The organism is Roseomonas gilardii subsp. gilardii (assembly GCF_023078375.1).
Classification (GTDB): domain Bacteria; phylum Pseudomonadota; class Alphaproteobacteria; order Acetobacterales; family Acetobacteraceae; genus Roseomonas; species Roseomonas gilardii.
Map to the genome: position 1 here is coordinate 3765459 of NZ_CP095554.1, position 113613 is coordinate 3879071.

Here is a 113613-nt window from a genome sequence, read left to right on the forward strand (position 1 = left end):
GCACCGCGATGAAGGCGACGTAGAGGCCGCGCAGCTCGCCCTGGTCCTCGCCAACGAGGTTGCTGCCCTCCATATGCGTGGAGGCGGCGAGGCGGACCATCGGCACGTTCAGCTCGCCCAGCAGGAGGAGCATCTCCCGGCTGTTCTCGTCCGAGGCCGGCTGGTCGAGCAGGGCCTGCACCCGGCCGATCGTCTCTTCCAGCCGGTCCAGCAGCCCGGCATTCTCCGGGTTGCGGCGGATCAGCATCCGCACCTCGCCCTCCCGCAGCACGGAGAGCCTGTTGCGCAGGACATCGAGGCGCAACTGCACATCCGCGCGCTCCACCGGCATGTTCGGCAGGGCGTAAGCCGCGACGTCGGTCTGCAGCCGCATGAACTCGACCGCGCCGAGCGTGGTCTCGAACATGCTGTTGTAGCGGGTGAGCGCCTCGAAGAGGTTCTGCTGGCGGATGGTGAGCACCGCGATGCAGGCCGCCGCCGCGGCCAGCCCGGCCATCAGCACGATCAGCGACACGCGCAGCCAGCGCTGGATGCCGCCTTCGGCCCCCGGCAGGTGCCTGCGTCGTCCCACGGGTATCACCTGCTCCGTCACAACGAGGATGGTAGCCGGCGGGGCCGGGTCCGGTCGTATCCCCTCCCGTGATGCTTTCCGTCAAGGAAAGACACAGGAACGGACGGATGCTTTTTGGAAAGAAGGAGCCGGATGCGTGGCCGCTCCACCGAGAATGCCCGGCGTCCCACGCGAATGCCCTCCGGCCGGGCAGCCAGCAGGACCGGCTCGCGCGCCCCAACCCCGATCCCCGCCCTTGATCCCGCCCTTGATCCCGCCCTTGATCCCATTGGCGGCCACACCCAAAACGGCGGAACAACAGCCCAAGTGGGAACAGGCGAGACGATGACCGACACGGCGCCCCCCAACCTGATCGCGGCGGTGGACCAGAACCGGCACTGGGACCGGTTGATGCAGATGGCGAGGATCGGCGCCATTCCCGGCGACGGCGTGAACCGCCCCTGCCTCTCGCCGCTGGATCGCGAGGCGCGCCGCCTGCTGATCGGCTGGGCCAGGGAGCTGGGGCTGACCGTCTCGGTCGATCCGATCGGCAACCTCTTCCTGCGGCATGAGGGCACGGAGCCGGAGGCGGCGCCCGTGCTGACCGGCAGCCACATGGACAGCCAGCCCATGGGCGGCCGCTTCGACGGCATCTGGGGCGTGCTCGCGGGGCTGGAGGCGGTGCAGGCGATTCGCGAGAGTGGCGCCACCACGCGGCATCCGATCGAGATCGTGGCCTGGACCAACGAGGAAGGCGGCCGCTTCGCCCCTGGCTGCATGGGCTCCATGGCCTGGTCGGGGCATTCCCCCGCCAATACATGGGACCATGTCGCCGATTCCGACGGAGTGACCTTCGCCCAGGCCCTGGCCGAGCAGTTGCGGGAGGAGGCCGGCCTGCCGCAGCGCCCGCTGGGCCCGGACCGGCAGCCGGTCGCCTATCTGGAGGCGCATATCGAGCAGGGCCCGCGGCTGGAGGCCGAGGGCTATGACATCGGCGTCGTCACCGGCATCCAGGGCAGCCGCTGGTTCCTGGTGGAGCTGCGCGGCGAATCCGCCCATGCCGGCACGGCGCCGCTCGCCCTGCGCAAGGACGCGGTGCAGGACATGGTGCGCGCCATCAATGCGCTGAACGCGCTGATGACCGATCCCGAGGACATCCTGCGCTTCACCGTCGCCCGCATCGAGGTCACGCCCAACACCTCGAACTCGGTGGCGGAACTGGTGCGCTTCACCATCGACTTCCGGCATCCCGACAAGGAGGTGCTGCTGATGAACGGCGACGCGATCGACGACACGATCCGCTCCGCCGTGAAGAACTGCGCGGTCACGGTCACCGAACGCTTCCATGCCCTGCCGGTGGATTTCGATGCCGGCGTGCTGGACACGGTGGAGGCCGCCGCCCAGGCCCAGGGGCTGCGCGCGCTCCGCATGCCCTCCGGCGCCTTCCACGACGCGCAGTTCATGGTGCCGGTCTGCCCCACGGGCATGATCTTCGTGCCCAGCCACAAGGGCATCAGCCACAACCCGGCGGAATATTCCTCGCCGGAACAGCTCGCCGCCGGCGTCCGCACCCTGGCCGCCTCGCTGCTCTCCCTCGCCAGGGGCTGAAACGCCGCAATGCCGCCACGCCGGGGCTCCCGGGGCGGCGGCTCAGACGCTGGCGAGCAACCCGGCCAGGAGCTTCGCCCGCGGCACCAGGCTGTCCACGCTCAGATGCTCGCCCAGTGTATGGTGCCCGGCGCTGATCACCCCCAGCCCGTCCAGCGTCGGGATGCCCAGGGCTCCGGTGAAATTGCCGTCCGAGCCGCCGCCGGCGCTGCCATGGCCGATCTCGCCGCCCAGGCGCTGCCCGATGGCATGGGCCTTCGCATAGAGGCCCAGATCCGCCTCGGACGGCTCCCAGACCGGGCGGGTGACGCCGCGCCGCACCTCCAGCGCCACGTCCGGGGTGGAGGCGCGCAGGCCCAGCATCCGCTCCACCGCCGCGTCGAGATCCTGCTGCCGCCTGGCCATGGTCAGCGCCTCGGCATCGCAATGCGTGGCGACGCAGTTCACCCATTGCCCGCCCCGCACCACGCCGACCGAGAAGGTGCAGGCCTCGGTGGTCATGGCCTCGATGGCCAGCACCTGCCGGCACATCTCGCGGATCGCGCTCCGCCCCTCGCCCAGCGAGGCGCCGGCATGGCTGGGCCGGCCGGTGGTCCGCAGGTTGAAGCGCGCGATGGCATAGCGGCCGGTCACCACATCGCCCAGGACGGGGCTATGCCCTGGCCGCCCCGGCTCCGGCACCAGCACCATGGCATGGCGCCTCGCCTCCGCCTCGATCAGGTCGCGGGTGGAGGGGCTGCCGATCTCCTCGTCCGGCGTCAGCAGCACCGTCACCGGGCGGGAGGTGGGGATGCCGGCCCGGATCATCTGCCGGATCGCCTCCAGCGCCAGGAAGGTGCCGCCCTTCATGTCGCCGATCCCCGGCCCGTAGCAGCGCCCGCCATCGCGGCGGAAGGGCAGCGCCGCCAGCGTGCCCACCGGATGCACCGTGTCGAGATGCGCCAGCACCAGGATGCCCGGCTTCTCCCCATCCGGATGCGGGAAGCGCGCCCGCACGCAGCCGCCCAGCATCGCGCCGGCCGGCCCCGGACGGCCGGGGATGCGCTCAATCCGCGCCCCGGCCAGGGCGAGGTCGCGGGCGGCGAGGTCCATCATCCGGTTGACGGCCCCGGCGTCGAAGGTCGGGCTCTCGCACTCCACCCAGGGCCGCAGCCCCTCCAGGATGGCATCGGCCTCGAAAGGCAGGGCAAGGGCGGCGGCGAGGGGGTCGGAGAGCGAGTCCATGCCCCGCATGCTTTCCCACCCGCATCGCCCGGACAAGGCCATCTCCCCGCCGCAGAATGGCCCCGATTGCTGCGCCGCACGGCTGGGATCTCGCGCGATGCGGCGCGGCAGGCTAGCCTTCCCCGTAATGAACGATACATCGCGACCCTTCCTCCGAAGGATCATGCCCCAGCTCGGCCCCATGGGCTGGGAAGGCGCGGAGCTGTCCGCCAGCGAATACATGCTGCCCCTGGGGGCGGAACAGCGGGCCGAGATCGAGGCCGGGCCCGAGGCTCCGGGCCCCTGCATCGAGGCCCTGGCCGGGGCGATGCGCCCCCGGCTGGACCACGGCCAGGGCTTCATGCTGCTGCGCGGACTGCCGCAGGATTTGCCGGCCGCGGCGGTGCTCCGGGCACTGGGCCGGCATCTCGGCACCGCCCTGCCGGCGGAGGCCGACCCGAATTTCTGCGATGTCCTGCTGCTGCGCCCGGATGCGCCGGCCCGCGTCACGCTGCTGTCCGCAGCCTCCGTCCACAATGCCCTGCTGCTGCGGGACAAGCCGCTGCTGACCGGGCTCTACGCCGCCAGCCCTGCCCTCGGCGACGGCATCGCCTTCCAGGTCTCCGGCGGCGTCTTCGCGGGCTATCGCGGGTCTTCCGTGCCGGATGCGGCGGCGCCCGAGGCCCTGCGGGCGGCGCTGGAGGCACCGGGCCTGCCCCTGTCGATGCAGAGCGGCGACGTGCTGGTGCTGAACCCCTTCCTGGTCTGGCTGCGCGACAGGCCCGAGGCCGCCCACCTGGCCCTCCGGGCATCGCAGACACGGATGGACTTTCCCGAATGGGCACCGCCGATGCAGAGCCTGGCCGCCGCGAGCTGATGCGTATCCTTCTGGCGAACGCCAACACCACGGAGGCGATCACCGATCTCTGTGCCGCCGCGGCGCGGGCCGCGGCCTCGCCGGGCACCGAGATCGTCCCCGCCACGCCGCACTTCGGCCCGGCGGTGATCTCCACCCGCGCCGAGAATGCCATCGCCTCCCATGCCGTGCTGGACCTCCTGGCCGGCCATGCCTCGGGTGAAGACCGGGTCGATGCGGTGGTGCTCGCCGTGTCCCACGACACGGCGCTGGAGGCGGCGCGGCAGCTCATGCCCTGCCCCGTGCTTGGCATGACCGAGGCCGCCTGCCTGACCGCCTGCATGCTCGGCGCCCGCTTCGGGCTGGTCACGCTGGGTGGTGTGGAGATGTACCGGGAGCTGATGGCCCGGCACGGCCTCGCCACCCGGTGCGCCGGGCTGGAGGGGGTGGATGCCACCCCGCCCCAGGCGCTGGAGGACCCTGAGGGCGTGGCCGCGAAGGTCGGCGCCGCGATCGCCCGCCTGGTGTCCCAGGGCGCCGATTCCGTGGTGCTCGGCGGCGCCGCGCTGGCGGGGATGGAAGGGCGGCTGCGGCGCGATGCCTCCGTGCCGCTGCTGGAGGGCATCGCCTGCGGCGTCCGGCTGGCGGAGATGCTGGTGCGCATGACTCCGGGCAAGCCGGCGGCGGGCGCCATGGCCGCCCCGCGCGGCCGGGGCAGCACCGGCCTTTCCCCCGCCCTGGCGGCGCTGCTGCAAGGCCCGCCCGCCTAGGATCTCCTCCCCGGCGATCCCGCTCGCGGGCAACCATGCTGCCGCCATGATCCGCCGCCATCCTCCGCCGCCATTCTCCGCCTGGGCAACCGGCCGGTCCGGGTGACGTTGCCGGAGTGGGACGAGGAGGGACAGATGCGGCTCGATGGCCCCGAAAGCGAGAATGTCGAGGACCGGCGCGGCCAGGGGGGCGGTGGTTTCGGCGGTGGCGGTCTCGGTGGCGGCGGCTTCCGCATTCCTGGCGGCCGTGTCGGCGGCGGCCTCGGCACTATCGCCATCCTGCTGATCGCCGCCTTCCTCGGCGTGGACCTCACTGGCATCGTCGGGGACGACACGGGCCAGCCCGTCCCGCAGGAACGCCGCTTCGACCCCGGCCAAGCGGGGAACGGCCAAGGGGGGAACGGCCAGCAGGCCGGGCGCGAGGATGCCGGCCGCCGCTTCGTGGCGCAGGTGCTGGGCGAGACCGAGCGCGTCTGGACCGAGCAGTTCGCGCAGATGGGCCGCACCTATCACGACCCCACCCTGGTCCTCTTTTCCGGCGTCACCCGTTCGGGCTGCGGCACGGCGCAGGCGGAAACCGGCCCCTTCTACTGCCCGAACGACCAGAAGGTTTATATCGACCTCGACTTCATGCACCAGTTGCAGAACCGCCTGGGCGCGCGCGGCGACTTCGCCGCCGCCTACATCATCGCGCACGAGGTCGGCCACCATGTGCAGAACGAGCTGGGCACGCTGGAACGCGCGCACCAGTTCCAGGCCCGCTATGGCGGCAACAGCCCGGAAGCCAACCAGATCCAGGTCCGGGTCGAATTGCAGGCCGACTGCTATGCGGGCGTCTGGGCCAACCTGGCGAACCGCGAGCGCCACATCCTGGAGGATGGCGACATCGAGCAGGGCCTGAACGCCGCCGCCGCCGTGGGCGACGACCGCCTGCAAAGGCAGATGCGCGGCACGGTCCAGCCCGAGACCTTCACCCATGGCTCCTCGGCGCAGCGCGTGCGCTGGTTCCGGCGCGGGCTGGAAAGCGGCAACATCCGGGCCTGCGACACCTTCGGCACGCAGCAGCTCTGACCGGGGCCGGAGCGGGCGGCCGCTCCAGTCCTGGGAACACCCCCCGAACGCCCCTCCCGGCGCATCCGCCGTCCCGTTGCACAATCATTGCGATCCGCGGGATGCGGGCGCAGTCTTCGCTTCGGGGGAAAGCGGCGGAAGAAGCCGTGGCCCCGGGAGGAAGCACCATGAAGAGTTCCAAGAGAAGCGGGACCGCCTTTCTGTTCGCGGCCCTGATGACGGCCGCCATGCCCGTTCCGCAGGGAGCGGTCCGGGCCCAGCCCGCGCCGCCGGCCGGCGGGGACGCCCTGCAGAAACTGCAGGAATTCCGCGGCACGGGCGCCAGCCGTGACATGGAGACCGTGCCGCAGACCGGCCGCCGGGCTGATCAGATCCGCCGGAACCTGGAACGCATCCGCCTGCCGGAGGGCTTCCGCATCAGCCTCTATGCCCTGGTGCCGGATGCCCGGCACATGGCGGTGGGACCGTCCTCCGGCGTGGTCTTCGTCGGCACCCGCAAGAACCGGATCTGGGCCGTCACCGACCGCGACCGCGACCGCGTGGCGGACGAGGTGAAGGTCTTCGCGCCTTCGGTCAGCTTCGCCGTCCCGAACGGCCTCTGCTTCAGCCCCGACGGCATCCTCTACACGGTGGAGCAGAACCGCGTCCTGGCCTTCCCGGCGGCGGAGTTCTTCTACGAGGGGCCGGATGTCGCGGCGGCAACGGTGGTGCCGCAGGGACAGCTCATTCCGGCCGCCGAGGAGAGCTTCAACCACTCCGCCCGGGTCTGCCGCATCGGGCCGGACAACAAGCTCTATATCGCCCTTGGCCAGCCCTTCAACGTCCCGCCCCCGGCCAAGCGGGCGCTCTATGACCAGTGGGGCATCGGCGGCATCATCCGCATGGACCGCGACGGCCAGAACCGCGAGGTCTTCGCGCGCGGCATCCGCAACTCCGTCGGCATCGCCTTCCGCCCCGGCACCAGCGAGCTCTGGTTCACCGACAACCAGGTGGACGGCATGGGCGACGACACCCCGCCCGGCGAGATCAACCGCGCCACGAAGGCGGGGCTGAACTTCGGCTTCCCCTGGTATGGCGGCGGCACGGTCCGCACCGCCGAATACGCCAAGGAAGCGGTGCCGCCGGATGTGGTTCCGCCGGTGGTGGAGATGGCGCCCCATGCGGCGGATCTGGGCATGACCTTCTACACCGGCCGCATGTTCCCGGAGAGCTATCGCGGCGCCATCTTCGACGCGCAGCACGGGTCCTGGAACCGCAGCCAGGCGGTCGGGGCGCGGGTGATGGTCACCTTCCTGAACGCCGATGGCAGCGTGAAGGAAAGCAAGCCCTTCGCGGAGGGCTGGCTGGACGAGGAGACCAACGAGTATTCCGGCCGCCCGGTGGATGTGGCGCAACTGGCCGACGGCTCTCTGCTGGTCTCGGACGATGCGGCGGGCGCGATCTACCGCATCTCCTACGGGGACCGGAATTGAGCGGAGGCACCAGAACCAAGCGCCTCCGCCTGCTGGCCGGCCTGCTGTCCCTCGGCGTCGCGGCGCCGGGGGCCTGGGCTCCGGCGGCATGGGCCGCGGAGGGCGATGCGCGGGCCGGGCGCCGGCTCGCCGGCGGGCAATGCGCCGGCTGCCACGGCAATGACGGGATGGCGGTGGTGCCGGGCGCGCCCAACCTCGCCGGGCAGGTCGCGGATTATGTCAGCACCCAGTTGGCCGCCTTCCGCTCCGGCGCCCGGCAGCAGGAGCAGATGAACCTGGCGGCACGGGAACTGACCGACGCGCAGATCGCCGATCTCGCCGCCTGGTACGCCTCGATCCGCGTCGAGCCGCAGATCCCGGGGCGCTGACGCCCCGGCCTCAGGAAGTCTGTGCCTGCGGTGTCCGCCTGTCCTGGCCCAGCCGTTCCGGACGGGCCGGCGCGGCGGCGGCCATCTCCTTCCGGTCCCGCAGATGGCGGCGCAACAGCAGCAGCAGCGCGGCCGTGGCGCAGAACACGCCCAGCATCGGCAGTTTCGCGATGTCGAAGAGAAAGCGGGTGTAGCTGAGCACGGCCGCGGCCTGCAGGCACAACGCGGCCGGCCAGAGGCCCGGTCGGATCAGGGCGAGGACATAGGTGAGGACGCCTGCCGCGATGAAGTAGCGCTCATGCATCCGGGGCGCGAAATAGGGCACCAGCAGGGCCGCCAGGGCCAGCATGGTCACGAGCTGCGCCGGCCCCGGCCGGCCGCGGCAGGCCAGGAAGGACAGGAGCAGCAGGCCGCAGGCCAGCAGCGTGAAGACCACGCCCGCCAGGATCATGCTGTCATGCTGCGGCAGGACGCCCTGCAGCCAGGCGAAGGCGTCCGGCGCCAGGCGGGACAGCAGGGGCGGCTCGCGGAAATCCGCCGGATAGGCGACGAGCTGCTGGACGACCAGCCAGGGATTGGGTGCCGCCATCGACAGCAGCGGATGCACGCCATACTGGCTGGCATAGAAGGTGAAGAGCTCCCGCAAGGGACGCCCCGCCAGCACCGCCGGCAGCATCATCGCCGCATAGGTCAGTGGCACCAGCAGGGCATCACGCAGGGCCTGCATGGCGCGCCCCGGCACCGGCAGATCGCGCAGCAGCAGATAGGCGAGGAAGGGTGCGACCACCACGGCCTGCGGCTTGAAGGCCAGGGCGATGCCGAACATCACCATGGCCCAGCCGCGCCTTCCCCGGAGCAGGCTGTGCAGGAAGGCCAGCAGGAAGGAGACGTAGATCACGTCCGACTGGCCCCAGACGATGCTGTTGAGGCTGAGCTCCGGCAGCGTGGCGAAGACCACCGCCGCCAGCAGCGAGAACTCCCGCGACCGTCCCACCGCGCGGCAGATGCCATGGACCTGCACCGCCCCGAACAACGTCCAGAGCAGGGAGCAGAGCTTCACCGCCACGACCGGGCTGAGCCAGCCATCGGTCAGGGTGCAGAGGACGAGGAGGTAGATATAAGGCGGGGTGTAGTCGGAGAAGGCGCCATGCAGGGCCGCCAGACGGCCCTCGGCCAGGATCGTCTGGTACCAGGGCAGCAGGAACACCTCGAAATCGCTGTTGGAGCGGGTGATCCAGAACCCGGCCATCGCCAGGGCCGCCAGGGAAAGAACCAGGGCCAGGCCACGCATCACCGCGAGGGCATGCGCCGATTCGGGCGCCACTGTCTCGCCTTGCTGGAATGGTGCCATGCGCCTTGCTTTTTCTCTCGAACGGCAAGGCAATAGCAAAAGAAAATCGTCCTTCCACGAAAAAGATTAGCACAGCACAAAAATTTCAGATTTTTAAGACATCACGCCCGCATGGCAGAGCTGTCCTGAAGCGTGGCACCGTTACATGCGGGCACGGCCGGCGATCAGGGCCGCATCGCCCCGGCATGCCGGAATCCGACAGGCCAAGACGGGGCAGCCAGAGCCCGGGCGCCCGGATGGGTTGACGCCTTCCTCCTCCTGGCAGCAGCCTTGACGAAGCGGCATCGGATACGCAACCAAAAGTTGCAATTCTTCCGGCAGCACCGGGATGCGGCTCGCCCATCGCCCGAAGGGACATCGGCATGCGGATTCGGTTCGACGGCGTCACCGTGGCGGTGACGGGCGGGGGCCACGGCTTCGGGCGCAATATCGCCCGCGATTTCGACAGGCTGGGCGCGCGTGTCTTCACCTGCGACCTGTCCGCCGCGGAGCTGTCGGAAACCGCCGCCGGCACCGCCATCGTGACCGATACCTTCGACCTCACCGCCCCTGGGGCCGCGCGCGGCTGGATCGCCCGTGTCGAGGAAGCCAGTGGCGGGCCGGTCGGCGTCCTGGTCTGCAATGCCGGCGGCGTGCGCGGGCAGGTGATGCATCCGCTGGAGGATGTGCCGGAGGCGGACTGGCACGCGCTGTTCGACATAAACCTGCACGCCGCCTTCAACCTTTGCGCGGCCGTGGCGCCCGGCATGAAGCGCGCCGGCACCGGGCGGATCGTCACCATCAGCAGCAGCGCCGGGCTCCGCGCCTCGCTCACCGGCATCCAGGCCTATTGCGCGGCCAAGCATGGTCTGGTCGGGCTGACCCGGCAGCTCTGCCATGAACTCGGCCCGCATGGCATCACCGTGAACTCCGTGGCGCCCGGCTTCGCCCCCACCAACCCCGCCAGCATCGCGCAGTTCGAAAGCTATGGCCCCGAGGGCCAGAAGGCCCTGCTGGACGGCATCGCCCTGCGCCGCCTCGGCACGGCGCAGGACATCGCCAACGCGGTGCTGTTCTTCGCCAGCCCCCTCGCCTCCTGGGTCAGCGGCGAGGTGCTGAGCGTGAACGGCGGGCGCTGAACCCGCGCCGCGATGGCGCGACCGTGACCGTCCCCACCCCTGGTCCAACCCCTGCCCGCGCGGCAGTTTGGCGCGGTGCGACTCATGACCCCGAGGGAATCCTTCCCGTGACCCGTTCCATCATCCCGGCCGCCCTGCTGGCCCTTGCCGGCTTCCTCAGCCTGGGCGGACAGGCCGTCGCCCAGCCCGCCCCCGCGCCCACCCCGGCCCCGGCGGCGCCCGCGGCCCCCCCGCCCCGGAGGCCGGGCGGCACGAGACGAAGTTCGAGTATCTCGACCAGTCGCTGGAGGCCCTGCTGAAGGATGGCTTCGAGGTCCGCACCTCGATCGGGCCGATGCTCTTCCTGTCCAAGCCCGGGGCGCTCGGCGCCGCCCGCACGGCGGCCTGCACCATCGGCCTGACCAACAGCATGATGGCCCGGCCGACCGAGATGAAGCACGCGCCCTCGACCTGCTTCTCGCTGAACTAGGGCGGGAACCCGAAGCCGGGAGGGGTGAGGCCGGCTCGGCCGGGATTGGCGGAACGGCTCTTTTGTGCCAGTTTTGTTCTCATCCCTCCCGCCATCCTCGCCGATGGGCCGCCACAGCACATGAGCAACCGCGAAGCCCGCCGCCATCTGGCCCAGGACCCCGTCCTGGCGCCGGTGATCGCCCAGGTCGGCGCCTGCTGCCTGAAACCCGTCAGCGGGCGCGAGCCCTATGAGGCGCTGGTCCGGGCCATCGCGCACCAGCAGGTGCATGGCCGGGCCGCCGAGGCGATGCTGAACCGGCTGATCGCCCTGGTGCCCGGCCACCCCTTCCCGCCCCCGGCCAGCATCCTGGCCCTGCCCGAGGGCGCGCTGCGCTCCTGCGGCTTTTCGGGCGCCAAGCAGGCTGCGATCCTGGACATCGCCCACAAATCCGCCGCCGGCTGGGTGCCCACCCGCCGCGCCGCCAGCCGCATGACGGACGAGGCGCTGATCGAGCGCCTGGTGGCGCTGCGCGGCGTCGGCCGCTGGACGGTGGAGATGCTGCTGATCTTCACCCTGGGCCGGCGCGACGTGCTGCCGGTGGATGATTTCGGGGTTCGGGAGGGCTATCGCCTCGCCGCCGGGATGGAAAGCCAGCCCCGCCCGCGCGACCTCGCCACGATCGGCGAGGCCTGGGCCCCCTTCCGCTCGGCCGCCTCCTGGTATCTCTGGCGCGCGGCGGACCTGCACAAGGCCGGCCAGTTCCAGATGCCCCAGGCCATCTGAAGCCTGCGGACGGCTTCCGGTCCATGGCGTGACGCTTTCTTCATCCCGCCCCGCCCGCCATGGACGCGCCAGGAAGCCCCGTGCCAGAAGCGGGCATGCCTTTGCTGACCCGCCGGAACCTGCTGGCCACCGGTGCCACGCTCCTGGCCACCGGCGCTTCCGGCTCCGCCTATGCCATGGTGGTGGAGCCTGGCTTCCGCCTCATCGTCCAGGAATACCGGATCCCCATGGCCAACTGGGGAAACCGGCCGGAACTGCTGATCTGCGCCACCGCCGACCTGCACAGTGGCGATCCCTGGATGCCGCTCAGCCGCGTGGAGCGCATCGTGGATCTGGCCAACCGGCTGCAGCCCGACCTGCATGTGGTGCTGGGCGACCTGCCCGGCGCGCTGCGCGGGCGCTTCCGCCGTGCCTTCCCCGCCCCGCCGCCGGAGGAGACCGCTTGGCGCCTCGGCCGGCTGGAAGCGCCGATGGGCGTCTTCGCGGTGACGGGCAACCACGACTGGTGGGACGACCGGGAGGCCGTGCTGAACCGGCAAGGCCCGCCCCGGTCCGCCCGCGCCATGGCCGAGGCGGGGCTGCGCCTCCTGTCCAACGAGGCGACACGCCTGCCGCTCGGCCCGCCCGGGCGTGACGGTGGCGTCTGGCTGAGCGGCATCGACAGCCAGCAGGCCTTCTGGCCGCTGATGCACTGGGAGGGGGCGGACGACCTGCCCACCGCCCTGGCGCCCCTGGCGCTGGACGATGCCCCGGCCATCCTGCTGGCGCATGAGCCCGACATCTTCCCGCGCGTCCCCGCCCGGGTCGGCCTGACCCTGTCCGGCCATACCCATGGCGGGCAGATCCGCATCCTGGGCTATTCCCCGATCGTGCCCTCACGCTATGGCCGCCGCTATGCCTATGGGCTGGTCGAGGAGGGGGGACGCCGGCTGGTCGTCTCCGGCGGGCTGGGCTGCAGCCGCTACCCGATCCGCTTCGGCGTGCCGCCCGAGCTCACCCTGGTCAGGCTCGGTCCTCCAGGAAAGGCGTGACCGCCTCCAGGAAGCCGGCCGGGTTCTCGGCATGCAGCCAGTGCCCGGCCTTCACCACGGTGAGGAAGCGCGCCTGTGGAAACAGCGCGCGGATGCCGTCCTCGTCCCGCGGGCGGATGTAGTCGCTGCTCTCCCCGCGCAGGATCAGCACCGGCCCGTCATAGCGCCCGCCCGCCGGCAGGTCCGGCCAGCCGACGATGCCGTCCATCGCCGCCGCGATCTCCTCCAGCCCGATCTTCCAGCGCGGCGGTTCGGCGGCAAGGTCCAGGTTCTGCAGCAGGAAGGCCCGCACCCCCGCTTCCGGCACCGCCTCCAGCAGCGCGGCATCGGCCTCCTTGCGCGTCAGCCCCGGCCGCAGCGGGATGGCCCGCATGGCCGCCGCATAGGCGCCGAAGGCCGGGCGGTAGGGGCGCGGCGCGATATCGGCCACCACCAGCCGCGCCACGGCGCCCGGATCGGTGAGCGCCAGCATCATCGCCACCTTGCCGCCCATGGAATGGCCCAGCACCGCCGCCGGCCGCGCCTCCGCCGCCCGCAGCGTGTCCGCCACATCCGCGGCCATGGCCGGATAGTCCATGCGGGCCTCGTGCGGGCTGTCGCCATGGTTGCGGAGGTCGAGCGCCAGGACGCGATGCCGCTCCGAGAGGTTGCGCTGCACGAGGCCGAAATTCCGTCCCTGGCCGAACAGCCCGTGCAGCAGGGCGACGGGCTCTCCCGCCCCGGATTCGAGCATCTTCAGGCGCATCGGCTCTCCCCATCCCGGCAATGGCGCTGGTTCGCAGGCCATGGCCCAGCCGTCAAACCCGGAGCGGCGCCAGGCGCGGAGGTCAGGCCGCCACCTCCAGCATGATCTTGCCGATATGGGCGCTGCTCTCCATCAGCGCATGCGCCTCGGCCGCCTTCTCCAGCGGGAAGCGCGCGTGGATGCGCGGCGCGCAGCGCCCGGCGGCGAGCAGCGGCCAGACCTGCCCTTCCAGCGCCTGGGCAATGGCCCCCTTCTCCGCCGCCGTGCGCGGGCGCAGGGTGGAGCCGGTGACGGTCAGCCGCCGGACCATGATCGGCCGCAAATCCACCTCGCTGGCCTTCGGCCCGTCCAGGAAGGCGATCATCACCAGGCGCCCGTCCTGCCCCAGGCAGCGCAGGTTGCGGGGGAAATAGGAGCCTCCGACCATGTCCAGGATCACGTCGATTCCTTTCCCGTCGGTCAGGCGCTTCACCTCCTCGACGAAATCCTGTTCGCGGTAGTTCCAGGCCGCCGCCGCGCCGAATCCGCGGCAGGCCGCGACCTTCTCCGCGCTGCCGGCGGTGGCCAGCATGCGCGCGCCGAAGGCCTCGCCGAGCTGGATCGCGGTGATGCCGATGCCGGAGGTGCCGCCATGCACCAGCGCCGTCTCGCCCGCCTTCAGCCGCCCCAGGCCGAAGAGGTTGTTCCAGACGGTGAAGAAGTTTTCCGGCAGCGCCGCCGCCTGCACCGCGTCATAGCCCTGCGGCCAGGGCAGGCACTGGGTCTCCGGCGCCGTCACGTATTCCGCATAGGCACCGCCATTGGTCAGGGCGCAGACCCGGTCCCCCACGCGCCAGCGGCCCACACCGGCGCCGCAGGCCACCACCTCGCCGGCCGCTTCCAGCCCCAGCACCGGGCTGGCACCGGGCGGCGGCGGATAGCTGCCCTGGCGCTGCGCCACATCAGGGCGGTTCACCCCGGCCACCAGCACGCGGATCAGCACCTCCTCCGGCCGCGGCTTCGGCAGCGGCCCCTGGGCCACCCGCATCACCTCGGGGCCACCCCCTCGCCATGCTCGATGAAGCGCATGCTGTCCGGCAATGCCATGGCGGCCTCCTCCTTGTACGGCCCCAGGGTCGGGACCGGGGGCCGGAGCGTCAAGAGCGGCCGGGGTTGCGCTGGCGGGACGCTTCCGCTTGCATGCCCGCCGGATTTTCCTCCAGCCGGGCCAGATTCCCCTTCCGATGCTTCCTGCCGCGCGCCGCCCTCTGCTGGCGGGCCTCGCCGCCCTCCTTTTGCCCGGCACCCAGGCCGCCCGGGGGCAGAGCCCGGGCGCGGGCAGTGGCGCGGGCGGCGCTCCGGCCGCGAGCGGCACGGGCCAGGCCACGCCGCCCGCCGCCACGGCGGGGGAATGGCGCCTGGGCGCCCTCTTCCCCTTCACCGGCCCCTTCGCGCTGATGGGCGACGAGGCCTATCGCGGGCTGGAACTGGCGGCGGACGAGCGAAACGAGTCCGGCGGCCTCGCCGGGCGCCAGATCCGGCTGCTGCGCGGCGATGCCTCGGACCAGACCCAGGCGGTGAGCGAGGCCCGCCGCCTGACCTCCGGGGAAGGCCGGGTCGCCTGCGTCTTCGGCACCGCCATCTCCGCCCTGGCCCTGGCCGCCTCCCAGCTCACCGAGGCACAGGGCACGCCCTATTTCGAGCTGTGCGCCATCGCCGACGCGCTGACCGGGCGCGGCGCCCGCTATGTCTTCCGCAGTTGCCCGCGCGCCACGGAGTTCGGCCACGTCTCGGTGGATGCCGTGGCCGACCGGCTCGCCCCTCTCTGGAAGGCCGACCCCAAGGCCCTGCGCATCGCCATCCTGGCGGAGGACGGCCCCTATGGGCAGAGCGTCGCCGCCGCCCAGGAGGACCGGCTGCGCGCGCGTGGCATCCCGCTGGCGGCCCGCCTGTCCTTTCCCTCCCGCACCACGGATCTCGGCACGCTGCTTGGCCAGCTCCGCACGGCGCGGGCCGAGGTGGTGCTGCACAGCGCCTATCCCGGCGATGTCGTGCCCTTCTTCCGCGCCATGCGGGAGGCACGCTGGCAGCCGCGCATGGTGATCGGCGCCGGCGGTGCCTACAGCCTCAGCGACACGGCCCGCAGCCTGGGGCATGAGATCGAGGGGGTGATGAATGTCGATGTCACTCCCTTCGCCACGAACGAGGCCGCCGCCCCCGGCGCCGGCCTCTTCGCCGAGGCCTATAAGCGCAAATACGGGGCCGAACCGCGTTCCGGCCACAGCCTCGCCAGCTATGCCGGGGCCACGATCTTCCTGGAAGCGCTGGGCCGCGCCGGCAGCGCCGAGAAGGAGCGCCTCCGCGCCGCCGTGCTCGCCACCGACCTGCCGGAGGGCAAGGCCGTCACCGGCTGGGGTGCCCGTTTCGACGAGAGCGGCCAGAACACCCGCGCCCGCCCGCTGCTGGCGCAATGGCAGGATGGAAGGCTGGTGACGGTGGCCCCGGCCTCGGCGGCAGCAGCCACGCTGCGGGGTAGCCTCGGCGCGGTGCGGACCGCGCCGCCCTGAATGGGTTTCGCGGGGGTGGCACCTTGTCCCGCCCGCGGACCGGAAACGCCCTATCCCGCCGTGATCCCGGCTTCCTTGATGATCGGCTCCCATTTGGCGATCTCGGTCTTCAGGAAATCGCCGGTCGCCTCGGGCGTGAAGTTGGAGCGGGTTTCCATGGTCAGGTCCGACAGGCGCTTCTGCACGGATTCCATGGCCATGACCTTGTTGGTCGCCTCGTTCATCGCCTGGATGATGGCGGGCGGCGTGCCGGCGGGGGCGAAGACCATGTGCCAGGTATAGGCCTCGTAGCCCGGCACCCCGGCCTCGGAGAAGGTCGGCAGGTCGGGCAGTTGCGGCAGGCGCCTGGAGGAGGAGACGGCCAGGCCGCGCACCTCGCCCCGCTGCACGAAGGGCAGCGCGTTGTTGGCCACGTCCAGCATCATCGCCACCGTACCGTTCAGCAGGTCCGGCATCGCGGCGGCGGAGCCGCGATAGGGCACGTGGTTCACCTTCAGCCCGCCGGCCTGCTTCAGGAACAGCTCGCTCGCCAGATGCAGCGCCGCGCCCGCGCCGGTGCTGGCATAGTCGAACTTGCCCGGATTGGCCTTCGCCAGGGCGATGAACTCCGGCAGCGTCTTCGCCGGCAGGTCCTTGTTCACCATCATCAGCATCGGGATCACGCCGGTCATGGTGACGGGCGCGAAATCCGCGATCGGGTCGAAGGGCAGCTTGGCGAAGATCGCCCGCAGCGTGGCATGGGCGATGGTGGTATAGAGGAAGACCGAACCGTCCTTCGGCGCCTTGGCCACCACGTCCGAGCCCACCACGACGCCCGCCCCGGTGCGGTTCTCCACCACCACCCGCTGCGGCAGTTGCTTCGACAACTCGTCCGCGATCAGCCGGGCCGGGATGTCGGTCGGTCCACCGGCGGCGAAGGGCACCACGAGGCGGACCGGCTGGCTGGGCCAGCTTCCTTGGGCACGCAGCGCGGCGGGAGCGGCAAGGGTCGCGAGGGCAGCCCCCGCCAGGGTACGACGCCTCATTCGTTCCTCCAGAATATCATCCGTCCCGGCTCCGGGCGCGGGATCCGATCCGGACAGATTACGCGTCAACCATGAAGAAACGTCAATCTGACTGACAGGAAAGCTGCTCCGCGGGCGGGCACCGGCGGTCAGTCCATCGCGACCCCGGCGAGGGGCGCACCGGCACCGAAGGCCAGGACACGGCTCCCGGCATCGAGGCCCAGAGCCGGCCGCACCACCGGATCGCGCGCCGCCAGCAGCAGCCCCGCCAGCACCACCCCGCCGCGCTCCCCGGCCTGGATCGCCCCACCACTGCGGGCGGGCAGTCTGCGCCCGGCCTCGGCCGCCGCCTCCGGCGGGACGGCGAGGCAGGCGAAAGCCGACCGTTCCAGTTCCCCCCAGGCCAGCAGCGCCATGCTCTCCTTCGCCCCGCCCCGCCCTTCCCCGGAAGTGGTCCAGGAACGGGCGGCCTCCGCCATCAGCCCGCCCCTGCCCTCCGCCTCCACCACGACCAGCCTCGGCGCGGCCCCACCCAGGCGGCGCGACTGGACCGCGACCGCCGTGGCCAGGGCGCCGCTGCCGCCGGGGACGAAGACATGGCTGGGCGGCCCGGGCAGGCCGGAAAGGGCTTCCTCCGCCGCGAGGCGGCAGCCCTGCATCACGTCGCGCGCCGCCTCGGTCTGGCCCGGCCAGGAGCGGTCCGACAGGAAGAGCCAGCCTTCCGCCTCCGCTCGCCGGACGGCCTCCCCTGCCGCGCTCACCACGCTTCCGCCCGGCCATTCCCGGATCTCCGCGCCCTGCCGCGCCAGCGCCTCACTCCAGCCATCCGGGCCTCCCGGCGGCAGGAGGGCCACGCAGCGGGCATGGAAACGGCGGGCCGCCGCGCCCACGGCCAGGGCGAAAGCGGCATCCGGGCCGCTGGCCAGGGTCATGCCCCGCGTCGCCTCCGCGAGCCGCCCGGATTCCAGCTCCGCCGCCTCCGCCGCCCGCGCCACGCCACGCCGGGCCAGTTCCGCCGAGAGCAGCCGCTGCGCCGCATAGGCGGCGCCGGGCGCCTCGGCGCCACCCGTGCCGGCGCGCCGCTCCTCATCCTTCCAGTGCAGGGTCGCGAGCCCATGTGCCGCCGCCAGATCGGGGAGTCCGATCAGGGGCGCCGGGGCATAGTCCGCCCAGGCCGTGATGGTGGCCCTGGCCCGCCGCCAGCCTCCTTCGGGCAGGGTCACGAGGCCCGGTATGCCGGGGCGGGGATTGACGAGGCAGCGAAGAGAAGCGGACGCGGTCATGCCGCCAGCCTAGCCCGCGGTCACCCCAGGCTGGAATCGACGGACATGCTCCCTGCCTTCCCGGCCCTGGTTCCGTCAGGGCTATCCCGCCGCGCCGCTTCCCGGCACCATCCCCCACTGCGGCTTCCCGGCGGCTTCCCGGCCGGTGCAGATCTGCGCCACATGACGGTCTGCAATGGCGGGAGAAGCCAGGCCATGGGTTGATGCGGCACGGGCGAGACCGCATTTGTTGCACTGTGCCAAGCTTTGTTCACAAGCGGGCGACTGTCTTGCGTTTCGTCATCGGGCAGGCCGATGTTGCATCGCACAAGTACGACCCCCGAAGACAAGGGGCATGAAAGCCCCGGGCAAATGGGCAGGAACGTCGGAGACAACGCGGACATGACGCAGATTTCCCATGCGGGCGGCGAGGCCCTGACCATCCACAGGCCGGCCACCGCTCCCGTGGAGGCCGGGGCATCCCATGGCCCCCTTCCGGAGGCGCGCTGGAGCCCGCGGCGGGGGCCGCCGGACGCGCCGGCCGGGGCGCCTGCCCTGCCTTCCCTGCTGACGGCGATGGGGCGCGGGCTCCGGAACCGCTGCCCGGTCTGCGGCGAAGGCCGCGTCTTCCAGGGCTTCCTGGCCGTGGCGCCGGCCTGCGGGCATTGCGGCACGCCGCTGGGGCGCATCCATGCGGACGATGCCCCACCCTATTTCACCATCTTCATCGTCGGCCACCTGCTGCTGCCGCCGGTCTTCTGGGTGGAGAAAGCCTACCAGCCGCCGATGTGGTTCCACATGGCGCTCTGGCTGCCGCTCTTCGCCATCGTGACGACGCTGCTGCTGCGGCCGGTGAAGGGGGCCACGGTGGGCCTGATGCTCAAGCTGGGCTTCGGCGGGGCCGAGGACATTCCCCTGGAGAACCAGGACCATATCCGAGGTGGACGGCATGATGTCTGACGGCGGGGCCCCGATGGGCCATGTCACCGAGGCGTCGCAGGCCGAAAGCCAGCGCCTGGTCCGCATCGAGCTGCCGGAAGGGCTGACGCCGCACAGCCCCTATGCCGAGGCCGACCGCGCCCAGGCGGTGGCCGACCTGCTGGCCGGGAACCGCTTCGACCCGCCCGGCCTGCCGCCCGGTCCCTATGGCCTGCACCTGGACCTGCGGGAGAACCGGCTCTGGCTGGATATCCGCGGCCCCAACGGCGCGCCCCTGCACGGCTTCGCCCTGTCGCTCAGTCCTTTCCGCCGGCTGATCAAGGACTACCTGATGGTCGTCCAGGCGCATGAGGAGGCGGTCACTCAGGACAGCCACGATGCCCGTATCCAGGCCATCGACATGGGCCGTCGCGGGCTGCATGACGAAGGCGCCGGCCTGCTGCGGGAGCGGCTGGAGGGCAAGGTCGCGGTGGACCTCGTGACGGCGCGCCTGCTCTTCACCCTGGTCTGCGCCCTGCACAGCCGCGTGTAGCCGAAATTTCATGGGTCCCGGCGTCATCATGGGCCATATGCCGCCCCCATGAAGATCGCCGGTGTTCCCTATCGCAGCATCTGGGTGGATGAGGATGGCTGGTCCGTCCGCATCTTCGACCAGACCAAGCTCCCCTGGGCGGTGGAGACCCTCCGCCTGACCGATGAGGAGCAGGTGGCCCATGCCATCCGCTCCATGCAGACGCGTGGCGCGCCGCTGATCGGCGCCACCGCCGCCTATGGCCTGGCCCTGGCCCTTCGCCGCGACCCCTCCACGGAGAACCTGGAACGGGTGGCCGCCATGCTGGGCGAGACCCGCCCGACGGCGATCAACCTGCGCTGGGCGCTGGAGCGGATGCTGGAGGCGCTGCGCAACCAGCCACCCGGGCGCCGCGCCGAGGCCGCCTATGCCGAGGCCAAGGCCATCTGCGACGACGATGTGGAGACCAACCGCCGCATCGGCGAGCACGGGCTGGAACTGCTGCGCGACATCGCCGCCCGCAAGCGGGCCGAGGGCCGGGGCGGCGAGCCGGTGAACGTGCTCACCCACTGCAATGCCGGCTGGATCGCCACGGTGGATTACGGCACCGCCCTGTCGCCCATCTATCAGGCGCATGACGAGGGCATGAAGGTCCATGTCTGGGTGGACGAGACCCGCCCGCGCAACCAGGGCGCCGCGCTGACCGCCTGGGAACTGGGCGCCCATGGCGTGCCGCATACCGTGGTCTCCGACAATGCCGGCGGGCACCTGATGCAGCACGGGCAGGTCGATATCGTCATCGTCGGCACCGACCGCGTCACCCGCAACGGCGACGTGGCGAACAAGATCGGCACCTATCTCAAGGCCCTGGCCGCGAAGGACAACGGCGTGCCCTTCTGGGTCGCCCTGCCGCATTCGACCTATGACCCGCGCGTGGCCGACGGCGTGAAGGAGATCCCGATCGAGGAACGCTCCGCCGCCGAGGTCACCGATGTCACCGGCCGCGCCCCGGACGGATCGCTGGTCACGGTGCGCGTCGCCGCCGAGGGCAGCGGCGCGGCCAACCCGGCCTTCGACGTGACGCCCGCGCGCCTCGTCACCGGGCTGATCACCGAGCGCGGCCGCTGCGAGGCCAGCGCCGAGGGCCTCGCGGCGCTCTATCCCGAGCGTCGCTGAGGCCCCTCCCTCTGGGCCGGTCGGCCTCCTCCGGCCTGCCGGGGCTCCGGCATTGCGGCTGTGGCCCGGGGGGAAGGCTCCGCCCTGCCCCCCATCCGCCAGGAACCCGGTCAACGGATAGGTTGACCCTGGACCTGCCATTCACCGGCTCTTCGCGGCGACCGGACCGTGCCGGAGAGCCTGGCTCTCCGGCGACTGCGGACGCGACCAGCGCAGGCACGGCGCTGTTTTCTTTTTGGGAAGCGCGGAGGGGGGCCGGGATCAAGGTGCGGCGCCCGGGGAAGCCGCCGGCCGGATCAGCCCTGCCGCTCGGCCTCGCAGAGCCGGTTCACCGCGGCCTCGTAGGCTTTCGCGTCGATCTTCCGCAGCGAATTCTCGCTCTGGTAACGCACGGTGCCGAAGATGGCCCGTTTCGCCCAGGGCCGGTCGTGCAGCCCATAGACCCACGCGACGTTGGTGAAGGAATTGGGGTCCCGCCCGTCGAGGAAGTAGCGGTTGTTCAGGCGCAGCGTCCGCGCGAAGCCTTCCTCGGGGCTGGGCGACCATTCGAGGATCTTCTTGCCCCAGTACATGCGCAGATGGTTGTGCATGTAGCCGGTCTCCCGCATCTCGGCCATCGCGACATTCCAGGCATGGTCGTGCGTCCGCCCTTCGGCGAGTTCCCGCTCGCTGTAATGATGCGTGCGCGGGTCCGCGCTGGCGGCGGCGAGCGTCCTGCGCGCCCATTCCGGCACGGCATGCCCATAGCGGTCGTAATGCGCCGTATAGTGCACATGGTTCATCGCCAGTTCGCGGCGGACCACCAGCTCCTCCAGATAGGCCGCCCGGTCCTCCTCGCTGCCTTTCCGCGCCGCGCGGATGGCGAGGACGATCTCCACCGGCGAGATCTGCCCGAAATGCAGGTAGGGGCTCATCTGCGAGGCCGCCGCCGCCTCGGGCCGGCCGCGCCCGGTGCCGTACCGGGTGAAAGGGCCGGCCAGCCAGGCCCGCAGGCGCCGCCTCGCCTCCGTCTCCCCACCGCGGAAGCGGCGCACCGGCGCCACGCCGCGGTCCAGCGCCATGCCGTCGAGCACGGCGCGCGGGTCGGCGATGTCCAGCCCCGGCAGCCGCAGTCCCGCGGCGCTGTGCCGGACCTTCCGCGCCGGCAGAGGGTGCAGGAAATCCTCCATCCGCCGCAGGAGCCTGGGCCGCAGGGTGCGGGCGGCATGCTCGTGATGGTCGGAGGCGATCTCCACCGGCACCACCACATCGCCTTCGACCTGGAGGGTGCGGATCGTCACGGCCCCGCGGATCTCGGCATACCAGCGCTTCTGGATGGCGAGGTAGCCACGGTCCAGCACCAGCAGCGCCGCCTCCCGCGACAGGTCGGCCGCGATCTCCGCCGGGGATGCCTTGCGGATCACGAAGCCGATGCCGCGCTTCGCCAGCCCTTCCGCCGCATCGGCCAGCCCCTCCAGCAGGAAGGCATAGTGCCGGGCATTCGCCTCGGGGAAGCCGTTGGAGCCATCGAGCAGCCCGAAGCAGGCGACCACCGGCAGGCCCAGCCGGTTCGCCTCCTCCACCGCCAGCTCCAGCGCCGGGTTGAAGCGCGACCGGTTGGCCTGCTGCAGCAGGCAGAGCACGTACCGGCCCCCGGTGGCGGGCGCAGTCGCCGGCCCCGCCCCGTTCAGCACCGTGACGCGCCCTTCCTCGATCCCGGATGCCAAGCCCCCGTCCTCCCCCGATCTCCGCCCGGATATCTGTGGCCGCCCGGGAAACCGGCAAGGCAGGCGGGCGGAGGCAGGCGCATGGCCAGGGCGCGGCGCAGAGGCCGCCACGCGGTCCGGTGATCCACGGCTTCCGTTCCCGACAGTCCCGTTCTTCGCAGCATGGTGTCACTGTGCTAACGCCCGGCCCACCGACCGGCACACTTCACTGCGGAACCCCGCCAGATGGACGATTTCCTGCATGCGGCGCGCGAGCGCGGCTTCATCCACCAGGTCACCGACGAGGATGCCCTCGCCGCGCGGCTGAAGGCTGGGCCGCTGCCGAGCTATGTGGGTTTCGACCTGACGGCGGACAGCCTGCATGTCGGCCATCTGCTGCCGATCATGCTGCTGCGGCTGCTGCAGCGCTGCGGCCACAAGCCCGTCGTGCTGATGGGCGGCGGCACCACGCGCATCGGCGACCCGTCCGGCAAGGACGAGGCGCGGCAGCTCCTCTCCGACGAGGTCATCGCGCAGAACAAGGCGGGCATCCGCCGCGTCTTCGAAAGCTTCCTCACCTTCGGCGACGGCCCGGCCGATGCCATCGAGCTCGACAACAACGAGTGGCTCGGCAAGCTGGAATACATCCCCTTCCTGCGCGACGTGGGGCGGCACTTCTCGGTCAACCGCATGCTGACCATGGACAGCGTGAAGCTGCGCCTGGACCGCGACCAGCCGCTCACCTTCCTCGAATTCAACTACATGCTGCTCCAGAGCTACGACTTCCTGGAGCTGAACCGCCGCCACGGCGTCGGCCTGCAGCTCGGCGGGCGCGACCAGTGGGGCAACATCATCATGGGCACCGACCTCGTCCGCCGCGTCGCGGGCAAGGAAGCCTTCGGCGTGACCACGATCCTGCTCACCACCGCCTCCGGCGCGAAGATGGGCAAGACCGCCGCCGGCGCCGTCTGGCTGAATGCCGACCGGCTCTCGCCCTATGACTACTGGCAGTTCTGGCGCAACACCGAGGATGCCGACGTGGCGCGCTTCCTGGCCCTTTTCACCGACCTGCCGATGGCGGAGGTCCGCCGCCTCGGTGCGCTGGAAGGCGCGGAGGTGAACGAGGCCAAGAAGATCCTGGCCACCGAGGCCACCGCGATCCTGCACGGCCGCGCGGCGGCGGAGGCGGCCGCGGAGACCGCCCGCGCCACCTTCGAGGCCGGCACCCTGGCCGAGGACCTGCCCACGGTCGCCGCCCCGCTGCCCGCCACGGTGCTGGACCTGCTGGTGGCCGCCGGCTTCGTCGCCAGCAAGGGCGAGGCGCGCCGCCTGGTGCGCGGCGGCGGCGTCCGCCTGAACGACCAGCCGGTGGGCGACGAGACCCGCCAGGTCACCGAGGCCGACCTGCGCGACGGCACCGCCAAGCTTTCCGCCGGGCGCAAGAAGCACGCGCTGGTGCGGGCAGGCTGACCAGGCTGGTGCCGGAGAAGGTGGCCGCCTAGCGGCCGCGCAGGTACATGCCCGTCAGGAAGGCCGCGGCCAGCCCCGCGGCCGAAAGGCTGAGCAGCAGGCTCTCGCTCCAGTTCATTCCCTCGGCTCCTTCATCTGGCGTCGTGCCTGGAAATGCAGGCCGATCCCCGAGAACAGAAAGAGAATGCCGCCCTTGGGGGTGGCCGTACCGTGGAGCATCGCCGCCACGGGTGCCACGGTCCCGACCAGCATGGGGCTGCTGGCGATGGAGTTCAGCCAGGCGGCGGTCAGTTTGACCTGCTCATTGCGGATCGGGTGGGGAGGATGAGCCACCGCCCGGATCAACGCTCCCGGGGCGGCGCATCGCTGCCGAACAGGTTCCGCAGCATCCCCGGCGCCAGCATGGAGAGCGGGTTCACGGTGATCTGCGGGTCGCTCAGCGTGCCGGTGGCACGGAAGGTCGCGGCCAGCAGCCCGCCGCCCGGCTCGGCGCTGAACAGCCGCCCGACCAGGGGCAGCCGCCCGGCCAGGATGTTCAGCAGATAGGACGGCACGATCGTCCCCTCCAGTTCCAGCCGCCCGTCCCGGCGCATCACCCGCCCCTTGGCGGTGGCGCCGAGCGAGGCCGAGTTGAGCCGCACATCCTCCAGCCCCAGTGCTTCCCGCGTCAGGGCGAAGGGGGCGTGCAGGCGGCTCACGCGCAGTCCCGGCCCGGTCAGCGCCTCCGGGATGCCGTAGAGGGAGAGCGCCTGCAGCAGCTTGCCCAGCCGCGCTCTCCCGCGCAGGCCGAAATTCTCCAGTTCCGCCTCGCCCAGCAGTGGCGAGGCCGGCGTGTCGGCGGCCCAGTGCCCCTGGACCCGCAGCCGGCCATCCTGGACATCCCCCGTCGTGCCGGTGAGCCGCAGCAGCAGCCCCAGATCCGCCACCCGCACCGACAGGTCCCGCCCGCCGCCGGCCCGTGGGGTGACCCTGGCGGCGAAGGCCTCCTGCCCGCCGAAGCGGCCGGAGGCCTGCATCTGCCGCAGCACACCCTGCGCATCGTGCCGGATCCGGGCCTCGACCCGCTCGAAGGGGCCGTCCGAGGTCAGCACCTGCCCCAGCGCGATCTCGGCATCGAAGCCCGGCAAGGCGCTGCGCTCCGGCGCATCCTTCCCCCCTCCTTGTCTCCGGACCCGCTCAGGAAATCCGGATCGGCGCCGCGCAGGTCCAGCACCGGGCCGCGCACCACGATCCGCCAGAGCCCGTCCGGCCCTTCGGGGAAGCCCAGCTCGCCGCTCACGCGCGAGGCCCCGGCCCGCCCTTCGGCCAGGGTCAGCCGGGTGATCCGGGAACCGGGCGCGAATTCCGCCGCGCCGCGCAGCATCAGGTCCGGCGCCTCGATCCGCAGCCCCTCGATGCCGCGCAGCCCGCCGTCGCGCAGGCGCATGGACATCTCCGCCCGCGCCGCCAGGCCGGGCGCCTTGCGCCAGTTGAGCGGCGCCAGGGAAAGCCGCGCCTGGGCGAGATCCGCCTTCGCCTCCACCTGCGTATCGGCGCCGCGCCGCTGCTCGAACTGGGCACTGACGGTGGCCTGGCCGCCGATCCGGTCGCCCAGGATGTCCAGCCGCGTGCCGCGCAGCGCCGCCAGTTCCGCCGGACCTTCGACCTGCCCCTTCACCACCAGTTGCCCCGGCGGGCCGTCGCGGAAATCCACCTGCATCCCCATCCGCGCCGCGCGCAGCGGGCCGAGATCGGCGGTGCCGTCGAGGCGCATCCCCGCCTCGGTCAGGTCCAGCGTGGCCCGGCCCCGCCGCAGCGACTGGTCGAGCAGCAGATCCGGCAGGGCCGCATCCGTCACCTGCCCCTTCACCGCCACGGCGATGCGCTCCACCGGCAGGTCGGCCAACAGCGGGAAGGCAAGGCGCATCGTGACATTCGCCTTGCCGCCCGCCCGCGACAGATCGACCGGCACGGTCTGCAACAGGTGCAGGCGCGGATGGTCCACCACCCGGAGCATGTCGTTCAGCGGCCCGGTGACGCGGCCCGAGATCTCCGTCTTCTCCTGGCCGATATCGAGGTCGTAGAGCCGGACCCGCACCTCCGAGGCGGAGAGCGCGGTGCCCTGCTGCCGCCCACCCTGCCCTTCCACCAGGATCTCCGCCGGGGACAGGAAGCGTATCGTGCCGCTCACATGCTCCACCGGCGGGACGGGGCGCAGCCAGTGCACCGTCGCGTCCTCCACCGTCAGCAGGCCGGTCATCGTTTCCAGCTTCGGCACGCCGCCATTCGCCGGCAGCAGGCCGCCGAACTCCCAGTGCCCGTCCCGCGCCGTGCCGGCGGTCAGGTTCTCCACGATCCAGGAACGCCCGCCCGGCGCCACCGAGGCGGGCCAGTAGAGCGCCAGGTCGGGCAGGAAGGTCCGGTCCACCCCCAGGCCGAGCCGCCAGCGCCAGCCCTCGGCGTGGTGCTGTGCCTCGCCCTGCGCGCTGGCCACCGGCGCGATGCCGCGTGCCCCGGCTCCTTCGGCCAGGGCGAGACGGAAGCGTTGCAGCGTCACGCGATCCGGCCCGGCCTGCAGCGCCGCCTCGATGCCGCGGAAGCCGATGCGCGTGCCGTCCGGCTGCGCCACCTGCCCGGCGCCCAGATGCAGGTCCAACCCGGCGTCGGGTATGTTCCATTGCAGCAGGTCGAGGCCCGAGAAGTGCAGCGCGATCCTGCTTTCCGCCCCGGCCACCGGCGTTGGGGCCGGGGCGGCGGGCGGGGAGGAGCCGCCAGCGCCCCCGGGTTTCGCGCCCTGGTCCGGGGCCTTGACGCCCCCCGCCGCACCTGAACGCGCCGCGCCCGGGGCCGGAGCTGGGACCGGAGCTGGGACCGGGGCCGCCCGGCCGGGAGGCGGGGATGGCGCCGCACCGAAGGACACCCGCTCCCCGGTCGCGGCGCTCAGGGCCACGCGCCCCAGCGTCACCTCGGCCTCGCCGGAGGACCGCCCCCGCGCATCGGGTTCCCCGAGGCTCGCCGAGAGCCGCAGCGCCGGCATCGCGGCCATGGCGGGGGCAGGGGGCGCCGGTGCCGTGCTTCCGGCTGCCACCGGCCCTGGCGCTCCCGGCCCTGGCGCTCCCGGCCCTGGCGCTCCCGGCTCGGGCATGGCGGCGCCCACCCGCACCTTCCCAAGGCCCGGCATCTCCAGTTCGCCCTGCCGGAGCCCGATCTCGACATGACCCCAGGGGCGGCGCTCGGCATCCACGCCATCCAGCCGCAGGGAGAGGGTCGCCGCATCCGGGCCGCCGCCGATCACCGCCCGCCCCCCTTCCGGCAGGGCGAGCACCCCGGCGCCCGCCCGCATGTCGAGCTGCCCCCGGACCCCGTCGCGGCTGTAGCGGAGCCGTGCCTCCAGCGCGACCGGCGCGTCCAGCCCGGCCAGCGGCGCCAGCACCGGCAGTTCCGCCGCGATCTCGGCCGGGCGCATCGCGGGCAGCGAGGCGCGCAGCTCCAGCGTGGCGGGCGCCGCCCCGATGTGGCCGAAGAAGCGCAGGCTGCCCTCTGCGGCCCCGACCCGCAGGCTGCCACCGCCCCGGAAGCCCATATTCTCCCCCTGACGGTCGCGGCGCAGCAGCAGGTCGCCGCCCTGCATCACCGCTCGCAGGGCGCCGTCATGGTCGCGCACCTCCAGCCGGGCCGCGTTCACCCGTACCTCGTGCAGCGCCGCCAGCCGGTCGCGCGCGCCGCTCCGGCGCAACAGGTATTGCAGCGGGTTCTCGTCCGGCAGGGGCCGCGCCGGCCCACGCGAGCCTTCCCCGGCCGCCGCGCCGCGCCCGTCCCGGCTGGAGCTCGCCCCGTTCCTCGCCCGGGGCAGGTTCGGCAGCCCGTCCGGCCCCACCTCCAGCACCAGCAGGGGACCGTCCACCGTCAGCGTCTCGGGCACATAGGCGCCCCGGAGCAGGAGGTTCCGCGCCGGAATCTGCGCTCCGATCTCCGGCAGATCCAGCCGCGCCTTGCCCGAGGCATCCGGCAGTTGCAGCCCGTAGAGCCGCAGCGACAGCGCCGGCGAGCCCGCCGAGTCGACCGGCGGCAGCCAGCTCAGGGCGGCGCCGCCGATCCGCAGGTCCATCCCGTCGCCCGAGGCCAGTTGCTCCAGCGCCGTGGCCAGCATCGGCACGGGCAGCGGCCCCGCCTGCAGCCGCCAGAGCAGGGCGCAGGCCACCAGCCCGCCCGCCGCCGCCAGCGTCATCGCCGCATGGGTCAGCGACACCAGCGCCGGAAGCAGCCCCCGCCGGATCAGCCGCCCCAGGGCCCGGCGCATCCGGCGCCCCGGGCGGGGGCCGGGCATCTCCGCCCGTGCCGCGGGGTCGGCGGCATCGCCCGCCGGAACCGTCGTGACTTGACCGCTCCGCCGCGTCACGGGACGAAAGGCCGATGACAACGCCCGGGATGAAACGCCCCCCGCCCCCTTCGATCCGGCGGCGGCGGAACGGCTGATCGCCAGCTTCGCGGAACGCGGGGCGGCGGAACGTGCCTATGCCACCGGCGAGGGCCAGGCCCTGCTCGCCGCGCTCGGCGGCAACAGCCCTTTCCTGTCCGACCTCGCGCTGCGGGAGGCGCAGACCCTGCTGCGCATGGCTGAGCGCGGGCCGGAGGCGGCGCTGGACACGGCGCTCGACCCGGTGGGCCGCGTCCTGCCCGATGCCGGGCGCGCCCAGCTCGGCGCCGCGCTGCGCCGGGCCAAGCGTCAGGGCGCGCTGATCGTGGCCGCCGCCGACCTCGCCGGGCTCTGGGGACTCGACCAGGTGACGGAGGCGCTGTCCCGCCTCGCCGACACGACGCTGGAGGCGGCGACCAACCAATTGCTGCGCGAGGCGGCGGCGCGCGGGAGCTTCGCCCGGCCCGCAACGGGCGCGGCGCCGGCATCACCGTGCTCGGCATGGGCAAGCTCGGCGCGCGGGAGCTGAACTACTCCTCCGACGTGGACCTGATGATCCTCTTCGACCCGGAGGCGATGCCGGAGCAGGACCGCGCCCAGTCCGTCGCCGTGCGCTTCGCCCGCGACCTGGTGAAGCTGATGGAGGAGCGCACCGAGGAAGGCTATGTCTTCCGCACCGATCTCCGCCTGCGCCCCGACGGCGCCGCTCAGCCGCTCGCGGTCAGCATCCCGGCCTCCGTCTCCTATTACGGCAGCATGGGGCAGAACTGGGAAAGGGCGGCGATGACCAAGGCCCGTCCGGTGGCCGGGGACAAGGTGCTGGGTCAGAGCTTCCTGGATGAGATCCGTCCCTTCGTGTGGCGGCGGCACCTGGATTTCGCGATGATCGCGGACATCCATTCCATCAAGCGGCAGATCCACGCGACGCACGGCCATCGTGGGGCGGGGACCGAAATAGCGGTCGCGGGCCATGACGTGAAGCTCGGCCGTGGCGGCATCCGCGAGATCGAGTTCACGGTCCAGGTGCTGGAGCTGATCTGGGGCGGGCGCGACCCCAGCCTGCGCGACCCGACCACCCTGGGCGCTCTGGCGGCCCTGGCCGGGGCCGGGCGGCTCGACCGCCGCGCGGCGGTGGACCTGGCCGATGCCTATACCTTCCTGCGGACCATCGAGCACCGCCTGCAGATGGTGGCGGACCGGCAGACGCACCGGTTGCCGGAGGATGAGGACGGGTTGCGCCGCATCGCCGCCTTCAGCGGCTTCAGCAGCCTGGATGCCTTCTCCGCCGCGCTCACCGCCTGTTTCAACCGCGTGGCGCATCACTACGGACGCCTGTTCGAGAGCGCGCCCGACCTGAGCGGCGAGGGCGGCAACCTCGTCTTCACCGGCACGGAGGACGATCCGGAGACCACGCGCACGCTGCGGGAGATGGGCTTCACCAACCCGGCCGGCATCTCCGCCATGATCCGCGGCTGGCACCATGGCCACCGCCGCGCCACCCGCAGCGAGCGCGCGCGCGAGCTGCTGACGCTCCTCATGCCGACCCTCCTGGCCGCCTTCGCGCGGCAGCGCGAGCCCGACGCGGCGCTGGCCCGCTTCGACACGCTACTGGAAAAGCTGCCGACCGGCGTGCAGTTGCTCAGCCTCTTCCTGCGCAACCCGCACCTGCTGGAACGGGTGGCCGGCATCCTGGGCGCCGCGCCGGCGCTGGCCGACCACCTCGCCCGCCATCCCTCGGCGCTGGAAGGGCTGCTGTCCGGCGGCGCGGGCTCGGCCGCCGCCGCCCTGCCCGCCCTGGTCGGCGCGGCGCGGCACTACGAGGAGGTGCTGGAGGGTGCCCGCCGCCTCGTCACCGAGGGGCGTTTCGAGATCGACGCCGATGCGCTGGAGGGGCTGATCGACGCCGATGCCGCCGGGCTGGCGCGCGCCGACCTCGCCGATGCCGCCATCGCCGCGCTGCTGCCGGAGGTGGTGCGCGATTTCTCGGCCCGCTACGGCCGGATCCGCGGCGGTTCCATGGCCGTCGTCGCCATGGGCAAGCTCGGCGGGCGGGAGATGCAGCCGGGCTCGGACCTGGACCTGATCCTGATCTACGACCACCCGCCGGAGGTGCAGGACAGCAGCGGCGGGGCGCGGAGCCTGCCGGCCCCCACCTGGTTCGCCCGGCTCGCCGCGCAGTTCATCGCCGCCCTCACCGCCCCGGGGGCCGAGGGGCGGCTCTACGAGGTGGACATGCGGCTGCGCCCTTCCGGCAACAAGGGGCCCATGGCCACCGGCCTGGCGGGCTTCGAGCGCTACCACACCGAAGGGGCCTGGAGCTGGGAGCGCATGGCCCTCACCCGCGCCCGCCCGCTGGCGGGGCCGCCGGCGCTGCGGCGACGCATCGCCGCCACCGTGCGCCAGGCCCTGGCCCTGCATGCCGGGCCGAAGGTCCTCTCCGATGCGCGCGACATGCGCGCCCGGATGCTGCGCGACCTGCCGCCCGAGGGGCCCTGGGATGTGAAGGCCATGCGCGGCGGGCTGGTGGAGGTGGAGTTCATCGCCCAGGCCCTGCAATGCGCCCATGCCGCCAGCCATCCGCGCATCCTGGCGACGACGACGCGCGAGGCGCTGGCGCGGCTGGCCAAGGCGCGGCTGCTGCCGCCCGAGGATGCCGCCGCCCTGATCCGCGCCGACCGCTTCTGGCGCAGCATCCAGGCCATGCTGCGCCTCACCGTCGGGCGGCCGCGGACCGAGGCCCTGCCCCCCGCCGCCAGCACGGCGCTGCTGCGCATCTGCACGCCCTACATGACGGATGGCGCGGCCGACTCCGCCGCTCCGGTTGACCTCGCCGCGCTGCGCGGGGAGATGCAGAGGACCGCCGAGACGGTCCGGACTCTCTTCGAGCGCCATCTCGGCCCCCTCCCCCACCGGGCGGAGGCACATCCCATCGGGAAAGGACCACGCCGTGATCGAAGCGGGAATGGACGCGCCGCCCTTCACCATGCCGGCCAGCGGCGGCCGCACGGTCAGCAAGGCGGCCCTCGGTGGGAAGCCCTTCCTGCTCTACTTCTATCCGAAGGCCGACACCTCCGGCTGCACCCAGCAGGCCTGCGGCATCCAGGAGGCCCTGCCCGCCCTGGGCAAGCTCGGGCTGACGGTGATCGGTGTCTCGCCCGACCCGATGAAGGCGATCGAGAAATTCGCCGCGAAGTACAACCTCACCTTCCCGCTCGCCTCGGATGCCGAGCATGCGGTGGCCGAGAGCTATGGGGTCTGGGTCGAGAAATCGATGTACGGGCGCAAGTACATGGGCATGGAGCGCACGAGCTTCCTGATCGGCCCGGACGGCAAGGTCGCGCAGGTCTGGCGCAAGGTGAAGCCGGCCGAGCACGCCGCCCTGGTGCGCGAGGCTGCGGCGAAGCTCTGAGGCGCCGGCACGGCACGGGGAGCGGCGCAGCCCCTCCCCGGCCTCTCAGATGTAGCGCAGCGCCAGCACGCCGCCGACGATCGCCAGGGCCGTCGCGCCCGCGATCAGGTTCAGCCGCTTCTCGATGAACTCCCGCGCCGGCGGGCCATAGGCGCGCAGCAGCCAGGCCAGCATGTAGAAGCGTGCGCCGCGCGTGACGACGCTGCACACGAAGAAGATCGGCAGCGAGAAATGCGCCGCGCCGGCGGCGATGGTGACGATCTTGTAGGGGATCGGCGTCAGCCCCTTGATCAGGATCACCGCCGCGCCCCAGCGTTCGAACCAGGCGCCGAAGGTCTGCAGCGCGTCGGCATGGCCATAGGCGGCCAGCACCGGCAGCGCCACCGCCTCGAAGAGATAGGCGCCGATGGCATAGCCCAGCAGCCCGCCGATCACCGAGGTGACGGTGCAGATGAAGGCGTAGTGGTAGGCCCGGTCCGGCCGCGCCAGGCACATGGGGATGAGCATGGCGTCGGGCGGGATGGGGAAGAAGCTGCTTTCCGCGAAGGACACCGCCCCCAGGGCCGCCGGGGCCCGGGGATGCGCGGAAAGGGCGATGATCCAGTTGTAGAGGGCGCGGAGCATGACCCGCGGCATCCCATGCCGCGATGCAACAAGCAAGTTACAAATCGCGGATTCATCTTAAAAAATGGACAGCGCTCTCAGAAAGCGTAACGGATGCGGCAATAGGGCATCACCTCACCCAGGATGGCGGTGAAGCGCTGGAGCAGCCTCCCCTTCACCCCATGCCGGTAGCGCAGGTTGCGCGCCCCGTTCTGGCTCAGCTTCTCCTCCTGCCAGCGCGGCTGCCAGAGCAGTTCCTCGGCCCTCGGATGCCAGGCGAGGTTCACCTCGTGCAGTCCGGCGCTGTGGGTCAGCATGATCACCTCCGCCGCCAGCCCCTGCTTCGCCGCCTCCGGCAGCCGGCCGTCGATCTGCCGGAACAACTCGCGCCATTCCGCCTCCCAGCCCTCATGCACCACCACGGGCGAGAAGTTCAGGTGCAGTTCGTAGCCGGCCTGGAACAGCTCGCCCGCGAAGCCGATCCGCTCCGCCACCGGGGAGGTCCGCACATCCAGCAGCCGCGCCCGCGCGTCCGGCATCAGGGAGATCCGCACCCGCGTCCGGCCGCGCGGGTCGTAGTCCAGGATCGCCGGATTCACGAATTTCGTGGCGAAGGAGCCCTTGGCGTTCGGCAGACCGCGGAACAGGGCCACGAGGTCGCGGACGTTGCCGGAGATCGAGGCATCCACCGACAGGTCGCCATTCTCTCCGATGTCATAGACCCAGTCGCGCGCATCCACCTGGTTGGGCTCCAGCTTCATGCCCTGCCGCGCAGCGTGGCGGGCGATGAAGCCGGTGATCGCCTCGATGTTGGTGAAGACGGTCACCGGGTTCGCATGGCCCTTGCGCCGCGCCACGTAGCAATAGGCGCAGGCCATGGCGCAGCCGTTGGAGACCGAGGGTGCGATGAAATCGGCGCTGCGCCCGTTGGGCCGGCAGACCAGGGTCTTCTTGACGCCCAGCACCAGCACGTCGCGCTTGCTGGCCAGCCAGTCCTCCGCGCTCCCCTCCCGCAATTCCGGGATGGACTGGTGCGAGGCCACCTCCACCTGCCGCGCCTCCGGGAAGCGCGCCAGGATCTCGCGCCCTCTCCCGCCTTCTCGCACGGCGGGTTCCAGGAAGATGGTTTGGGGATCGAGTAGGTAGCCGGGCAGCATGCCATTCCACGCCTTGGTCCCCGCAAGTGGCGATGCGGCGGCGCTCCGCAAGCGGTTTTCCAGGCACTGCTGGCCACCCCGGGGGAGGCCCGCCTCCCCCCGCCCCCCTCCGCTGGGGAGATGGTATCTCCCCAGACCCCGCCTTTCGTTGGCGCCAGAGACAAGGTCGGCCTGCGGCCTGATCCTCGGGAGCAGGTGGGTCAGCGGGGCTCCCGAAAGGAAAAATCATCATCTCCGCGCTGGCGGCGCGCTCCGGCATCAGCCAGCACCAACGAACCGGGTCCGGGGGAAAGGCTGCGCCTTGCTCCCGGAGGGCGGCGCCCACCCAGCTCAGACCGGCAGCGTCACCACCGCCCGCAGGCCGCCTTCGGCGCGGTTTTCCAGCGTCACGTCGCCGCCATGGGCGCGCAGGATGTTGCGGGCAATGGGCAGGCCGAGGCCGGTGCCGCCCGTCTCCCGGTTGCGGCTGGTTTCCAGGCGGCGGAAGGGCTGGAACACCGCCTCCTGCGATTCCTCCGGCACGCCGGGCCCGTCATCCTCGACGAAGAGCCGCACCACAGGGTTCTGGCGGCCGCTGGGCGGTTCCAGCCGGAGCCGGGCGGCATGGCCGTATTTCAGCGCGTTGTTCACGAGGTTCGTCAGCGCCCGCTTCAGCGCGATGGGGCGCCCGCGCACCGTCAGCCGCAGCGGCCCCTGATAGGCCAGCACGTCCTCCGCCTCCGGCCGCGCATCCGCTTCCTCATCCAGCACGGTGCGGCAGAGCGCCGCGAGGTCGAGGGGCACGGAGGGTTCGTCGGCCGCATCGTCGCGCGCGAAGGCCAGGGTGGCGTTCACCATGGCCTCCATCTCGTCGAGGTCGGTCAGCATCCGCCGCCGCTGCTCGTCATCCTCCAGGAACTCGGCCCGCAGCCGCAGCCGGGTGATCGGCGTGCGCAGGTCGTGGCCGATGGCCGCCAGCATCTGCGTGCGGTCGCCGACGAAGCGGCGGATGCGCTCGGCCATGGTGTTGAAGGCATGGGCGGCGGTGGCGACCTCCAGCGGCCCGGTCTCCGGCAGGGGTGGCGCGTTCACGTCCCGCCCCAGCGCCTCGGCGGCCCGCGCCAGGTCGCGCACAGGCCGGATCAGGCGCCGTGTCGCCGCTACGATCAGCAGCGCCGCGGCCACCGTCATCACCCCGAAGGCGATCAGGAAGGTGGGCGAGTGCCAGGGCCGCGGCGGCGGCACCCGCAGCCGCAGGTTCAGCCAGAGGTCGCTGTTGGGCAGGCGCAGGGAGATCAGCAGCGCCTGGCCCTTGCCGGTGCCCACCACCATCTCCCGCGGTTGCAGGCGCGGCGGCAGGTTCAGGATGGCCTCGGGCGGCAGGAGGCTGAGCACGTCCTCGCCGGGCGTGGCGAGGCTGTTCCGGGCGGTGGGCGCGTCGTCCAGGCTGGCGGTGAGGCCCTCGGGCAGGTCCACCTCGTTCACGATCATGTCGCGCCGGTCGGGCGGCGCGATGATCAGCGTCCGCCACAGCCCCATGGCCCGGCCAGAGATTTCCCGGCGCTCCACGAAGCGCTGCAGGTCCACCCGGTCCAGCGCATGGATCAGCAGGCCCGCCGCCTGCACCAGCATCAGGGCCAGTAGCAGGAAGATCGCCGTGCGCGCCGCCAGCGAGCGCGGCAGCCAGCCGATGTGCCAGACGCCGCGCCCCTGCGCCGGCGCGCTACCGGAGGGGTTGCCGGAGGGACTGCCAGGAACGGAGGTGGCGTGGGGCGGCCCGGCGGACGGGCTGGAAAGGCCGGCGGCCGGGCCGGGACTCACTTCCGGGGCCTCATGCCGCGCGCTCGACGCTGGCTGCCAGCACATAGCCGCCGCCGCGCACGGTCTTGATCAGCGTGGGGTTGCGCCCGTCATCCTCCAGCTTGCGCCGCAGGCGGGACACCGCCACGTCGATCGCCCGGTCGAAGGGCCCGGCCTGCCGCCCGCGCAGCAGGTCCATCAGCATGTCGCGCGTCAGCACGCGGTTCGGCCGCTCCACCAGCACGGTCAGCAACTCGTACTCTCCGCCGGTGAGCGAGACCTCGGTGCCGGAGGGGTCGAGCAGGCGGCGGCGGGCGGGTTCCAGCGTCCAGCCGGCGAAGCGCATCGCCTTGGGCGGCGGGTCCTTGGGCGCCGCCCCCTCGCCCGAGGCGCGGCGGAGCACGGCGCGGATGCGGGCCAGCAACTCGCGCGGGTTGAAGGGCTTGGCGACATAGTCGTCCGCCCCCAGTTCCAGCCCCACGATGCGGTCCGTCTCCTCCCCCATGGCGGTGAGCATCACGATCGGGACATCGGACTGGCTGCGCAGCCAGCGCGCGAAATCCAGCCCGGATTCCCCTGGCAGCATCAGGTCCAGGATCACCAGATGGTAGCGGCCGAGCGGCCAGACGCGCCGCGCCTCCCGCGCCTCCCGCGCGGCGGTGACGCGAAGCCCCTGTTTCTCCAGGAAACGGGACAGAAGGTCGCGGATCTCTCGATCGTCATCGACGATCAGGATGTGAGGGGCAGGCTCCATGGCTGTTACATAAGCCGGCTTATCGGGATTCGTCCGCATCTCTTGCAACGATATGTTGCAATGCGCCTGCCCGTTGCCAGCCGTTGCACTTTCGCATGCATCATGACTTGGGTTTCCGTCTCCCCGCGCCCATCTTCAGGATACGCCGCTGCCCTTCCCCCCCTTACGGGGCAGTGGCGATAGCAGGCGGCGGGAGAGCCGCACTTCCCCCCTCAGGCTCCCCGCCGCCTCTTCTCCGTTCCGTTCTGTTCCACGGTCTCGCCCTTCGGCATCTGCGTCCGCAGATCCATCGCGGCCGCATGCGCATCCCCGCGCGCGGCACCGCTTTCCAGGGCGCGCGTTTTCCGGCAGGGGCGGATATCCCCCGGAACAGGACCGGCAGCCCTGACGACCCCTTCCCCCTTCGTTTCGCCCCCAGCTCCCGCCGAGCAGCTCGACGCCATCGCCCCGCCGGGGCTCGATGCCGCACGCCGCCGGCTGTTGCTGGCCGATCCGGCGCTGGCGCGGGTCGAGGACGTCGCGGGGCCGCTTCCCTGGCGCACCCGGCCGCGCGGCTTTCCGGGCCTGCTCCGGGCGATCTGCGGCCAGATGATCAGCGACCGGGCGGCCTCGGCGATCTGGCTGCGCCTCGCCGCCCTGCCGGGCGCGCTGACGCCGGAGGGGCTGCTGCGCCTGGACGATGCCGCCCTCTGCGGCACCGCCGGCCTGTCGCGCCCCAAGGCCGCCCATGCGCGCGCCCTGGCCCTGGCGGTGGTGGAAGGGCGGCTCCGTCCCGAAGCCCTGCCCGGCATGAACGATGCCGAAGCGCTGGCGCATCTGACCGCCATTCCCGGCCTCGGGCGCTGGACCGCCCAGGTGCATCTGCTCTTCGCCGAGGGGCGGGAGGACATCTTCCCGGATGGCGACCTCGCCCTGGCCGCCGGCCTCGCCCATTTCCGGGACCTGCCGTCACGCCCGCCGCCACGGGAACTCGCCCGGCTCGCCCTGGCCTGGGCGCCGCACCGTTCCCTGGCCGCCCGGCTCCTCTGGCACTGGTGGCGCCATGCCACCTATCCGCCCGCCCTCCTCCGGCCGCCGGGCTGAGGACTCCCGCTCCGCCGGGATAGACCGGTGCCCTTCGCCATGAGAAGGGATGGGGCATGTCCGCCGCCCTCGCCCTGCCCCCAACCCCGCCCCTTTCGGCCCGCCTGCGCGCCACCGCCGCCCCGCCCATCCCCGCCGCGCGCCGCTGGGCCGCCGCCTATGACGGCGCGGCCGGGCCGCTGCTGGACCTGACCCAGGCGGTGCCGGGCTATCCGCCCCCGCCGGAACTGCTGGCGCGGCTGGCCGAGGCGGCGGGGGAGGCTTCCTGCGCCACCTACGGCCCGATCGAGGGCGACGCGGCGCTGCGCGAGGCCCTGGCCGCCGATATCGCCGCGGCCTATGCGGCGGCGGTGACGGCGGAGGATGTGGTGATCACCGCCGGCTGCAACCTCGCCTTCTCGCTGGCCATGCCGGTGATGGCGGGCAGTGGCGAGGCGGTGATGCTGCCCACCCCCTGGTACTTCAACCACCGCATGGCGCTGGAGATCGCCGGGATCGGCGCGGTGCCGCTGCCCTGTGACGCCGGGGACGGGTTCGTGCCCGATCCGGACCGCGCCGCCGCGCTGCTGGCGGCCAATCCGCAGGTCCGCGCCCTGGTGCTGGTGACGCCCAACAACCCGACCGGCGCCATCATCCCGCCAGCAACCCTGGCGCGCTTCGCCACCCTCTGCCGCGAACGCCGCGTCTGGCTGGTGCTGGACGAGACCTATCGCGACTTCCTGCCGGGGCGGGAGGCGCCGCACGGGCTCTTCGCCGACCCGTCCTGGCGCGACGGCATCCTCCAGCTCTACTCCTTCTCCAAGTCCTACTGCGTGCCCGGCCACCGGCTCGGCGCCATCCTGGCCGGCCCGGCCTTCCGCGCGGAGCTCGCGAAGTCGGTGGACACGCTGCAGATCTGCCCGCCCCGCGCGGCACAGAAGGCGGTCGCCTGGGCGGTGCCCGCGCTGCGCGGCTGGCGGGAGGGCAACCGCGACCTGATGGGCCGCCGCGCCGCCGCCTTCGCCCGGCTGATGGCCCCGATCGGCCATCGCTGGCGCGTGGATGCGCTGGGCGGGTACTTCGCCTATCTGCGCCTGCCAGACGGCGCCCCGGATGCCGTCGAGGCCGCGGAGATCCTGGCCGCCAGTCACGGGCTCCTCACCCTCCCTGGCCCTTTCTTCGGCCCGGGGCAGGAGCGCCACCTGCGCCTCGCCTTCGCCAATGCGCCGGAGGAAGCCCTGGCCGACCTGCCGGCACGGCTGTCCGGCCTGGGCTGAGGGCGCCCGCGCCCCGGTCAGCGCAGCCGCGCGCCCTCCCCGCCCCAGGCGTCGCGCTCCAGGATCACGATCCCCGCCTCCTCCAGCGCACGCCGGATGGCCGCGCTGGTGGAACGCTGCAGCTCGTGCTGCCCACCCTCGAAGCCGCGCACGGTGCTGCGGCTGATCTCGGCCCTTTCGGCCAGATCATCCTGTGTCCAGCCCAGCAGCGCGCGGGCGGCGCGGCATTGCCCGGAAGTCAGAGTCATCCCAACTGACACATGGGATGCGGATTTACCGCGTCAATATCACCCAAAATGGTTGAAAGAACTTACAGCCGATCCATCTTTTGACCGTCCATACCATGCAACCGGAAGGGGAGAGCCGTGCCACACCACACGCCGCTCATCGCGACGATCAGTGTCGGCCTTGTGCTGGCTTTCGCCTTCGGCCTCCTGGCCCACCGGCTGAGGATTTCTCCGCTGGTGGGCTATCTCCTGGCCGGTGTCGCTGTCGGTCCCTTCACCCCCGGCTTCGTCGCCGACGCGGAACTCGCCGCGGAACTCGCCGAGATCGGCGTCATCCTGCTGATGTTCGCGGTCGGGCTGCACTTCTCCCTCAAGGATCTGATGTCGGTGCGCAACATCGCCGTGCCCGGCGCGGTGGTGCAGATCGCGGTTGCCACGCTGATGGGCATGGCGCTCGCCTGGGGGCTGGGCTGGAGCATCCCGGCCGGCATGGTCTTCGGCCTCGCCCTTTCCGTCGCCAGCACCGTGGTGCTGACCCGCGCCCTGGGCGAAAGGCGGCTGCTGGAAACCGAGCGCGGGCGGATCGCGGTCGGCTGGCTGGTGGTGGAGGATCTGGTGATGGTGGTGGCGCTGGTGCTGCTGCCGGTGGTCGGCCAGATCTCCGCCGGGGGCACCGTCTCGATCGGCGAGGTGGCCACGATCCTGGGCATCACCCTGGCGAAGGTCTCCGCCTTCGTCGCGGTGATGCTGCTGGTGGGCCGCCGGGTCATCCCGATGATCATGCACTACGTCGCCCATACCGGCTCGCGGGAGTTGTTCCGGCTTGCCGTCTATGCGCTGGCGCTCGGCGTGGCGGCGGGGGCGGCCTCGCTCTTCGATGTCTCCTTCGCCCTTGGCGCCTTCTTCGCCGGCATGGTGATGGCGGAAAGCCAGCTTTCCCAGCGCGCGACGGAGGAGGCGCTGCCGCTGCGCGATGCCTTCGCGGTGCTGTTCTTCGTCTCGGTCGGCATGCTGTTCGACCCGACGGTGCTGGTGGAGGCGCCCTGGGCGGTGCTCGGCACCATCGCCATCATCCTGCTGGGCAAGTCCGTCGCCGCCTGGCTGATCGTGCGCGCCTTCGGCCATCCCAACGGCACCGCCGTCACCATCTCCGCCAGCCTGGCCCAGATCGGCGAGTTCTCCTTCATCCTGGCCGGCCTCGGCGTCAGCCTGCACCTGCTGCCGGAGGAAGGGCGCGACCTGATCCTGGCCGGCGCCATCCTCTCGATCTTCCTGAACCCCTTCATCTTCGCCCTGGCAGAGCGCCGCCCCGCCCGCCGCTATCCGAAGGAGGAGGTGGCTGCCGCGGCCGCCGCCGATGCCGCCGCGGCGATGGAGCGGGTGCAGGAGGAGATCCCCGGCCCCGGCGAGCAGACGGCCACCACGCTCGCCGACCACGACGTGCTGATCGGCTATGGCCGCGTCGGCCGGATCGTCGGCAGTGGCCTGCTGGAGGCGGGCCGGCCGCTCCTGGTCTTCGACGACCGGGAGGATTCGCTGGAGCGCGCCCGGGCCGCCGGGGCGGAGGTGATCGAGGGCAATGCCGCCGATCCGCAGGTCCTCGCCCTGGGCAACATCGCCGGCGCCCGGCGCCTCTTCGTCACCGTGCCGGAGGCTTTCGAGGCCGGACAGGTGGTGGAGCAGGCCCGCGCCCTGAACCCTGATCTGGAGATCGTGGCCCGGGCGCATTCCGACGCCACGGTGGAGCACCTGTCCCGGCTCGGCGCGATCTCACGGTGATGGGGGAGCGCGAGATCGCACGGCGCATGCTGGAGGCCGCCCTGCCGGAGGATGCCGAACTCGCCGCCGCCGAACGGGCGGCCGGGTTGCTGCCCACCCCGCGCCAGGACGTGATCCAGACGCTGGACGAGGCGCTGGATCAGGCCCCGGACCGGACCGCGAGCCAGGCAGCCGGGTGACGGGGCGGGGCTATCCGCCCTGGAAAGCGCCCGGCTGCCCATGAAATGACCGATCTGGCCATGGAGGCGGCGTGCGCCCGGCGGATGGCGCCACCGCTTCGGCCTGCTCCGCCTCAATAGCCCTGGATCAGCAGGGCCAGTTCCGCCAGCCCCCAGGAGGCCAGCAGGCCGAGCAGCCCGGCCATGGTGGCCTCCCGGACCACGATCGGCAGTGGGCGGCGGCGCGTCGCCGAGACACAGGGGGGAAGGGGCTGGGTCATGCCCCGATCATGCACGAACAAAACATGAACACAACGGGAAAATAATTGCCCCGGCGTTCCTCCTCTTGCCCCTACCGGGGCCGGCGGACCGGTGGCGATGCGAAATATCGCGTGACCTCCCCGGAACCCGCACCGTCCCACTTTTCCGGCACGTGCCTTGCTGTACGCTCATACCATGGTCGCCAAAGCCTTCGACGAGATGAACGCTGACGGGGAGATCAGGCCGCCCTATGCGGGCCTGGCTCGCTACCTCGACAAGCACGGGCCCGCAGCCCTGGACGCCAAGAGACGGGAAGCCGAGGTGCTGTTCCGCCGCATCGGCGTCACCTTCGCCGTCTATTCCGACGGTGGCGACCCTGAGCGGCTGATCCCCTTCGATGTCCTGCCGCGCATCCTGTCCCGCGCCGAATGGGACCGGCTGGCGGCGGGGCTGGAACAGCGGGTCAAGGCGCTGAACGCCTTCCTGCAGGATGTCTACAACGAGCAGCGCATTCTGGAGGAAGGGGTGATCCCCGCCGCCCTGGTGCTGGAGAACGAGGGCTACCGGAAGGAGATGACGGGCTTCACCCCGCCCGCCGGAGTCTGGACGGTGATCTCGGGCATCGACCTCGTGCGCACCGGCCCCGACGCCTTCTTCGTGCTGGAGGACAATTGCCGCATCCCTTCCGGCGTCTCCTACATGCTGGAGAACCGGGAGGCGATGATGCGGCTCCTGCCGCAGCTCTGCGCCGCCCACCGCATCGCGCCGGTGAGCCATTATCCCGAGGAGCTGCTGGAGACGCTGAAGGCCATCGCCCCGGAGGGTGCCGGCGACAGCCCGACCGTGGTGGTGCTCACCCCCGGGCCGTACAACAGCGCCTATTACGAGCATTCCTTCCTGGCCGACGAGATGGGCGTGGAACTGGTCGAGGGCCACGACCTCTTCGTGAAGGACGACACGGTCTTCATGCGCACCACCGCCGGGCCGCAGCGGGTGGATGTGATCTACCGCCGCGTGGACGATGAGTGGATCGACCCGGAGGTCTTCCGCCCCGACAGCGCGCTGGGCGTCCCGGGGCTGATGCGCGCCTACCGCGCCGGGACGGTGGCGCTGGCCAATGCCCCCGGCGCCGGGGTCGCGGACGACAAGGCGGTCTATCCCTACGTGCCGGAGATGATCCGCTTCTACCTGAACGAGGAGCCGCTGCTGCAGAACGTGCAGACTTTCATGTGCTCCCGCGACGATGACCGCGCGCATGTGCTGACCAATCTCGACAAGCTGGTGGTCAAGCTCGCCCGCGGCTCCGGCGGCTATGGCATGCTGGTCGGCCCGCATGCGACGGAGGCGGAGCGCGAGGATTTCGCCGCCCGCATCCGCGCCCGGCCGGAGGACTACATCGCCCAGCCGACGCTCGCCCTTTCCACCGTGCCGACGGTGACGGAGGACGGGCAGCTCGCCCCCCGCCATGTCGATCTCCGTCCCTTCGTCCTGATGGGCAGGGAGGTGCGCATGGTGCCCGGCGGGCTGACCCGCGTGGCGCTGCGCGAGGGCTCGCTCGTGGTCAATTCCTCCCAGGGCGGCGGCACCAAGGACACCTGGGTGATCGAGGACCGCATGGTCCAGCAGATGGGGCCGCGCGGCATGACCCAATCCATGGGGGGCATGACCCAGAGCCTGGCGCCGATGCCACCGCTGTCGCCATTGCCCCCGGCACCCGCCGACGAGACGGAGGGCAAGTCCTGATGCTCGCCCGCACCGCCGACAGCCTGTTCTGGCTCGCCCGCTACAACGAGCGCGCCGGCAACCTCGCCCGGGCGCTCGCCTCCAGCCTGCGCATGGCCTCGCTCACCACCATGGATGGGGAGGACGGGGAATGGCGGCATCTCCTCGTCGCCTCCGGCACCGATGCCAGCTTCCGGGGCCGCTACGAGGAATGCTCCGGCCGCGCCGCGGTGGAATGGCTCACCCTCGACACCGGCAACCCCTCCTCCATCGCCTCCTGCCTGGAGGCCGCGCGACGCAACGCCCGCACCGTGCGCACGGCGCTGACCGTGGATATGTGGGAGGCGGTGAACGACACCTGGATCGCGCTGCACCGCCTGGGCTCCGACGCGGTGCAGGACGACCAGCTTCCCGGCTTCCTGGACTGGGTGAAGTCCCGCACCCTGGCCTTCAACGGCGCCGCGGCGGACACCATGCTGCGCGACGATGCCTGGCGCTTCACCCATCTCGGCACCATGCTGGAGCGTGCCGACAACACCGCGCGGCTGCTCGATGCGCGCCACATCCTGTTCGGCGTGCAGCATCCCGAGCATCACCTGCAATGCCAGGCGGTGCTGCGCTCCCTTTCCGCGCTGCGCGCCTACCAGTACATGTACCGCTCGCGGATCGAGCCCTCCCGCGTCGCCGAGCTCCTGCTGCTGCGGCGGGAGATGCCGCGCTCGCTGCGCTTCTGCTACATGCGGCTCGACCGCACGCTGGCGGATATCGAGGCGGAGGAGACGCTGATCTGCGGCGACTGCCGCACCATCTCCTCGGGGCTGCTCGCCCGCGTCAGCGGCCGGCCGGTCGCGGATATCCTGACCCCTGGGCTGCACGGCTTCCTGACCGCGGCGATCAACGAGCACACCCGCCTCGGCGCCGAGATCAGCCGCTGCTTCCTGAACGGCTGAGCATGGGGGCGGCGGCATGACCTATTGCGTCGGGCTGTTCCTGCGCCAGGGGCTGGTCATGCTCTCGGACACCCGCACCAACGCGGGCGTCGACAACATCGCCACCTTCAGCAAGAGCTACGCGGTCAGCGTGCCGGGGGAGCGCGTGCTCTGCCTGCTCTCCTCGGGCAACCTCGCCATCACCCAGGCGGTCTGGAACCGGCTCCAGGAAGGCGTCTTCCTGGAAGGGCAGCGCCAGACCCTGCTCACCGTCTCCTCCATGTTCCAGGCGGTGCAGCTCGTCGGCGCCGCGGTCCGCGCCATCTATGCGACGGACGGGCCGAGCCTCTCGGCCCACAAGGTCGGCTTCTCCGTCTCCCTGATGCTGGGCGGGCAGATCGCCGGCGGGCCGATGCGGCTCTACCTCGTCTATGCCGCCGGCAACTTCGTCGAGGCCACGCCCGACACGCCCTTCCTGCAGATCGGCGAGACCAAGTACGGCAAGCCCATGCTGGACCGGGTGCTGACCCACGAGACCGGGCTGGTGGACGGCATCAAGCTGACCCTGATCAGCATGGACGACACGCTGCGCTCCAACCTCACTGTCGGCCTGCCGCTGGACCTCCTGGTCTATGTGGAAGGCAGCCTGCGGATCGGGTTGCAGCGCCGGATCACCGAGGACGATCCCTATTTCCGCGCCCTGCGCGAGAACTGGTCCAACCGGCTGCGGGATACCTATGCCAGCCTGCCGGTGCCGGACTGGCTCCCGCCCGGTGAGCCGCCGCCCATCCCGGTCTGATACGGGCGGCGGCTCGCATGGAGGATACCCTCCGCCTCAGCCGTGGCACCCGGCGTCCGGCCCCGGGGAGTGGGCGCCACTGGTGGCCGTCCGCCTGCGGGCTGATCCCCAGGGAGAAAGAAAACAACACCCTGGCCGCTCTGGCGGCATCCGGACCCGCCGGAGAGCCAGGCTCTCCGGCGCGATCCGGCCACAGCCAGAGCCGGCGAATGGCAGGTCCAGGAGCCACCGGCTCCTGGCGGATGGGGGGTACGGGGGGAAGGCAGGGCCTTTCCCCCGGGCCACAGGCACGGCGCGCCCCGGGGCGGACGGCATCTTTTCTTCTTTGTTTCGCAACCACTGGCTGCTAGGGCGGAAGATGATGACGCCCGCGAGCAGCCGGCCGACGCCTTCGCGTCGGCGACGAGACGCGGCGTTCCCGAGCGGTATGCCGCGGAGCGCCCATCACGCCAGGATCGAGGGTCGATCCCTGGTCCCCCGAGGCAGCGGCCTGGCGGCCCGCGGCGCGCTGATGCTCGTCGGCGGCCTGCTGATGGCCATGCCGGCCGCCCAGGCCAAGCCGACGGGGGCCAAGCCGATGGGGGCCAAGGCGGAAGCCAGGCAGGCCCGCCCGGAACGGGGGGAAGCCGGGGGGCGCGCCGAGGGCAGCCCGCGTGCCGCCTGCCTGTCCGCGGCGCGGGAGGCGGAGGCCCGGAACGGCCTCCCCGAGGGCCTGCTGGTGGCGGTGGCGCTGGCGGAATCCGGGCTGCATGCCTATGCGCTGAACATCGGCGGCCGCTCCTACTTCCCCGATACCTCCGAAGCCGCCCGCCGCCTCGTGGCGGGTGCCCGGCCCGGCCAGTCCATCATGGCCGGCTGCGTGCAGGTGAATGCCCGCGTCCATGCCGCGCGCTCCGATTGGCCGCTCGACCCGGCCCGCGCCACCGACTGGGCGGCCCGCCATCTGCGGGCGAAGTATGACAGCACGGGCGACTGGGGCGATGCGATCCGGGCCTGGAACGGCGGCAGCCCCCGCACCCGGGACGAGCTGGTCTGCCGTATCCAGGCGAAGCTGCAGGTGACCAACCCGGCCTCGCGCCTGCTGGCGAGCGAACAGTGCGGCGCCCGCTTCGCCCAGGACCGCCGCAATGGCGCGGCCCTGCTGGAAGTGGCGGAGGCGAAGGAACGCTGAACGCTGAACGCTGAACGCTGAACGCTGAACGCTGAACGCTGAACGCTGAACGCTGAACGCTGAACGCTGAACGCTGAACGCTGAACGCTGAACGCTGAACGCTGAACGCTGAACGCTGAACGCTGAACGCTGAACGCTGAACGCTGAACGCTGAACGCTGAACGCTGAACGCTGAACGCTGAACGCTGAACGCTGGCGCATTGCGGGAAGATGACGAAGACCATCAAGGATTTTCCCGCATAAAGTGTTAATCATACCCTTCAGGACAACCTGGAATGGGCAAGGCAACCGAATGCACGATACCAGTTGGATCCTGTCGCTCTTCGGTGCCTTCGTGGCCGGCTGGCTGGTGCTGCTTGGCCTCCGCATCCGGCGCCCGGTCACGCTGAAGGCCGATGGCCAGGGCGGCATGGTCTCCGGTGGCCGCCTGCGCCCGGCCCCGACGCCCTTCGACGATTCCGAACCCCAGGGCGCGCTGCTGGCCGATCATCTCGAACTGCCTGTCGTGCTCCATTACGCGCGCCCCTCCGGCGCGGTGGATGTGGTGGAGGTCCGGATCGGGCGGATCTTCGGCCATCATGACAGCCAGGGCCTCCGGATCGGCAGCCTGCAGACCCTCCCCGACCAGCCGAAGGGCTTCCGCCGCAACCTGCAATTCTACCGGCTGCGTGGGCTGGAGGACCCGGCCACCGGGGTCGTGATGGTCAGCGATGCCGACAAGGCGCACTGGCTGGCGCACAAGGCCGGGCTGCTGCGGCCGGTCCGGGAAGCGGCGATGGCCCGGCCAGGATAGGGCTGCCTCCCTCCCCGCCCCGCTGGCATCGCCCAACTGGCATCGCCCGGCCCGCTCAGGCGTTGTCCCCTCTCTGCCAGGACGGGCCGCCCCGCGTGAACTCCCCACCCCATCCCGAAAGCTGGATGCGCGTCACACCGCTGGGCCTCTATTGCGAGCCCGGCGATTTCCACATCGACCCGTCCCGCCCCGTCCCCCGCGCGGTGATCAGCCATGGCCATGCCGACCATGCGCGCCCCGGCCATGGCGCCGTGCTCGCCACGGCAGAAACCCTGGCGATCATGGAGGCCCGCTTCGGCGAGGGGAATGCGGGGCGCGAGCGGCAGGCGCTGAGCTATGGCGAGGCCCTGACCCATCGCGGCGTGCGCGTCACCCTGGTTCCGGCCGGGCATGTGCTGGGCTCGGCGCAGATCGTGCTGGAATGGCGCGGCAGCCGCATCGTCGTCTCGGGCGACTACAAGCGCCGCCACGACCCGACCTGCGCGGGCTTCGAGCCGGTGACCTGCGACGTCTTCGTCACCGAGGCCACCTTCGCCCTGCCGGTCTTCCGCCACCCCGATGCCTCGCAGGAGATCGCCCGGCTGCTGAAGAGCCTCGCCCTCTTCCCGGAACGGGCCCATGTCGTGGGTGCCTATGCGCTGGGCAAGACGCAGCGGATCATCGCCCTGCTGCGGCAGGCAGGCTACGACCGGCCCATCCACCTGCATGGCGCGCTCTGGAACCTCTGCGCCCTTTATGAGCGCCTCGGCATCCCGCTCGGCCCGCTGGAGCCGGTGCCCAAGGGACTCAAGCGCGGCCATCCGCCGATCCTGGCCGGCGAGATCGTGCTGGCGCCGCCTTCCGCCGAGGCCACGCCCTGGTCGCGCCGCATGGCCGATCCGGTGACCTGCGCCGCCTCCGGCTGGATGACGGTGCGCCAGCGCGCCCGGCTGCGCGGCGTGGAACTGCCCCTGGTCATCAGCGACCATGCCGACTGGGACGAGTTGCTGGCCACCTGCGCGGAGGTCCAGGCCCCCGAGGTCTGGGTCACCCATGGGCGCGACGATGCGCTGATCCATACCCTGTCCCTGCGCGGCGTGCGGGGCCGCGCCCTGCACCTGATCGGCCGCGAGGAGGATGACGACGCCCCGGAAGCCGTTCCTCCAGGGGAGGCCGTGCCGGAGGAAGCCATGCCGGAGGTGGCCCCGCTGCCCGCCGGTGGCGGCTTCGCCGCGGATGCCTCCGCCGGGGATGTGGCCCGATGAGCCTGCCCGCCTTCGCGGAGCTGCTGGAACGCCTGGTCTTCACTCCGGGACGCCTCGCCAAGCTCGCCCTGATCCGCCGCTGGTTCGACGAGCAGCCCGACCCCGAGCGCGGCGTCGGCCTTGCCGCCCTGACCGGCGAGCTGGTCTTCAGCGCCGCCAAGCCCTCGGTGATCCGCGCTCTGGTGGCGGAACGCACCGATCCCGTGCTCCTCGCCCTGTCGCAGGACTATGTCGGCGATTTCGCCGAGACGGTGGCGCTGATCTGGCCGGAGAAACCCGGCACCAACGCGCCGCCGCCGATGCTGAGCGAGGTGGTGGAGGGGCTGGAGCTCGCCTCCCGCGCCGAGGTGCCGCGCCTGATCGAGACCTGGCTGGACAGCCTCGACGGCACCGGGCGCTTCGCGCTGATCAAGCTCGTCACCGGCGCCCTGCGCGTCGGCGTCAGCGCCCGCCTCGCCCGCGTGGCGCTGGCCGAATGGGCCGGCCGGAGCGTGGAGGAGATCGAGGAGGTCTGGCACGGTGTCGCCCCGCCCTACATCCCGATCTTCCGCTGGCTGGAAGGGCGCGAGCCGAGACCGGACCCCAGGGATGCCCCGGTCTTCCGCCCGCTGATGCTGGCCCATCCGCTGGAGGAGGCCGATCTCGGCGCCATCGAGGCCGCGCCGGAGGACTGGCGCGCCGAATGGAAATGGGACGGCATCCGCGTGCAGCTCGCCGCCAGTCCGGGCGGCGTCCGGCTCTGGTCGCGCACCGGCGAGGATGTCTCGGGCGCCTTCCCGGAACTGCTGCAGGACCTCCGCTTCCACGCCACGCTGGATGGCGAGCTGCTGGTGATGCGGGATGGCGTCGTCGCCCCTTTCGCCGATTTGCAGCAGCGGCTGAACCGCAAGGTGATCACGCCGAGGATGCAGCGCGACTTCCCGGTCGCCGTGCGGCTCTATGACCTGCTCCTGGAGGGCGAGGAGGATCTGCGCCCCCTCCCCTTCGCCACGCGGCGCGACCGGCTGGAGGCATGGTTCACGCGGCACCGGCCGGCGGGGATGGATCTGTCGCCGCTGGTCGCCTTCTCCTCCCTGCGCCATCTGGCCGAGTTGCGGGAGGGCGCGCGCGCCGCCTCGATCGAGGGGCTGATGCTCAAGCGCGCCGACAGCCCCTATGTCGCCGGCCGCGTGAAGGGCCTGTGGTGGAAGTGGAAGCGCGCGCCGCTCACCGTGGATGCGGTGCTGATGTACGCCCAGCGTGGGCACGGCAAGCGGTCGAGCTACTACTCGGACTACACGTTCGGCCTCTGGCGCGCCGCGGAGGACGGGACGGAGGAGCTGGTGCCCGTCGGCAAGGCCTATTCCGGCTACACGGACCAGGAACTGGTCTGGCTCGACCGCTGGATCCGCGAGCACACCACCGGCCGTTTCGGCCCGGTGCGGGAGGTGGAGAAGGCGCTCGTGCTGGAGGTCATCTTCGATGCCGCACAGCTTTCGGGGCGGCATCGTTCCGGCGTCGCCATGCGCTTCCCCCGCATCGCCCGCATCCGGCGCGACAAGCCGGCCCTGGAGGCGGACCGGCTGGAGACGCTGCTGGCCATGGTGGAGAACCGGGCCGAGGCCGTGGACTGAACCACCACTTCAATGGGCGTGGGTCAGCGCAGCCCGCTCTTCTTCTCCACCACCAGCGGCACGCGCGTGCCGGTGAGCGGGTTCAGCGCCGCCGTTCCCTCGATATCCTCGTCCTCACGGCCTTCCCGCCTGGTCGGCGCGCCCAGGTCGGCGGGGTCCGGCGTCCCGGCGGTGGCGGCGGCCAGGGCCGCCATCTCCGCAGGCGAGAGCCCGCCGGTCTCGCCCTGCGGCACATAGTCCTGCCAGCCCGCGCCCCGCCATTCGCGGCGCCGGTCCTCCAGATCCGCCGCGCCGTGGTCGCGGAACACCGCGATGGCGTGGTCGGCCTCCCCCTCCTCCACCTCGGCGGTCAGCACGATGCCGCCGCGCCGGATTCCCTCCGAATAGGCATGCCGGTCCTCGTCCGGCATGAAGAGGTGGCGCAGCGAGGCCCAGAAGCCTTCCTCCGCCACCGCATCCGCCCCGTCGGTGGCGTGCACCGCGATGCGGCGGCGGTCCAGCCCGTCCTGCTGCACCAGATGCTCGATGACCAGTTCGACATCCTCTCGCCGGTCGAACAATCCCGACACGATACGGGCCATGCTGGTGTCTCCCCTGGGCATTTCCCGGCACGCCGGGAGTTCCGGCAGGAGTGGCGGGCGATGTCCCGCGCGGCCCCTGCCACATGCGGGGGAAACGGCCGGCCCGCGCCGTCAGTTGCGGCGCGGCGGCCGGGCGGCCCGGCCGGATGCCTGCCATATCCGGAGGCGGTGCTTGCCATATCCGGCGGGGGCCTTGCCCCGGGGCGGACCCGATGCGAATGTCCGCGCCACCCTCCCGCCCCCCGGCTGGCCGCGGCCCCGCGCCGTGTCCCCGCCCCAGGGCGGCCCGAACCCGCTGCCGGAGAGGATCCGCAATGGCCAAGATCAAGGTGAAGACCCCCGTCGTCGAGCTCGACGGGGATGAGATGACCCGCATCATCTGGGGGTTCATCAAGGACCGCCTGATCCTCCCCTATCTCGACATCGACCTGAAGTACTACGACCTCGGCATCGAGCATCGTGACCAGACCGACGACCAGGTGACGGTGGACGCCGCCAACGCCATCAAGCAGTACGGCGTCGGCGTGAAGTGCGCGACCATCACCCCGGACGAGGCGCGGGTGAAGGAGTTCGGCCTGAAGAAGATGTGGAAGTCCCCGAACGGGACCATCCGCAACATCCTCGACGGCACCATCTTCCGCGAGCCGATCATCTGCCAGAACGTGCCCCGCCTGGTGCCGCACTGGAGCAAGCCGATCGTGGTCGGCCGCCATGCCTATGGCGACATCTACCGCGCCGTCGAGATGAAGGTGCCCGGCCCCGGCAAGGTCACGATGACCTACACGCCCGAGGGTGGCGAGCCGCAGGAGATCGGCGACTTCCCGTTCAAGGGCACGGGCGTCGCGATGATGCAGCACAATCTCGGCTCCTCGATCGAGGGCTTCGCCCGCGCCTCCTTCAACTATGGCCTGGCGCGCAACTTCCCGGTCTATCTCTCCACCAAGAACACGATCCTGAAGGCCTATGACGGCACCTTCAAGGACACGTTCCAGGCGATCTTCGACAAGGAGTTCAAGGCCGAGTTCGACAAGCGCGGCCTGACCTACGAGCACCGGCTGATCGACGACATGGTGGCCGCCGCGCTGAAGTGGGAAGGCGGCTATGTCTGGGCCTGCAAGAACTATGACGGCGACGTGGAGTCCGACATCGTGGCGCAGGGCTTCGGCTCGCTCGGCCTGATGACCTCGGTGCTGCTGGCGCCGGACGGCAACACGGTGGAATCCGAGGCCGCGCACGGCACGGTGACGCGCCACTTCCGCGAGCACCAGAAGGGCCGCGACACCTCCACCAACCCGATCGCCTCGATCTTCGCCTGGACGCGCGGCCTTGCCTATCGCGGCCGCTTCGACGGGACGCAGGATCTGGTGGACTTCGCCAATGCCCTGGAGCAGGTCTGCGTCGAGACGGTGGAATCCGGCCACATGACCAAGGACCTCGCCATCCTGATCGGCAAGGACCAGCCCTGGCTGAACACCCAGGCCTTCCTCGCCAAGCTGGACGAGAACCTGAAGAAGAAGATGGGCTGATCCGGCCCCTCCTCGCCGGAACAGGAAGGGCGGGCGCCTCCGGGCGCCCGCCCTTTTCCGTTTCCGGGGGGTGGCATCACGCTGTGAGACGGATGGGACGGATCGGCGCTCCCCCCGGCGCGACGGTCCTCTCACAATCGGGTCAGAACCGCTCCCCTTTCCCGCCTTCGTCCGATCCTCCGGCAACAGGGCCTGCCGCCAGCCGTTCATGCCCTGACGGCACGGCCGCCCCATGAGGCCCTCGGTCAGGCCTGCCCTGCCGGCCCGCGCCCCTTCCGGAAAGGACGACCCGCTCATGAGCCAGGACGGCCACGACCCCTACGCGATGCGCGACCCGCGCCAGCAGTATCCCCGCCCGCCCTTCCCACGGCAGCCGCAGGACGCGCCCGGCGAGGTCCGCCGCATGGAGCCGATGCCCGACCATGGCGAGAACAGCTATCGCGGCAGCGGCCGCCTGACGGACCGCAAGGCGCTGATCACGGGCGCCGATTCCGGCATCGGCCGCGCCGCCGCCATCGCCTTCGCGCGGGAGGGCGCGGATGTCGCGATCGGCTACCTGCCCAGCGAGGAAGCGGATGCGCGCGAGGTGGCGAAGCAGGTCGAGGCCGCCGGGCGCAAGGCCGTGCTCCTGCCGGGCGACGTGTCGGAGGAGGCGTTCTGCGGGAGGCTGGTGGCCGATGCGGTCGCGCAGCTCGGCGGGCTGGACATCCTGGTGAACAACGCGGGCAAGCAGACCGCGGTGAAGGCCATCGCCGAACTGACGACCGAGCAGTTCGACGCCACCTTCAGGACCAATGTCTATGCGATGTTCTGGATCACCAAGGCCGCGCTGCCGCACATGCCGCCCGGGGCGGCGATCATCAACACGACCTCGATCCAGGCGATGAACCCGTCCCCCTCGCTGCTGGACTATGCCCCCACCAAGGCCGCGATCATGAACTTCACCAAGGCCCTGGCGAAGCAGGTGGCGGAGAAGGGCATCCGCGTGAATGCCGTGGCGCCCGGCCCCTTCTGGACGCCCCTGCAACCCTCCGGCGGGCAGCCGCAGGAGAAGATCGAGGAGTTCGGCAGCCAGACCGTCTTCGGCCGCCCCGGCCAGCCGGCCGAACTCGCCGCGGCCTATGTGCTGCTCGCCTCGCAGGAAGGCAGCTACATGACCGGCGAGGTGATCGGCGCCACGGGCGGCAGCACGCCCTTCTGAAGCCGCCGCGGCATCGCCCCGGCACCGGCGCAGGGCGGAACCGCCGCCCTGCCCTCTTCTCTCTCCGCCAAAGCGTGGCACTGTGCGCCTCTTGCGCCGCCCGGCCGGGCGGCCCTTCCGAGCCCAGGATGATTGCCCCCATGAAGCGCCGCGACCTCGCTTCCGCCTCCCTTGCCCTTCTGGGTTCCCCGCTTCTCGCCCGCCATGCCCTGGCCCAGGGTGCCGTTTCCGGCGAGAGCAAGCCGCTGGTCATGGCCATCGGCGGCGCGATCCAGTCGATCGACCCGCATTTCTTCTCCGCGACGCCCAACCACACCGTCGCGAACCACATCTTCAGCCGCCTGATGGAACGGGACCGCAAGGGCAATCCGATCCCCGGCCTGGCCCTGTCCTGGACGCCGGTCTCGGAGACCGAGTGGGAGTTCAAGCTCCGCCCTGGGGTGAAGTGGCATGACGGCCAGGATTTCACCGCCGACGACGCGATCTTCACCTTCGCCCGCGCCCGGGACGTGCCCAACAGCCCCGGCGGCCTCGGGCCCTACCTCTCCTCCATCGCCGAGGCGAAGGCGCCCGACCCGCTGACGCTCCGCGTCATCACCCGGGGCCCGGCACCTCTCCTGCCGCGCCAGTTGCAGCAGGTCCATATCGTCTCCCGCCATGTCGGCGAGGGCGCGACCACGGACCAGTACAACAGTGGCAAGGCCGCCATCGGCACCGGCCCCTACAAGTTCGTCCGCTACGTGCCCGGGGACCGGCTGGAGCTGGCCCGCAACGAGGAATACTGGGGCACGAAGCCGGAATGGACCCAGGTGACGCTGCGGCAGATCACCAATCCCGGGGCGCGCGTCGCGGCGCTGCTGTCCGGCGATGTCGGCATCATCGACACGCCGCCGGCCGGCGCCTGCCGCGCCTGCGCAATTCCCCCCAGGTTGTGGTGGAGACGGCGCCCGGCCTGCGCCTGATCTATCTGGGCCCGGACTTCTCGCACGCCACCAACCCGCCCGAGGTGACGACCAAGGACGGCAAGCCCTTCGACAAGAGCCCGCTCCTCGACCAGCGGGTGCGCCGGGCGCTGAACATCGCCATCAACCGCCAGGCCCTGGCCGACCGGGTGATGCAGGGCATGGCGACCCCCACCGGGCAGTGGATGCCGCAGGGCAGCTTCGGCTATGCCCCCGGCGTGCCGGTGCCCCCCTATGCGCCGGAGGATGCGCGGAAGCTGCTGGCCGAGGCCGGCTTCCCCGAGGGGTTCCGCATCACCCTCCGCACCCCCAACGACCGCTATCCGAACGATGCCGAGACGGCGCAGGCGGTGGCGCAGATGTGGACGCGGATCGGGGTGCAGACCCGCATCGAGGCCATGCCCTGGAGTGCCTATGTCCCCCGCGCCACGCGGCAGGAATACTCCATGTGCCTCTGGGGCTGGTCGAGCAGCACCGGCGAGGGCAGCAACGTCATGAACAGCGTGCTCAGCACCTATAACAGGGAGAAGGGCCGCGGTTCCTCCAATGACGGCCGCTATTCCAACCCGGAATTCGACGCCCTGACCGACGAGGTGCTGTCCACCATCGACGATGCGAAGCGCGAGGCCCTGATCCAGAAGGGCGTGGCCATGGCGATGGGCGACGTGGCGCTGATCCCGCTCGTCATCCTCACCAATGCCTGGGCGACGCGGAAGGGGCTGACCTATACGGCCGGGTCCAGTGAAATGACCCTGGCCATGGATGTGCGTTCCGCCTGATCGCGCAGGGGGGCCGCCCGGCCCCCTTCCTCCTCAGTAATTCGATTGTAAATCATCATAAATATACAACCCATGATTTATTTCGTCGCAGTTTCCTGACTTTCTGCCTTCTCCTGCATGATTTTTGATCCCGGCTTGTAAAATAAAGCCAACACCGTAACATTGGCGACGGGGGAAGGATCAAAAGAATGAATTCTTCGTTGCTGCTGGTCGCCGTCCATTTTCTGCCCGAAATTTCCCGCGCCGTGGCACTTGGCCAGGAAAGCGAAACGGCATGCCAGGTGTCGCACGCGGTCCGCGCCGCCGCCGGCACCGGCAATCCCTTTCTGGCCCTGCGACGGATCGAGGCCGATCTGAACCGCGCGGCCGCCCTGCGCATCCGCCTCGCCTCGATCGCCTGCGACCGGGAGATCGCCCTGGCCGAGATGCGCCACCGGACCCGGAACGGGCAGGACGGCGGGCGCCATCCCTTCCCGGGCCGTGCCCATGCCCTCGGGCTGGCGATGACCCTCTGCGCAGGCTTCCTGTCGATCTTCGCCCTCGGCTTCCGGTGGAGCCGGACGGCGCCCGCCTCCCCGCGCCTGGCCGGACCTGTTGCCAGTTGCCTGCTGCTTGCCGCCATGCTGGTCGCCGCCCTGGGGATCACGACCCGGCCCGAGAGCCCGGGGCAGTGGCGGTGCTGGCCCCGGCGCCGGAATCGGCCGATGCATCGGCCCTGCCATCGGAGCCGGTGCCGCAGGCGGCCGATCTCATGCGGCCGGCCTGATCCGGCCTGTCACCCCCTGGGCAAAGGCGCGTTCAGCCACCCAGCAGGAAATAGGCGTAGTTCGTGTTGCCGTTGAGCGGCTCCTCCGGCACCAGCCTGACCGCCAGCGGCACGAAGCCCTTCGCCTCCGCCTCCGTCCAGAAGACATCGATGGGATAGGTGGTCATGTTCGCGACATGGCGCCGATAGGAGAAGCGTTTCGTCCGCGACGTCCAGGAATGCCGGCTGTAGCGGATCTGGATCATGGCCAGGCCGCCGGGCCGCAGGAGCCGCCGCGCGGCGGCCAGGACCCGCAGCCCGTACTCGGCGGAGGGCAGCAGTTCGAACACATAGGTCGAAAGGAACAGGTCGCAGGGCTCGGACAGCTTCTCCGGAACGGCTTCCGGCGATGCCGGATCGGCGAGCAGGGGATGGAAGCCGCGATAGCCCATCGCCGCGAGTTGCCGGCCGCATTCGTCCAGACTCTCCGGCACGATGTCCAGGCCGATATAGGTGGTGCCGAGCGGCGCGAAATGCACCGCGTTGGCGCCACCGCCGCAGCCCCATTCCAGGATGCGCCGCGGCGCCCCGGCGCCCGCCATCAGCGCGAACTGCCGGTACAGGGCCAGGTTCTGCCGTCCGATCGCCAGCCAGCGTTCGTCGTCCGCAAAGACCCCGACGCCGCGCCAGTGCGAATACTCCTCGCGCCGCGCCGTCGCCGGCGAGTTCCAGAAGGCATTCGCCTCGCCCACCAGCCCCGCCTCGCTCGTCGCCGGTCGGAGGTGGAACTCCATCCAGCGATAAAGCCGCCGCAGCCTGCGCAGCGGATGAAGGCACACCTGCTCCGGCGATGGTCGAGACCCTATGATGGCCCTGCCCTCCAGCCAGTGGGGCCGGGGGATTCGCGGTTCGCGTGCTGGCCGCGAATGCCGCCCCACGGCGATTCGCAGCAGGCTATCGCCACCGGCTTCGCGGCTCACCAAGTTTGTTGCGCTCCGTATCGATGGCCGGGCCGGGGCGGTATCCTCCGCCCCGGCGGCGGCCTTCCCACACCTCCGGCCCATCCGCCGGGGCCATCCGGATCTGGAGTACCGCCATGCGCGTGATCGTCGTCGGAGCTGGCATCCTGGGCTCCAGCCTGGCCTATCACGCGGCGCGGGAGGGTGCCGAGGTGATCCTCCTCGACCCCATGGTGGAAGGCCGCGCCACCGCGGCGGGCGCGGGCATCATCTGCCCCTGGGCCTCCCGCGTCACCGATCCGGACTGGTACCGGCTTTCGGGCGGCGGGGCACGCTTCTACCCCCATCTGGTGGAGCGTCTGGCCGAGGAGGGCGAGACCCAGCTCAGCTACCGCCGCGTCGGCGCGCTCTGCGTGCCCGGCGACGAGGGCGAGCTGGACGAGACCGAGGCCCGAACCCGCATCCGCGCCGAGGAAGCCCCCGAGGCGGGGGAGATCACCCGCCTGATGCCGGAGGAGGCGCGCGCCCTCTTCCCGCCGCTGCGCCCGGGCCTCCCCGCCCTGCATGTCGGTGGGGCGGCGCGGGTGGACGGCCGGCAGCTCGCCACCGCCCTGCTGCGCGCCGCGGAACGGCACGGAGCGCAGCTCCACCGCTTCCCCGTGGCCTCCCTCCAGGCCCGGGACGGCGCCGTGCGGGGCGTGACGCTGGAGAATGGGATGGCGCTTGAGGCGGATGAGGTCGTGCTCGCCGCCGGGGCCTGGGCCCCGCCCCTGCTGGCGCCCCTGGGGCTGGAACTGGCGGTGCAGCCGCAGCGCGGCCAGATCCTGCACCTGCGCCTGCCGGGGGTGGAGACGCGCCACTGGCCTGTGCTGCTGCCGATGAGCAGCCACTATCTCCTGGCCTTCGACGACAGCCGGGTCGTGATCGGCGCGACGCGGGAGACCGGCTCGGGCTTCGACCACCGCTTCACCGCCGCCGGCATCCGGCAGGTGCTGGACGATGCGCTGGGCGTCGCGCCCGGCCTCGCCGACGCCACCCTGCACGAGATGCGCATCGGCTTCCGTCCCATGGGGCCGGATATCCGCCCTCTGCTGGGCCGGGTGCCGGGGCTGCCGGGGCTGGTCATCGCCAACGGCCTCGGCGCGGGCGGGCTGACCATGGGCCCCTATGCCGGGGCCCTTCTGGCGCAGCTCATCCTGACCGGCCGGACCGAGATCCCGCTGGCCCCCTACGACCCGCTGCGCCGCTGATCCCCCCGAGCCGGGGCGCCGGGGAAACCCGCCTCGCCGCCGGGGCGTTTTCCGGGCTGGAAGGTTGGGAGAACCGCAGATGATCGACGAGAAGTTCGCCAACCGTGAGGACCGCCCCTTCCCCACGGACGACCCGATCCAGCAGGACCCGACGATCCGCCGGCAGGCCCATGGCCGCAAGGCCAAGGACCGGGGCGACGATCCCGCCGCCGGCACGGCGGCCGAACCGGTCTCGCCGGGCGAATACCAGGCCGGGGACAGCAGCGAACTGGCTCAGGCTCTCGGCGGCCCGGTGGACATCTCTCCGATCCGGGGTCGGCGGATGATCGAACGCGAGGAGGAATAGTCCCCCTCGCGGCTGCCTACAGGCTCTGCTCCGCGCGCCAGAGCAGCCAGGGCGTGAGCTCCGGCACCCGCTTCGGCGCCGCGGATGGGCCGGCCAGCCGCAGCCGCACCTCCGGCCCGTCCGGGATGCGGAGGCCTAGGCTCAGATCCAGCATCCGCCGCGTCAGGTCGATCTCGCCTCCCAGGCCCAGAAGAAGGTCCGTGGCGGTGATCTCGCCCGAGGCGATCCGGGCGCGGCCATCCTGCAGTTGCAGGGCCAGGGCCAGGCGCTCGAAAGGTGTCTCGCCTCCGGCCAGAGCCTGACGCATCCGCGCCTCCGCCTGGGGGCCCGGTGCCCGGACCGCCTGCAGGGCGGCCGCGCCGTCGATCCCCAGCAGCACGCCCTGCCGCAGTTCCAGGCTGCCTGCGCCGCCCAGCGTGGCCATCATCGCCGAAGGACTGCGCCCCTGGGCGGACAGACGGAAGATCGCATCCCCCACCCCGCCGCGCAGGTCGAGGGGCCAGCCCGTCAGCGCGCCATCCAGCGTCGCGCCGGCGATGCGCCCCTGAAGCTCCATCTGCGGCACATCCTCTGCCGCCCGCAGCACCAGGCGCCCCGAGGCATCGCCGCCCCGCAGCCTGCCGCGCGCGACCTCCACCTCCAGCAGGCCATCCAGCAGCCGGACGGTGCTCTCGCTGTCCTCCAGCAGGGGGCCGCCCCAGGGGCCGATCCGGTCGGCCGCCACGGACATGTCCAGATCCAGCATCCGCAGCGGCTCCAGCGGCAGCGGCCGCGCATCGAGCGACAGCGCCGGCAGGGGCAGGTCCTCCGCCACGAGTCGGCCGGTCAGGCGCGGGCGCGGCCGGCCCGCCTCGCCGCCCGCGAAGGCCAGGGAAAGCTGCCCGTCCGTGCGCAGGGTGCCCGCCACCAGATCGAAGCGGTCACTGGACACGCCCTGGGGTCCGGCGGTGAAATTCGCGATCAGGGACATGGAGCCCTGGCCCAGCCAGCCTTCGGCCCCATCCCAGCCGGTGAGGTCGCGCACCAGCCGCGGCACCCCCGGATGCCGCAGGGTCACATTCCCGGCCAGCTTCCGCTCCGGCAGATCCAGCACACCGTTGCTGTCCAGGCGCAGGTCGGACCAGTCACCTTCCAGCCGCAGGCCCAGCGCGTCCAGCGGGCCACCGCCGGACAGGCGCAGGGCCAGGGGCGCCCCGGCCAGCCGCGTCGCATCCGGCCAGTTCCCCGGCAGCGCCGCGAAGAGCGGCCGCGGGTCCGGCGCCGCCACCTCCAGCATCAGGTCCGACAGGCGCGGCTGCGCGCCCAGCAGCGCCACGCCGGAGGCCATGACATCCGCCCCCGCCACCCGGCCGGTGAACTGGCGCAGGGTCAGCCGCCCGGCCTCCAGCGCCGCGTCGAGCCCGGCGCGTTCCGCCGTCACCCCGCGCAGCCGCACCCGGTCGGCGGCCAGGCGCAGATTGGCGTCGAAGCCGCCCAGCTCGGCCGAAAGCGCCTCCCAGCTCCGCCCCGGTGTCAGCAGCCCATCCAGGTCGAGGCGATCCAGCGTCACCCCCAGGCCGAAGGAGGGCCGCTGCGCCCCCGCCGCCTGCACTACGCCGCCGGCTCCCATCACAGCACCGCTCGCCGGAGTGCCTGCCCCGGAAGCGCCGGCGGCGGAGGAAGTCGGCCCGGCGCCCGCCTGGGTTCCCCCGCCCGGGGTTGCGCCAGCCTGGGATGCATTACCCTGCGTCTGGGCTCCGCCCGCCGCTCCGCTCCCGGGCGTCGCGCCGCCCCTGCCAGCCGCCGCCTGTGGGGCTCCTCCCTGGGTTGCCCCCCTTGGGTCGTGCCTCCCGGGGCTGCTCCTCCTTGGGCCGCATTGCTGCTGCGCGGCGACGGGAGGCGCCCCTGGGGCCGCCCCTGGGGCCGCCCCTGGGGCCAACGTCGAGCCCTGGCGGAACACGCCCGCGCCGGACAGGCGCGCGCCGTCCACCGTGGCGCTCAGCTCCGGCACCGCCACCTGCCCGTCCTCGATCACCAGCCGGGCATGGCCATCCGCATGTTGCAGACGGTCGGGCGCCAGGCTCGGCAGCGGCCAGCCCAGCGCCGCCAGCGTCGCCCGCAGCTCCTCGCTGCGGAAATCCAGCGCTGCCTCCAGCCGCTTGCCGGCGGTGGCACCGTTCATCGTCACCTGGGTCTCGCCGGGCAGGATCGCGGAGGCGTCGGTCAGGCTCAGCCGGTCCCCCTCCCGGAAGACGGAAGCCCGCAGGCGCCGCAGCGGCACGCCGCGCAGCGTCGCCGCCTCTACCGAGAAATCCAGGCCGAAGGGCAGGCCGCCCCCGGCACGCAGGCTGTTCTGCCAGGGGTCGAGGTTCAGCCGCCCGGCGGCCAGCGACAGGTCCAGCCGGGGCTGCGGCCGCAGCCGCAGCGTCAGCGCCCCGCGCGCCGGGTTGCCGTTGAAGTCGAGGTCCAGCCCATCCGCGATGATCAGGTCGGCCGAGGCGGATAGCCGCCCCTGTGCCCGGAAGGGCCCCGGCGGCCCCGGCAGCATCAGCGAGAGATCCGGCCCGGACGCCTCGATCCGCCCCTCCAGCCCGCCCTCGGGCGGCAGGGCGCCGCGCGCCGCCAGGGTGGTGCCGCCGGAGGAGAGTGCCAGGTCCAGCGGCATGGCGCCGTCGAAGCCCGCCCGGCCCAGCGTGGCGTCGAAGCGCACCTCCCGCCCGGCCCAGACCTCCATGGGCACGAAGCTGCCGGTGGCATGCATCGCCTCGGTGTAGGAACCGGCGGACAGCTTCGCCCGCACGCGCTCGAAGACCATGCTGCCGATGGTGAGCCGGCTGTCCACCACCTCCGCCTGGAAGGAGGCGAGCGAGGCCGAGAAGGCGAAGCTCGGCACCGGTGGCCAGGGCAGGCGGATCTCCGCCCCCACCAGGGTCAGCTCGCGCGGCGCCATGCGCCCGGCGAGCAGCGACCAGCCATCCAGCTTCAGGTTCAGCGCCCGCGCGCCGAAGCCAAGCGAGGCTTCCGGCTGGCCGACCGTGACGCCCTCGGCCTCCAGCATCGGCTCCGGCAGCAGGGTCAGGTGCACCGGCCCGGACAGCGTCACCGCCATGCCCAGCCGCTGCGCCGCCAGGCTGGCGAGCTGGCCGCGCCAGGCGGTCCAGTCGAGCAGGCGCGGCGCGAACCAGAGGCCGGCCAGCGCCAGCACGAGCAGCAGCACCGCCGCCGCGCCGAAGCGGCGCAGGGCGGTCATCGCGGCAGATCCTCCCGTCCCGTCAGGGCTCAGCCCCTCCCTTTCGCATCACCCCAGCCGCCGCCACCCGGGGTTTCCAGCCCGAGGATGTCGCCAGCCTCCAGCACGGCGCGGTCGCAGCCGCGCATCGGCTCGACCCGCCCGTCCAGGCGCTCCACCCATTGCCGGCCGGGCGCGCCCGGGGCACCGCCCTCCAGGCCATGCGGCGCGACCTCGCGGCGGGAGGCGACGATCACTGCCTCCATCGGCTCCAGGAAGCGGATGCGCCGGCGCGAGCCATCGCCGCCCCGCCATTGCCCCGCCCCGCCCGAGCCGCGCCGAATGGAGAATTCCTCCAGCCGCACCGGATAGCGCATCTCCAGGATCTCCGGATCCGTCATGCGCGTGTTGGTCATATGCGTCTGCACCGCGCTCGCCCCATCGAAGCCCGGCCCGGCACCGACTCCGCCACAGACCGTCTCGTAGTACTGGTAGCGCGCATTGCCGAAGAGAAGGTTGTTCATCGTCGCCTGGGCGCAGGCGCAGGCATGCAGCGCGCCGAGCAGCGCATTGGCCACAGCCTGCGACACCTCGGTATTGCCAGCCACCACCGCGGCCCCCGGATGCGGCGAGAGGAAGCTGCCCTCCGGCACCACGATCTCGATGGGCACCAGGCAGCCGTCGTTGAGCGGGATCTCCTCCCCCACCAGGCAGCGGAAACAATACAGCACCACCGCCCGCGTCACCGCCGGCGGCGCGTTGAAATTGCCGCCCCGCTGCGCCCCGGTGCCGGTGAAATCCACCACCGCGCGGCGCGCGGCGCGGTCCACCCGCACCGCGACGCGCAGCGGCGAGCCGTCATCCATCGTATAGGCGAATTCGCCATCGCCCAGCCGGTCGAGCACGCGGCGCACGCTCTCCTCGGCATTGTCCATCACATGGCGCATATAGGCCCGCACCGTGCCGAGCCCGTGCTCGCGCACGGCGCGGCGCAGTTCCTGCACGCCCGTCTCGTTGGCCGCGACCTGCGCCTTGATGTCGGCGACATTCACGTCCGGCGAGCGCGCCGGATATTTCGCTCCCGACAGCAGGGCGCGGAACTCCGCCTCGCGGAAACGCCCCTGCTCGACGAGGAGGAAGTCGTCGATCACCACCCCCTCCTCCTCCAGCACCGTGGAATCCGGCGGCGTGGAGCCCGGCGTCAGGCCGCCGATATCCGCATGGTGGCCGCGCGATCCGACGAAGAACAGGATCTGCCCGGTTTCCCCATCGGGGCCGCCCTCCCCGAAGACCGGCGTGATCACCGTGACATCCGGCAGATGCGTGCCGCCATTGTACGGGTTGTTCAGCGCCACCACGTCGCCGGGACGCAGCGTGGCACCGCGCGAGCGGATCACCGTGCGCACGCTTTCCCCCATCGCGCCCAGATGCACCGGCACATGCGGCGCATTGGCCACCAGCCGCCCCTCGGCATCGAAGATGGCGCAGGAGAAGTCGAGCCGCTCCTTGATGTTCACGGAGAGCGAGGTGTTCTGCAGCACCGTGCCCGTCTGCTCGGCGATGCTCATGAACAGCGCGCCGAACAGCTCCAGCATCACCGGATCGGGCCGGCCGGTATCCGCCACCACCGCATTCGCCCGCGCCTCGACACGGCGCAGGATCATGTGGTTCAGCGCCGTCACCTCGGCCTGCCAGCCGGGCTCCACCACCGTGGTCGCGTTCGCCTCGCGGATCAGCGCCGGCCCGCGCACCGTGTCACCGGCCAGCAGCGCCCCGCGCTCCAGCACCGGGGCGCGGTGCTCGCGGCCGCCGGTGAAGAGCGCCACCTCGTCGATCACCGGCACGGCCTCGCCCGGCGCGCGGGCGGCGAGCCGCGGCTCCTCCACCGGCTCGCCCGCTGCGATCGCCTCAGCGATGCAGGCTTCCACGATCACCTCCCGCTCCGGGGAGGCGAAGCCGAAGCGGCGGCGATGCGCCTCGGTGAAGCCCGCCAGCACCGCCTCGTATTCCCCGAACTCCACCGGCAGGAAGGCATCCGTCCCGGCATAGCGCAGGTGCAGCCGCCGCTGCGCCGAAAGCCGCGCCGCCCCGTTGCCCTGGCGCAGCAGCTCCGCGCGCCCTTCCTCCGCCAGCGCGTCCAGCCTCGAAGCCAGCGCCGCCATGCCCTCCGGCGAGAGCGGCTGTTCCACCGCCGCCTCCCGGATCACGCTGGCATCGGCCAGCCCCATGCCATAGGCGGACAGCACCCCGGCGAAGGGATGCACGAAGACCGTCTCCATCCCCAGCTCGTCCGCCACCAGGCAGGCATGCTACCCACCCGCGCCGCCGAAGCACTGCAGCGTGTAGCGCGAGGCGTCGTGCCCTTTCTGGATGCTCACCTGCCGGATCGCATGCGCCATGTTCGCCACCGCGATGCGCAGGAACCCTTCCGCCACGGCGCGCGGGTCCATCTCCGGCTCCCCGGTCGCCGCCGCGATCTCCCGCGCCAGGGCGGCGAACTTCTCCCGCACCACCCCGGCATCCAGCGGTTGGTCGCCATGCGGCCCGAAGATCGCCGGGAAATGCGCCGGCTGCACCTTGCCGGTCATGACATTCGCATCCGTCACGGTGAGCGGCCCGCCCCGGCGGTAGCAGGCCGGCCCCGGCACCGCCCCGGCGCTTTCCGGCCCGACGCGGAAGCGCGCGCCGTCGAAGCCCAGCCGCGAGCCGCCGCCCGCCGCCACCGTGTTGATCGCCATCATCGGGGCGCGCATCCGCACGCCCGCTACCTCGGTCTCGAAGGCGCGCTCGAACTGCCCCGCATAGAGTGCGACATCCGTGCTGGTGCCGCCCATGTCGAAGCCGATGATGCGGTCGAACCCGGCCATGGCGGCGGTGCGCGCCGCGCCCACGATGCCGCCCGCCGGACCGGACAGGATCGCGTCCTTGCCCTCGAAACCCGCCGCATCGGCCAGCCCGCCGGAGGATCGCATGAAGGAAAGCCGGGCACGGTCCCGCTCCGCCCGCCCTTCCGGGTTCAGCTCCCCCGCCACCTGGGCGACGTAGCGGCGCAGGATCGGCGAGAGATAGGCATCCACCACCGCCGTGTCGGCGCGCGGCACGAGGCGCGGCAATGGCGAGGCCCGGTGCGACAGCGAGACCTGGGCGAAGCCTTCCTCCCGCGCGATGGCGCCGATGCGCTCCTCATGCGCCGGATTGGCCCAGGCATGCAGCAGCGCCACCGCCACGGCGGGGATGCCGTCGGCCTTCGCCGCCCGCAGCGCCGCCCGCGCCGCATCCTCGTCTAGCGCCTCGATCTCCCGCCCCTGCGCGTCCAGCCGGCCGCCGATCTCGGCCACCCGCTCATGCAGCAGGGAGGGCAGGCGCACATCCAGGTCGAAGAGCCGCGGCCGCGCCTGGTTGCCGATGCGCGGCAGGTCGGCGAAGCCCCGGTTGAGGATCAGCAGCACCCGCTCCCCCTTGCGCTCCAACAGCGCATTGGTGGCGACGGTGGTGCCCATCTTCACCGCCTCGACCGCGCCGGGCGGCAGCACCTCGCCCGGCGCCAGCCCGAGGATGGCGCGGATGCCGGCCACCGCCGCGTCCCGGTACGCTTCCGGGTTCTCCGAGAGCAGCTTGCGCGTGCTCAGCCGCCCTTCCGGATCGCGCGCCACGATGTCGGTGAAGGTCCCGCCGCGATCCACCCAGAACTGCCAGCCCGCCATCGTCAGATCCCCATCCTGCAACCCCAGGAGCCGGAAGCCCCGGGCCGCCTCGCGGCGCACGATGCGCAGCGCCCCGCCGCGCGGCAACCCGGCCCATCCCGGGAGAGGGCCGGAAGCGGCAGCGCATGCCGTGCGTTTGCCTTCCGTGCAAGCTCAGGAGCATCGCATGGCCCGGCAAACCGCCTACGAACTGTTCTACTGGCCTGGCCTGCCGGGGCGCGGCGAATTCGTCCGCCTGGCCCTGGAAGCCGCCGGGGCCTCCTATACCGACCATGCCCGGCACCCCGACGGCCTGGCGGCGATGCAGGCGCTGCTGACGGACGTGGCCCAGCCGCACCCGCCCTTCGCGGCGCCCTTCCTGCGCGACGGCCCGCTGCTGATCGGCCAGACCCCGGCCATCCTGCTGCATCTGGGGAACAAGCACGGGCTGGCGCCGGAGGCGGAGGAGGGCCGCCTCTGGTGCCACCAGATCCAGCTCACCATCGCCGACCTGGTGACGGAGGCGCACGACAGCCATCACCCGGTCGCCAGCTCCCTCTACTACGAGGACCAGAAGCCCGAGGCCGCCCGGCGCGCGAAGGACTTCCGCGACAGCCGGATGCCGAAGTTCCTTGGCTGGTTCGAGCGTATCCTGGCCGCCAACCCCGCCGGCCCCGCCCATCTGGTGGATCGGGCGCTGAGCTATGCCGACCTTTCGCTGTTCCAGACCGTGGAGGGGCTGCGCTACGCCTTCCCCCGTGCCAGCGCGCGGGCCTTGCGGAAGACGCCGCATGTCGCGGCCCTGGCCGCCTCGGTGGCGGGATGGCCGCGCATCGCCGCCTACCTCGCCAGCCCGCGCCGCCAGCCCTTCAACCAGAACGGCATCTTCCGCCACTACCCCGAGCTGGACGGATAGGGCGGCCGGCCCACGCCCCGGCCCCCGTTGCCTTTCCGGATCGGAAATATCGGCGATCGAATGCCTCGCAAGGCACGTCGCCCAGAATACCGCCACGTGCTATGTCCATGTTGAGAGCTGGGATCGCGCGGGTCGTCGGATTTGGGTTTCTGGGGCAAGATCATCGGCAGTGCGCTCGGCTTCGCGGTCGGCGGCCCCTTCGGCGCCATGCTCGGCGCCTCGCTGGGCCATGCCGCCGACGAGGGCGCGCTGCGCGGCGCCCTGCCGGGCGGCGCCAACCTCGCGGGGCTGCTCGGCTCGCGCGAAACGATCTTCGCCATCTCCGTCGTGGTGCTGTCCGCCAAGCTTGCGAAATGCGACGGGCCGGTGCGGCGCGCGGAGATCGACGCCTTCAAGATGCAGTTCCGCATCCCGCCCGAGAACATGAAGGACGTGGGCGAGCTCTTCGACCGGGCCCGCGACAGCGCCGAGGGCTACGAGCCCTATGCCCAGAAGCTGGGCGAGGCCTTCGCCGGTGAGAAGGGCATGCTGGAGGATGTGCTGGCCGCCCTCGCCGCATCGCCACGGTGGACGGGCCGCTGAACCAGGCGGAATACCGCTTCCTGGGCAATGTCCACCGCCTCCTCGCCCTCGACCTTCCGGCCTGGGAGCGCGCCAGCCAGGGCCGTCCGCGCCATTTCGGCCCGGAAGGCTCCTATCAGGGTGGCGCCCGTGCCCCGGCGGTGAGCGAGGGGCCCGACCCCTATGCCACGCTGGGCCTGGCCCCTGGCGCCAGCAACGAGGCGGTGCGCGCCGCCTGGCGCGGCCTGATCCGGGAGAACCACCCGGATGCCCTCGCCGCCCGCGGCATGTCCGCGGAGCTGGTGCGGCGGGCCACCACACGCATGGCCGAAATCAACGCGGCCTGGGACCGGATCAAGCGGGAGCGCGGCCTTTGACGACCAGCAGCCTGTCCATCCTGGATCTGCCGAGCCCCAACCAGGATGACCGCCCCGGCGACATGCCGGTGGACATGCTGATCCTCCACTACACGGACATGGAAAGCGGCGCGGCGGCCATCGAGCGGCTGCGCGACCCGGTGGCCAAGGTCTCCTCCCATTATGTCGTGGAGGAGGACGGGAGAATCTTCCGGCTGGTGCCGGAGCACCGCCGCGCCTTCCATGCCGGCATCTCCCACTGGCGCGGGCACGACACGCTGAACGGCCGCTCGATCGGCATCGAGGTGGTCAATCCCGGCCATTCCTGCGGCTACCGCCCCTTCCCCGCCCTGCAGATGGCCGCCCTCTGCGACCTCTGCCTGGAGATCCTGTCCCGCTGGCCCATCCCGGCCCGCAACGTGGTCGGCCATTCCGACGTGGCGCCGGACCGCAAGATCGACCCGGGCGAGCTGTTCGACTGGCAGGGCCTGGCCGCCAACGGCGTCGGCCTCTGGCCCGCCGGCGTGTCCGGCCATTCCACGCGGCCGCGCCAGGACGGCACGGCCCGTGCCCTGCCGCTCCTCCGGGCCATCGGCTACCCGGTCGATCCGGCGCGGCCGGATGTCGTCCTGTCCGCCTTCCAGCGCCACTGGCGGCAGGAAACCGTTTCGGGGGAGGCCGACTCGGGCACGCTCGCCCGGATCGAGGCCGTCGCCGCGCTCTGCGGCATCGCGCCCGGCGACTGACAGGCGGCTTCCGCTCCGCCGGCCCAGTCTGGTTGGGCGGCTTGCGCCGATTCGCCGGAAGCCCCATACCCCGCCTCGCCAGATGGTCGGACGGCCGCGGTCCGGGCTCAGCCCGAATCGAGGAAAGTCCGGGCTCCACGGAAAAGCGGTGCCGGCTAACGGCCGGCGGGGGTCAAACCCCAGGGAAAGTGCCACAGAAAACAGACCGCCCGGCCGGACCGGTGCCCTCGTGGCGCCGCAACCCTGCCGGGTAAGGGTGAAAAGGTGCGGCAAGAGCGCACCGCGCCCCCGGCAACGGGGGCGGCACGGTAAACCCCACCGGGAGCAAGACCGAATAGGGGCGGCCGGCGAGCGCGGCGGATTCGTCCGTTCCGCGCCGGCGCAGGGGTTTTTCCGCCTCGCCGCCCGGGTTGGTCGCGTGAGGCGCGCCGCGAGGCGCGTCCCAGAGGAATGGTCGTCCACCGTCCGAGAGGGCGGTGACAGAACCCGGCTTACAGACCATCTGGCGCCCACCCCCTCCCAACCACCCGTATAAGTTGTTGTTTCGCTGGGTCGCCGCTTGAAGCAAGCGCCGCAAACCCCTGTTTTTTCATGTGTCACGCCGGCAACACTGCCCCGTAACCACGCACCATCTCGTGCAGGGCTCGTCTTCGTCCTTGGCGGGGCTCCATTGCCCATGATATCCCGTGTCATCCCGTGAGGCTCAGATCCTGAGGGGGGCTGAGGGGCCTGCGGGTGGTCGGGCGAGCCGGTGGGATCGGGGGTCCCGCCGGCCGCTGTCCCGACCGGATCAGGGGGCTGGCCGGACCGCGCCTGCGCCGCCCCTGGAACCCTTGGGGGAGGGGGATGATCGACGCGCATGTCCCTCTTCCTGGGCACCATCACCAACAAGCTGGACAAGAAGGGGCGAGTCTCCATTCCCGCCCCGTACCGCTCCCTGATGGCCCGCCTGGGCGTCGAGGAACTGATCCTGCGCCCTTATCACCTGGACCCCTGTGTCGAGGGCTGGCCGCAGAGCGCCTTCGAGCAGTATTCCGCCGATGCCCAGCCCGCCGATCCTTTCGAGGACCCGCAGGACGACCTGTTGCTGACCCTCTTTTCCCAGGCCGAGAGCATCCGCCCGGATTCCGAGGGCCGCGTGGTGCTCAGCGAGGCTTTGATCGCCCATGCCAACCTCACCGAGAGCGTGGCCTTCGCCGGGCTGGGCAAGAAATTCCAGATCTGGGAACCCAGCACGCTGAAGGAACGACAGGCCGCCGCCATGAAGGCACGGCAGGAGAAGCAGCGCGCCCGCGAGGCCCTGCAGACCGCCCTGGGCATCGACGGCCGCCGGGGCGGCAGGGACGAAGCATGAACGGGGGCATGAGCGGGGACATGAGCGACGGACTCGATTTCGCCCGGCGCCAGGGCCATGCCCCGGTGATGCTGCGGGAGGTGCTGGCCAGCCTCGCCCCGCGCGACGGCGGCCACTACCTCGACGGCACGTTCGGCGGTGGCGGCTATACCGCCGCGATCCTGGAGGCCGCGGACTGCACCGTCTGGGCGGTGGACCGCGACCCGGACGCGATCGCCCGCGGCGCCGCCCTGGCGGAACGCTTCGCCGGCCGCCTGCGCCTGATCCCCGGCCGCTTCGGCGACCTCGCCGGGCTGGCCGCCGAACACGGCATCCCGCCGCTGGACGGCGTGGTCTTCGATCTCGGCGTCTCCTCCTTCCAGCTCGACCAGGCCGAGCGCGGCTTTTCCTTCCGCGCCGATGGGCCGCTCGACATGCGGATGGAGCGCGAAGGACCCTCGGCGGCCGATCTGGTGAACAGCCTGCCCGAGCGCGAGCTGGCCGACATCCTCTGGCAACTGGGCGAGGAGCGGCATTCCCGCCGCGTCGCCCGCGCCATCCTCGCCGCCCGGGCCGAGGCGCCGATCACCACCACGCTGCGGCTGGCCGAGATCGTGCGCGGCGCCGTGCCGCGCGATCCGTCCGGCATCGACGGCGCCACCCGCTCCTTCCAGGCGCTGCGCCTCAAGGTGAATGACGAGCTGGGCGAGGTGGAGCGCGGACTCGCCGCCGGGGCCGAGGCCCTGGCCCCGGGCGGCCGCCTCGTCGTCGTCGCCTTCCATTCGCTGGAGGACCGGATCGTGAAGCGCTTCCTGCGCGACGCCAGCGGCCGCACGCCCGCCGCCTCCCGGCACGATCCGGCCGCGCTCCGCCCCCGGGCGGAGACCCAGCGCTTCCGGCTGCTGACCCATTCCGCCCTCCGCCCGGAGGCGGAGGAGACCCGTTCCAACCCGCGCGCCCGCTCCGCGAGGCTGCGCGCCATGGAGAGGCTTGCCCCATGATACGCCCGCTGACGCTGCTCACTCTTCTCGCCGCCAGCGGGGCCGGGCTGCATCTGTACAAGGTGAAGCACGAGGTCGCCCTGCTGGACCGGGAGCTGGCCCAGATCCAGGCGCAGGCCGAGGCCGCCAAGGCCCGCACCGGCATCCTGAAGGCCGAGTGGCAGCTCCTGAACGAACCCGAGCGGCTGCGCCGGAACGTCGAGCAGTACCTGCCGCTCGACACCATGCAGCCGAACCAGTTCATCCGCGCCGCCGATATCGACAAGCGCCTGCCGCAGGCCGTGGCCTTCGCCGGGCCGCGCAACCTCTTCGCCGTGCCGGCCGAGACCGCGGTGGCCGCGGCCGAGACGCCCGCGCAGGACGAGACGGCGGCCCATGCGCCGGAAGCCCCGGCCGCGCTGGCCGCCGCCGCGGTCGCGGCCGCCCCGGCGGTGCGCGCCGCCGAGGCAGCGCCGGCCATGCGGAGCAGCGAAGCCGCCTCGCCGGTCAAGACGGCCGAGAGCCCGGCCCGCGCCGCCAGCCCGCGCAAGACCGAGACGGCCGAGCGCCCCGCGCGCCGCGAGGCGGAGCCCGCCCGCCGCGAACTGGCGCGCCATGCCGAACCCGCGCCCCGCGTCCTGGAGGCGGTGGAGCGGCGTGAGCAGGCGCCGCGCGCCGTGCCGGTGGCCGCCCGGCCCACGCCGGTCCCGCCGCCCCGGCCGGTGGCACCTCAGATAGCGCCGCAGGTGGCCGAGGCCGCGCCCATCCCGGGCCAGGGCCGTCCGCTCTACCGCCCGGCCATGGCCGCGCCGCCGGTCCCCTCCACCTCCGCCCTGGGTGGCGTGCGCAGCATGCTCGCCCCGCCGGTGCCGCTGGCGCCGCCCGTGCCCGTCGCCTCCGCCGCCACGCGATGACCTCGCCCCGCGCCCCGAGGGCCGACGACGCCCCGCCACTGCTCCATACCCGCGCGCGGGTGGAGGGCCGGCATCCTGGTGCGGGCGGGCGCGGACGTGGCTCGCAGCCCGACCTCGCCCGCCGCGCCGCGCTGGAACGTTCGCGCGGGCGCCTGGTGATCACCGCGCTGGGCTTCGGCCTGCTCTTCGCGGCGGTGGGCGCGAAGCTCACCCTCGCCACGCTGATCGACCCGCGGGAGCCGCGGCGGATCGCCATGCGCCCCAATACGGGCGCGCCCGTGGCCACCACCGCCTCGCGTGCCCCGATCACCGACCGCAACGGGGAGATCCTGGCCGTCTCGCTGCCGGTGACGGAGCTGGTCGCCAACCCGAAGGTGATCGAGAACCCGGCCGAGGTCGCCGGCAAGCTGGTCAAGATCCTGCCGCAGATGGACCGCGACAAGCTGACCGCGCGCCTCTCCGGCGACCGCCAGTTCGTCTACATCGCCCGCGCCCTGACGCCGCGGCAGACCCAGGCGGTGAACGACCTCGGCGTGGCCGGGCTGGAATTCCACACCTCCGAGCGCCGCTACTATCCGCAGGGGCGTGCCGCCGTGCATGTGCTCGGCAATGTGGACGTGGACAACGAGGGCATCTCGGGCGTCGAGCGCTTCTTCAACGAGCGCCTGCGCCTGAAGCCGGACGAAGAGCTGCGCCTCTCCCTCGACGTGCGCGCCCAGGTGGCGATGCGGGACTCGCTGCAACAGGCGATCAACGACTTCAACGGCATCGGCGGCGCCGCCATCCTGGAGGATGTGCGCACCGGCGAGATCATCACCATGATCTCGCTGCCCGACTACGATGCCGGCGATATCGGCGGCGCCACGCCGGAACAGCGTTTCAACCGCGCGACCGTGGGCACCTACGAACCCGGCTCGACCTTCAAGCTGCTCACCGTCTCGATGGCGCTGGAGAGCGGCACCAGCAACCTCTACAGCACCTTCGACGCCAGGAACCCGATCCGCATCGGCCGCTTCACGATCCGGGACTTCCAGGGCAAGAACCGCGTCCTCGCCCTGCCGGAGGTCATCGCCTACTCCTCGAATCTCGGCGCCGCGCGCATGGCCTGGGCCGCGGGGCCGCAACGGCAGCGCGACTTCCTGCTGCGCATGAACATGCTCTCGAAGCTGCATCTGGAACTGCCCGAGCTGGCCACGCCCCTGGCCCCGCCCGCCTCGCTCTGGAAGGAGGCAAGCACCTACACCATCGCCTTCGGACAGGGCATCAGCGTCACGCCGCTGCACGTGGTCAACGCCATCTCCACCATCGCCAATGGCGGCACGCTGCGGCAGCCCACGCTGGTGGCGCAGCCGCCCGGCGTCGAGCGTCCCGGCACGCGCGTGATCTCGGAGACAACCACGGCGCTGGTGCGCAAGCTGATGCGCATCGTGGTGACGGATGGCTTCGGCAAGACCGCCGAGGTTCCCGGCTACTTCCCCGGCGGCAAGACCGGCACGGCGCAGAAGGCCGGCGCGCATGGCGGCTACGTCCAGGGCAAGCGCATCGCCGCCTTCGTCGCGGCCTTCCCAATGCAGGCGCCTCGCTACGCCATCTACATGATGATCGACGAGCCGAAGCCGAACGCGAAGAGCTACGGCTACGCCACCGCCGGCTGGGTGGCAGCCCCCGCCGCCGGCCGCGCCATCGCCCGCGTTGCCCCGATCCTCGGCATGGTGCCGGACGATCCCAAGGACCCGGCGATCAACCAGGCGCTCTACATCCCGCTGCAGCCCGGCCGTGGCCCGGCGCCCTCCGCACCGCCAGCCGGCAAGCCCGCCCAGGCTGCCGCGCCTGCCACCACCCGCCCTGCCTCCACGCCGATGCGGGCCGCGCCGCCGGCCACCGCCACGCCGCCCGGCACGCCGGAACACCCCGCGCGCGGTCCGTTGCGCGTCACCGATGCCAGCGAATGGCGCAACCGGGAGGCCGCGCTGCCACGATGACGACCGCGACCGCCCCAGGGCCTGGGGGTGCCGCGATCGCTCTCGGACAGCTCGCGCGCGCCATGGGCCTTCCCCGGCCGGAAGGCGATCCCGCCATCGCCGGGCTGACCGCCGACAGCCGCGCCGTGGCGCCGGGATTCCTCTTCGCCGCCCTGCCCGGCTCGCGCACCGACGGGCGCGCCCATATCGGCGATGCGGTGGCGCGCGGCGCCGCCGCGGTGCTGGCGCCCGAGGGCACCGCCTGGCCGGAAGGTGTCCCCGCCCACCCGCTCCTCACCGCGCCGGACGCCCGCCGCGCCCTGTCGCTGGCCGCCGCCGCCTTCCACGGCGCGCAGCCGGAGGTGCTGGTCGCCGTCACCGGCACCAACGGCAAGACCAGCACGGTCGATTTCCTGCGCCAGATCTGGGCCCTGGCCGGCCGCCACGCCGCCTCGCTCGGCACGCTGGGCCTGCGGGCCGAGGGCTTCCCACCCGGCCCTTCCCTCACCACGCCGGACCCGGTGACGCTGCATGCCACCCTCGCGGACCTTGCCCGGGCCGGCGTCACCCATGCGGCGATGGAGGCCTCCTCGCACGGGCTCGACCAGCGGCGCCTGGACGGGGTGCACCTCGCCGCGGCGGGCTTTTCCAACCTGACGCGCGACCATCTCGACTACCATGGCGGCATGGCGGGCTACCGCGCCGCCAAGCTGCGCCTCTTCGGGACCGTCCTGCCGCCCGGCGCCCCCGCCGTGGCCAATGCCGACATGGAGCCGGAAACGCTTGCGGCCCTGCGGGCCATCGCCCGCGACCGGAGCCTGCGCCTGCTCACCGTGGGCGAGGCGGGCCATGACATCCGCCTGCTGCACCATACTCCGCTGCCCGAGGGCCAGGCGCTGGAGCTGGAGGTCTTCGGGCGCCGCGCCGGCCTTACCCTGCCGCTGCCGGGCCGCTACCAGGCCGACAACCTGCTGATGGCGCTGGCACTCGCCGTGGCCACCGGCCTCGATGCGGAACGGGCCCTGCCCCTGCTGGAACGCCTGCGCGGCGTGCCCGGCCGCATGGAACTCGCCGCTCGCCTCGGCAACGGCGCCGCCGTCTATGTGGACTACGCCCATACCCCGGATGCGCTGGAGCGCCTGCTCTCCGCGCTGCGCCCGCATGTCGGGCTGGGCGGGCGGCTACATGTCGTCTTCGGCGCCGGCGGCGACCGCGACCCGGGCAAGCGCCCGCTGATGGGCGCCGCCTGCGCCCGCTTCGCCGACCGCTGCTGGGTGACGGACGACAACCCCCGTTCCGAGGACCCCGCCGCCATCCGTGCCGCCGTGCTCGCCGTTTGTCCCGGCGGGATCGACGCGGGCGACCGCGCCTCCGCCATCGCCGCGGCCCTGGCCGATCTGCGCCCGGGCGACGTGCTGGCCGTGGCCGGCAAGGGGCATGAGAGCGGCCAGACCATCGCCGGCGTCACCACGCCCTTCGACGATGCCGAGGTGGTGCGCCGCCTCGCGGGGGAGATGGCATGACCGGCACCCCGCTCTGGACCAGTGAGGAGCTGCGCGAGGCCACCGGCGGCACGATGCCGGAGGGCATCGCCGTCACCGGCCTGTCGATCGACACCCGCAGCCTCCAGCCCGGCGACCTTTTCATCGCGCTCCGCGACCAGCGCGACGGGCATGACTTCGTGGCCGGGGCGCTGGATTCCGGCGCCGCCGCCGCGATGGTGGACCGCCAGCCGCCGGAGGTGCCGGAACAGGCCCCGCTGCTGCGCGTCGCGGACACGCTGGCCGGTCTCACCGCCCTGGGCGCCGCCGCGCGGACCCGCTCCACCGCCCGCTTCGCCGCCGTGACCGGCAGCGTCGGCAAGACCACGACCAAGGAGATGCTGCGCCAGGGCCTTGCCGCCCTCGCCCCCACCCATGCGGCGGTGGCCAGCTACAACAACCACTGGGGCGTGCCGCTCACCCTGGCCCGGCAGCCGCGCGAGGCCGCCTATGCGGTGATCGAGATCGGCATGAACAACCGGGGCGAGATCGCCCCCTTTCCCGCCTCGCCCGGCCGGACGTGGCGGTGATCACCAACGTCGCCGCCGCCCATGTCGGCCATCTGGGCTCGGAGGCGGAGATCGCCGAGGAGAAGGCCGACATCCTGGCCGGCCTCGCCTCCAACCTCGTCCCCGGGGGCGGCACCGCCGTCTTCCCCGCCGACGGCCCGCATGCCGCGCGGCTGGCGGAGCGCGCGCGGGAGGCCGGCGCCCGGCTGGTCCGCTTCGGCGAGGCGGAGGGCGCCGATATCCGCCTGCTCGACTGGCAGGGCACGGCCACCGGTTCCAGCTCCCATCTCTCGCTGCACGGCATGCGGCTGGGGCTGAAGCTGCCGGTCCCCGGCCGGCACATGGCGCTGAATGCCCTGGCCGCGCTGGGCGCCGCCGAGGCGCTGGGGGCCGACCCGGTGCGCTTTCTCGCCGCGCTGGAGGGCTTCTCCCCCACCGCCGGCCGGGGCCTGCGCCAGGCGATCCCGCTGGAGGGGGGCGGCGAGTTCCTCCTCCTGGACGAAAGCTACAACGCCAACACCGCCTCGGTCGCCGCCGCCCTGGCCGTGCTGGCCGCCCAGCCCACCCCGCCCCCGGGGCGCCGCATCGCCGTGCTCGGCGACATGCTGGAACTCGGAGAACACGGGCCAGACCTGCACAGATCCCTTGCCCCGGCGGCGGCGGCGGCGGCCGACCTCGTGTATTGCTGCGGCCCGCTGATGCGCGGGCTTTTCGAGGCCCTCCCTCCGGGGAAGCGCGGCGCGCATGCCCCGGATTCCGCGAGCCTGGCTCCGGTCCTGGCCAGCGCGGTGCGCGGCGGCGATGCGGTGATGGTGAAAGGTTCGCTCGGCAGCCGCATGGCGACGGTGGTCGCGGCGCTGAAGGGCAGACGGAAGGACTCTCCTGCGTGATCTACAATCTCGTCGCTCCCTTCGGCGAGCAGTTCATCCTGTTCAACCTCCTGCGATACACAACCTTCCGTGCCGGCGCCGCCTGCCTGACGGCGCTGCTGGTCTCCATGATCTTCGGCCCGGCGGTGATCCGCTGGCTGCGCACCTTCCAGCGCGGCGGCCAGCCGATCCGCACCGATGGGCCGGAGCGCCATCTGGTGGAGAAGAAGGGCACGCCCACCATGGGCGGCGTGCTGATCCTGATGAGCCTGGGAATCGCCACGCTGCTCTGGGCCGACCTGCGCTCCGGCATCGTCTGGGCGGTGCTGCTGGTCACCATGGGCTATGGGGCGCTGGGCTTCTGGGACGACTGGCTGAAGGTCACCAAGCGCAACACCAAGGGCGTGTCCGGCCGCATGAAGCTGGTGGTCCAGGGCGGGCTCGGCCTGCTGGCCGCGATCTGGATCACCTGGCTGATGCCCTACAACCTCCAGGGCGCGCTGGCCGTGCCGTTCCTGAAGGACGTGCTGATCCAGCTCGGCCTGTTCTTCCCCATCGTGGGCATGCTGGTGATGATGGGCGCCTCCAACGCGGTGAACCTCACCGACGGGCTGGACGGTCTGGCCATCGTGCCGGTGATGATCGCCGCCGGCGTCTTCGCCCTGATCACCTATCTCGTCGGCAACCGCGTCTTCGCCGACTACCTGCAACTCAACTTCGTGCCCGGCACCGGGGAGCTCGCGATCTTCCTGGCCGGGCTGATCGGCGCCGGACTCGGCTTCCTCTGGTTCAACGCGCCCCCGGCCGCGGTGTTCATGGGCGATACCGGCTCGCTGGCCCTGGGCGGCGCGCTGGGCGCGGCGGCAGTGGCCACCAAGCACGAGATCGTGCTGGCCATCGTCGGCGGCGTCTTCGTGGTGGAGACGGTGAGCGTCATCATCCAGGTCTTCTGGTACAAGCGCACCGGCCGCCGCGTCTTCCTCATGGCCCCCCTGCATCATCACTTCGAGAAGAAGGGCTGGGCCGAGCCTACGATCGTCATCCGCTTCTGGATCGCCGCCATGGTCCTCGCCCTGGTCGGCCTCTCCACCCTGAAGATCCGGTGACAGCCATGGCCCGCGACCTCACCTCGCCCGATATCTCCCGCGACAAGGAACCGCCGCGGCGCGCCTCCGACACGCTGCCGGAGGGCTACGACTTCAAGCCCTTCGCCAACCGCCGCATCGCGGTGGTCGGGCTGGGCAAGGCCGGCCTGCCCGCCGCCTACCGGTTGCGGGACTGGGGCGCGGAGATCGTGGTCTGGGACGACAACCCGGCCCAGCGCGAGGCCGCCGAGGCCGCCGGCTTCACCGTGGCGGATGTGACCGCCGTGCCCTTCGCCCAGGACACGCTGCTGCTTTCCCCCGGCATCCCGCACCGCCTGCCGCGCACCCATCCGGCGGCCGCGCGGGCGCTGGCGGCGGGGGCGCCGATCCTCTGCGACGCGGAGTTCCTTTTCCTCGCCGCCCGCGCGGCCGGCTCCAAGGCGCGTTTCGTCGGCATCACCGGCACCAACGGCAAGTCCACCACCACCGCCCTGCTGCGCCACATGCTGAAGGGCGCGGGCATGCCGGTGGCCGCCGGGGCCAATCTCGGCCCCGCCGCCACCGCCCTGCCCCTGCTGGCGCGCGGCGCCTATGTGCTGGAAATGTCGTCCTACATGCTGGAGCGCCTGGACGCGCTCCACTTCGACATGGCGGCGATGCTCAACCTGAGCCCCGACCACCTGGACCGCCATGGCGGCATGCCGGGCTATACCGAAGCCAAGGCGCGCATCTTCGCCGGCAACCGGGTCTCGGTGCTGGGCATGGATGACGAGGCCTCCCGCGCCCTGGCCCCGCGCATCCGGGGCCGGCTCGTGCCGGTTTCCGGCACCACGCCGCAGCCCGGCGGCGTCTGGGCCGAGGGGCGCCTGCTGCGCGACGCGGAAGGCCCGCTCCTCGACCTCGAGGAGGCCGCCGCCCTGCCGGGCACGCACAACGCCCAGAACGCCGCCGCCGCCGCCGCCCTGGCGCTCGCCCTCGGCCTCACCCGGGCGCAGGTGGCGGAGGGGCTGCGGAGCTATCCCGGCCTGCCGCACCGGCAGGAGCGCGTGGCGGAACAGGATGGCCTCCTCTATGTCAACGACAGCAAGGCGACCAACGCGGACAGCACCGCCTGGGCGCTCGGCACCTATCCGCGCGTGGTCTGGATCGCCGGCGGCGTGCCCAAGGAGGGCGGGATCGAGCCCCTGGCCCGCTTCTTCCCGCGCGTCGCCCATGCCGTGCTGATCGGGCGCTGCGCGGAGGAATTCGCCGCCACCCTCGCCGCCCATGGCGTGCCGCACGAGATCGCCGGGACGATGGAGGCGGCGCTGCCCGCCGCCCGGGACGCCGCGCGGCGCCTGGGCGCGCCGGTGGTCCTGCTGAGCCCCGCCGCCGCCTCCTTCGACCAGTACAGCGGCTTCGAGGCACGCGGCGAGCATTTCCGCACCCTGGTGCAATCCCTGGAAAAGGCGGCCTGACGCATGTCCTTCTCGCGCGCGGATTCCTCGGTCCTGGGACGCTGGTGGTGGACGGTGGACCGCTGGACCCTGGCGGCCATCTTCATCCTGGTGGGCTTCGGCTATGTGATGATGCTGGCCGCCTCCCCGGCGGTGGCGGAACGCATCGGCGCCTCCTCGCGCGATTTCTTCATCTGGCGGCAGGTCGGCTATCTCGCCCTCTCCATCGCCCTGATGATCACGGTCTCCCTGCTCTCGCCCCGGCAGGTGCGGCGGCTGGCCATCCTGGGCTTCGGGGTCGGCCTGGCGCTCACCGCCGCGACCCTGGTGGTGGGCGTGGAGATCAAGGGCGGCCGCCGCTGGCTGCCGATCCCCGGCCTGTCGCTGCAGCCCTCGGAATTCCTCAAGCCCTGCTTCGCCATCGTCGCCGCCTGGCTGCTGGCCGAGGTGCTCGGCCCCGGCCCCGTCTCCCGCTGGGCCGGCTGGCTGATCGCCGGGGCCTGCTGGCTGGTGATCGCCTTCCTGCTCAAGAGCCAGCCGGATATCGGCATGCTCCTGGTGGTGACCTCGGTCTTCTTCACCCAGCTCTTCATCGCCGGCCTGCCGGTACTGCTGGTCGGCGCGCTGGGCGGGCTCGGCGCGCTGGGCGGCGTGGGCGCCTATCTGACCCTGCCGCATGTGCGCTCCCGCGTGGAACGCTTCCTCGACCCCTCCACCGGCGACAACTACCAGGTGAACGTGGCGCTGGAAGCCTTCGGCAATGGCGGGCTGATGGGCACCGGCCCCGGCGAGGGCCGCATCAAGAACGTGCTGCCCGACGCCCATGCCGACTTCGTCTTCGCCGTGATGGGAGAGGAGTTCGGCATGATCGTCTGTGCCCTGCTGATCGCGGTCTTCATGTTCATCGTGGTGCGCGGCATGCTGCGCCTGCTGGCGGAGACCGACCTTTTCGTCATCCTGGCCGCCACCGGGCTGCTGACCCAGTTCGGGCTGCAGGCCTTCATCAACATGGGCTCCACCCTGCATCTGATCCCGACCAAGGGCATGACCCTGCCCTTCGTCTCCTATGGCGGCTCCTCCTCGCTCGCCATCGCGCTGGGGCTGGGCTTCCTGCTGGCGCTCACCCGCCGCCGCAGCGGCCGGGCGATGGAGGAGGCCCTGTGAGGGGCCCGGCCGTCCGCAGCTTCGTCGTCGCCGCCGGGGGCACTGGCGGCCATGTCTTCCCGGCCGAGGCCCTGGCCGCGGAGCTGACCGCGCGCGGCGAGCGCGTGGTGCTGATGACCGATGCCCGCTCCGGCGCCCTGATGGAGAAGGGCGGCACCCGCTTCGAGGGGATGGACCGCTTCATCCTGCCCGGCGCCGGGCTGGCCGGGCGCGGCGCCCGCCGTGCCGCCGCCGGGGCGCTGGCCCTGGCGCGCGGCACGATCCAGGCGCGGCAACTGCTGGCCAGGCTGAACCCGGCGGCGGTGATCGGCTTCGGCGGCTATCCCTCCGTGCCGCCCATCCTCGCCGCCCGGCTGCTCCCCGCCACCCGCCGCCCCGTGGTGGTGCTGCACGAGCAGAATGCCGTGCTGGGCCGGGCCAACCGCTTCCTGTCGCGCGGCGCGGACCTGCTGGCCCTGGTCTTCGAGGATACGGGCCGCATCCCGGAGGGCGTGGCGACCGAGGTGGTCGGCAACCCCGTCCGCCCGGCGATCCGTGCCCTGGCCGGGCAGGGCTTCCTTTCCCCCGCCGCCGAGGCACCCTTTCACCTGCTGGTCCTGGGTGGCAGCCTGGGCGCCCGGGTCTTCGCCGATGTGGTGCCGGAGGCCATCGCCCGCCTCGCGCCGGAACAGCGCGCCCGGCTGCGCGTCACCCAGCAGTGCCGGGCCGAGGATCTGGAGCGCACCCGGAGCGCCTATGCCGGGGCCGGGGTGGCGGCGGAACTCGCCCCCTTCTTCCCCGATGTCGCGGGCCTGTACCGGAACGCGCATCTGGTGATCTCGCGCGCCGGCGCCTCCTCCGTGGCGGAGCTGGCCTGCGCCGGCCGCCCCGCCATCCTGGTCCCGCTCCCCGGCGCCATCGACGACCACCAGAGCGCCAATGCCCGCGCGATGGCCGCTTCCGGCGCCGCCGAGGTGATGTTGCAGGCGGGAAACCAGGCCGGGAATCCGGACGGTTTCACGCCCGGGGCGCTCGCTTCGGCGTTGACCGCCCGGCTGGAAGACCCTACCCGCCTCATTCCGGCCGCCGCCGCCGCGGCCGGGCTCGCCCGCCCCGATGCCGCCGCCCTGCTCGCCGACCGCGTGCAGGCCCTGGCGCATTCGCACACGACCCGCTGAGAGGGAGCCCGCCCTATGCGCGCCCTGCCGCTCAATATCGGCCCTATCCATTTCGTCGGCATCGGCGGCATCGGCATGTCGGGCATCGCCCAGGTGCTGCACAATCTCGGCTACCAGGTGCAGGGTTCCGACGTGGCGGAGGGCACCAATATCGCCCGGCTGCGCGAGGCCGGGATGCAGGTCCATATCGGCCACGACGCCGCCAATCTTGGCGATGCCGCCGTGGTCGTCGTCTCCTCCGCCATCAGGCGCGACAACCCGGAACTCCAGGCGGCGCGGGAGCGCATGATCCCGGTCGTCCGCCGGGCCGAGATGCTGGCCGAGCTGATGCGCCTGAAATGGTCCATCGCCATCGGCGGCACGCATGGCAAGACCACCACCACCTCGCTGGTCGCGACGGTGCTGGAGGCCGCGCGCCTCGACCCGACGGTGATCAATGGCGGCATCATCAACGCCTATGGCAACAACACCCGCCTGGGCGAGGGCGACTGGATGGTGGTGGAGGCGGACGAGAGCGACGGCTCCTTCCTCAAGCTGCCCGCCGTGGTCGCCGTGGTCACCAACATGGACCCGGAGCATCTGGACCACTGGGGCACCGCCGAGGCGATGAAGGAAGGCTATGCCCAGTTCGTGGGCAATATCCCCTTCTACGGCTTCGCGGTCCTCTGCGCCGACCACCCGGGGGTGCAGGCGATGATCCCCCGCCTGTCCGACCGCCGCATCGTCACCTACGGCTTCTCCCCCCAGGCCGATGTGCGGGCGGAGCGCGTGATCACCGACCGCATGGGCGCGACCTTCGAGGTCGTGGTGCAGGACCGGCTGAACAAGCGCACCCGCCACCTCAAGCCCTTCCGCCTGCCGATGCTGGGCCAGCACAACGTGCAGAACGCGCTGGCGGCCATCGCGGTCGGCGTGGAGATGGAGGTGCCGGAGGAGACGATCCGCACCGCGCTGGTCGGCTTCAAGGGCGTCAAGCGCCGCTTCACCCGCGTCGGCGATGCCGGCGGCATCCAGGTGATCGACGACTACGGCCACCATCCGGTGGAGATCGCGGCGGTGCTGAAGGCCGCCCGCCAGGCCGGCGCCCGCGACGTGGTCGCGGTGGTGCAGCCGCACCGCTATTCCCGCCTGCAGACCCTCTTCGAGGAGTTCTGCAAGTGCATGAACGACGCCGGCACGGTGATCGTGGCCGATGTCTATCCGGCCGGCGAGGCGCCGATCGAGGGCGTGGACAAGGATGCGCTGGTGGAAGGGCTGCGCGCCCATGGCCATCGCAGCGTCGTCCCCCTGCCCGGCCCGGACTCCCTGGCCGAGATGGTGCATGCCATCGCCCGGCCGGGGGACTATGTGGTCTGCCTGGGCGCCGGCAACATCACCGGCTGGGCCCATGCCCTGCCGGAACAGCTCGCCGAGCTCCAGGCCCGTTCCGGCCCGCGCGACGCCTTCGGCGCCCCGTCCCGCCGCGCCATCGCCAGCGCGCCCTGAGCCGCCCGCCGGACCCGCGATGAGCGCCGCCGCCCCCGCCACACCGGAAAGCGCCGCCTCCGAGCCTGCCCCTCGGCCTGCCGCCCTGCCGGACTGGCTGGCGGGGCTGCGCGGCCGCGTGCAGGCCGGCGCGGTGCTGGGGCCGCAGAGCTGGTTCCGCGTCGGCGGCCCGGCGGAGTTCCTGGTCCGCCCGGCGGATGCGGAGGACCTGCTGGCCCTGCTGCGCGCGAAACCCGCCGCCATGCCGCTCACCGCCATCGGTGCCGCCTCCAACCTCATCCTCCGCGACGGCGGGCTGCGCGGCGTGGTGCTGCGCCTCGCCCGCGGGTTCTCGGAGGTGGCGGTGGAGCCGGACGGCATCACCGCCGGGGCCGCCGTCCTCGATGTCACCCTGGCGGAACACGCCGCCGCCGCCGGCCTGGCCGGGCTGGAATTCCTCTGTGGCATTCCGGGCAGCGTCGGCGGCGCCGTGGCGATGAATGCCGGCGCCTATGGGGTGGAGGTGAAGGACGTCCTCGACTGGGCCGAGATCGCCACGCCGGAGGGCATCCGGCGCCTTTCCGCCGCGGAGCTCGGCTTCGCCTATCGTCGCTCCGCCCTGCCGCCCGGTGGCATCGTCACGCGCGCGAGATTCCGCGCCACGCCGGGCGACTGGTCTGCTATTGCCTCCCGCATGGGGGAGATCCGCGAGAGCCGCGAGGCCAGCCAGCCCGTGCGCGCCCGCACCGGGGGCAGCACTTTCAAGAATCCGCCGGGGCACAGGGCCTGGGCGCTGATCGACGCGGCCGGCTGCCGCGGCCTGCGCCATGGGGCGGCGCAGGTCAGCGAGAAGCACTGCAATTTCCTGCTGAACCTCGGCGGCGCCACCGCCGCCGAGATCGAGGCGCTGGGCGAGATGGTGCGCGCCCGGGTCCTGGCCCATTCCGGTGTGGGGCTGGAATGGGAGATCAAGCGAATGGGGGAGTTCGCTCAATGACGCGCGTCGCTGTTCTTCTGGGGGAATCTCGGCGGAGCGGGAGGTTTCTCTGTCCTCCGGCACGCAATGCGCCGCCGCGCTGGAACAGGCGGGGCACGAGGTCACCCGCATCGAGGTGGGCCAGGACCCCGCCGTGCTGATCCAGGCGCTGCGGGACGCGAAGCCCGATGTGGTGTTCAACGCCCTGCACGGGCGCTTCGGCGAGGATGGCTGCGTCCAGGGCATCCTGGACTGGCTCGGCATCCCCTACACGCATTCGGGGGTGCGCGCCTCGGCGATGGCGATGAACAAGGCCGCCGCCAAGGCCGCCTTCACCGCCGCCGGCCTGCCCGTGGCGCCGCACCGGCTGATCGAGGCGGCGGAGCTGGAGGAGGCCGATCCCCTCCCCACGCCCTATGTCATCAAGCCGGTCGAGGAAGGCTCCTCGGTCGGGGTGCACATCATCAAGGGCGGCGACAACCGGCGCGCGGAGATCGCCCGCTCCTGGCGCTACGGCACCATCATGGCCGAGCCCTATATCCCGGGGCGCGAGCTGACCGTCGCGGTGATGGGCGACCGGGCGCTGGAAGTCACCGAGATCAACGCCGAGGCGGGCGAGTTCTACGACTACGACTCCAAATACGCCCATGGCGGCTCCCGCCACACCCTCCCCGCCCCCGTGCCGCCGGCGATCCGCGCCCGGGCGCTGGAGGTGGCGCTGCACGCCCACCGGGCGCTCGGCTGCCGCGGCGTCTCGCGCTCCGACTTCCGCTATGACGACACCGGGGAGGGCGAGGGCCGCCTCGTGCTGCTGGAGGTCAATACCCAGCCCGGCATGACGCCCACTTCGCTGGTGCCGGAGCAGGCGGCGCATCACGGCATCGCCTTCCCCGAGCTCTGCGACTGGATCATCTCCCAGGCCCGCCATGACGGGCTGCGCCCCGACGGGTTACGCCATGCCGCGTGAGCCGCAGCGGCCCTCCGGGCTGCGCCTCTGGCTCCGGCGCCGGCGGGGCCTGCTCCGCCCGGTCCTGCGCGCCGGGGTGGCCGTGGCCCTGCTCGGCGTGGTGGTGATGGGCGTCTCCGCCTTCGCCCCCGCGGGCGGGCTGTTGCAGTTCGGCTCGGGCTTCACCTCCGCCGCGCGCGATGCGGGCCTGAAGATCACCGAAATCCGGATCGAGGGCGCCGAGAACATGCCGGAGCCGCGTATCCGCGCCGCGCTCGGCGTGAAGACCGGCGACCCGACCCTCGCCTTCTCCCCCGATGCCGCCCGCCAGGCGCTGGAGGCCCTGCCCTGGATCGCGCAGGCCGAGGTGGAGCGCCGCCTGCCCGGCACGGTGGTGGTGCGCGTCACCGAGCGCCGCCCCTTCGCCATCTGGCAGAACCAGGGCCGCTTCTCCGTGGTGGACCGCTCCGGCAAGGTGGTGGCGACCGACCGGCTCGACGCCTTCGGCCCGCTGCCGCTGATCGTCGGGGCCGGCGCGGAGAAATACGCCGCCGCCCTCTACGACCAGTTGCGCGAGGCCCCCGACGTGCTGGCCCGCACCCAGGCGCTGGTGCGTATCGGTGAGCGGCGCTGGAACCTGCATCTCTCCAACGGGATGGACGTACTGCTGCCGGAGGGTGAGGAGAAGGCCGCGATCCGCCGCCTCGCGGACCTGCAGAAGCGCAACGCGCTGCTCGACCGCCCGCTCGTTTCCGTGGACATGCGCCTGCCTGACCGGCTGGTGGTGCGCCAGGCGAATGCCCCCGCCCCGCCCACCGAGGCCAAGCGCGGGAGCGGCAAGGGGTGAACGAACTGACGCGCATCCCGCCCCAGCTCGAACCCGTCGCCCGGCCGCGCCGCCGGCCCCGCGCACGCTCGGGCATCTACGGCGTGCTCGACATCGGCAGCACCAAGACCGCCTGCATGATCGCGCGCGTCGATCCCGACGGCCTGCCGCGCGTGCTGGGCCATGGCTGGAAGCGCGCCGGGGGCATGAAGGGCGGCAATGTCGTCGATCTCGCCGAGGCCGAGCGCGCCGTGCGCGATGCCGTGGCCGCGGCGGAGGAGATGGCCGACCACAAGCTTCCGGGCGTCATCTGCAACCTGTCCTGCGGCCAGCCGGAAAGCCGCGTGCAGAACCTGCACTGGACCATCGGCGGCCGTGCCGTCACCGAGGCCGACCTGCGCGCCCTGCTCTATGACGGCCGCCGCCGCGCCGCCGAGGAAGGGCGCGAGAGCGTGCACGCCATCCCGCTCGGCTTCACCATCGACGCGACGCCCGGCGTGGACGATCCGCGCAAGATGATCTGCGACACGCTGGGCGCGAAGCTTCACCTCGTCAGCGCCTCCTCCGCCTCGCTGCGCAATCTCGGCGCCACCCTCGCCGCGCTGGACCTGGAGATCGAGGAGCTGGTCTCCGCCCCCTTCGCCGCGGCGCTCGCTGTGCTGGTGGAGGACGAGAAGGAACTGGGCGCCACGGTGGTGGACATGGGGGGCGGCTGCACCAGCCTTTCGGTGATCCAGGACCACCATCTCCTCTACACCGCGCAGGTCCCGGTCGGCGGCTGGCAGGTGACCAACGACCTGGCGCGCGGCCTCGCCACGCCGATCGCGCAGGCGGAGCGCATCAAGGCCCTGTATGGCGGCGTCGTCGCCACCGCCGAGGACGAGAAGGAGATGCTGGTCATCCCGCAGGTGGGCGAGGACGAGGACCACATCGCCCGCGTGCCGCGTGCCATGGTGATGAACATCGTGCGCCCGCGCCTGGAGGAGACGCTGGAGCTCGTGCGCGACCGGATCGAGGCGGCGGGGCTCGGCCCCGAGGTCGGTTCGCGCGTCGTTCTCACCGGCGGCGCCAGCCAGATCGTCGGCGTGCGCGAACTGGCGGCGCGAATCCTCGACCGCCAGGTCCGTCTCGCGAAGCCGCATCCGGTGCGCGGCCTGCCAGAAAATATGCAAACGCCCGATTTCGCGACAACGCTGGGGCTTCTCTCATGGGGTGCGGGCGAGGGACGCCCGACACTCGACCTCGACATGGGCGGAATCGCGCCGCGCGGCAAATTTGCGCGCTTCGTGAACTGGCTAAGGGATCGTGTCTGAGGCAAACTGCCGGCGGGGACAGTTCTTTTCCGGATTCACGTCCGGATTCATGCGTTGCCAAGGGGGCTACGCCGATGACTCTCAACCTGACGATGCCTCGTCAGCAGCACACCGATTTCTCGCCGCGGATCACCGTGGTCGGCGTCGGTGGTGCGGGTTGCAATGCCGTCAACAACATGATCGCCATGGGACTCGATGGGGTCGAGTTCCTGGTGACCAACACCGACGCGCAGGCGCTGCTGAACAGCCGCGCGGAGCGTCGCGTGCAGCTCGGCCCGCATCTGACGCAGGGCCTGGGCGCCGGCGCGAAGCCCGAGATCGGCCGTGCCGCGGCGGAAGAGGCGACCGAGGATCTCGCGCGTCATCTCGAAGGCGTGCACATGGTCTTCATCACCGCCGGCATGGGCGGTGGCACGCACGGGCGCGGCCCCGGTGATCGCGCGCATGGCGCGTGAGCGCGGCGTGCTGACCGTCGGCGTGGTGACGAAGCCCTTCGACTTCGAGGGACCCAAGCGCCGCCGCGCGGCCGATATGGGCCTCGACGAGTTGCAGCAGTATGTCGATACGCTGATCGTCATTCCGAACCAGAACCTGTTCAGGAAGGCCAACGAGCGCACCACCTTCGCCGAGGCCTTCAAGATGGCCGACGACGTCCTCTACATGGGCGTGCGCGGCGTGACCGACCTGATGGTCAATCCCGGCCTGGTGAACCTGGACTTCGCCGATATCCGCACCGTGATGGCGGAGATGGGCAAGGCCATGATGGGCACCGGCGAGGCCGAGGGCGATGACCGCGCGGTGAAGGCGGCCGAGGCCGCGATCAGCAACCCGCTGCTGGAGGATACCTCCATGCGCGGCGCCCGCGGCGTGCTGATCAACATCACCGGCGGCTGGGACATGACCCTGTTCGAGGTGGACGAGGCCGCGAACCGCATCCGCAAGGAAGTGGACGAGGAAGCCAACATCATCTTCGGTTCCTCGGTGGACGAGGAGATGAACGGCCGCCTGCGCGTGTCCGTCGTGGCGACGGGCATCGACGCCGAGGTCGAGGAAGCCCTGGCCGAGGCGCCGAAGCTGGTCGCCATCGGCGGCGGCGCGGTGCATGCGGTGGGCGGGGCGAACCTGCCCGGCGCCGGCGCGCATCCGGCCCCGGGCACGCCGATGGCGCGGACCGGTGGTCCCGGCGCGCTCTCCCGCCCCGCGACCACCGCGGGCGCGCCCTCGGGGCACACCGTCGCCCCGGCGCCGGTCTCGATGACGCCGCCTTCGCTGCGCACCGCCGTGACGCCCAGCATGACCCCGGGCGTGGCGCCGGGCCCGCGCCTCGCCGTGAACCGTCAGGCGGAGCCGCAGGCGCCGTCCGCCGAGGCCCCGGCCCATCATGAGGCCGAGCCGGGCCCGCAGCCGACCGCTGAGCCCGTGCTGCGTGGCCCCATGTCGGCGCCCCTGGCCCCGCCGCGCCCGCCGGCCTCCCCCGCGCCTGGCGCCACCCCGGGTGGGCTGAACCGCCTGTTCCGCCAGGCGACCGGGCTGATGAAGCGCAGCCTGCCGGAGGAGGCCACGGCCCCCGCGCCGCAGCCGCAGCGCGCGGAGGAAGCCCACCGCGCCCCGCCGCAGGCCGAGACCGGGCTGGACATCCCGGCCTTCCTGCGCCGCCAGAAGAACAACTGACGCCCGACGCAGGGGGCCGCCGATCCGGCCCCCTCAGGCCGATTGGCCACCCTCGCAGGACGGCCAGCAGATCCAGGAACCCGCCCGAAGATTTCGGGCGGGTTTTTTCATGTGCAATAACTATGCATATTCAATGACTTAGCGAGAAATATTGAGAAACAAGGCTTGAATGGCGCTTCCCCTCGGCCGGTGCCAGTTTCCAGTTGTGGCGGCAGCAAGGCCGTCGGCAGAAAACAGGTTCCAACACTTCAATGGACGGTTCCCTCCTTTCCGTGACCGGTGCCCGCAAGACCCTCAAGGCCTCCATCGGCTGCGTCGGGACTGGCCTGCACTCCGGTGACCGCGTCAGCCTCACGCTGCGCCCGGCCGAGGCGGGGACGGGGATCCTGTTCCGCCGCACCGACCTGGGTGTGGACATCCCGGCCCGCTACGACCTCGTCACCGACACCCGCCTCTGCACCGCGCTGACCTGCCTCACCCCCGCCGGCGAGGCACGGATCGGCACGGTGGAGCATGTGCTGGCCGCCCTGGCCGGCTGCGGCGTGGACGACTGCATCATCGAGGTCGATGCCCCCGAGATCCCGATCCTGGACGGCTCTGCCGCGCCCTTCGTCTTCCTGATCGACTGCGCCGGCGTCACGGCCGCCGCCCCTTATGCGCCGCGCGATACGATCGAGGTGCTGAAGCCCATCCGCGTCGAGGAAGGCTCCGCCTGGGCCGAGCTGCACCCGAACAGCCGCCGCGGCATGGAGATCTCCCTCGCCATCGCCTTCGAGGGCACGGCCGTCGGCCGGCAGGACCTGTCCCTGCCCGTGACGCCGGATTCCTTCCGCGAGGTCCTGGCCGATGCCCGCACCTTCACCATGGCGGAGGACGTGGCCCGGCTGCGCGCCGTCGGCCTCGCCCGTGGCGGCTCGCTCGCCAATGCCGTGGTGGTGGACGGCCCGCTGGTGCTGAACCCGGGCGGGCTGCGCCACCCGCAGGAATTCGTGCGGCACAAGATGATGGATGTGGTGGGCGACCTCTTCCTGGCCGGCGCACCGCTGCGGGCCTGCTTCCGCGGCCACAAGTCGGGCCACAGCCTGAACAACCGCCTGCTGCGCGCCCTCTTTGCCGACCCGACCGCCTGGCGCATCGATTCCCAGGCCACTGAGAACGCCAGCGCCGCGGCCAACGCCCGCCTCCCCCTGGCCGCCGCTCCCGCCTGACGTGGCGCCGCCGCTCCCGTCGCGGGAGAGGCGACGACGCCTGGGCTGCCTCTAGGCCAGCCGGAGAACCATGGCGACCCGCTTCCCCAGCCTGTCGAGCCTGGCCTCCGAACGGCGCAGCGTCCTCAGTTCCTCCCCCATGACCCTCTCTGGCATCTCCCGGAACCCCAGCCGCCGGTAGAAGGGAGCATTGAAAGGCAGGTGCAGGAACGTCGTCAGGCTTGCTTCCTGGAAGCCGCTCCCCTTGGCCCAATCCAGGAAGCAGCGCATCAGGGACCGCCCGATCCCCCGGCGGGCGGCCCCTGTGCGCACCGAAATCTCCCGAAGATGAGCCCGTCCCCCGACCACCCCGGCCACCGCGAAACCCAGGATCTCCCCCTCCGGGTCCACCGCCACCCAGGCATGCCCCGCCGCCACCGCTTCCTCCCAGGCGGCCGGCGGGGCCGGCTCGGCCTCCGCCAGCACCGCCATCCCCACGGCACGGAAGGCCCGCGCCGCGTCGCGCTCCACCGCCGGCAGCAGCGCCGCCCCCCCGTCCCGCGCCACGCGCACCACGCAGTCCAATCCTTCCTCCCCACCACCCCATGGCAACCGGCCCGGCCACTGATCCGGGGCGCCGGGCGCCAGGCTACCCCATCCCTTCGTCATCCGCGCTGCTTTCGGCCCCTGCCGGCGCCCCGCAGCCGTGTTATAGGGCGCTCACCATGCGCATGATCGCCACGCTCCGCCGCTCCCTCCCGCGCCAGGCCCGCAGCGCGCCGCGCCGGGTTCCCCGCCGGGCCCCCTTCTGGGCGCTGCTGCTGCTGCCTCTGCTTCTGCCGGGCTGCGGGCTGATCGACCAGTGGGACGGCAAGTCCTCCTCCCTGACCACCAAGCCGGACGGCTCCTCCCTGGGCACGCCCGAGGAACTCTACGCCGCCGGCATGGACGCGCTGAAACAGGAGAAGCCCGCCCAGGCGGTGGAGCTCTTCGAGACGGTGGAGCGCGAGCACCCCTATTCCACCTGGGCCACCAATGCCCGGCTGATGACCGGCTATGCGGAATATTCCCGCAACCGCTACACCGAGGCGCTGACGGCGCTGGACCGCTTCATCCAGCTCCACCCCGCGCATCGCGACATCGCCTATGCCTACTATCTGCGCGCCCTCTCCTACTATGAGCAGATCAACGACGCGCAGCGCGACCAGACCTCCAGCAACACGGCCATCACCGCGCTGCAGGACGTGGTGAACCGCTTCCCGAACACGCCCTATGCCCGCGATGCGCGCCTGAAGATCGACCTCGCCCGCGACCACCTCGCCGGGCATGAGATGTCGATCGGCCGCTTCTACCAGCAGCGCGGCCTCTATGCCGCCGCGATCGGCCGCTTCCGCAACGTGGTGGACAACTACCAGACCACGAACCACGTGCCGGAGGCGCTGCACCGCCTGACCGAGATCTACCTGGCGATGGGACTCACGGACGAGGCCCGCAAGACCGCCTCCGTGCTCGGCCACAACTATCCGGGCAACCCCTGGTACCAGGACAGCTACGCCATGCTGGTGGAAGGCGCCCCCCTGCCCAGGGTGATGAGCGCCCGGGCTTCTTCCGGCGGGCCCTCAACACCATCTTCTGACCTCCCACGAACCTTCCGGGGATGGCGCCGCAGGTGCCACCCCCGTGCCTTCCGCGGAGCCCGCTTGCTCGCCTCCCTTTCGATCCGCGACGTGGTGCTCATCGAGCGCCTGGACCTGCGATTCGGCCCCGGCCTGACGGTGCTGACCGGCGAGACCGGGGCCGGTAAGTCGATCCTGCTGGACAGCCTGGGCCTCGCCCTGGGCCAGCGGGCCGAATCCGGCATGGTCCGCGCCGGACAGGCCCAGGCGAGCGTCACCGCCGTCTTCGCCCCCGCCCCCGACCACCCCGCCTTCGCGATGCTCGCCGAGCAGGGCATGGAGGGCGAGGAGGAGATCGTGGTCCGCCGCGTGGTGAACACCGACGGCCGCTCCCGCGCCTTCGTGAACGGGGAGCCGGTGGGCGTCGGCCTGCTGCGCCGCCTCGGCTCCCTGCTCGTCGAGGTCCAGGGCCAGCACGATCAGGTCGGCCTCGCCGATCCGGGCAGCCATGGCGGGCTGCTGGACGCCTTCGGCGGGCTCGAACCGCGCCGCCGCAAGGCCGGCGACGCCTTCCGTGCCTGGAAATCCGCCAGCCGCTCCCTGCGCGAGGCGCAGGAGGCCATCGCCGCCGCCCAGCGGGACGAGGAATGGCTGCGCCACGCCGTGGGTGAGCTTTCCGACCTTGCCCCCGAGGAGGGCGAGGAAGAGGCGCTGGCCAGTGAGCGCCAGCACATGCAGCAGGGCGAGCGCCGCGCCGAGGCCATCGCCTCCGCCCTGGCCGAACTCCAGCCGCGCGACCGGCGCGGCGGCAGCGGCCCCGCCGCCGCGCTGCGCAACGCCGCCCGTGCCCTGGAACGCCTGCCCGCGCCGAACGAGGAGGCCACCCCGGCCGTCTCCGCCCCCTTGGCCGCCCTGGCCGCGGCCCAGGATGCGCTGGCGGAGGCGGAATCCCTGCTGGAGCGCCTGAGCGCCGATTTCGGCCCCGACCCGCGCCGGCTGGAACAGTTGGAGGAACGGCTCTTCGCCCTGCGCGCCGCCGCCCGCAAGCATGCCGTGCCGGTGGTGGAACTGCCCGGACTGCTGCTGCGCCTGAAGGAGCGCCTGGGCGCCCTGGATGCCGGAACCGGCCGCGTGGCGAAGCTGGAGGCCGAGGCCGAAGCTGCCCGTGCCGCCTTCATCGCCGCCGCCGCCGACCTCACCGCTGCCCGCACCAAGGCGGCGCGCGAGCTGGAAAAGGCCGTGGCGCGCGAGCTCGCGCCCCTCAAGCTCGACCGCGCCCGCCTGCATATCGAGATCGTCGCGCGCGAGGAATCCGCCTGGGCCGCCGATGGCGTGGACCGGATCACCTTCCTCGTTTCCACCAATCCCGGGCAGACCCCCGGCCAGCTCGCCAGGATCGCCTCGGGCGGCGAGCTGTCGCGGCTGATGCTGGCGCTGAAGGTCGTCCTCGCCCGGGGCTCGCCCGTGCCCACCCTGGTCTTCGACGAGGTGGACAGCGGCATCGGCGGTGCCACCGCCGCCGCGGTGGGGGAACGCCTGTCGCGCGTCGCGGACCGGCTCCAGGTCCTTGTGGTGACCCATTCGCCGCAGGTCGCCGCCCGCGGCACCTCCCATCTCCGCGTGGCCAAGGGCGTGCGGGGCGACCGGGCCGAGACGCGCGTGGAGCCGCTCGACCTCGGCGCGCGGCGCGAGGAGATCGCCCGCATGCTGGCGGGCGAGACCATCACCGAGGCCGCCCGCGCCGCGGCCGACGACCTGCTGGCGGGGGCCGCCTGATACGGAGTTCCGCCTGACCACCCGGTCCCGGCCTCCTTCCCCAGTGGGGGGAACAGGCCCGGGGCCGATCTTCCCCGGGGCAGGGCACCGGCTCCTCCGGAGCCTGCGGGGCCCCCTTGCCGCCACTTCGCCGTGCTCTCCCACGCGCGGCCGTGTGGCGCCGTCCCGCCCCCTTTCCGATCGAGGACGCGATGAACCGACGCAGCCTGCTCGCCGCCGGCATGACCCTTCCCTTTCTGGCCGCCTGCGCCATGCCCATCCAGAACGGGCTGACCCCGGTGCTGGAATCCGACACGCCGATCCAGGGCGTCACCACCAGCCGGGACGGGCGCGTCTTCGTGGTCTTCGCCCGGCTGGACGGCGGCGAGGGCGCCCGTGTCGCCGAATGGGTGAACGGCCAGTTCCGCCCCTATCCCGACGCCGCCTGGAACGCCTGGCGCCCCGGCGCCGCGCCCAACAACGCCTTCGTCCGCGCCAATGCGCTGCGCATCGGGCCGGAGGGCGATCTCTGGGTGGTGGATACGGGCAGCCCGGGCATCGGCAAGCCCGCCCTGCCCGGCGGGCCGAAGCTGGTGCAGATCGACCTCGCCACCAACAAGGCGAAGCGCATCTACCGGCTGGACGAGCTGACCGGCGAGCGCAGCTTCATCGACGATGTCCGCTTCAACGCGCGCCTCGCCTATGTCACCGATGCCGGGCAGCCCGCGATCATCGTGATGGACCTGGACCGCGGCGCCGGCTGGCGCGTGCTGGAGGGCGATCCCTCCCTCACCGCCCGCCGCCCCCTGACGGCCGAGGGGCAGGAGCTGCGCGGCCCCGATGGCCGCCCGGTCTTCATCCATGCCGACCAGCTGGAAGTCTCGCAGGACGGGCAGTGGCTCTACTACCAGTCCTGCTCCGGCCCCATGTCGCGCATCGCCACCCGCTACATCGACGACCGCAACATCTCCGACAGCGAGCGTGCGCGCCATGTGGAGCCCTGGGCGCAGACCGGCTCCACCGGCGGCACCGCCATCGACGCGGCAGGCAACATCTACGCCAGCGACACAGACAAGCTCGCCATCCTGCGCATCGCGCCGGACCGCACGGTGACCACGCTGGTGCAGGACCCGCGCCTGCTCTGGGTGGATGCGATGTGGATCGACGATGCCGGCGACCTCTGGCTGCCGGCGGCCCAGCTCAACCGCCTCCCCGCCTTCCAGGGCGGCACCTCGCGCGTGGTGCAGCCGGTCCGGGTCTTCAAGTTCGCCCTCGGCGCCCGGCCGGTCCGGCGATAGGAGGTCGCGGCGCCGCGCCCGGGGCCGGTCCCGGGCGGAGGCCCCGCCTTTCGTTGGCGCCGGATGGCATGGCCGGTCTTCAGCCTGATTCCGGGGAACAGGTGGATCGGCGGGGCTATGTGCCTCTCCGTCCGAACACCACCTGCCGCGTTATTCCGCCATCGCCCGCCGATTCCGCTCCCCCTCGATCTGCCCTAGGCCTGCCGCCATGTCCGACCGCATCGAATCGCAGCCTGTCGAGTCGCTCACCGAGGAGGAGGCCCGGGCCGAACTCGCCCGCCTGGCCGGACAGATCGCCGAGGCCGACCTCGCCTATCACCAGCAGGACGCGCCGATCATGTCGGACGCGGCCTATGACGCGCTGCGCCGCCGCAACACCGCGATCGAGGAACGCTTCCCCGCCCTGAAGCGGGAGGACAGCCCGAACGAGGCCCCGCCCGGCGCGGCCCCGGCGGCGGGCTTCGCCAAGAGCCGGCACGGCACGCCGATGCTGAGCCTGGACAATGTCTTCGGCCCGGAGGAGTTCGCCGAATTCGCCGCCCGCATCCGCCGCTTCCTGGGCCTCTCGGCGGAGGAGGTGCTGCGCTTCGTGGGCGAGCCCAAGATCGACGGCCTCTCGGTGAACCTGCTCTACGAGGACGGGCGCTTCGTGCGCGGCGCCACGCGCGGCAACGGCTCGGTGGGCGAGGACATCACCCGCAACCTGGAAACGCTCGACGAACTGCCCCGCGCGCTGCCGGAACCCTTTCCCAAACGCATCGAGATCCGGGGCGAGGTCTTCATGACCAAGCCCGACTTCCTCGCTTTCCATGCCGAGCAGACCCGGCTGAACGAGGAGCGCGAGGCCCGCCGCGCCGCGGGCGAGCCGGTGGGTCCGGCCATCCGCATCCCCGTCAATCCGCGCAATGCCGCCGCCGGCTCGCTGCGCCAGCTTGACCCCACGGTGACGGCGAGCCGCCCCCTGCGCCTCTTCGCCTATGCCCAGGGCGAATCCAGCGAGCCGGTGGCCGAGACCCATTCCGGCTATCTCAGGCGGCTGGAGGAATGGGGCTTCCGGGTGAACCCGCTGTCCCGGCTCCTGCCCGACGAGCACGCCGCCGAGGCTTTCCAGGCGGAGCTGGCGGAAAAGCGCGCCGGCCTCGCCTATGACATCGACGGCGTGGTCTACAAGCTGGACCGGCTGGACTGGCAGAGCCGCCTGGGCTTCGTCGGCCGCGCTCCGCGCTGGGCCATCGCCTGGAAGTTCCCGGCGGAACAGGCCACCACCACGCTCCTCGACATCCAGATCCAGGTCGGCCGCACGGGGGCGCTGACGCCGCGCGCGGTGATGCAGCCGGTGAACGTGGGCGGCGTCATGGTGCAGCATGCCACCCTGCACAACGAGGACGAGATCGCCCGCAAGGATGTCCGCATCGGCGACACGGTGATCCTGCAACGCGCCGGTGACGTGATCCCGCAGATCACCGGCATCGTGCCGGAGAAGCGCCCGAAGTACAGCCAGCCCTTCGTCTTCCCCGACACCTGTCCCGCCTGCGGCTCCCATGCCGTGCGGCCGCCGGGCGAGGTGGTGAAGCGCTGCACCGGCGGGCTGATCTGTCCGGCACAGCAGGTGGAGCGGCTGATCCACTTCGCCTCCCGCAACGCGCTCGATATCGAGGGGCTCGGCATCGAGAACATCGAGTTGCTGCACCGCGAGGGCCTGGTGAACACCCCTGCCGATATCTTCCGCCTCAAGGCCCATACGGAGCGGATGCGCGGCTGGGAGGGCTGGGGCGGCCGCGGAGGGAAGAATCCTTCCGGCAAGGATTCGAAGAAGATCACCAACCTCCTCGCCGCCATCGAGGCGCGCCGGGAGCCGTCGCTGGAACGCTTCCTCTTCGCCCTCGGCATCCGCCGCATCGGCGCGCAGAATGCCCGTCTCCTCGCCCGCCACTACGGCACGGTGGAACACTGGCGCCAGGCCATGCTCGACGCCCGTGTCGTGGGCTCGGAGGCGCGGGAGGACCTGGGCGGCATCCAGGGCATCGGCCCCGCCATCGCGCAGGAGCTGGTGGAGTTCTTCTCCGAACCCCGCAACCTGGAGGCCCTGGACGACCTGCTGCGGGAGGTCCGCCCGCAGCCCGCCGAGGCGGTGGCGGAGGGCGCGCTCTCCGGCAAGAGCATCGTCTTCACCGGCTCGCTGGAAACCATGACGCGGCAGGAGGCGGAGGCCCGCGCCGAATCCCTGGGCGCCAAGGTGGTGAAGAGCGTCTCGAAGAAGACCGATCTCGTGGTGATCGGCACCGATGCCGGCTCCAAGGCCAAGAAGGCGGCGGAACTCGAACTCCGCACCCTCACCGAGGCGGAATGGCGCGAACTGGCCGGGATGGGGACCGGAATGGGCTGAGGGCAGCCTGGCCCTCTGCTGGAGAACACGCTTCACCACTTCGGCGATTCCGCTGGCGCGGACCGTGCTTGAGCGTGATCAGGCCGACCAGCTATCGCGGTGGCGCATGGCTCGTGACAAATCTGCTGTCCAGCCACCAGCTTTAATGTAATTGATCGTCATTCTCAATAAGAAGGCATTCCTCCCTTGTCCGGCTTCACCGCGACGGGCCGCTGGCAACGGGCTGGCTCCCCCAGCTCCCGCACGGCCAGCGAACTGGCGCCAGCCTCCGGCCGGAAGGCCCTGCCGCGCCTGCCGGACGCCCAGCCTTCCGCCGGGACACGAAGCGGCAGCCGCTTCCTGACGGACCGCCTGGCACGCCATGTGCCGGATGTCGTGCTGCTCGCCTTCGTCGTGATCCAGCTGCTGCCCTTCCTGTCTGCCTTCCACCAGGCTGCCGACGACAATTTCTGGCAGTACGTCACCCTGACCGAGCTGGATTCGCCCTGGGATCTCGTTGCCCGCCTCACCCGGATCGCGGAGGACCAGGGACGCATCGGCATGTATCCCGCCATGCCGCTGGTGCTGCTGGGAACCATGCTGCCGGAATACGCCTGGGGCCGGCTGCTGGTGGTCTTCTGCTTTGGCCTGACGCTGCTGGGCTTCTGCCACCTCTTCGCCCGGCGCTTCCGGCTGCCGCTGACCCGCGCCGCGCTGCTGCTCACGGCCTGCATCCTGCCGATGGCGGCGCATCACCTGCCGCCCAATGCCTATCCGGTGATGCTCACCCTGCCGCTGTTGGCCCTGCTGGCGATCCATCTCCAGCTGGCCCGCGCCGGGCGAATCTCCGCGCCGGCCGCCCTGGCCGCCTTCCTGGGCCTTTTCGCCGCGACCCTGTTGCTGGAATACGCGCTGGTGGAGGGGCTGGGGCTGGCCGTGCTGGCGCTGATGACGGCCCGGGCGCGCGGTGGCCGGGAGATGTGGCTGCACGGGGCGGCGCTGCTGGCCTCGGCCTCCGTCCATTTCGGCTACCGCCTGATCTTCCCGAGCCACTATCCGGGCACGATCGCGGAGGCCGTGCCGCTGGCCGACATCCTCCGCCTGCAACTCCTGCACATCGTCAACGGCACCGTCTTCCCGCATCTGTCCCTGGCCGTCCCGTCGCCGGAGGACATCGCGCCCGCTATCCTCCTGCTGGCCTCGGGGGCCTGGCTGGCCGCGCGGCTGCTGCCGGAACTCGCCGCGCGCCTGGACGCCCGGCTGGCCGTCCGGGTCCTGCTCGCCTGCCTCGCCTGGGCTTGGCTCAATACGCTCGCCCATGCCTTCACCCAGAAGTACCAGTCCTGGTGCCGGCACGGGGACTGCACCTATGTCGACTCCCGCCTCTCGGCGCTGAGCCTGGGCATCGCCCTGGCCATCGGCCTCGCCCTGCTGCTCCGTGGCGCGGCGCGGCATGGCCCCGCCCGGACCCGGCAGGCTACGCTGCTCTGCGCGGCCTGCCTGGGCCTGCTCGGCAGCGCCACCTTCCTGCACAACCGTGCCTCCGCCCGGGTCATGGCGGAAAAGGAAGGCGCCTTCGACCTGCTCCGCGAAACGTCCTGCCGGGTGCCGGACCGGATGGGGCGCGATCCGCTGGTGCTGCAGGCGCTGTCGCGCGCCGTTCTCTGGCCGACGGACCCGGGCGGCGCCAGCCGGGCGACCTATCTGGCGACCTACCGGGACGCGCTGCCCCGGCTCGGCCTCGCCTGCCAGCCCATCGCCTTCCGGCCCCGGCCACAGCGGGCCGAGCTGCTCGGCTGGTCCTTCCGTGAGCGCGGGGGACGCTGGTCCCTGGGCGAATCCGCGGTGATGCGCGTCCCCGTCAGGCCGGACACGCTGGGCGCGATCCTGACGCTCTCGGCCTATGTTCCGCCCGGCGGCGCGCCGCAGCGCGTCACCCTCCGCGACGCCGGAGGCCGGACCTGCCAGCTCGCGCTCGAATTCACGAAGGTCCAGCGGGTCTTCCTGCCCTGGCGCGATGCCGCCCCGGGCTCGATGGTGACGCTGCTGCTGGAAACGCCGGATGCCGTCAGCCCCCGGCAGGCCGGGGTGAGCGAGGATGGGCGCGTCCTGGGTGTCTTCCTGTCCGGCGTGAGGCCTGTCCCAACTGCGCCAGGGCGTAACAGGGGTGTGGATGGTCCCGATGCGGCCCTCGATCTGGGCCGCTGCCTGGACGAAGGCTGACCGGCCCGCGACGAAGCGGAAAGCCCCCGCCAGCGGTCCTTGCCGAGGCGGAGGGCCGGCGCCACATGGCCCCGGCCCCCATTCCGGAAGCGATGCGGCGGGTCAGCCCGCCGTCTTCAGCCCCTCGCGCAACCTGTTCTCCTGCTCCGCCGTCAGATTGGTCCGCAGCACCGTCCCGCCGAATTCGGCCATGGCCGGCAGGACCTTGTCCGCCGTGACCTTGCGCACCAGCACGCAGAGCGCCGCGCCGCCCGGCGGCAGCGCCTGGGTGGCATCCTTCAGGAAGTTGTCGTCGATGCCGACATCGGTGAAGTAGCCGCTCAGCGCCCCCGCCCCGGCGCCGACAGCGGTGCCCAGCAGCGGGTTCAGGAAGAGCAGGCCAATCAGCGTACCCCAGAGCGCGCCGGAGGCCGTGCCCGCCAGGGTGGTGTTCACGAGCTGGTTCAGCTTCACATTCCCGTCCGGCTGGCGGACGGCGACCACGGCATCCCCGATCTCGATCAGGTATTCCTTCTGCAGGCTCAGCAGCTTCTGCCGTGCGGCCTCGGCCGTCTGCTCGTCCGGGTAGGCGACGATCACCAGATCCGCCATGTCCAAGCTCCTCCATCTCCCCACGCCGGAGGCCCCGGCGGGATTCGGGGCATAGAAGGCGACAGGAATCCCGGCCTTGCAATCCCGGCCGCTCCGGCATTGAGGGAGGGGCGGACATGCGAAGGGCGGAACCCGCGGGTCCCGCCCCTTCCTCCGCCCTCTTTTCCGCAGGACTGCCCGCGGTGCCCGGGATCACTCCGCCGCGACGGGCGGGGCATAGGCGGCGGCGCGGCGCATGCCATTGGCCACCACCGCGATCAGGCCGATCACCGCGGCCAGGGCGACGTAATGCGCCGGCCCCATCTTGTCGGCCGTCACCAGCATGGTCACCGCCAGCGGCGTCAGGCCGCCGAAGATCGCGTAGGCCACGTTGTAGGAGAAGGAGACGCCGGTGAAGCGCACCGCTCCCGGGAAGGCCCGCACCATCACATAGGGCACCACGTTGATGATCCCCACCGCCGCGCCGGCCAGGGCATAGAGCGGCACCAGATGGCCCGGATTCGCCGCTGTGCCGACATAGAGCGCATAGGTCGAGGCGATCAGCAGCACCGTCCCCACCAGCGCCACCGCCACCGTGTTGAACCGGTCCAGCAGCACACCCACCAGCACGGCGCAGATCGTCAGGGTCAGCGTCGCGAGGCTGCTGCCGATCAGCGTCGTGGTCGCCGGAATGCCGTGCAGGCGCTGCATCAGGGCGGGCGTCATCAGGATCACCACCACGATGGCCGCGGTCAGCATCCAGGTCACCGCCATGGAGATCACCACCGAGGCGCCATGGCCGCGCAGCACCTGCTTCAGCGGCATCTCCTGCACCACCGCCTTGCGGGCGCGCATCGCCTCGAAGACCGGCGTCTCGTGCAGCCAGCGGCGCAGGTACATGGCGATCAGCCCGAACACGCCGCCCACCAGGAAGGGGATGCGCCAGGCGCCGCCCATGATCTCGGCCGGCGTGTAGGCGAGGTTGATCGCCGTCGCCATCAGCGAGCCCAGCAGGATGCCGCCGGTCAGCCCGCCGGTCAGCAGGCCGCAGGCCAGGCCCACGCGGTTGGCCGGGACATGCTCCGCCACGAAGACCCAGGCGCCCGGCGCCTCCCCGCCGATCGCGGCGCCCTGGAAGACGCGCATCACCAGCAGCAGCAGCGGCGCGGCATAGCCGATGCTGGCATAGGTCGGCATCAGCCCGATCAGCAGCGTCGGCACCGCCATCATCAGGATGGAAAGGGAGAACATGCGCTTGCGGCCGGTCTTGTCGCCGAAATGCGCCATGATGATGCCGCCCAGGGGCCGCGCCAGATAGCCGGCGGCGAAGATCCCGAAGGTCTGGATCTGTTCCAGCCAGACCGGCATGTCGGCCGGGAAGAACAGCTTGCCGATGACCGTGGCGAAGAAGACGTAGATGATGAAGTCATAGAATTCGAGAGCGCCGCCGAGCGAGGCGAGGGCGAGGGTCTTGGCGTCCTGGCGTGTCAGGCTTCGGTCTGTCGCGTTCTCGGTCATCATCAAACGTCCATGGCTCGGGCACCCGCGCTCCGGCGGTGGAGGGAAGACGTTTCCTTTCGCGGGTGCGGCGCGGCACGCAATATTGCATCGCGGCACAGCCGCTACCAATGCCACTCCCTCCACTCGGCCCTGCCCCCAGGGCGGGGCTTGGCAGGGCCGAGCCGGGCCGGCGGGCAGCAGCGGCGTTGATGCCGGGGATCAGAATTATGCGTTGGACCCGCGGCGTCACCCGGCGCAGAAAGCGGCTGCCATGCCACTCGATCCCGCCCTGCTCGCCGCCTATCTGCTGGCCTGCCTCGTCCTGGTGCTGACACCGGGGCCGGACATGATGTTCGTACTGGGCCAGACCCTGTCCGGCGGACCGCAGCGGGGCTGGGCGGCGGTGCTGGGCATCGTCTGCGGCGCCTTCTGCCACATCACGGCCGCCGCGCTGGGCGTGGCCGCCATCCTGGCGGCGGAGCCCATGCTCTTCACCCTGCTGCGCCTTGCCGGCGCCGCCTATCTGGTCTGGCTGGGCTTCGGGGCGCTGCGGGCCGCTTGGCGCGGCGAGGCGGGCCTCGCCCCCGCCGTCCAGCCCCTGGAGCCGGGCTCCCGCCCCCGGGACACACGGCTCGGGGGCCAGGGCCGCATCGTGCTCCAGGGCATGCTGACCAACCTGCTGAACCCCAAGGTCGCGCTGTTCTTCCTGGCCTTCCTGCCGCAGTTCGTGGCACCGGGCCTCGCCCCGGCTTGGCTCCAGATGCTGCTGCTGGGCCCGCTCCTGCCCCTCCTGGGCCTGCCACTCTTCGCCGTGCTGATCGCCGGCGCCGGCCGGGCAGTCAGCAGCCTGAACCGCTCCGTCCGCGCCACCCGCTGGCTGAACGGCCTTGCCGGCACGATCTTCCTGGGCCTGGGGCTGCGCCTGCTGCTCGACCGGCGGTAGAGGGAGGCGGAACGCCGCCCCCCTGCCCGTCCCGGGGCCTCACATCTCCGCCGGGCTGAACCGCCCGTGCCGTTCCACCATGCCGGCGCTGGCCTCGTTCAGCCCGATCACCTCCACGCGCAGCCCGTGGCGGCGCATCTTGTTGACCACGCCTTCCAGCGCGCCGACGGCGGTGATGTCCCACAGATGTGCCCCGGTCAGATCGATCACCACCTGCTGCGCCACCGCGTCGCGCAGGTCGAAGGCATCGGCGAACATCTCGGCGGAGGCGAAGAAGACCTGCCCCCTCACCGTATAGGTCCGGGTGCGGCTGGCCTCGTCGTACCGCTCCTCCACCTGCAGCAGCCGCATGACCTTGAAGGCGAAGAAGACGCCGCTCAGCAGCACGCCGACGAAGACGCCCAGCGCCAGGTTGTGCGTCACCACCACCACCGCGACGGTGGCCAGCATCACCAGGCTGGACAGGCGCGGATGCGCCGCTAGGTCCCGCAGCGAGGACCAGGAGAAGGTGCTGACCGAGACCATGATCATGATGGCCACCAGCGCCGCCACCGGCACCTGCGCCACCCAGGGGCGCAGCAGCACCATCAGCACCAGCAGGAAGGCCCCCGCCACGAGGGTGGAGAGCCGCCCCCGCCCGCCATAGCGCAGGTTGCCCACGGTCTGTCCGATCATGCCGCAGCCGGCGATACCGCCGAAGGCGCCCACGGCGATGTTGGCGATGCCGAGCCCGGTACATTCGGCGCGCTTGGAGCTGTTGGTCTCCGTCCAGTCGTCCACCACCCCGGCGGTCATCATGGATTCCAGCAGCCCGACCATCGCCATGGCCAGCGCATAGGGGAAGACGATCCGCAGCGTCTCCAGGTTCAGCGGCACCTGTGGCCAGACCAGGGAAGGCAGGGAGTCCGGCAGGCGCCCCAGATCCGTCACGGTGCGCAGCGGCATGTCCAGGCCCATGGAGAGGGCGGTGAGCACCAGGATGCAGATCAGCGGCGAAGGGATCGCCTGGGTCACGCGCGGCACGAGGTAGATGATCGCCAGCCCCAGCGCGATCATCGCATAGGTGTGCCAGGTCACGTCCATCATCTGCGGCAGCTGTGCCGAGAAGATCAGGATGGCCAGCGCGTTCACGAAGCCCGTCCGCACCGAGCGCGAGACGAAGCGCATCAGCACGTCGAGCCTGAGCAGGCCGAAGACCACCTGGATCGCCCCGCAGAGCAGCGTGGCGGCCAGCAGGTATGGCAGCCCGTGCGCCGAGACCAGCGCCGCCGCCACCAGCGCGACGGAGCCGGCGGCCCCCGAGATCATGGCCGGCCGGCCGCCGGTGAAGGCGATCACGATGCCGATCACGAAGGAGGCGAAGAGCCCCACCTCCGGATCGACCCCGGCCACGAAGGAGAAGGCGATCACCTCGGGGATCAGGGCGAAGGTGCCGACCATGCCGGCCAGGATTTCGCGGTGGAGACTGCCGCCGGTCCATTCGGCCCGGTAGCGTGCGAGGTCGAAGCTCATGGGAGGCTCATGGGGGGAATGACGGTCCCGGTTCCTTGGGCCGTGTCACGCGCGGGATGCGGAGGACGGCCGGGAACCATCCGCGCCCCAGGCCCGGCCTCCCCCCGCCGATCCCCGGCCTTCGCTCGCAACAGGCGATCATGGGCCGCCGCATCGTGCGGCGGATCGAAGCATGTCGTTGTTGCGAGCACAGCCTACATCGGCGTGGTGATCCCTGTGATGATCCCTGTGGTGATCCCGCTGGCCTCATGCGGCGGGCGCAGGCACGAAACATGCCGGAACCGGCCGGGGCCCGATTTTGCGGTGCGGCAGGGTTAGACCCTGCCGCAGGAGGGTGCAAGCCGCCCGGCGGCGGATGGCACGCGCGCCCCCTTCCCCGCTCAGAGCGGCGCGCAGGCCCTTCGCAGCCAGGCCGCCACCTCGTGCTCCAGGCCCGGCGCCACCTCCGACGCCACGCGGGCATGATAGACATCCACCCACTCCCGCTCCGCCGGCGTCAGCAGGGCCGGCAGGATCAGCCGGCGCTCATAGGGCGCCAGGGTTAGCGTCTCGAAGCCCAGCCAGGGCCGCCCGGAGAGCCCCTGCCCCGCGGAGCGCGTCAGCAGCAGGTTCTCGATGCGGATGCCATAGGCCCCGGGCAGGTAGAAGCCCGGCTCGTCGGACAGGATCATCCCCTCCTCGATCGGCACCGGCCTCGCCGCCCGGGAAAAGGCCACCGGCCCCTCATGCACGGACAGGAAGGACCCCACCCCGTGCCCCGTGCCGTGGTCGTAGTCGAGCCCCGCATCCCAGAGCGGCCGCCGCGCGATGGCATCCAGGTGCGGCCCGGCCACGCCCTTGGGGAAGGTCAGCGTGGCCAGGGCGATGTGGCCGCGCAGCACCCGCGTGTAGCGTTCCCGCAGCTCCGGGGGCGCCTCGCCCGGCCCGCTCCACAGGGTGCGGGTCACATCCGTGGTGCCGTCGAGGAACTGCGCCCCGCTGTCGATCAGGTAGCATTCGTCCCGCCCGATCGCCCGGTCCGTTTCCGGCGTCACCCGGTAATGCACGATCGCCCCGTTCGGCCCGGCGCCGGAGATGGCGGGGAAGGATTCCGCCCGGAACAGCGGCAGCGCCCGGCGGAATTCCAGCAGCTTCCTGGCCGCCGTGATCTCGGTCTGCCCGCCCCGCGGCGCCTCCCGGGCGAACCAGCAGAGGAAGCGCGCCAGCGCCAGCGCATCCCGCGCATGGGCCGCCCGCGCACCTGCCTGTTCCACCATGTTCTTGCGCGCACGGGGCAGGCGCACCGGGTCCTCCCCCGCCACCACGCTCGCCCCGGCCTCACGCAGCCGCATGGCGAACCAGGCCGGCGTCAGGTCCGGATCGACCCGCACCCGCTTGCCCGCCAGGGCCTTCAGCGCCTGCGGCCATTCCTCCGGCGCGCGCAGTGCCACGGCATTGCCCAGATGCGCCCGCAGCGCCTCGTCCAGCTTGGCCGGGGCGATGAACAGGTCCACCGTCCCATCCGCCCGCAGCACGCCCTGGGACAGCGCCAGCGGCGTGTGCTCCAGATCCCCGCCCCGGATGTTGAGCAGCCAGGCGGTGCTGTGCGCATCGGCCAGGATCGCCGCATCCTCGCCCGCCGCCCGCAGCGCCGCGGCGGCCGCCTCGCGCTTCTCCTCCGCGCTCTGCCCGGCATGTTCCGCCGCCTGCGGCAGGGCGCGCGCCATGGGCGGCGCGGGCCGGTCGCTCCAGGCGGCATCCAGGGGATTGCTGTCCAGCGGCACCAGATCGGCACCGGAGGCCGCCAGCTTCTCCACCGCTGATTCCGGCATCAGCCGGGGGTCGTAGCCGATGCGGCGGCCCTTCGCATGCTCCCGCAGCCAGTCCACCGCCGGCTCCTCGGTGATGTGCCGCCGTTCCCAGAGGGCCGGGTCGGTTTGCGCCGCCACCTGGGTGGTGTAGCGCCCGTCGGTGAAGACCGCCGCCCGTTCGGGCAGGACGATGGCCAGCCCGGCGCTGCCCGTGAAGCCGGTGAGCCAGGCCAGGCGTTCCGCCGAGCTTGGCACGTATTCGCCCAGATACTCGTCCGAGCGCGGCACCACGAAACCCTCCACCCCGAGGCCGGCCAGATTCCGGCGCAGGGCCTCCAGCCTGGCTGCCGGAGGGGCTACCGGGGATGCCGTTTCACCCGTGACAGCGCTCACGAGACCGCGACCTTCGTAAACGACATGTTTCGCTCCTATTTCATGACCTGGGCGCATATCTCAGCAGCCAGATCCGCACGAGCAAAAGCGGCGGGCGCGCTTATGTTGCTTTGCATCAAGCGCGGCACGGCGAAGCGAGTCGAAGACAGAACGACCCACCGCCCCGAACCGCGCCGCGAAAGGAACGCTAGTCATGAATACCCGGATCAACCAGACCGAAGCCGCCCTGATGATGCCGATGCCCGCCAATGCCCAGGCCGAGCGCGTCCAGGCCCTGCGCCAGCAGGCCCTGCAGCAGAGCGACAGCGGGATCGGCCGCTGGTTCCGCAGCCTGACCCTGCGTCTCTCCGAGGGCCTGCAGCGCCGCCGCGCGATGGCCGAGCTGCAGGAGCTGACGGATCGCGAGCTGGCCGATATCGGCCTGACCCGCGCCGACATCCCGCACCTGTTCGACCGTATGGCGCAGCAGGAGAAGGTGGCCGCCCGCGCCCCGGTGTCGCGTCCGGCCAACGACTTCGGCGGCAAGCGCGCCGCGGCCTGAGGCCACGGGCCGGCGGGCATCCCGCCGGCATCAGGCTTGCGTCTTCCGCATGGAATTTCGCCAGTCACAGCAAAAAGGGACGGTTCGCCGTCCCTTTTTCGTGCCCGGCCGCTGGTGCCAGAAAAATTCCGCCCCTTTTGCTGCACTGCGGGATAGGCTGCTCTCAACGCTTCCGCAGGACCAGGGTGGACCACTGTCCGAGGTCGATCCGCCGTTCCAGCACCAGCCCGCAGCGGCGATGCGCCGCCAGCACCATCCGCACCTGGGTGCCGAGCAGACCGGCCAGGATCGCGGTGCCGCCGGGGCGCAGATGCGTGGCGAGATCGCGCGCCATGGCGCAGAGCGGGCGCGCCAGGATATTGGCGAAGACGAGGTCGTAGCGCCCGTTCCGCACCACCGGATCGCGCCAGCCATCCGCCAGCTCCGCCCGGAACAGCCCGCGCAGCCCGTTCATCACCCCGTTCTCGGCCGCCACCCGCACCGACCAGGGCTCGATATCCGTGGCCAGCACCTTCCGGTGCAGCAGCTTCGCCGCCGCCATGCCCAGGATGCCCGAACCCGTGCCCAGGTCCAGGATGCGGCGCGGCCTGCGATAGGCCACGGCCTCGAAGGCCAGCAGGCAGCCGCGAGTGGATTCGTGCTCGCCGGAACCGAAGGCCAGCCCGGCATCCAGCCGCAGCACCAGGCGCCGCCATTCCCGCGGGTTTGGCAGATGCGTCGGGCGGATGATGAAGCGCCGGCCCAGCTCCTGCTCCGGAAAGGCCTCCACGGTGCGGGCCAGCCAGCCCTCCGCCTCGGTCGGATAGCGCTCCGGCTCCCCGGCATCGAAGCCCGAGACCGCCGCCGCCAGGGCCAGCGCCGCGCTCAACGCCGCCTCGTCGCCGTTCTGCTCCCAGACGCCTTCCAGCCGCCAGGTCTCCTCCAGCGGTGGCTCGCGGAAATAGCCGACGGTGCGGCAGAGGCTTTCCAGCGCCGCCTCGTAATAGGGCACCGCCTCGTCCGGGATGCCGGTCAGCACCAGCGTTTCCAGCGGAATGGCCCAGCGCGTGTTGCCCTGGGTCGGCCAGTGGCCGGGCTTCTGCTGGATGGCGGTCTCGCTGCTCATCAGGCGCGCTCCACGAAACGGTCCAGCACGCGCTTGCTGCCGGTCTTCTCGAAATCCACGTCCAGGCGGTCATCCTCCACCCGGGTCACGCGTCCGTAGCCGAATTTCTGGTGGAAGACGCGGGTGCCGACGGTCATGGCATCCTTGCGCGCCGGTCGCGCCTGCACCTCCCAGGCGCCTTTCTCGGAAAGCTTGGCCTCCATGATCCGTGGCCGTCCGGCGCTGATGGGACCATGCGCGAAGACGCTGGGCGCCGTCGCCATGCGCTGCCGCTGCATCGCCGAGGAGCCCTCGACCTCCACCGCCTCGCGCGGCAGCTCGTCCAGGAAGCGCGACGGGATGGCGGCCGACCAGTTGTTGTAGATGCGCCGGTTCGCCGCATGGCTGATCACCGCCATCTTCCGCGCCCGGGTGATGCCGACATAGGCGAGGCGCCGCTCCTCCTCCAGCCCCTTGGTCCCGCCCTCGTCCAGGGCACGCTGGTGCGGGAACAGCCCCTCCTCCCAGCCCGGCAGGAAGACGAGGTCGAATTCCAGCCCCTTCGCCGCGTGCAGCGTCATCAGGGAGACCTTGGCCTCCGGGGCGTTCTCGTCATTCTCGGTCACCAGCGCCACATGGTCGAGGAAGCCCGCGAGGCTCTCGAACTCGCCGATCGCGCGCAGCAGTTCCTTCAGGTTCTCCAGCCGGCCCGGCGCCTCGGCCGACTTGTCCTGCTTCCACATCTCCGTGTAGCCGCTCTCGTCGAGCATGGTGGCCACCGTCACCACATGCCCCTCGCGCGCCAGCATCTCCCGCCAGCGGCTGAACCCGTCGAACAGCTCGCGCAGCGCCGCGCGCGGCCTGGGGCGGAAGGCATCGGTGCGCGCCAGTTGCTCCGCCGCCACGGCGAGCGGGATGCCCTGCTCGCGCGCCGCCACATGCATGTGCTGGAGCCCGCTGTCGCCGACGCCGCGCCGTGGCGTGTTCACGATACGCTCGAAGGCCAGGTCATCGCTCGGCTGGTGCAGGATGCGCATATAGGCCATGGCGTCGCGCACCTCGGCCCGTTCGTAGAACTTCAGCCCGCCCACCACGCGATAGGGCACGCCGAGCACGATCAGCCGTTCCTCGAAGGCGCGCGTCTGGAAGCCGGCGCGCACCAGGATCGCCATCTCGCCCGCGCTGATCCCGTCGCGCTGTGCCTGCTCGATCCGCTCGCCCACCATGCGGGCCTCCTCCTCGGAGTCCCAGAGCGAGACGACGCGGACCTTCTCGCCCTCCGCATCGTTGCGTCCGGGGCGGAGCGTCTTGCCGAGCCGGCCCTCGTTCTTCGCGATCAGCCCGGCGGCGGCGGCCAGGATCGGCTTCGTGGAGCGGTAGTTACTCTCCAGCCGCACGATCTGCGCGCCGGGGAAATCCTTCTCGAAGCGCAGGATATTCTCCACCTCCGCGCCTCTCCATGAGTAGATCGACTGGTCGTCGTCGCCCACGCAGCAGATGTTCCGGTGCCCCTGCGCCAGCAGGCGCAGCCAGAGATACTGCACCGTGTTGGTGTCCTGGTACTCGTCCACCAGGATATAGCGGAAGCTGCGGTGGTACTGCGCCAGCACCTCGGGCTGGGTGCGCAGGATCTCCGTCATGTGCAGCAGCAGGTCGCCGAAATCGACCGTGTTCAGGTCGCGCAGGCGGGACTGGTAGGCTTCGTAGATCTGCCGCGCGCGGCCATTGGCGAAGTCGCTGTCCTCCGCCGGCGTCACCCGCTCCGGCGTCAGGCCGCGATCCTTCCAGCGCTGGATCACCGCCATGAGCCCCTGGGCCGGCCAGCGCTTCTGGTCGATGCCGCCCGCCGCCTCCATCACCTGCTTCAGCAGGCGGAGCTGGTCGTCCGTGTCCAGGATGGTGAAGGAGGAGGTCAGCCGGACATATTCCGCGTGCCGCCGCAGCATCCGGGCGCAGAGCGCGTGGAAGGTGCCGAGCCAGAGCCCCTCCGCCGGGCGGCCCAGGATATGGGAGACGCGCTCCCGCATCTCCCGCGCCGCCTTGTTGGTGAAGGTCACGGCCAGGACCTGGTTCGGGAAGGCCCGGCGCGTCATCAGGATATGGGCGAAGCGCGTGGTCAGCACCCGCGTCTTGCCCGTCCCCGCCCCGGCCAGCACCAGCAGCGGCCCGTCCACCGTCTCCACCGCCGCCCGCTGCTCCGGGTTCAGCTTGCTGAGGTAGTCGGGCTCCGGCAGGTCCCGCAGCCCGCCACCCGCCATGGGCGTCACGTCGCGGCTGTCGCTCATTGGCAGCGTCCCATCGATCCGGCCCCGCAGATTCGCGTGCCATCCGTCCAGCGCGCCCCGTCCAGCCGGGCGGAGGACAGGTCGGCCCCGTCCAGCACCGCGCCCGTCAGGTCCGCGCCGCTCAGATCGGCCCGGAAGAGCCGGGCGCCCCGCAGGTCTGCCCCGTTCAGCTTCGCCCCGTCCAGCATCGCCCGCGTGAAGTCAGCCCGGCGCAGGTTGGCGCCGCCCAGATCCGCCTGGCTCAGCAGGGCGGAGCCGAAGCGGGCCTGCTGCCCGTCGACCCCCCGCAGCACCGCCCCCACCATGTTGGCGCGGGAGAAGCTGGCATCGCGCAGCACCGCCCCCGTCAGTTCGGCCTCCGGCAGGTCCCGCCCGTCCAGCAGGCAGCGCCGCCAGTCCACCCCGGGGGCGGGCAGGTCGTTGCAGGCGGCGCGGGCGGGCGCCGCGACGGCCAGGAGGAGCAGGGCGAGGAGGATCGGAAGGGCGGGGCGCACGCGACAGGATATAGAACGCCAGGAGAACGCGGTCGAGGAAGCCTGGCGCCCCCTCGCCGCCCGCCCGCCCACCTATTTCGGGAAGTACCCCGCCAGGTTCCGCCGCACCCGCGCCAGCACGTCCTCGCCCGCGGGCGGGAGCTGGAAGCGCTGCCCGGTGATCATCTCGAAGGCCCGGATATAGACGGCAGCGGTCTCCAGGATCACCTCCTGCGGGATCTCCGGGATCTCGTCCTTGTAGGGGTCGCAGCGCGCCACCACCCAGTTGCGCACGAAATCCTTGTCGAAGCTTTCCGGCTTCTCCCCCTTGCCGAACAGCGTCCGGTAGGAGCCGAGCAGCCAGTAGCGGCTGCTGTCCGGCGTGTGGATCTCGTCCGCCAGCACGATGTTGCCGTCCGTGTCCGTGCCGAACTCGTATTTCGTGTCCGCCAGGATCAGCCCACGCTCCCGCGCCAGTTCCTGCCCGCGGGCGAAGAGCTTCAGCGCGTACTCGCTCAGCGTCTCCCACTGGCTCTTCGACAGCAGCCCGCGCGCCACGATGTCCCCCGCCGTCAGCGGCTCGTCATGCCCGCCGTCGAAGGCCTTGCTGGTGGGCGTGATGATCGGCTCGGGCAGCTTCTGGTTGTCGCGCATCCCGTCGGGCAGGACATGCCCGTACATCCGCCGCTGGCCCTTCTTGTAGAGGGTCAGGATCGAGGTGCCTGTCGTGCCGGCGAGATAGCCGCGCACCACCACCTCCACCGGCAGGATGGAGAGCTTCCGCCCCACCACCACGTTCGGGTCGGGGTATTCGATGACATGGTTCGGGCAGATGTCGCGCGTCGCCTCGAACCAGTAGCGCGCCGTCTGCGTCAGCACCTGCCCCTTGAAGGGGATGGCGGCCAGGATGCGGTCGAAGGCGCTGATCCGGTCCGTCGCGATGATGATGCGCTTGCCGTCCGGCAGGTCGTAATTGTCCCGCACCTTGCCGCGATAGTGGTTCGGCAGTTCCGGAATGGTCGCGTCGCGGAGGGTCTGCTGCGCGCGCGCGGCGAGTTCTGTGAGGTCCATGCCGGTCTCGTCTCCGGAGAGAGGCTCCGCCCGCCACTGCCCCGGTCGGAGCGGCGGCGGGCCGGGAGGGATTGATCTGCGGCTATGCCTCCGCGCCCGGGGAAAGAGCAATGCTCCTCTCCGGGGCGGGGCCGGAAGAGAGGCTTCCCCAGGCGCCCCGGCCGCGCCGCCGGCCAGGGGTTCAACCGGGGTTCAGCCAAGCTTCAGTCCTGGGCGGAACCGGCGGCCTGCCGCTCCGCGGCCTCGGCCTTCGCTTCCTCGGCGGGGCCGGATTCGCTGGCCGGCCCGGCCGGCTCCGCCGGGCGCGCGCCCAGGATATGGGCGATGGCATAGGTCAGGTCCGGCCGGTTCAGCGTGTAGAAGTGGAACTCGTCCACGCCATTGGCCTGGAGCAGCCGCACCTGCTCCGCCGCCACCACCGCCGCCACCATGCGGCGGGTCTCGATGTCGTCGTCCAGCCCCTCGAACAGAGCCCCCATCCAGTCCGGCACCGAGGCGCCGATCCGGGCGGAGAAGTTGCGCATCTGATTGAAGTTCGAGACCGGCATGATGCCCGGCACGATCGGCACGGAGATGCCCGCCGCCAGCGCCCGGTCGATGAAGCGCAGGAAGGTCTCGCTGTCGAAGAAGTACTGGGTGATCGCCCGGGTCGCACCCGCATCGATCTTGCGCTTCAGGTTGTCCAGGTCGGCATCGGCCGAGGCCGCCGCCGGATGCGTCTCCGGATAGGCCGCCACCGAGATCTCGAAGGGCGCGATCCGCCGCAGTCCCTCCACCAGATCCGCCGCATAGGCATAGCCCTGCGGATGCGGCACGTAGTCGGAGGCCCCGGCCGGCGGGTCGCCGCGCAGCGCCACGATATGCCGCACCCCGGCATCCCAGTACTGCCGCGCCACCTCGTCCACCTCGCCGCGCGAGGCACCGACGCAGGTCAGGTGCGCCGCCGGGGTCAGCGCGGTCTCCCGCACGATCCGCGACACGGTGGCATGGGTCCGCGCCTGGGTGGTGCCGCCCGCGCCATAGGTCACGGACACGAATCGGGGCGCCAGCGGCTCCAGCCGCCGGATGCAGGCCCAGAGCTGGTTCTCCAGCGCCTCGGTCCGCGGCGGAAAGAACTCGAAGGACAGGGCCGGGGCGGGCAGCGCGGCCGGGGCGGGCAGCGCGCCGAAACGCGGCCCGGTCAGCCAGCGTCCCAGCGGATTGACGCCTGGTTCAAGGCCGGGGCTGGCACCGGAGGCGCCGGCGCCGGGGGTCGCGACATGGTTCATGCGCCCCTCATAGCCTGTCCGTTCCCGGGTGGCACCGTCTCCTTTTTGGCTCCGGCGGCTTTTCGGCGGGACATCACGGGGCGAAACCGCCATCCTGTCGCGATATCTTGTCCTTCCCGAGGTTCGTCCTTCCGCTGCCCGGTGGTAAGGCGAATCTTCAAACGATGCCTCATCGGAGCCTGTCCGACACAATGCGTTCCTTCCGCCTTCTGGCCATCACGCTGGTTCTGGGCATGAGCGCCTGCGCCACGCGCCCCGATCCGTCCGACCCGGAGGCGGTCGCGGAGTTCGAGCAGACCAACGATCCGATCGAACCCTTCAACCGCGCCATGTTCGATGTGCATCAGGGTATCGACAAATACGCCCTGCGCCCCGCCGCCCTGGGCTACCGCGCCGTGCTGCCGCAGCCGGTGCGCGACGGCATCCACAACGCCATCGGCAACCTCAAATCGCCGGTCATCTTCATCAATGACGTGGCCCAGGGCGAGGTCGGCCGCGCCCGCGACACGCTGACGCGCTTCATGCTGAACAGCACGGTTGGACTGGGCGGCCTCTTCGACGTGGCGGCCAGCCTCGGCCTGCCCGCGCATGACGCGGACTTCGGCATCACCGCTGGCAAGGCGGGAATCGGCGAGGGACCCTATCTCTTCATTCCGCTGGTGGGCCCCAGCAACCCGCGCGACCTGACCGGCTATGGCGCCGGCATCGCCGCCAACCCCTTCACCTATCTCACCTTCGGCAATGATGGGCTGAACTACGCCTATGACTATGGCGTGCCGGTGCTGGGCGGGCTCGATACGCGCGAAAGGCTGATCGACACCATCGACGCGGTCAACCGCACCAGCCTCGATCCCTACGCGACCTACCGCTCCGGCTACCGCCAGCAGCGCAACGCGCAGATCGCCAGCACCGGCGCCGCCCCGGCCCCCGGCCCCGCCAACCCGGCCGCCGCCAGCACGGGCATCGGCGTCGGCACCCGCGTCCCCGGCGCCGCGCCCAGCCTGGACAAGACGAGGCCGGCCCAGCCTTCCCGCCTGCCCGCGAACTGAGGCGCGTGGCCCCCTCCGCCAGAGGCCCCTTGCCGGGAGCCTCTGGAAGAACCTGCCGAGGGGTGGCAAACCCGCGACCCGATAACCGCTTTACCCACAGATCCGGGCAGGCGGCCCGGACCGAGCGGCCCCACCGGACCGCAGGTCCGGCCCGCGAGGCCGTCCGGGACACCGGCGCCGGCCCCCGGGAACCAAGCCCCTGGCCTGGACCCCTCTCCGGCCGACAGAGAACCGCGGAAGACGATATGACGAGCCCCATGACCCGACGCCCGCTCCTCCTGGCCGCCCTGGCCCTGCCCGCGGCACTGGCCCTCCGCCATCCGGCGCTGGCCCAGTCCGTGGACCCGGGCCGCGCCACCGCCTTCATCCAGAGCACCGGGCAGGAGCTGGTGGCCGCGATCAACGCCAATGCCCCGGTGGCCCAGCGCCGCCAGCAGGTGGCGGGCATCCTGCGCCGCGCCGTGGACATCCAGGGCGTCGGCCGCTTCATCCTGGGCCGCTGGTGGCGTCAGGCCAGCCCGGCGGAGCAGCAGGAATACATGCGCCTTTTCGAGGAGACGCTGATCCGCAACCTGTCGTCCCGCTTCGGCGAATACCAGGGCGTCCGCTTCTCGCTGGGCCGCGCGCAGCAGCGCACGGAGGACGACGTGCTGGTGAACACCATCATCGAGCGCCCCAGCACCGCCCCCTTCACGCTCGACTGGCGGGTGAGCGATGTCGGCGGACAGCCGAAGATCGTGGACGTGATCGCGGAGGGCGCCTCGCTGCGCCTGACCCAGCGTTCCGAGTATTCCTCTGTGATCAGCCGCAACGGCGGCCGGGTCGCCGCCCTGCTGGATGCCATGAAGCAGCAGATCGCCCAGCTCCAGGCCCAGGAAGGGCGCTGAGCCGGATCGGCACCCCCATCGGCCTGGATGCCAGGCCGGTGGGGCCTTGGATCAGCGGATCGAGCCCGTCCCCGGCCCGCCCCGGGCCTGGGAGCCGCTGCCGCTGTCGTCGCGCGGCGTCGCGCCCGGCATGGCCTGGGTCGTCGGGTTGAAGTTGTTGTTCAGGCTATCTCTCGGCGAGCGGTCGGCCTGCGGCACCGGCCGGTCGGGGCCACTGCAGGCGGCGAGCGAAACCAGGCAGCTCGCGATCAGCAAAGGCTTGTACATCCTTGTCTCCTCGGGAGCAGGAGAACGTCGGTCCCCGGACCGGCGGGTCGCTCCGTTCGTTAAGCGATCCGAAGCGCGGCTTCGCCATTTCACGTTCGCGTGTTCCATTGCCCCCGGCGATACCCGGTCAGGCAGCCACGCCTCCGTCCTTCCGGCGGCTCTCATAGACCATCATCCGGTGGCCCTTGTGCAGGAAGCTGTCCGCCTGGGTCATGCCGATGCTGCCCAGCACGGCGCGGGAGCTTTCATTGGTCTCCCGCGCCACGGCGATGATCCGCTCCAGCCCCGCCCGGTGCCCGAAGGCCAGGGCGGCGCCGGCAGCCTCCCGCGCATAGCCCTGCCCCCGGCATTCCGGCCAGAGCGCGAAGCGCAGTGCCACGCCGCGCCCGTCCGGGCGCTCCATCAGCCCGGTGATGCCGAGGAAGGCCTCGTCCTCCTGCCGGTGGACGCACCAGGTGCCGTAGCCGCG

92 protein-coding genes, 1 other RNA gene and 7 pseudogenes (2 of these 100 running past the window's edge) are annotated in these 113613 nt (G+C 71.8%); 65 read left to right on the forward strand and 35 right to left on the reverse strand.

Going from position 1 to position 113613, the window contains the following annotated elements; genetic code table 11:
* Positions 1-571, reverse strand: the 5' portion of a protein-coding gene (locus tag MVG78_RS17385) for a putative bifunctional diguanylate cyclase/phosphodiesterase (protein WP_247553929.1). It extends 1397 nt beyond the left edge of the window; 571 of the gene's 1968 nt are visible here — the first part of the coding sequence; the start codon lies at positions 569-571; its stop codon lies beyond the left edge, outside the window.
* Positions 572-895: 324 nt separating this feature from the next.
* On the opposite strand from MVG78_RS17385, the gene MVG78_RS17390 reads away from it, so the two are divergent.
* Entirely contained in the window at positions 896-2158 is a 1263-nt protein-coding gene (locus MVG78_RS17390) for a M20 family metallo-hydrolase (protein ID WP_247553931.1), read from the forward strand.
* 42 nt (positions 2159-2200) lie between these two features.
* On the opposite strand, the gene MVG78_RS17395 is transcribed toward MVG78_RS17390, so the two are convergent.
* A complete protein-coding gene (locus MVG78_RS17395; protein ID WP_247553932.1) occupies positions 2201-3382 on the reverse strand; it encodes a M20/M25/M40 family metallo-hydrolase in 1182 nt (393 codons plus the stop codon).
* Between the two features lie 163 nt (positions 3383-3545).
* Here MVG78_RS17395 and MVG78_RS17400 point away from each other — a divergent pair, with 163 nt between their 5' ends.
* The 5 genes from MVG78_RS17400 (at position 3546) to MVG78_RS17420 (ending at position 7898) form a co-directional block, all read left to right on the forward strand.
* Positions 3546-4238 carry a hypothetical protein gene (locus MVG78_RS17400; RefSeq protein ID WP_247553934.1) on the forward strand — a complete coding sequence of 231 codons (693 nt, stop codon included), beginning with the start codon at positions 3546-3548 and terminating at the stop codon, positions 4236-4238.
* Complete coding sequence (locus tag MVG78_RS17405) at positions 4238-4987, forward strand: aspartate/glutamate racemase family protein (RefSeq protein ID WP_247553936.1); 750 nt, start codon at positions 4238-4240, stop codon at positions 4985-4987. Before MVG78_RS17400 ends, MVG78_RS17405 begins: the two co-directional genes overlap by 1 nt.
* Before the next feature lie 135 nt (positions 4988-5122).
* Positions 5123-6058 (forward strand): KPN_02809 family neutral zinc metallopeptidase, encoded by a 936-nt coding sequence (gene ypfJ, locus MVG78_RS17410; RefSeq protein ID WP_247553938.1) that lies wholly within the window; start codon positions 5123-5125, stop codon positions 6056-6058.
* Between the two features lie 167 nt (positions 6059-6225).
* A complete protein-coding gene (locus tag MVG78_RS21610) occupies positions 6226-7530 on the forward strand; it encodes a PQQ-dependent sugar dehydrogenase (RefSeq protein WP_282615020.1) in 1305 nt (434 codons plus the stop codon).
* Positions 7527-7898: a c-type cytochrome gene (locus MVG78_RS17420; protein WP_247553940.1), complete on the forward strand. Its 372-nt coding sequence runs from the start codon at positions 7527-7529 to the stop codon at positions 7896-7898. The genes MVG78_RS21610 and MVG78_RS17420 overlap by 4 nt, the downstream gene beginning before the upstream one ends.
* 10 nt (positions 7899-7908) lie before the next feature.
* Here the strand turns inward: MVG78_RS17420 and MVG78_RS17425 are convergent, their stop codons facing one another.
* Positions 7909-9249: a hypothetical protein gene (locus tag MVG78_RS17425; RefSeq protein WP_247553942.1), complete on the reverse strand. Its 1341-nt coding sequence runs from the start codon at positions 9247-9249 to the stop codon at positions 7909-7911.
* 362 nt (positions 9250-9611) lie between these two features.
* Between MVG78_RS17425 and MVG78_RS17430 the strand changes: the two genes are divergently transcribed.
* The 4 genes from MVG78_RS17430 (at position 9612) to MVG78_RS17440 (ending at position 12632) form a co-directional block, all read left to right on the forward strand.
* Complete coding sequence (locus MVG78_RS17430; protein ID WP_247553944.1) at positions 9612-10367, forward strand: SDR family NAD(P)-dependent oxidoreductase; 756 nt, start codon at positions 9612-9614, stop codon at positions 10365-10367.
* A gap of 334 nt (positions 10368-10701) precedes the next feature.
* Entirely contained in the window at positions 10702-10836 is a 135-nt protein-coding gene (locus MVG78_RS21615; RefSeq protein ID WP_282615021.1) for a hypothetical protein, read from the forward strand.
* Positions 10837-10956: 120 nt separating this feature from the next.
* Positions 10957-11601 carry a DNA-3-methyladenine glycosylase family protein gene (locus MVG78_RS17435; protein ID WP_247553946.1) on the forward strand — a complete coding sequence of 215 codons (645 nt, stop codon included), beginning with the start codon at positions 10957-10959 and terminating at the stop codon, positions 11599-11601.
* Between the two features lie 95 nt (positions 11602-11696).
* Positions 11697-12632: a metallophosphoesterase gene (locus MVG78_RS17440; protein WP_247553948.1), complete on the forward strand. Its 936-nt coding sequence runs from the start codon at positions 11697-11699 to the stop codon at positions 12630-12632.
* On the opposite strand, the gene MVG78_RS17445 is transcribed toward MVG78_RS17440, so the two are convergent.
* On the reverse strand, positions 12604-13377 hold the full coding sequence (locus MVG78_RS17445; RefSeq protein WP_247553950.1) for an alpha/beta fold hydrolase: 774 nt from the start codon (positions 13375-13377) through the stop codon (positions 12604-12606). The genes MVG78_RS17440 and MVG78_RS17445 overlap by 29 nt on opposite strands.
* 82 nt (positions 13378-13459) lie before the next feature.
* Positions 13460-14463: pseudogene (locus tag MVG78_RS17450) on the reverse strand (NAD(P)H-quinone oxidoreductase).
* Positions 14464-14600: 137 nt separating this feature from the next.
* Here MVG78_RS17450 and MVG78_RS17455 point away from each other — a divergent pair.
* Positions 14601-15923 (forward strand): ABC transporter substrate-binding protein, encoded by a 1323-nt coding sequence (locus MVG78_RS17455; RefSeq protein ID WP_247553952.1) that lies wholly within the window; start codon positions 14601-14603, stop codon positions 15921-15923.
* A 50-nt stretch (positions 15924-15973) separates the two neighbouring features.
* Here the strand turns inward: MVG78_RS17455 and MVG78_RS17460 are convergent, their stop codons facing one another.
* Both MVG78_RS17460 and MVG78_RS17465 read right to left on the reverse strand, forming a co-directional pair.
* On the reverse strand, positions 15974-16948 hold the full coding sequence (locus MVG78_RS17460) for a Bug family tripartite tricarboxylate transporter substrate binding protein (protein ID WP_247553954.1): 975 nt from the start codon (positions 16946-16948) through the stop codon (positions 15974-15976).
* A 128-nt stretch (positions 16949-17076) separates the two neighbouring features.
* Complete coding sequence (locus MVG78_RS17465) at positions 17077-18210, reverse strand: pyridoxal-phosphate dependent enzyme (RefSeq protein WP_247553956.1); 1134 nt, start codon at positions 18208-18210, stop codon at positions 17077-17079.
* Positions 18211-18591: 381 nt separating this feature from the next.
* Here MVG78_RS17465 and MVG78_RS17470 point away from each other — a divergent pair, with 381 nt between their 5' ends.
* The 3 genes from MVG78_RS17470 to mtnA are packed head-to-tail and all read left to right on the forward strand — an operon-like array spanning position 18592 to position 20815.
* Positions 18592-19149, forward strand: a complete 558-nt coding sequence (locus MVG78_RS17470) for a DUF983 domain-containing protein (protein WP_247553958.1) — start codon at positions 18592-18594, stop codon at positions 19147-19149.
* The gene (locus tag MVG78_RS17475) at positions 19139-19660 is read left to right on the forward strand and encodes a UPF0262 family protein (RefSeq protein WP_247553961.1); all 522 of its coding nucleotides are present in this window, start codon (positions 19139-19141) and stop codon (positions 19658-19660) included. The genes MVG78_RS17470 and MVG78_RS17475 overlap by 11 nt, the downstream gene beginning before the upstream one ends.
* Before the next feature lie 48 nt (positions 19661-19708).
* Positions 19709-20815, forward strand: coding sequence for an S-methyl-5-thioribose-1-phosphate isomerase (gene mtnA, locus MVG78_RS17480; protein ID WP_247553972.1), 1107 nt, complete (start codon positions 19709-19711; stop codon positions 20813-20815).
* 296 nt (positions 20816-21111) lie between these two features.
* On the opposite strand, the gene MVG78_RS17485 is transcribed toward mtnA, so the two are convergent.
* Complete coding sequence (locus MVG78_RS17485) at positions 21112-22521, reverse strand: deoxyribodipyrimidine photo-lyase (protein ID WP_247553974.1); 1410 nt, start codon at positions 22519-22521, stop codon at positions 21112-21114.
* Positions 22522-22746: 225 nt separating this feature from the next.
* Between MVG78_RS17485 and tyrS the strand changes: the two genes are divergently transcribed.
* Entirely contained in the window at positions 22747-23970 is a 1224-nt protein-coding gene (gene tyrS, locus MVG78_RS17490; protein WP_247553976.1) for a tyrosine--tRNA ligase, read from the forward strand.
* A gap of 114 nt (positions 23971-24084) precedes the next feature.
* Here tyrS and MVG78_RS17495 read toward each other — a convergent pair whose 3' ends face one another.
* The 3 genes from MVG78_RS17495 to MVG78_RS17505 are packed head-to-tail and all read right to left on the reverse strand — an operon-like array spanning position 24085 to position 28276.
* Positions 24085-24303 carry a hypothetical protein gene (locus MVG78_RS17495; RefSeq protein WP_247553987.1) on the reverse strand — a complete coding sequence of 73 codons (219 nt, stop codon included), beginning with the start codon at positions 24301-24303 and terminating at the stop codon, positions 24085-24087.
* Positions 24304-24311: 8 nt separating this feature from the next.
* Positions 24312-25097 carry an AsmA-like C-terminal region-containing protein gene (locus MVG78_RS17500; protein WP_247553989.1) on the reverse strand — a complete coding sequence of 262 codons (786 nt, stop codon included), beginning with the start codon at positions 25095-25097 and terminating at the stop codon, positions 24312-24314.
* On the reverse strand, positions 25055-28276 hold the full coding sequence (locus tag MVG78_RS17505) for a YhdP family protein (RefSeq protein WP_247553991.1): 3222 nt from the start codon (positions 28274-28276) through the stop codon (positions 25055-25057). Before MVG78_RS17505 ends, MVG78_RS17500 begins: the two co-directional genes overlap by 43 nt.
* 259 nt (positions 28277-28535) lie before the next feature.
* On the opposite strand from MVG78_RS17505, the gene MVG78_RS21620 reads away from it, so the two are divergent.
* The 3 genes and pseudogenes from MVG78_RS21620 to bcp all read left to right on the forward strand — a co-directional run bounded on the left by MVG78_RS21620 (position 28536) and on the right by bcp (position 31775).
* Positions 28536-28895: a hypothetical protein gene (locus tag MVG78_RS21620; RefSeq protein WP_282615072.1), complete on the forward strand. Its 360-nt coding sequence runs from the start codon at positions 28536-28538 to the stop codon at positions 28893-28895.
* Positions 28868-31198 (forward strand): annotated as a pseudogene (locus tag MVG78_RS17510) (bifunctional [glutamine synthetase] adenylyltransferase/[glutamine synthetase]-adenylyl-L-tyrosine phosphorylase); the annotation flags it as partial. The gene MVG78_RS21620 and the pseudogene MVG78_RS17510, both read left to right, overlap by 28 nt.
* A 130-nt stretch (positions 31199-31328) precedes the next feature.
* Positions 31329-31775 carry a thioredoxin-dependent thiol peroxidase gene (bcp, locus tag MVG78_RS17515; protein ID WP_247560493.1) on the forward strand — a complete coding sequence of 149 codons (447 nt, stop codon included), beginning with the start codon at positions 31329-31331 and terminating at the stop codon, positions 31773-31775.
* Between the two features lie 45 nt (positions 31776-31820).
* Here the strand turns inward: bcp and MVG78_RS17520 are convergent, their stop codons facing one another.
* The 4 genes from MVG78_RS17520 to MVG78_RS17535 form a co-directional block, all read right to left on the reverse strand.
* On the reverse strand, positions 31821-32399 hold the full coding sequence (locus tag MVG78_RS17520) for a YqaA family protein (RefSeq protein ID WP_027281352.1): 579 nt from the start codon (positions 32397-32399) through the stop codon (positions 31821-31823).
* A gap of 77 nt (positions 32400-32476) precedes the next feature.
* Positions 32477-33535 (reverse strand): spore photoproduct lyase family protein, encoded by a 1059-nt coding sequence (locus MVG78_RS17525; RefSeq protein ID WP_247553993.1) that lies wholly within the window; start codon positions 33533-33535, stop codon positions 32477-32479.
* Between the two features lie 330 nt (positions 33536-33865).
* On the reverse strand, positions 33866-35335 hold the full coding sequence (locus MVG78_RS17530) for an ATP-binding protein (RefSeq protein WP_247553995.1): 1470 nt from the start codon (positions 35333-35335) through the stop codon (positions 33866-33868).
* Between the two features lie 10 nt (positions 35336-35345).
* Positions 35346-36068 (reverse strand): response regulator, encoded by a 723-nt coding sequence (locus MVG78_RS17535; protein WP_247553997.1) that lies wholly within the window; start codon positions 36066-36068, stop codon positions 35346-35348.
* A gap of 480 nt (positions 36069-36548) precedes the next feature.
* Here MVG78_RS17535 and MVG78_RS17540 point away from each other — a divergent pair, with 480 nt between their 5' ends.
* Positions 36549-37151, forward strand: coding sequence for a DNA-3-methyladenine glycosylase family protein (locus MVG78_RS17540; RefSeq protein ID WP_247553999.1), 603 nt, complete (start codon positions 36549-36551; stop codon positions 37149-37151).
* A gap of 56 nt (positions 37152-37207) precedes the next feature.
* Positions 37208-38407: an aminotransferase gene (locus tag MVG78_RS17545; protein WP_247554001.1), complete on the forward strand. Its 1200-nt coding sequence runs from the start codon at positions 37208-37210 to the stop codon at positions 38405-38407.
* 17 nt (positions 38408-38424) lie between these two features.
* On the opposite strand, the gene MVG78_RS17550 is transcribed toward MVG78_RS17545, so the two are convergent.
* Positions 38425-38655 (reverse strand): helix-turn-helix transcriptional regulator, encoded by a 231-nt coding sequence (locus MVG78_RS17550; RefSeq protein WP_247554003.1) that lies wholly within the window; start codon positions 38653-38655, stop codon positions 38425-38427.
* Positions 38656-38772: 117 nt separating this feature from the next.
* Here MVG78_RS17550 and ybaL point away from each other — a divergent pair, with 117 nt between their 5' ends.
* Complete coding sequence (gene ybaL / locus MVG78_RS17555) at positions 38773-40413, forward strand: YbaL family putative K(+) efflux transporter (protein WP_247554013.1); 1641 nt, start codon at positions 38773-38775, stop codon at positions 40411-40413.
* Positions 40413-40592, forward strand: a complete 180-nt coding sequence (locus tag MVG78_RS17560) for a hypothetical protein (protein ID WP_247554015.1) — start codon at positions 40413-40415, stop codon at positions 40590-40592. The genes ybaL and MVG78_RS17560 overlap by 1 nt, the downstream gene beginning before the upstream one ends.
* A gap of 113 nt (positions 40593-40705) precedes the next feature.
* Here the strand turns inward: MVG78_RS17560 and MVG78_RS17565 are convergent, their stop codons facing one another.
* Positions 40706-40852, reverse strand: coding sequence for a hypothetical protein (locus MVG78_RS17565; protein WP_247554017.1), 147 nt, complete (start codon positions 40850-40852; stop codon positions 40706-40708).
* 157 nt (positions 40853-41009) lie between these two features.
* On the opposite strand from MVG78_RS17565, the gene MVG78_RS17570 reads away from it, so the two are divergent.
* The 7 genes from MVG78_RS17570 (at position 41010) to MVG78_RS17600 (ending at position 49103) form a co-directional block, all read left to right on the forward strand.
* Positions 41010-42575 (forward strand): circularly permuted type 2 ATP-grasp protein, encoded by a 1566-nt coding sequence (locus MVG78_RS17570; protein WP_428480690.1) that lies wholly within the window; start codon positions 41010-41012, stop codon positions 42573-42575.
* Positions 42575-43504, forward strand: coding sequence for an alpha-E domain-containing protein (locus MVG78_RS17575; RefSeq protein ID WP_247554019.1), 930 nt, complete (start codon positions 42575-42577; stop codon positions 43502-43504). Before MVG78_RS17570 ends, MVG78_RS17575 begins: the two co-directional genes overlap by 1 nt.
* 16 nt (positions 43505-43520) lie before the next feature.
* A complete protein-coding gene (locus tag MVG78_RS17580; protein WP_247554021.1) occupies positions 43521-44282 on the forward strand; it encodes a proteasome-type protease in 762 nt (253 codons plus the stop codon).
* A gap of 511 nt (positions 44283-44793) precedes the next feature.
* Positions 44794-45453, forward strand: a complete 660-nt coding sequence (locus tag MVG78_RS17585) for a transglycosylase SLT domain-containing protein (RefSeq protein WP_247554026.1) — start codon at positions 44794-44796, stop codon at positions 45451-45453.
* 292 nt (positions 45454-45745) lie between these two features.
* On the forward strand, positions 45746-46246 hold the full coding sequence (locus MVG78_RS17590; RefSeq protein WP_247554028.1) for a hypothetical protein: 501 nt from the start codon (positions 45746-45748) through the stop codon (positions 46244-46246).
* A gap of 125 nt (positions 46247-46371) precedes the next feature.
* The gene (locus MVG78_RS17595; protein WP_247560497.1) at positions 46372-47490 is read left to right on the forward strand and encodes a ligase-associated DNA damage response exonuclease; all 1119 of its coding nucleotides are present in this window, start codon (positions 46372-46374) and stop codon (positions 47488-47490) included.
* Complete coding sequence (locus MVG78_RS17600; RefSeq protein WP_247554029.1) at positions 47487-49103, forward strand: cisplatin damage response ATP-dependent DNA ligase; 1617 nt, start codon at positions 47487-47489, stop codon at positions 49101-49103. Before MVG78_RS17595 ends, MVG78_RS17600 begins: the two co-directional genes overlap by 4 nt.
* Positions 49104-49126: 23 nt before the next feature.
* Here the strand turns inward: MVG78_RS17600 and MVG78_RS17605 are convergent, their stop codons facing one another.
* A complete protein-coding gene (locus tag MVG78_RS17605; protein ID WP_247554030.1) occupies positions 49127-49684 on the reverse strand; it encodes a hypothetical protein in 558 nt (185 codons plus the stop codon).
* 314 nt (positions 49685-49998) lie between these two features.
* Between MVG78_RS17605 and MVG78_RS17610 the strand changes: the two genes are divergently transcribed.
* From MVG78_RS17610 to MVG78_RS21820, 4 genes are all read left to right on the forward strand, one after another.
* Positions 49999-51210 carry an NADP-dependent isocitrate dehydrogenase gene (locus MVG78_RS17610; RefSeq protein ID WP_247554031.1) on the forward strand — a complete coding sequence of 404 codons (1212 nt, stop codon included), beginning with the start codon at positions 49999-50001 and terminating at the stop codon, positions 51208-51210.
* A 295-nt stretch (positions 51211-51505) separates the two neighbouring features.
* A complete protein-coding gene (locus tag MVG78_RS17615) occupies positions 51506-52411 on the forward strand; it encodes an SDR family oxidoreductase (protein ID WP_247554033.1) in 906 nt (301 codons plus the stop codon).
* Positions 52412-52551: 140 nt separating this feature from the next.
* Entirely contained in the window at positions 52552-53373 is an 822-nt protein-coding gene (locus MVG78_RS21815; protein WP_345892838.1) for an ABC transporter substrate-binding protein, read from the forward strand.
* Complete coding sequence (locus MVG78_RS21820) at positions 53346-54152, forward strand: ABC transporter substrate-binding protein (protein WP_345892839.1); 807 nt, start codon at positions 53346-53348, stop codon at positions 54150-54152. The genes MVG78_RS21815 and MVG78_RS21820 overlap by 28 nt, the downstream gene beginning before the upstream one ends.
* A gap of 77 nt (positions 54153-54229) precedes the next feature.
* On the opposite strand, the gene MVG78_RS17625 is transcribed toward MVG78_RS21820, so the two are convergent.
* Together MVG78_RS17625 and MVG78_RS17630 are read right to left on the reverse strand one after the other, a co-directional pair.
* Positions 54230-54619, reverse strand: coding sequence for a hypothetical protein (locus tag MVG78_RS17625; protein WP_247554035.1), 390 nt, complete (start codon positions 54617-54619; stop codon positions 54230-54232).
* A gap of 331 nt (positions 54620-54950) precedes the next feature.
* Positions 54951-55736 carry a class I SAM-dependent methyltransferase gene (locus tag MVG78_RS17630; protein ID WP_247554037.1) on the reverse strand — a complete coding sequence of 262 codons (786 nt, stop codon included), beginning with the start codon at positions 55734-55736 and terminating at the stop codon, positions 54951-54953.
* A gap of 257 nt (positions 55737-55993) precedes the next feature.
* Between MVG78_RS17630 and MVG78_RS17635 the strand changes: the two genes are divergently transcribed.
* Positions 55994-57106 carry an NAD(P)/FAD-dependent oxidoreductase gene (locus tag MVG78_RS17635; RefSeq protein WP_247554039.1) on the forward strand — a complete coding sequence of 371 codons (1113 nt, stop codon included), beginning with the start codon at positions 55994-55996 and terminating at the stop codon, positions 57104-57106.
* Positions 57107-57185: 79 nt separating this feature from the next.
* A complete protein-coding gene (locus tag MVG78_RS17640) occupies positions 57186-57452 on the forward strand; it encodes a hypothetical protein (RefSeq protein ID WP_037225244.1) in 267 nt (88 codons plus the stop codon).
* A gap of 16 nt (positions 57453-57468) precedes the next feature.
* Here the strand turns inward: MVG78_RS17640 and MVG78_RS17645 are convergent, their stop codons facing one another.
* From MVG78_RS17645 to MVG78_RS22110, 3 genes and pseudogenes are all read right to left on the reverse strand, one after another.
* Positions 57469-60681 carry an AsmA family protein gene (locus MVG78_RS17645; protein ID WP_247554041.1) on the reverse strand — a complete coding sequence of 1071 codons (3213 nt, stop codon included), beginning with the start codon at positions 60679-60681 and terminating at the stop codon, positions 57469-57471.
* Between the two features lie 29 nt (positions 60682-60710).
* Complete coding sequence (locus MVG78_RS22105; protein ID WP_428480824.1) at positions 60711-62939, reverse strand: hydantoinase B/oxoprolinase family protein; 2229 nt, start codon at positions 62937-62939, stop codon at positions 60711-60713.
* A pseudogene (locus tag MVG78_RS22110) lies at positions 62931-64364 on the reverse strand (hydantoinase/oxoprolinase family protein); the annotation flags it as partial. The gene MVG78_RS22105 and the pseudogene MVG78_RS22110, both read right to left, overlap by 9 nt.
* Before the next feature lie 166 nt (positions 64365-64530).
* Between MVG78_RS22110 and MVG78_RS17655 the strand changes: the two are divergent.
* The 21 genes and pseudogenes from MVG78_RS17655 (at position 64531) to lpxC (ending at position 88275) form a co-directional block, all read left to right on the forward strand.
* Complete coding sequence (locus MVG78_RS17655) at positions 64531-65259, forward strand: glutathione S-transferase (RefSeq protein WP_247554043.1); 729 nt, start codon at positions 64531-64533, stop codon at positions 65257-65259.
* Between the two features lie 141 nt (positions 65260-65400).
* Positions 65401-66197, forward strand: a pseudogene (locus MVG78_RS17660) (TerB family tellurite resistance protein).
* Positions 66194-66922 (forward strand): N-acetylmuramoyl-L-alanine amidase, encoded by a 729-nt coding sequence (locus MVG78_RS17665; RefSeq protein WP_247554044.1) that lies wholly within the window; start codon positions 66194-66196, stop codon positions 66920-66922. The pseudogene MVG78_RS17660 and the gene MVG78_RS17665 overlap by 4 nt, the downstream one beginning before the upstream one ends.
* A 78-nt stretch (positions 66923-67000) precedes the next feature.
* Positions 67001-67432: RNase P RNA component class A (rnpB, locus tag MVG78_RS17670), an RNA gene on the forward strand.
* 349 nt (positions 67433-67781) lie between these two features.
* Positions 67782-68276 carry a division/cell wall cluster transcriptional repressor MraZ gene (locus tag MVG78_RS17675; RefSeq protein WP_247554046.1) on the forward strand — a complete coding sequence of 165 codons (495 nt, stop codon included), beginning with the start codon at positions 67782-67784 and terminating at the stop codon, positions 68274-68276.
* Positions 68277-68296: 20 nt separating this feature from the next.
* The gene (rsmH, locus tag MVG78_RS17680; protein ID WP_247554055.1) at positions 68297-69256 is read left to right on the forward strand and encodes a 16S rRNA (cytosine(1402)-N(4))-methyltransferase RsmH; all 960 of its coding nucleotides are present in this window, start codon (positions 68297-68299) and stop codon (positions 69254-69256) included.
* Positions 69253-70149 (forward strand): cell division protein FtsL, encoded by an 897-nt coding sequence (gene ftsL / locus MVG78_RS17685; RefSeq protein WP_247554057.1) that lies wholly within the window; start codon positions 69253-69255, stop codon positions 70147-70149. The genes rsmH and ftsL overlap by 4 nt, the downstream gene beginning before the upstream one ends.
* Positions 70146-72131, forward strand: coding sequence for a peptidoglycan D,D-transpeptidase FtsI family protein (locus tag MVG78_RS17690; RefSeq protein ID WP_247554059.1), 1986 nt, complete (start codon positions 70146-70148; stop codon positions 72129-72131). Before ftsL ends, MVG78_RS17690 begins: the two co-directional genes overlap by 4 nt.
* Positions 72128-73633, forward strand: coding sequence for a UDP-N-acetylmuramoyl-L-alanyl-D-glutamate--2,6-diaminopimelate ligase (locus tag MVG78_RS17695; RefSeq protein WP_428480691.1), 1506 nt, complete (start codon positions 72128-72130; stop codon positions 73631-73633). Before MVG78_RS17690 ends, MVG78_RS17695 begins: the two co-directional genes overlap by 4 nt.
* Positions 73630-75050 (forward strand): annotated as a pseudogene (locus MVG78_RS17700) (UDP-N-acetylmuramoyl-tripeptide--D-alanyl-D-alanine ligase). The gene MVG78_RS17695 and the pseudogene MVG78_RS17700 overlap by 4 nt, the downstream one beginning before the upstream one ends.
* A complete protein-coding gene (gene mraY, locus MVG78_RS17705; protein ID WP_247554061.1) occupies positions 75047-76135 on the forward strand; it encodes a phospho-N-acetylmuramoyl-pentapeptide-transferase in 1089 nt (362 codons plus the stop codon). Before MVG78_RS17700 ends, mraY begins: the two are co-directional and overlap by 4 nt.
* A gap of 5 nt (positions 76136-76140) precedes the next feature.
* Entirely contained in the window at positions 76141-77571 is a 1431-nt protein-coding gene (gene murD / locus MVG78_RS17710; RefSeq protein WP_247554072.1) for a UDP-N-acetylmuramoyl-L-alanine--D-glutamate ligase, read from the forward strand.
* A gap of 3 nt (positions 77572-77574) precedes the next feature.
* A complete protein-coding gene (locus tag MVG78_RS17715; protein ID WP_247554074.1) occupies positions 77575-78714 on the forward strand; it encodes an FtsW/RodA/SpoVE family cell cycle protein in 1140 nt (379 codons plus the stop codon).
* Positions 78711-79871, forward strand: a complete 1161-nt coding sequence (locus tag MVG78_RS17720; RefSeq protein ID WP_247554076.1) for a UDP-N-acetylglucosamine--N-acetylmuramyl-(pentapeptide) pyrophosphoryl-undecaprenol N-acetylglucosamine transferase — start codon at positions 78711-78713, stop codon at positions 79869-79871. Before MVG78_RS17715 ends, MVG78_RS17720 begins: the two co-directional genes overlap by 4 nt.
* 15 nt (positions 79872-79886) lie before the next feature.
* Positions 79887-81356, forward strand: coding sequence for a UDP-N-acetylmuramate--L-alanine ligase (gene murC, locus MVG78_RS17725; protein WP_247554078.1), 1470 nt, complete (start codon positions 79887-79889; stop codon positions 81354-81356).
* A 19-nt stretch (positions 81357-81375) separates the two neighbouring features.
* The gene (gene murB / locus MVG78_RS17730; protein WP_247554080.1) at positions 81376-82332 is read left to right on the forward strand and encodes a UDP-N-acetylmuramate dehydrogenase; all 957 of its coding nucleotides are present in this window, start codon (positions 81376-81378) and stop codon (positions 82330-82332) included.
* A complete protein-coding gene (locus MVG78_RS17735) occupies positions 82283-83278 on the forward strand; it encodes a D-alanine--D-alanine ligase (protein WP_428480692.1) in 996 nt (331 codons plus the stop codon). The genes murB and MVG78_RS17735 overlap by 50 nt, the downstream gene beginning before the upstream one ends.
* On the forward strand, positions 83268-84104 hold the full coding sequence (locus tag MVG78_RS17740) for a cell division protein FtsQ/DivIB (protein ID WP_247554081.1): 837 nt from the start codon (positions 83268-83270) through the stop codon (positions 84102-84104). The genes MVG78_RS17735 and MVG78_RS17740 overlap by 11 nt, the downstream gene beginning before the upstream one ends.
* On the forward strand, positions 84101-85396 hold the full coding sequence (ftsA, locus tag MVG78_RS17745) for a cell division protein FtsA (RefSeq protein WP_247554083.1): 1296 nt from the start codon (positions 84101-84103) through the stop codon (positions 85394-85396). The genes MVG78_RS17740 and ftsA overlap by 4 nt, the downstream gene beginning before the upstream one ends.
* Before the next feature lie 74 nt (positions 85397-85470).
* Positions 85471-87067, forward strand: a pseudogene (gene ftsZ / locus MVG78_RS17750) (cell division protein FtsZ).
* A gap of 251 nt (positions 87068-87318) precedes the next feature.
* Positions 87319-88275, forward strand: a complete 957-nt coding sequence (lpxC, locus tag MVG78_RS17755; RefSeq protein WP_247554085.1) for a UDP-3-O-acyl-N-acetylglucosamine deacetylase — start codon at positions 87319-87321, stop codon at positions 88273-88275.
* A 51-nt stretch (positions 88276-88326) separates the two neighbouring features.
* Here the strand turns inward: lpxC and MVG78_RS17760 are convergent, their stop codons facing one another.
* Complete coding sequence (locus MVG78_RS17760) at positions 88327-88830, reverse strand: GNAT family N-acetyltransferase (protein WP_282615073.1); 504 nt, start codon at positions 88828-88830, stop codon at positions 88327-88329.
* Positions 88831-88985: 155 nt separating this feature from the next.
* Here MVG78_RS17760 and MVG78_RS17765 point away from each other — a divergent pair.
* The 5 genes and pseudogenes from MVG78_RS17765 to MVG78_RS17785 form a co-directional block, all read left to right on the forward strand.
* A pseudogene (locus MVG78_RS17765) lies at positions 88986-89735 on the forward strand (outer membrane protein assembly factor BamD); the annotation flags it as partial.
* Positions 89736-89954: 219 nt separating this feature from the next.
* Positions 89955-91646: a DNA repair protein RecN gene (gene recN / locus MVG78_RS17770; protein ID WP_247560502.1), complete on the forward strand. Its 1692-nt coding sequence runs from the start codon at positions 89955-89957 to the stop codon at positions 91644-91646.
* A gap of 191 nt (positions 91647-91837) precedes the next feature.
* On the forward strand, positions 91838-92923 hold the full coding sequence (locus MVG78_RS17775; protein ID WP_247554089.1) for a major royal jelly family protein: 1086 nt from the start codon (positions 91838-91840) through the stop codon (positions 92921-92923).
* Between the two features lie 208 nt (positions 92924-93131).
* On the forward strand, positions 93132-95309 hold the full coding sequence (gene ligA, locus MVG78_RS17780; RefSeq protein ID WP_247554091.1) for an NAD-dependent DNA ligase LigA: 2178 nt from the start codon (positions 93132-93134) through the stop codon (positions 95307-95309).
* A 186-nt stretch (positions 95310-95495) separates the two neighbouring features.
* Positions 95496-97511, forward strand: coding sequence for a hypothetical protein (locus tag MVG78_RS17785; RefSeq protein WP_247554093.1), 2016 nt, complete (start codon positions 95496-95498; stop codon positions 97509-97511).
* Positions 97512-97613: 102 nt separating this feature from the next.
* On the opposite strand, the gene MVG78_RS17790 is transcribed toward MVG78_RS17785, so the two are convergent.
* On the reverse strand, positions 97614-98102 hold the full coding sequence (locus MVG78_RS17790; protein WP_247554095.1) for a DUF1269 domain-containing protein: 489 nt from the start codon (positions 98100-98102) through the stop codon (positions 97614-97616).
* A gap of 192 nt (positions 98103-98294) precedes the next feature.
* Positions 98295-99602 (reverse strand): MFS transporter, encoded by a 1308-nt coding sequence (locus MVG78_RS17795; RefSeq protein WP_247554097.1) that lies wholly within the window; start codon positions 99600-99602, stop codon positions 98295-98297.
* A 250-nt stretch (positions 99603-99852) separates the two neighbouring features.
* Here MVG78_RS17795 and MVG78_RS17800 point away from each other — a divergent pair, with 250 nt between their 5' ends.
* Complete coding sequence (locus MVG78_RS17800; RefSeq protein WP_247554099.1) at positions 99853-100524, forward strand: LysE family translocator; 672 nt, start codon at positions 99853-99855, stop codon at positions 100522-100524.
* A gap of 39 nt (positions 100525-100563) precedes the next feature.
* On the opposite strand, the gene MVG78_RS17805 is transcribed toward MVG78_RS17800, so the two are convergent.
* Complete coding sequence (locus MVG78_RS17805; protein ID WP_247554101.1) at positions 100564-102036, reverse strand: SulP family inorganic anion transporter; 1473 nt, start codon at positions 102034-102036, stop codon at positions 100564-100566.
* 380 nt (positions 102037-102416) lie between these two features.
* Positions 102417-104219, reverse strand: a complete 1803-nt coding sequence (locus MVG78_RS17810; protein ID WP_247554103.1) for an aminopeptidase P family protein — start codon at positions 104217-104219, stop codon at positions 102417-102419.
* Between the two features lie 193 nt (positions 104220-104412).
* Here MVG78_RS17810 and MVG78_RS17815 point away from each other — a divergent pair, with 193 nt between their 5' ends.
* The gene (locus tag MVG78_RS17815; RefSeq protein ID WP_247554105.1) at positions 104413-104760 is read left to right on the forward strand and encodes a DUF1127 domain-containing protein; all 348 of its coding nucleotides are present in this window, start codon (positions 104413-104415) and stop codon (positions 104758-104760) included.
* A 163-nt stretch (positions 104761-104923) separates the two neighbouring features.
* Here MVG78_RS17815 and MVG78_RS17820 read toward each other — a convergent pair whose 3' ends face one another.
* The 5 genes from MVG78_RS17820 to metF all read right to left on the reverse strand — a co-directional run bounded on the left by MVG78_RS17820 (position 104924) and on the right by metF (position 110941).
* Complete coding sequence (locus tag MVG78_RS17820; protein ID WP_247554107.1) at positions 104924-105865, reverse strand: 50S ribosomal protein L11 methyltransferase; 942 nt, start codon at positions 105863-105865, stop codon at positions 104924-104926.
* The gene (locus MVG78_RS17825; protein WP_247554109.1) at positions 105865-108129 is read right to left on the reverse strand and encodes an ATP-dependent helicase; all 2265 of its coding nucleotides are present in this window, start codon (positions 108127-108129) and stop codon (positions 105865-105867) included. The genes MVG78_RS17820 and MVG78_RS17825 overlap by 1 nt, the downstream gene beginning before the upstream one ends.
* Complete coding sequence (locus tag MVG78_RS17830; RefSeq protein WP_247554111.1) at positions 108126-108623, reverse strand: pentapeptide repeat-containing protein; 498 nt, start codon at positions 108621-108623, stop codon at positions 108126-108128. The genes MVG78_RS17825 and MVG78_RS17830 overlap by 4 nt, the downstream gene beginning before the upstream one ends.
* Before the next feature lie 72 nt (positions 108624-108695).
* A complete protein-coding gene (locus MVG78_RS17835; RefSeq protein ID WP_247554113.1) occupies positions 108696-109673 on the reverse strand; it encodes a phosphoribosylaminoimidazolesuccinocarboxamide synthase in 978 nt (325 codons plus the stop codon).
* A 203-nt stretch (positions 109674-109876) separates the two neighbouring features.
* On the reverse strand, positions 109877-110941 hold the full coding sequence (gene metF / locus MVG78_RS17840) for a methylenetetrahydrofolate reductase [NAD(P)H] (RefSeq protein WP_247554133.1): 1065 nt from the start codon (positions 110939-110941) through the stop codon (positions 109877-109879).
* Positions 110942-111132: 191 nt separating this feature from the next.
* On the opposite strand from metF, the gene MVG78_RS17845 reads away from it, so the two are divergent.
* Both MVG78_RS17845 and MVG78_RS17850 read left to right on the forward strand, forming a co-directional pair.
* Positions 111133-111990 carry an MlaA family lipoprotein gene (locus MVG78_RS17845; protein WP_247554135.1) on the forward strand — a complete coding sequence of 286 codons (858 nt, stop codon included), beginning with the start codon at positions 111133-111135 and terminating at the stop codon, positions 111988-111990.
* Between the two features lie 257 nt (positions 111991-112247).
* Complete coding sequence (locus MVG78_RS17850; protein ID WP_247554137.1) at positions 112248-112877, forward strand: MlaC/ttg2D family ABC transporter substrate-binding protein; 630 nt, start codon at positions 112248-112250, stop codon at positions 112875-112877.
* A 51-nt stretch (positions 112878-112928) separates the two neighbouring features.
* Here MVG78_RS17850 and MVG78_RS17855 read toward each other — a convergent pair whose 3' ends face one another.
* A complete protein-coding gene (locus MVG78_RS17855; protein WP_247554139.1) occupies positions 112929-113144 on the reverse strand; it encodes a hypothetical protein in 216 nt (71 codons plus the stop codon).
* 127 nt (positions 113145-113271) lie between these two features.
* Positions 113272-113613 carry the 3' portion of a GNAT family N-acetyltransferase gene (locus MVG78_RS17860; RefSeq protein WP_247554141.1) on the reverse strand. The gene runs 204 nt beyond the window's last position, so 342 of the gene's 546 nt are visible here — the last part of the coding sequence; the start codon falls outside the window, past its right edge — the gene reads right to left on this strand; the stop codon is at positions 113272-113274.

Excerpts from the sequence above, each read along its gene's own strand:
- MVG78_RS17800 (WP_247554099.1), top strand. The coding sequence starts at position 99,853 with ATGCCACTCGATCCCGCCCTGCTCGCCGCCTATCTGCTGGCCTGCCTC.
- MVG78_RS17430 (WP_247553944.1), top strand. The coding sequence starts at position 9,612 with ATGCGGATTCGGTTCGACGGCGTCACCGTGGCGGTGACGGGCGGGGGC.
- MVG78_RS17400 (WP_247553934.1), top strand. The coding sequence starts at position 3,546 with ATGCCCCAGCTCGGCCCCATGGGCTGGGAAGGCGCGGAGCTGTCCGCC.
- MVG78_RS17825 (WP_247554109.1), bottom strand. The coding sequence starts at position 108,129 with ATGAGCGACAGCCGCGACGTGACGCCCATGGCGGGTGGCGGGCTGCGG.
- MVG78_RS17550 (WP_247554003.1), bottom strand. The coding sequence starts at position 38,655 with ATGACTCTGACTTCCGGGCAATGCCGCGCCGCCCGCGCGCTGCTGGGC.
- MVG78_RS17715 (WP_247554074.1), top strand. The coding sequence starts at position 77,575 with ATGTCCTTCTCGCGCGCGGATTCCTCGGTCCTGGGACGCTGGTGGTGG.
- rsmH (WP_247554055.1), top strand. The coding sequence starts at position 68,297 with ATGAGCGACGGACTCGATTTCGCCCGGCGCCAGGGCCATGCCCCGGTG.
- bcp (WP_247560493.1), top strand. The coding sequence starts at position 31,329 with ATGGACGCGCCGCCCTTCACCATGCCGGCCAGCGGCGGCCGCACGGTC.
- MVG78_RS17690 (WP_247554059.1), top strand. The coding sequence starts at position 70,146 with ATGACCTCGCCCCGCGCCCCGAGGGCCGACGACGCCCCGCCACTGCTC.
- MVG78_RS17655 (WP_247554043.1), top strand. The coding sequence starts at position 64,531 with ATGGCCCGGCAAACCGCCTACGAACTGTTCTACTGGCCTGGCCTGCCG.
- ypfJ (WP_247553938.1), top strand. The coding sequence starts at position 5,123 with ATGCGGCTCGATGGCCCCGAAAGCGAGAATGTCGAGGACCGGCGCGGC.
- MVG78_RS17675 (WP_247554046.1), top strand. The coding sequence starts at position 67,782 with ATGTCCCTCTTCCTGGGCACCATCACCAACAAGCTGGACAAGAAGGGG.
- MVG78_RS17775 (WP_247554089.1), top strand. The coding sequence starts at position 91,838 with ATGAACCGACGCAGCCTGCTCGCCGCCGGCATGACCCTTCCCTTTCTG.
- MVG78_RS17575 (WP_247554019.1), top strand. The coding sequence starts at position 42,575 with ATGCTCGCCCGCACCGCCGACAGCCTGTTCTGGCTCGCCCGCTACAAC.
- MVG78_RS17640 (WP_037225244.1), top strand. The coding sequence starts at position 57,186 with ATGATCGACGAGAAGTTCGCCAACCGTGAGGACCGCCCCTTCCCCACG.
- MVG78_RS17390 (WP_247553931.1), top strand. The coding sequence starts at position 896 with ATGACCGACACGGCGCCCCCCAACCTGATCGCGGCGGTGGACCAGAAC.
- MVG78_RS17635 (WP_247554039.1), top strand. The coding sequence starts at position 55,994 with ATGCGCGTGATCGTCGTCGGAGCTGGCATCCTGGGCTCCAGCCTGGCC.
- MVG78_RS17695 (WP_428480691.1), top strand. The coding sequence starts at position 72,128 with ATGACGACCGCGACCGCCCCAGGGCCTGGGGGTGCCGCGATCGCTCTC.
- MVG78_RS22105 (WP_428480824.1), bottom strand. The coding sequence starts at position 62,939 with ATGGAGACGGTCTTCGTGCATCCCTTCGCCGGGGTGCTGTCCGCCTAT.
- MVG78_RS17520 (WP_027281352.1), bottom strand. The coding sequence starts at position 32,399 with ATGCTCCGCGCCCTCTACAACTGGATCATCGCCCTTTCCGCGCATCCC.
- murB (WP_247554080.1), top strand. The coding sequence starts at position 81,376 with ATGAGCGCCGCCGCCCCCGCCACACCGGAAAGCGCCGCCTCCGAGCCT.
- MVG78_RS17565 (WP_247554017.1), bottom strand. The coding sequence starts at position 40,852 with ATGACCCAGCCCCTTCCCCCCTGTGTCTCGGCGACGCGCCGCCGCCCA.
- MVG78_RS17445 (WP_247553950.1), bottom strand. The coding sequence starts at position 13,377 with ATGCGCCTGAAGATGCTCGAATCCGGGGCGGGAGAGCCCGTCGCCCTG.
- MVG78_RS17610 (WP_247554031.1), top strand. The coding sequence starts at position 49,999 with ATGGCCAAGATCAAGGTGAAGACCCCCGTCGTCGAGCTCGACGGGGAT.
- MVG78_RS21610 (WP_282615020.1), top strand. The coding sequence starts at position 6,226 with ATGAAGAGTTCCAAGAGAAGCGGGACCGCCTTTCTGTTCGCGGCCCTG.
- tyrS (WP_247553976.1), top strand. The coding sequence starts at position 22,747 with ATGGACGATTTCCTGCATGCGGCGCGCGAGCGCGGCTTCATCCACCAG.
- MVG78_RS17585 (WP_247554026.1), top strand. The coding sequence starts at position 44,794 with ATGCTCGTCGGCGGCCTGCTGATGGCCATGCCGGCCGCCCAGGCCAAG.
- MVG78_RS17815 (WP_247554105.1), top strand. The coding sequence starts at position 104,413 with ATGAATACCCGGATCAACCAGACCGAAGCCGCCCTGATGATGCCGATG.
- MVG78_RS17805 (WP_247554101.1), bottom strand. The coding sequence starts at position 102,036 with ATGAGCTTCGACCTCGCACGCTACCGGGCCGAATGGACCGGCGGCAGT.
- mtnA (WP_247553972.1), top strand. The coding sequence starts at position 19,709 with ATGAAGATCGCCGGTGTTCCCTATCGCAGCATCTGGGTGGATGAGGAT.
- MVG78_RS17405 (WP_247553936.1), top strand. The coding sequence starts at position 4,238 with ATGCGTATCCTTCTGGCGAACGCCAACACCACGGAGGCGATCACCGAT.
- MVG78_RS17535 (WP_247553997.1), bottom strand. The coding sequence starts at position 36,068 with ATGGAGCCTGCCCCTCACATCCTGATCGTCGATGACGATCGAGAGATC.
- MVG78_RS17440 (WP_247553948.1), top strand. The coding sequence starts at position 11,697 with ATGCCTTTGCTGACCCGCCGGAACCTGCTGGCCACCGGTGCCACGCTC.
- MVG78_RS17850 (WP_247554137.1), top strand. The coding sequence starts at position 112,248 with ATGACCCGACGCCCGCTCCTCCTGGCCGCCCTGGCCCTGCCCGCGGCA.
- MVG78_RS17740 (WP_247554081.1), top strand. The coding sequence starts at position 83,268 with ATGCCGCGTGAGCCGCAGCGGCCCTCCGGGCTGCGCCTCTGGCTCCGG.
- metF (WP_247554133.1), bottom strand. The coding sequence starts at position 110,941 with ATGAACCATGTCGCGACCCCCGGCGCCGGCGCCTCCGGTGCCAGCCCC.
- MVG78_RS17460 (WP_247553954.1), bottom strand. The coding sequence starts at position 16,948 with ATGAGGCGTCGTACCCTGGCGGGGGCTGCCCTCGCGACCCTTGCCGCT.
- MVG78_RS17465 (WP_247553956.1), bottom strand. The coding sequence starts at position 18,210 with ATGACCGCGTCCGCTTCTCTTCGCTGCCTCGTCAATCCCCGCCCCGGC.
- MVG78_RS17855 (WP_247554139.1), bottom strand. The coding sequence starts at position 113,144 with ATGTACAAGCCTTTGCTGATCGCGAGCTGCCTGGTTTCGCTCGCCGCC.
- MVG78_RS17525 (WP_247553993.1), bottom strand. The coding sequence starts at position 33,535 with ATGCTGCCCGGCTACCTACTCGATCCCCAAACCATCTTCCTGGAACCC.
- MVG78_RS17845 (WP_247554135.1), top strand. The coding sequence starts at position 111,133 with ATGCGTTCCTTCCGCCTTCTGGCCATCACGCTGGTTCTGGGCATGAGC.
- MVG78_RS17835 (WP_247554113.1), bottom strand. The coding sequence starts at position 109,673 with ATGGACCTCACAGAACTCGCCGCGCGCGCGCAGCAGACCCTCCGCGAC.
- MVG78_RS17615 (WP_247554033.1), top strand. The coding sequence starts at position 51,506 with ATGAGCCAGGACGGCCACGACCCCTACGCGATGCGCGACCCGCGCCAG.
- MVG78_RS17475 (WP_247553961.1), top strand. The coding sequence starts at position 19,139 with ATGATGTCTGACGGCGGGGCCCCGATGGGCCATGTCACCGAGGCGTCG.
- MVG78_RS17505 (WP_247553991.1), bottom strand. The coding sequence starts at position 28,276 with ATGCCCGGCCCCCGCCCGGGGCGCCGGATGCGCCGGGCCCTGGGGCGG.
- MVG78_RS17600 (WP_247554029.1), top strand. The coding sequence starts at position 47,487 with ATGAGCCTGCCCGCCTTCGCGGAGCTGCTGGAACGCCTGGTCTTCACT.
- MVG78_RS21615 (WP_282615021.1), top strand. The coding sequence starts at position 10,702 with ATGCTCTTCCTGTCCAAGCCCGGGGCGCTCGGCGCCGCCCGCACGGCG.
- ligA (WP_247554091.1), top strand. The coding sequence starts at position 93,132 with ATGTCCGACCGCATCGAATCGCAGCCTGTCGAGTCGCTCACCGAGGAG.
- ftsL (WP_247554057.1), top strand. The coding sequence starts at position 69,253 with ATGATACGCCCGCTGACGCTGCTCACTCTTCTCGCCGCCAGCGGGGCC.
- MVG78_RS17395 (WP_247553932.1), bottom strand. The coding sequence starts at position 3,382 with ATGGACTCGCTCTCCGACCCCCTCGCCGCCGCCCTTGCCCTGCCTTTC.
- murD (WP_247554072.1), top strand. The coding sequence starts at position 76,141 with ATGGCCCGCGACCTCACCTCGCCCGATATCTCCCGCGACAAGGAACCG.
- lpxC (WP_247554085.1), top strand. The coding sequence starts at position 87,319 with ATGGACGGTTCCCTCCTTTCCGTGACCGGTGCCCGCAAGACCCTCAAG.
- MVG78_RS17595 (WP_247560497.1), top strand. The coding sequence starts at position 46,372 with ATGCGCGTCACACCGCTGGGCCTCTATTGCGAGCCCGGCGATTTCCAC.
- MVG78_RS21815 (WP_345892838.1), top strand. The coding sequence starts at position 52,552 with ATGAAGCGCCGCGACCTCGCTTCCGCCTCCCTTGCCCTTCTGGGTTCC.
- MVG78_RS17425 (WP_247553942.1), bottom strand. The coding sequence starts at position 9,249 with ATGGCACCATTCCAGCAAGGCGAGACAGTGGCGCCCGAATCGGCGCAT.
- MVG78_RS17435 (WP_247553946.1), top strand. The coding sequence starts at position 10,957 with ATGAGCAACCGCGAAGCCCGCCGCCATCTGGCCCAGGACCCCGTCCTG.
- MVG78_RS17590 (WP_247554028.1), top strand. The coding sequence starts at position 45,746 with ATGCACGATACCAGTTGGATCCTGTCGCTCTTCGGTGCCTTCGTGGCC.
- MVG78_RS17820 (WP_247554107.1), bottom strand. The coding sequence starts at position 105,865 with ATGAGCAGCGAGACCGCCATCCAGCAGAAGCCCGGCCACTGGCCGACC.
- MVG78_RS17470 (WP_247553958.1), top strand. The coding sequence starts at position 18,592 with ATGACGCAGATTTCCCATGCGGGCGGCGAGGCCCTGACCATCCACAGG.
- MVG78_RS17580 (WP_247554021.1), top strand. The coding sequence starts at position 43,521 with ATGACCTATTGCGTCGGGCTGTTCCTGCGCCAGGGGCTGGTCATGCTC.
- MVG78_RS17605 (WP_247554030.1), bottom strand. The coding sequence starts at position 49,684 with ATGGCCCGTATCGTGTCGGGATTGTTCGACCGGCGAGAGGATGTCGAA.
- MVG78_RS17795 (WP_247554097.1), bottom strand. The coding sequence starts at position 99,602 with ATGATGACCGAGAACGCGACAGACCGAAGCCTGACACGCCAGGACGCC.
- murC (WP_247554078.1), top strand. The coding sequence starts at position 79,887 with ATGCGCGCCCTGCCGCTCAATATCGGCCCTATCCATTTCGTCGGCATC.
- MVG78_RS17545 (WP_247554001.1), top strand. The coding sequence starts at position 37,208 with ATGTCCGCCGCCCTCGCCCTGCCCCCAACCCCGCCCCTTTCGGCCCGC.
- MVG78_RS17645 (WP_247554041.1), bottom strand. The coding sequence starts at position 60,681 with ATGACCGCCCTGCGCCGCTTCGGCGCGGCGGCGGTGCTGCTGCTCGTG.
- MVG78_RS17455 (WP_247553952.1), top strand. The coding sequence starts at position 14,601 with ATGCTTCCTGCCGCGCGCCGCCCTCTGCTGGCGGGCCTCGCCGCCCTC.
- MVG78_RS17560 (WP_247554015.1), top strand. The coding sequence starts at position 40,413 with ATGGGGGAGCGCGAGATCGCACGGCGCATGCTGGAGGCCGCCCTGCCG.
- MVG78_RS17790 (WP_247554095.1), bottom strand. The coding sequence starts at position 98,102 with ATGGCGGATCTGGTGATCGTCGCCTACCCGGACGAGCAGACGGCCGAG.
- MVG78_RS17625 (WP_247554035.1), bottom strand. The coding sequence starts at position 54,619 with ATGGCGCCCGCCGTCCTGCCCGTTCCGGGTCCGGTGGCGCATCTCGGC.